The 112,827-nt window shown below is 63.1% G+C and carries 109 protein-coding genes, 1 tRNA gene and 1 pseudogene (2 of these 111 cut by a window edge); 55 read left to right on the top strand and 56 right to left on the bottom strand.

The window, feature by feature from the left end; genetic code table 11:
* On the bottom strand, positions 1-463 hold the 5' portion of the coding sequence (locus tag NOV72_RS02890; protein ID WP_106853038.1) for a LysR family transcriptional regulator ArgP. It extends 431 nt beyond the left edge of the window; 463 of the gene's 894 nt are visible here — the first part of the coding sequence; the start codon lies at positions 461-463; its stop codon lies beyond the left edge, outside the window.
* A 94-nt stretch (positions 464-557) separates the two neighbouring features.
* On the opposite strand from NOV72_RS02890, the gene NOV72_RS02885 reads away from it, so the two are divergent.
* The gene (locus NOV72_RS02885) at positions 558-1,685 is read left to right on the top strand and encodes an aminotransferase class I/II-fold pyridoxal phosphate-dependent enzyme (RefSeq protein WP_106853037.1); all 1,128 of its coding nucleotides are present in this window, start codon (positions 558-560) and stop codon (positions 1,683-1,685) included.
* Here the strand turns inward: NOV72_RS02885 and msrA are convergent.
* From msrA to msrB, 3 genes are read right to left on the bottom strand one after another with little or no spacing between them, the layout of a single operon-like run.
* Entirely contained in the window at positions 1,649-2,362 is a 714-nt protein-coding gene (msrA, locus tag NOV72_RS02880) for a peptide-methionine (S)-S-oxide reductase MsrA (RefSeq protein ID WP_106853036.1), read from the bottom strand. The genes NOV72_RS02885 and msrA overlap by 37 nt on opposite strands.
* Positions 2,363-2,385: 23 nt before the next feature.
* Entirely contained in the window at positions 2,386-4,170 is a 1,785-nt protein-coding gene (locus tag NOV72_RS02875; protein WP_106853035.1) for a cytochrome c biogenesis protein DipZ, read from the bottom strand.
* Between the two features lie 40 nt (positions 4,171-4,210).
* Positions 4,211-4,726, bottom strand: coding sequence for a peptide-methionine (R)-S-oxide reductase MsrB (gene msrB / locus NOV72_RS02870; RefSeq protein WP_106853034.1), 516 nt, complete (start codon positions 4,724-4,726; stop codon positions 4,211-4,213).
* A 174-nt stretch (positions 4,727-4,900) separates the two neighbouring features.
* Between msrB and NOV72_RS02865 the strand changes: the two genes are divergently transcribed.
* Positions 4,901-5,632: a response regulator transcription factor gene (locus NOV72_RS02865; RefSeq protein WP_106853033.1), complete on the top strand. Its 732-nt coding sequence runs from the start codon at positions 4,901-4,903 to the stop codon at positions 5,630-5,632.
* Positions 5,629-7,164, top strand: a complete 1,536-nt coding sequence (locus NOV72_RS02860) for a sensor histidine kinase (protein ID WP_106853032.1) — start codon at positions 5,629-5,631, stop codon at positions 7,162-7,164. The genes NOV72_RS02865 and NOV72_RS02860 overlap by 4 nt, the downstream gene beginning before the upstream one ends.
* 189 nt (positions 7,165-7,353) lie before the next feature.
* On the opposite strand, the gene NOV72_RS31810 is transcribed toward NOV72_RS02860, so the two are convergent.
* Positions 7,354-7,869, bottom strand: a complete 516-nt coding sequence (locus NOV72_RS31810) for a hypothetical protein (RefSeq protein ID WP_146149936.1) — start codon at positions 7,867-7,869, stop codon at positions 7,354-7,356.
* 272 nt (positions 7,870-8,141) lie between these two features.
* Between NOV72_RS31810 and NOV72_RS02855 the strand changes: the two genes are divergently transcribed.
* Positions 8,142-8,537: a hypothetical protein gene (locus tag NOV72_RS02855; protein ID WP_106853031.1), complete on the top strand. Its 396-nt coding sequence runs from the start codon at positions 8,142-8,144 to the stop codon at positions 8,535-8,537.
* 7 nt (positions 8,538-8,544) lie between these two features.
* On the opposite strand, the gene NOV72_RS02850 is transcribed toward NOV72_RS02855, so the two are convergent.
* The gene (locus tag NOV72_RS02850) at positions 8,545-9,456 is read right to left on the bottom strand and encodes a LysR substrate-binding domain-containing protein (protein WP_106853030.1); all 912 of its coding nucleotides are present in this window, start codon (positions 9,454-9,456) and stop codon (positions 8,545-8,547) included.
* A gap of 120 nt (positions 9,457-9,576) precedes the next feature.
* On the opposite strand from NOV72_RS02850, the gene NOV72_RS02845 reads away from it, so the two are divergent.
* Complete coding sequence (locus tag NOV72_RS02845) at positions 9,577-10,890, top strand: MFS transporter (RefSeq protein WP_106853029.1); 1,314 nt, start codon at positions 9,577-9,579, stop codon at positions 10,888-10,890.
* 53 nt (positions 10,891-10,943) lie between these two features.
* Here NOV72_RS02845 and NOV72_RS02840 read toward each other — a convergent pair whose 3' ends face one another.
* Positions 10,944-11,636, bottom strand: coding sequence for a GntR family transcriptional regulator (locus tag NOV72_RS02840; protein WP_106853028.1), 693 nt, complete (start codon positions 11,634-11,636; stop codon positions 10,944-10,946).
* A 221-nt stretch (positions 11,637-11,857) separates the two neighbouring features.
* Here NOV72_RS02840 and NOV72_RS02835 point away from each other — a divergent pair, with 221 nt between their 5' ends.
* From NOV72_RS02835 to NOV72_RS02820, 4 genes are all read left to right on the top strand, one after another.
* Entirely contained in the window at positions 11,858-13,399 is a 1,542-nt protein-coding gene (locus tag NOV72_RS02835) for a Rieske 2Fe-2S domain-containing protein (RefSeq protein ID WP_106853027.1), read from the top strand.
* Between the two features lie 67 nt (positions 13,400-13,466).
* Positions 13,467-14,465, top strand: coding sequence for a PDR/VanB family oxidoreductase (locus tag NOV72_RS02830; protein ID WP_106853259.1), 999 nt, complete (start codon positions 13,467-13,469; stop codon positions 14,463-14,465).
* A 252-nt stretch (positions 14,466-14,717) separates the two neighbouring features.
* A complete protein-coding gene (locus tag NOV72_RS02825; protein ID WP_106853026.1) occupies positions 14,718-16,460 on the top strand; it encodes an alpha/beta fold hydrolase in 1,743 nt (580 codons plus the stop codon).
* 164 nt (positions 16,461-16,624) lie between these two features.
* Positions 16,625-17,050: an organic hydroperoxide resistance protein gene (locus tag NOV72_RS02820; RefSeq protein ID WP_106853025.1), complete on the top strand. Its 426-nt coding sequence runs from the start codon at positions 16,625-16,627 to the stop codon at positions 17,048-17,050.
* 48 nt (positions 17,051-17,098) lie between these two features.
* On the opposite strand, the gene NOV72_RS02815 is transcribed toward NOV72_RS02820, so the two are convergent.
* Positions 17,099-18,535, bottom strand: coding sequence for an aldehyde dehydrogenase family protein (locus NOV72_RS02815; protein WP_106853024.1), 1,437 nt, complete (start codon positions 18,533-18,535; stop codon positions 17,099-17,101).
* Positions 18,536-18,693: 158 nt separating this feature from the next.
* On the opposite strand from NOV72_RS02815, the gene NOV72_RS02810 reads away from it, so the two are divergent.
* Positions 18,694-19,095 (top strand): VOC family protein, encoded by a 402-nt coding sequence (locus tag NOV72_RS02810; RefSeq protein ID WP_106853023.1) that lies wholly within the window; start codon positions 18,694-18,696, stop codon positions 19,093-19,095.
* Positions 19,096-19,159: 64 nt separating this feature from the next.
* Here the strand turns inward: NOV72_RS02810 and NOV72_RS02805 are convergent, their stop codons facing one another.
* The 4 genes from NOV72_RS02805 to NOV72_RS02790 all read right to left on the bottom strand — a co-directional run bounded on the left by NOV72_RS02805 (position 19,160) and on the right by NOV72_RS02790 (position 22,152).
* Positions 19,160-19,663 carry an H-NS family nucleoid-associated regulatory protein gene (locus NOV72_RS02805; RefSeq protein WP_106853022.1) on the bottom strand — a complete coding sequence of 168 codons (504 nt, stop codon included), beginning with the start codon at positions 19,661-19,663 and terminating at the stop codon, positions 19,160-19,162.
* A 251-nt stretch (positions 19,664-19,914) separates the two neighbouring features.
* Positions 19,915-20,253, bottom strand: coding sequence for a hydroxyisourate hydrolase (gene uraH, locus NOV72_RS02800; protein ID WP_106853021.1), 339 nt, complete (start codon positions 20,251-20,253; stop codon positions 19,915-19,917).
* A 38-nt stretch (positions 20,254-20,291) separates the two neighbouring features.
* A complete protein-coding gene (locus NOV72_RS02795; RefSeq protein ID WP_106853020.1) occupies positions 20,292-20,810 on the bottom strand; it encodes a hydroxyisourate hydrolase in 519 nt (172 codons plus the stop codon).
* Position 20,811: 1 nt separating this feature from the next.
* On the bottom strand, positions 20,812-22,152 hold the full coding sequence (locus NOV72_RS02790) for an MFS transporter (protein WP_106853019.1): 1,341 nt from the start codon (positions 22,150-22,152) through the stop codon (positions 20,812-20,814).
* Between the two features lie 288 nt (positions 22,153-22,440).
* Here NOV72_RS02790 and NOV72_RS02785 point away from each other — a divergent pair, with 288 nt between their 5' ends.
* Together NOV72_RS02785 and uraD are read left to right on the top strand one after the other, a co-directional pair.
* The gene (locus NOV72_RS02785; protein ID WP_106853018.1) at positions 22,441-23,388 is read left to right on the top strand and encodes a LysR family transcriptional regulator; all 948 of its coding nucleotides are present in this window, start codon (positions 22,441-22,443) and stop codon (positions 23,386-23,388) included.
* 109 nt (positions 23,389-23,497) lie between these two features.
* Positions 23,498-24,025, top strand: coding sequence for a 2-oxo-4-hydroxy-4-carboxy-5-ureidoimidazoline decarboxylase (gene uraD / locus NOV72_RS02780; RefSeq protein ID WP_106853017.1), 528 nt, complete (start codon positions 23,498-23,500; stop codon positions 24,023-24,025).
* A 4-nt stretch (positions 24,026-24,029) separates the two neighbouring features.
* Here uraD and hpaC read toward each other — a convergent pair whose 3' ends face one another.
* Positions 24,030-24,566, bottom strand: coding sequence for a 4-hydroxyphenylacetate 3-monooxygenase, reductase component (gene hpaC / locus NOV72_RS02775; protein WP_106853016.1), 537 nt, complete (start codon positions 24,564-24,566; stop codon positions 24,030-24,032).
* Between the two features lie 291 nt (positions 24,567-24,857).
* Between hpaC and NOV72_RS02770 the strand changes: the two genes are divergently transcribed.
* A complete protein-coding gene (locus NOV72_RS02770; RefSeq protein ID WP_106853015.1) occupies positions 24,858-25,490 on the top strand; it encodes a response regulator transcription factor in 633 nt (210 codons plus the stop codon).
* A gap of 8 nt (positions 25,491-25,498) precedes the next feature.
* Here the strand turns inward: NOV72_RS02770 and NOV72_RS02765 are convergent, their stop codons facing one another.
* The 5 genes and pseudogenes from NOV72_RS02765 to NOV72_RS02745 all read right to left on the bottom strand — a co-directional run bounded on the left by NOV72_RS02765 (position 25,499) and on the right by NOV72_RS02745 (position 29,500).
* On the bottom strand, positions 25,499-26,242 hold the full coding sequence (locus NOV72_RS02765; RefSeq protein ID WP_106853258.1) for an SDR family NAD(P)-dependent oxidoreductase: 744 nt from the start codon (positions 26,240-26,242) through the stop codon (positions 25,499-25,501).
* Between the two features lie 18 nt (positions 26,243-26,260).
* A pseudogene (locus tag NOV72_RS02760) lies at positions 26,261-27,391 on the bottom strand (amidase); the annotation flags it as partial.
* Entirely contained in the window at positions 27,388-27,906 is a 519-nt protein-coding gene (locus tag NOV72_RS02755; protein ID WP_106853014.1) for a nuclear transport factor 2 family protein, read from the bottom strand. The pseudogene NOV72_RS02760 and the gene NOV72_RS02755, both read right to left, overlap by 4 nt.
* Positions 27,907-27,910: 4 nt before the next feature.
* Positions 27,911-28,288, bottom strand: a complete 378-nt coding sequence (locus NOV72_RS02750) for a hypothetical protein (protein ID WP_106853013.1) — start codon at positions 28,286-28,288, stop codon at positions 27,911-27,913.
* Positions 28,289-28,324: 36 nt separating this feature from the next.
* Positions 28,325-29,500 carry an acyl-CoA dehydrogenase family protein gene (locus NOV72_RS02745; protein WP_106853012.1) on the bottom strand — a complete coding sequence of 392 codons (1,176 nt, stop codon included), beginning with the start codon at positions 29,498-29,500 and terminating at the stop codon, positions 28,325-28,327.
* 187 nt (positions 29,501-29,687) lie between these two features.
* On the opposite strand from NOV72_RS02745, the gene NOV72_RS02740 reads away from it, so the two are divergent.
* Positions 29,688-31,154, top strand: coding sequence for a sensor histidine kinase (locus NOV72_RS02740; protein WP_106853011.1), 1,467 nt, complete (start codon positions 29,688-29,690; stop codon positions 31,152-31,154).
* 22 nt (positions 31,155-31,176) lie between these two features.
* On the opposite strand, the gene NOV72_RS02735 is transcribed toward NOV72_RS02740, so the two are convergent.
* Positions 31,177-31,677, bottom strand: a complete 501-nt coding sequence (locus NOV72_RS02735; RefSeq protein WP_106853010.1) for an aromatic-ring-hydroxylating dioxygenase subunit beta — start codon at positions 31,675-31,677, stop codon at positions 31,177-31,179.
* Positions 31,674-32,957, bottom strand: coding sequence for an aromatic ring-hydroxylating oxygenase subunit alpha (locus tag NOV72_RS02730; RefSeq protein ID WP_106853009.1), 1,284 nt, complete (start codon positions 32,955-32,957; stop codon positions 31,674-31,676). The genes NOV72_RS02735 and NOV72_RS02730 overlap by 4 nt, the downstream gene beginning before the upstream one ends.
* A 159-nt stretch (positions 32,958-33,116) precedes the next feature.
* Between NOV72_RS02730 and NOV72_RS02725 the strand changes: the two genes are divergently transcribed.
* Positions 33,117-34,037 carry a LysR family transcriptional regulator gene (locus tag NOV72_RS02725; protein ID WP_106853008.1) on the top strand — a complete coding sequence of 307 codons (921 nt, stop codon included), beginning with the start codon at positions 33,117-33,119 and terminating at the stop codon, positions 34,035-34,037.
* A 2-nt stretch (positions 34,038-34,039) separates the two neighbouring features.
* On the opposite strand, the gene NOV72_RS02720 is transcribed toward NOV72_RS02725, so the two are convergent.
* Complete coding sequence (locus NOV72_RS02720; RefSeq protein WP_106853007.1) at positions 34,040-35,008, bottom strand: PDR/VanB family oxidoreductase; 969 nt, start codon at positions 35,006-35,008, stop codon at positions 34,040-34,042.
* Between the two features lie 111 nt (positions 35,009-35,119).
* Entirely contained in the window at positions 35,120-36,511 is a 1,392-nt protein-coding gene (locus tag NOV72_RS02715; protein WP_245932862.1) for a spinster family MFS transporter, read from the bottom strand.
* 352 nt (positions 36,512-36,863) lie between these two features.
* On the opposite strand from NOV72_RS02715, the gene NOV72_RS02710 reads away from it, so the two are divergent.
* The 10 genes from NOV72_RS02710 (at position 36,864) to NOV72_RS02665 (ending at position 45,469) form a co-directional block, all read left to right on the top strand.
* Positions 36,864-37,805: a helix-turn-helix domain-containing protein gene (locus NOV72_RS02710; RefSeq protein WP_106853005.1), complete on the top strand. Its 942-nt coding sequence runs from the start codon at positions 36,864-36,866 to the stop codon at positions 37,803-37,805.
* Positions 37,806-38,055: 250 nt separating this feature from the next.
* Positions 38,056-39,186 (top strand): amine dehydrogenase large subunit, encoded by a 1,131-nt coding sequence (locus NOV72_RS02705; protein WP_245932881.1) that lies wholly within the window; start codon positions 38,056-38,058, stop codon positions 39,184-39,186.
* Positions 39,187-39,195: 9 nt separating this feature from the next.
* Positions 39,196-39,753 (top strand): MauE/DoxX family redox-associated membrane protein, encoded by a 558-nt coding sequence (locus NOV72_RS02700; protein ID WP_106853003.1) that lies wholly within the window; start codon positions 39,196-39,198, stop codon positions 39,751-39,753.
* Positions 39,750-40,394 (top strand): methylamine dehydrogenase accessory protein MauD, encoded by a 645-nt coding sequence (mauD, locus tag NOV72_RS02695; RefSeq protein WP_106853002.1) that lies wholly within the window; start codon positions 39,750-39,752, stop codon positions 40,392-40,394. The genes NOV72_RS02700 and mauD overlap by 4 nt, the downstream gene beginning before the upstream one ends.
* A gap of 39 nt (positions 40,395-40,433) precedes the next feature.
* Positions 40,434-40,955, top strand: a complete 522-nt coding sequence (locus NOV72_RS02690; RefSeq protein WP_106853001.1) for a methylamine dehydrogenase light chain — start codon at positions 40,434-40,436, stop codon at positions 40,953-40,955.
* Positions 40,952-41,437 (top strand): c-type cytochrome, encoded by a 486-nt coding sequence (locus NOV72_RS02685; protein WP_106853000.1) that lies wholly within the window; start codon positions 40,952-40,954, stop codon positions 41,435-41,437. The genes NOV72_RS02690 and NOV72_RS02685 overlap by 4 nt, the downstream gene beginning before the upstream one ends.
* Positions 41,434-41,877 (top strand): c-type cytochrome, encoded by a 444-nt coding sequence (locus NOV72_RS02680; protein WP_106852999.1) that lies wholly within the window; start codon positions 41,434-41,436, stop codon positions 41,875-41,877. The genes NOV72_RS02685 and NOV72_RS02680 overlap by 4 nt, the downstream gene beginning before the upstream one ends.
* A gap of 11 nt (positions 41,878-41,888) precedes the next feature.
* The gene (locus NOV72_RS02675) at positions 41,889-43,394 is read left to right on the top strand and encodes an aldehyde dehydrogenase family protein (RefSeq protein WP_106852998.1); all 1,506 of its coding nucleotides are present in this window, start codon (positions 41,889-41,891) and stop codon (positions 43,392-43,394) included.
* Between the two features lie 10 nt (positions 43,395-43,404).
* Positions 43,405-44,619 carry a porin gene (locus NOV72_RS02670; protein ID WP_181290805.1) on the top strand — a complete coding sequence of 405 codons (1,215 nt, stop codon included), beginning with the start codon at positions 43,405-43,407 and terminating at the stop codon, positions 44,617-44,619.
* Between the two features lie 109 nt (positions 44,620-44,728).
* Positions 44,729-45,469, top strand: a complete 741-nt coding sequence (locus NOV72_RS02665; RefSeq protein WP_106852997.1) for a DUF429 domain-containing protein — start codon at positions 44,729-44,731, stop codon at positions 45,467-45,469.
* Here NOV72_RS02665 and NOV72_RS02660 read toward each other — a convergent pair.
* Positions 45,460-45,951 carry a nucleoside deaminase gene (locus tag NOV72_RS02660; protein WP_106852996.1) on the bottom strand — a complete coding sequence of 164 codons (492 nt, stop codon included), beginning with the start codon at positions 45,949-45,951 and terminating at the stop codon, positions 45,460-45,462. The genes NOV72_RS02665 and NOV72_RS02660 overlap by 10 nt on opposite strands.
* A 144-nt stretch (positions 45,952-46,095) precedes the next feature.
* On the opposite strand from NOV72_RS02660, the gene NOV72_RS02655 reads away from it, so the two are divergent.
* Entirely contained in the window at positions 46,096-46,314 is a 219-nt protein-coding gene (locus tag NOV72_RS02655; RefSeq protein WP_106852995.1) for a hypothetical protein, read from the top strand.
* Positions 46,315-46,408: 94 nt separating this feature from the next.
* Here NOV72_RS02655 and NOV72_RS02650 read toward each other — a convergent pair.
* Positions 46,409-46,485: transfer RNA gene (locus NOV72_RS02650), tRNA-Val, on the bottom strand.
* 353 nt (positions 46,486-46,838) lie between these two features.
* Here NOV72_RS02650 and NOV72_RS02645 point away from each other — a divergent pair.
* A complete protein-coding gene (locus NOV72_RS02645; protein ID WP_106852994.1) occupies positions 46,839-47,978 on the top strand; it encodes a porin in 1,140 nt (379 codons plus the stop codon).
* 58 nt (positions 47,979-48,036) lie between these two features.
* On the opposite strand, the gene NOV72_RS02640 is transcribed toward NOV72_RS02645, so the two are convergent.
* Positions 48,037-49,251, bottom strand: coding sequence for an ABC transporter substrate-binding protein (locus NOV72_RS02640; RefSeq protein WP_245932861.1), 1,215 nt, complete (start codon positions 49,249-49,251; stop codon positions 48,037-48,039).
* Between NOV72_RS02640 and NOV72_RS02635 the strand changes: the two genes are divergently transcribed.
* The 14 genes from NOV72_RS02635 (at position 49,184) to NOV72_RS02570 (ending at position 64,458) form a co-directional block, all read left to right on the top strand.
* Entirely contained in the window at positions 49,184-50,140 is a 957-nt protein-coding gene (locus NOV72_RS02635) for a LysR substrate-binding domain-containing protein (RefSeq protein WP_106853256.1), read from the top strand. The genes NOV72_RS02640 and NOV72_RS02635 overlap by 68 nt on opposite strands.
* 208 nt (positions 50,141-50,348) lie before the next feature.
* Positions 50,349-51,389, top strand: a complete 1,041-nt coding sequence (locus NOV72_RS02630; protein WP_106852992.1) for a Bug family tripartite tricarboxylate transporter substrate binding protein — start codon at positions 50,349-50,351, stop codon at positions 51,387-51,389.
* A 94-nt stretch (positions 51,390-51,483) separates the two neighbouring features.
* Positions 51,484-52,338, top strand: coding sequence for an amidohydrolase family protein (locus NOV72_RS02625; RefSeq protein ID WP_106852991.1), 855 nt, complete (start codon positions 51,484-51,486; stop codon positions 52,336-52,338).
* A gap of 80 nt (positions 52,339-52,418) precedes the next feature.
* The gene (locus NOV72_RS02620) at positions 52,419-54,458 is read left to right on the top strand and encodes a tripartite tricarboxylate transporter permease (RefSeq protein WP_106852990.1); all 2,040 of its coding nucleotides are present in this window, start codon (positions 52,419-52,421) and stop codon (positions 54,456-54,458) included.
* A gap of 33 nt (positions 54,459-54,491) precedes the next feature.
* On the top strand, positions 54,492-55,019 hold the full coding sequence (locus tag NOV72_RS02615) for a carboxymuconolactone decarboxylase family protein (RefSeq protein WP_106853255.1): 528 nt from the start codon (positions 54,492-54,494) through the stop codon (positions 55,017-55,019).
* Between the two features lie 43 nt (positions 55,020-55,062).
* Positions 55,063-56,040, top strand: coding sequence for a LysR substrate-binding domain-containing protein (locus NOV72_RS02610; protein ID WP_106852989.1), 978 nt, complete (start codon positions 55,063-55,065; stop codon positions 56,038-56,040).
* Between the two features lie 168 nt (positions 56,041-56,208).
* Complete coding sequence (locus tag NOV72_RS02605) at positions 56,209-57,180, top strand: ABC transporter substrate-binding protein (protein WP_106852988.1); 972 nt, start codon at positions 56,209-56,211, stop codon at positions 57,178-57,180.
* Positions 57,181-57,203: 23 nt separating this feature from the next.
* Complete coding sequence (locus NOV72_RS02600) at positions 57,204-58,229, top strand: amidohydrolase family protein (RefSeq protein ID WP_106852987.1); 1,026 nt, start codon at positions 57,204-57,206, stop codon at positions 58,227-58,229.
* 24 nt (positions 58,230-58,253) lie between these two features.
* The gene (locus tag NOV72_RS02595) at positions 58,254-59,099 is read left to right on the top strand and encodes an amidohydrolase family protein (RefSeq protein WP_106852986.1); all 846 of its coding nucleotides are present in this window, start codon (positions 58,254-58,256) and stop codon (positions 59,097-59,099) included.
* Between the two features lie 97 nt (positions 59,100-59,196).
* Complete coding sequence (locus tag NOV72_RS02590; RefSeq protein ID WP_106852985.1) at positions 59,197-60,054, top strand: HpcH/HpaI aldolase family protein; 858 nt, start codon at positions 59,197-59,199, stop codon at positions 60,052-60,054.
* Entirely contained in the window at positions 60,054-61,604 is a 1,551-nt protein-coding gene (locus NOV72_RS02585; RefSeq protein ID WP_106852984.1) for an acetolactate synthase large subunit, read from the top strand. Before NOV72_RS02590 ends, NOV72_RS02585 begins: the two co-directional genes overlap by 1 nt.
* Before the next feature lie 45 nt (positions 61,605-61,649).
* Positions 61,650-62,543 (top strand): type 2 periplasmic-binding domain-containing protein, encoded by an 894-nt coding sequence (locus NOV72_RS02580; protein WP_106852983.1) that lies wholly within the window; start codon positions 61,650-61,652, stop codon positions 62,541-62,543.
* 51 nt (positions 62,544-62,594) lie between these two features.
* The gene (locus NOV72_RS02575; RefSeq protein ID WP_106852982.1) at positions 62,595-63,917 is read left to right on the top strand and encodes an MFS transporter; all 1,323 of its coding nucleotides are present in this window, start codon (positions 62,595-62,597) and stop codon (positions 63,915-63,917) included.
* A 241-nt stretch (positions 63,918-64,158) separates the two neighbouring features.
* Entirely contained in the window at positions 64,159-64,458 is a 300-nt protein-coding gene (locus NOV72_RS02570) for a DUF4148 domain-containing protein (protein ID WP_342753355.1), read from the top strand.
* A 118-nt stretch (positions 64,459-64,576) separates the two neighbouring features.
* Here the strand turns inward: NOV72_RS02570 and dhaK are convergent, their stop codons facing one another.
* The 4 genes from dhaK to NOV72_RS02550 all read right to left on the bottom strand — a co-directional run bounded on the left by dhaK (position 64,577) and on the right by NOV72_RS02550 (position 68,456).
* Positions 64,577-65,566, bottom strand: a complete 990-nt coding sequence (gene dhaK / locus NOV72_RS02565) for a dihydroxyacetone kinase subunit DhaK (RefSeq protein ID WP_106852981.1) — start codon at positions 65,564-65,566, stop codon at positions 64,577-64,579.
* Positions 65,567-65,586: 20 nt separating this feature from the next.
* Complete coding sequence (gene dhaL / locus NOV72_RS02560) at positions 65,587-66,216, bottom strand: dihydroxyacetone kinase subunit DhaL (RefSeq protein WP_106852980.1); 630 nt, start codon at positions 66,214-66,216, stop codon at positions 65,587-65,589.
* A 70-nt stretch (positions 66,217-66,286) separates the two neighbouring features.
* Complete coding sequence (locus tag NOV72_RS02555; protein ID WP_106852979.1) at positions 66,287-68,125, bottom strand: glycoside hydrolase family 15 protein; 1,839 nt, start codon at positions 68,123-68,125, stop codon at positions 66,287-66,289.
* 109 nt (positions 68,126-68,234) lie between these two features.
* Positions 68,235-68,456, bottom strand: a complete 222-nt coding sequence (locus tag NOV72_RS02550; RefSeq protein WP_106852978.1) for a hypothetical protein — start codon at positions 68,454-68,456, stop codon at positions 68,235-68,237.
* Between the two features lie 135 nt (positions 68,457-68,591).
* Here NOV72_RS02550 and NOV72_RS02545 point away from each other — a divergent pair, with 135 nt between their 5' ends.
* On the top strand, positions 68,592-70,202 hold the full coding sequence (locus NOV72_RS02545) for a Na+/H+ antiporter (RefSeq protein WP_106852977.1): 1,611 nt from the start codon (positions 68,592-68,594) through the stop codon (positions 70,200-70,202).
* A 6-nt stretch (positions 70,203-70,208) separates the two neighbouring features.
* Here NOV72_RS02545 and NOV72_RS02540 read toward each other — a convergent pair whose 3' ends face one another.
* On the bottom strand, positions 70,209-71,738 hold the full coding sequence (locus NOV72_RS02540) for a hypothetical protein (RefSeq protein WP_106852976.1): 1,530 nt from the start codon (positions 71,736-71,738) through the stop codon (positions 70,209-70,211).
* A gap of 336 nt (positions 71,739-72,074) precedes the next feature.
* On the bottom strand, positions 72,075-72,851 hold the full coding sequence (locus NOV72_RS02535) for a TerC family protein (protein ID WP_106852975.1): 777 nt from the start codon (positions 72,849-72,851) through the stop codon (positions 72,075-72,077).
* Positions 72,852-72,975: 124 nt separating this feature from the next.
* On the opposite strand from NOV72_RS02535, the gene NOV72_RS02530 reads away from it, so the two are divergent.
* Both NOV72_RS02530 and NOV72_RS02525 read left to right on the top strand, forming a co-directional pair.
* On the top strand, positions 72,976-73,857 hold the full coding sequence (locus tag NOV72_RS02530) for a LysR family transcriptional regulator (protein WP_106852974.1): 882 nt from the start codon (positions 72,976-72,978) through the stop codon (positions 73,855-73,857).
* A gap of 94 nt (positions 73,858-73,951) precedes the next feature.
* Positions 73,952-74,362, top strand: coding sequence for an HPF/RaiA family ribosome-associated protein (locus tag NOV72_RS02525; RefSeq protein WP_106853253.1), 411 nt, complete (start codon positions 73,952-73,954; stop codon positions 74,360-74,362).
* A gap of 20 nt (positions 74,363-74,382) precedes the next feature.
* On the opposite strand, the gene NOV72_RS02520 is transcribed toward NOV72_RS02525, so the two are convergent.
* Together NOV72_RS02520 and NOV72_RS02515 are read right to left on the bottom strand one after the other, a co-directional pair.
* On the bottom strand, positions 74,383-74,787 hold the full coding sequence (locus NOV72_RS02520; protein ID WP_106852973.1) for a DUF3574 domain-containing protein: 405 nt from the start codon (positions 74,785-74,787) through the stop codon (positions 74,383-74,385).
* On the bottom strand, positions 74,784-74,966 hold the full coding sequence (locus tag NOV72_RS02515) for a hypothetical protein (RefSeq protein WP_245932860.1): 183 nt from the start codon (positions 74,964-74,966) through the stop codon (positions 74,784-74,786). Before NOV72_RS02515 ends, NOV72_RS02520 begins: the two co-directional genes overlap by 4 nt.
* A gap of 323 nt (positions 74,967-75,289) precedes the next feature.
* Between NOV72_RS02515 and NOV72_RS02510 the strand changes: the two genes are divergently transcribed.
* Positions 75,290-76,294: a hypothetical protein gene (locus NOV72_RS02510; protein ID WP_106852971.1), complete on the top strand. Its 1,005-nt coding sequence runs from the start codon at positions 75,290-75,292 to the stop codon at positions 76,292-76,294.
* Here NOV72_RS02510 and NOV72_RS02505 read toward each other — a convergent pair.
* The 8 genes from NOV72_RS02505 to NOV72_RS02470 all read right to left on the bottom strand — a co-directional run bounded on the left by NOV72_RS02505 (position 76,291) and on the right by NOV72_RS02470 (position 86,851).
* A complete protein-coding gene (locus NOV72_RS02505) occupies positions 76,291-78,678 on the bottom strand; it encodes a DNA polymerase II (protein WP_181290803.1) in 2,388 nt (795 codons plus the stop codon). The genes NOV72_RS02510 and NOV72_RS02505 overlap by 4 nt on opposite strands.
* Positions 78,679-78,836: 158 nt before the next feature.
* Positions 78,837-79,499, bottom strand: coding sequence for a flagellar transcriptional regulator FlhC (gene flhC / locus NOV72_RS02500; protein WP_106852970.1), 663 nt, complete (start codon positions 79,497-79,499; stop codon positions 78,837-78,839).
* An 18-nt stretch (positions 79,500-79,517) separates the two neighbouring features.
* Positions 79,518-79,835: a flagellar transcriptional regulator FlhD gene (gene flhD, locus NOV72_RS02495; protein ID WP_014250878.1), complete on the bottom strand. Its 318-nt coding sequence runs from the start codon at positions 79,833-79,835 to the stop codon at positions 79,518-79,520.
* Between the two features lie 526 nt (positions 79,836-80,361).
* A complete protein-coding gene (locus NOV72_RS02490) occupies positions 80,362-81,387 on the bottom strand; it encodes a purine-nucleoside phosphorylase (protein WP_106852969.1) in 1,026 nt (341 codons plus the stop codon).
* A gap of 148 nt (positions 81,388-81,535) precedes the next feature.
* The gene (locus NOV72_RS02485) at positions 81,536-84,097 is read right to left on the bottom strand and encodes a mechanosensitive ion channel family protein (protein ID WP_106852968.1); all 2,562 of its coding nucleotides are present in this window, start codon (positions 84,095-84,097) and stop codon (positions 81,536-81,538) included.
* Positions 84,098-84,251: 154 nt separating this feature from the next.
* Complete coding sequence (locus tag NOV72_RS02480) at positions 84,252-85,178, bottom strand: cation diffusion facilitator family transporter (RefSeq protein WP_106852967.1); 927 nt, start codon at positions 85,176-85,178, stop codon at positions 84,252-84,254.
* Between the two features lie 18 nt (positions 85,179-85,196).
* Positions 85,197-86,243: a selenide, water dikinase SelD gene (gene selD / locus NOV72_RS02475; RefSeq protein WP_106852966.1), complete on the bottom strand. Its 1,047-nt coding sequence runs from the start codon at positions 86,241-86,243 to the stop codon at positions 85,197-85,199.
* A 47-nt stretch (positions 86,244-86,290) separates the two neighbouring features.
* The gene (locus NOV72_RS02470) at positions 86,291-86,851 is read right to left on the bottom strand and encodes a putative glycolipid-binding domain-containing protein (RefSeq protein WP_106853251.1); all 561 of its coding nucleotides are present in this window, start codon (positions 86,849-86,851) and stop codon (positions 86,291-86,293) included.
* Between the two features lie 195 nt (positions 86,852-87,046).
* Here NOV72_RS02470 and NOV72_RS02465 point away from each other — a divergent pair, with 195 nt between their 5' ends.
* Entirely contained in the window at positions 87,047-87,469 is a 423-nt protein-coding gene (locus NOV72_RS02465) for a BspC domain-containing protein (RefSeq protein ID WP_106852965.1), read from the top strand.
* Positions 87,470-87,475: 6 nt separating this feature from the next.
* On the opposite strand, the gene NOV72_RS02460 is transcribed toward NOV72_RS02465, so the two are convergent.
* Positions 87,476-88,000 carry an RrF2 family transcriptional regulator gene (locus NOV72_RS02460; RefSeq protein WP_106852964.1) on the bottom strand — a complete coding sequence of 175 codons (525 nt, stop codon included), beginning with the start codon at positions 87,998-88,000 and terminating at the stop codon, positions 87,476-87,478.
* Positions 88,001-88,410: 410 nt separating this feature from the next.
* Between NOV72_RS02460 and NOV72_RS02450 the strand changes: the two genes are divergently transcribed.
* On the top strand, positions 88,411-88,629 hold the full coding sequence (locus NOV72_RS02450; RefSeq protein WP_425428705.1) for a hypothetical protein: 219 nt from the start codon (positions 88,411-88,413) through the stop codon (positions 88,627-88,629).
* Positions 88,630-88,696: 67 nt separating this feature from the next.
* On the opposite strand, the gene NOV72_RS02445 is transcribed toward NOV72_RS02450, so the two are convergent.
* From NOV72_RS02445 to NOV72_RS02430, 5 genes are all read right to left on the bottom strand, one after another.
* On the bottom strand, positions 88,697-89,488 hold the full coding sequence (locus NOV72_RS02445; RefSeq protein ID WP_106852961.1) for an anti-sigma factor family protein: 792 nt from the start codon (positions 89,486-89,488) through the stop codon (positions 88,697-88,699).
* Positions 89,485-90,009 (bottom strand): RNA polymerase sigma factor, encoded by a 525-nt coding sequence (locus NOV72_RS02440; RefSeq protein WP_106852960.1) that lies wholly within the window; start codon positions 90,007-90,009, stop codon positions 89,485-89,487. The genes NOV72_RS02445 and NOV72_RS02440 overlap by 4 nt, the downstream gene beginning before the upstream one ends.
* Positions 90,010-90,055: 46 nt before the next feature.
* Entirely contained in the window at positions 90,056-90,196 is a 141-nt protein-coding gene (locus NOV72_RS32150; protein WP_181290801.1) for a hypothetical protein, read from the bottom strand.
* Positions 90,197-90,295: 99 nt separating this feature from the next.
* Positions 90,296-90,676: a COG4315 family predicted lipoprotein gene (locus NOV72_RS02435; RefSeq protein WP_106852959.1), complete on the bottom strand. Its 381-nt coding sequence runs from the start codon at positions 90,674-90,676 to the stop codon at positions 90,296-90,298.
* A gap of 186 nt (positions 90,677-90,862) precedes the next feature.
* Positions 90,863-91,861, bottom strand: coding sequence for an AraC family transcriptional regulator (locus NOV72_RS02430; RefSeq protein WP_181290798.1), 999 nt, complete (start codon positions 91,859-91,861; stop codon positions 90,863-90,865).
* A gap of 218 nt (positions 91,862-92,079) precedes the next feature.
* Here NOV72_RS02430 and NOV72_RS02425 point away from each other — a divergent pair, with 218 nt between their 5' ends.
* Both NOV72_RS02425 and NOV72_RS02420 read left to right on the top strand, forming a co-directional pair.
* Entirely contained in the window at positions 92,080-93,132 is a 1,053-nt protein-coding gene (locus NOV72_RS02425; protein ID WP_106852958.1) for an aldo/keto reductase, read from the top strand.
* Between the two features lie 195 nt (positions 93,133-93,327).
* A complete protein-coding gene (locus NOV72_RS02420) occupies positions 93,328-94,509 on the top strand; it encodes a 4-hydroxybenzoate 3-monooxygenase (protein WP_106852957.1) in 1,182 nt (393 codons plus the stop codon).
* Between the two features lie 48 nt (positions 94,510-94,557).
* Here NOV72_RS02420 and NOV72_RS02415 read toward each other — a convergent pair whose 3' ends face one another.
* Entirely contained in the window at positions 94,558-96,810 is a 2,253-nt protein-coding gene (locus NOV72_RS02415) for an amylo-alpha-1,6-glucosidase (protein WP_106852956.1), read from the bottom strand.
* Positions 96,811-96,987: 177 nt separating this feature from the next.
* Here NOV72_RS02415 and NOV72_RS02410 point away from each other — a divergent pair, with 177 nt between their 5' ends.
* The gene (locus tag NOV72_RS02410; RefSeq protein WP_106852955.1) at positions 96,988-97,782 is read left to right on the top strand and encodes a sulfite exporter TauE/SafE family protein; all 795 of its coding nucleotides are present in this window, start codon (positions 96,988-96,990) and stop codon (positions 97,780-97,782) included.
* Positions 97,783-98,037: 255 nt separating this feature from the next.
* Positions 98,038-99,735, top strand: coding sequence for an acid phosphatase (locus NOV72_RS02405; RefSeq protein WP_106852954.1), 1,698 nt, complete (start codon positions 98,038-98,040; stop codon positions 99,733-99,735).
* 3 nt (positions 99,736-99,738) lie between these two features.
* On the opposite strand, the gene NOV72_RS02400 is transcribed toward NOV72_RS02405, so the two are convergent.
* Positions 99,739-100,131 (bottom strand): RidA family protein, encoded by a 393-nt coding sequence (locus tag NOV72_RS02400; protein WP_106852953.1) that lies wholly within the window; start codon positions 100,129-100,131, stop codon positions 99,739-99,741.
* A 129-nt stretch (positions 100,132-100,260) separates the two neighbouring features.
* On the opposite strand from NOV72_RS02400, the gene NOV72_RS02395 reads away from it, so the two are divergent.
* Positions 100,261-101,157, top strand: a complete 897-nt coding sequence (locus NOV72_RS02395) for an NAD-dependent epimerase/dehydratase family protein (protein WP_106852952.1) — start codon at positions 100,261-100,263, stop codon at positions 101,155-101,157.
* Positions 101,158-101,214: 57 nt separating this feature from the next.
* On the opposite strand, the gene NOV72_RS02390 is transcribed toward NOV72_RS02395, so the two are convergent.
* The 3 genes from NOV72_RS02390 to NOV72_RS02380 all read right to left on the bottom strand — a co-directional run bounded on the left by NOV72_RS02390 (position 101,215) and on the right by NOV72_RS02380 (position 106,508).
* The gene (locus NOV72_RS02390) at positions 101,215-102,324 is read right to left on the bottom strand and encodes a malate/lactate/ureidoglycolate dehydrogenase (protein ID WP_106852951.1); all 1,110 of its coding nucleotides are present in this window, start codon (positions 102,322-102,324) and stop codon (positions 101,215-101,217) included.
* Positions 102,325-102,503: 179 nt separating this feature from the next.
* Positions 102,504-103,973 (bottom strand): M20 family metallopeptidase, encoded by a 1,470-nt coding sequence (locus tag NOV72_RS02385; RefSeq protein ID WP_106852950.1) that lies wholly within the window; start codon positions 103,971-103,973, stop codon positions 102,504-102,506.
* A 96-nt stretch (positions 103,974-104,069) separates the two neighbouring features.
* Complete coding sequence (locus tag NOV72_RS02380; protein WP_106852949.1) at positions 104,070-106,508, bottom strand: penicillin acylase family protein; 2,439 nt, start codon at positions 106,506-106,508, stop codon at positions 104,070-104,072.
* Positions 106,509-106,608: 100 nt separating this feature from the next.
* On the opposite strand from NOV72_RS02380, the gene NOV72_RS02375 reads away from it, so the two are divergent.
* Both NOV72_RS02375 and NOV72_RS02370 read left to right on the top strand, forming a co-directional pair.
* Entirely contained in the window at positions 106,609-106,800 is a 192-nt protein-coding gene (locus NOV72_RS02375) for an oxidoreductase-like domain-containing protein (RefSeq protein ID WP_106853249.1), read from the top strand.
* Between the two features lie 93 nt (positions 106,801-106,893).
* Entirely contained in the window at positions 106,894-107,403 is a 510-nt protein-coding gene (locus tag NOV72_RS02370; protein ID WP_106853248.1) for a DUF1993 domain-containing protein, read from the top strand.
* A gap of 72 nt (positions 107,404-107,475) precedes the next feature.
* On the opposite strand, the gene NOV72_RS02365 is transcribed toward NOV72_RS02370, so the two are convergent.
* Together NOV72_RS02365 and mprF are read right to left on the bottom strand one after the other, a co-directional pair.
* Positions 107,476-108,768, bottom strand: coding sequence for a virulence factor family protein (locus NOV72_RS02365; RefSeq protein WP_106852948.1), 1,293 nt, complete (start codon positions 108,766-108,768; stop codon positions 107,476-107,478).
* Entirely contained in the window at positions 108,765-111,359 is a 2,595-nt protein-coding gene (mprF, locus tag NOV72_RS02360; protein ID WP_106852947.1) for a bifunctional lysylphosphatidylglycerol flippase/synthetase MprF, read from the bottom strand. The genes NOV72_RS02365 and mprF overlap by 4 nt, the downstream gene beginning before the upstream one ends.
* Positions 111,360-111,762: 403 nt before the next feature.
* Between mprF and NOV72_RS02355 the strand changes: the two genes are divergently transcribed.
* Positions 111,763-112,119, top strand: coding sequence for a hypothetical protein (locus tag NOV72_RS02355; protein WP_106852946.1), 357 nt, complete (start codon positions 111,763-111,765; stop codon positions 112,117-112,119).
* 15 nt (positions 112,120-112,134) lie between these two features.
* Here NOV72_RS02355 and NOV72_RS02350 read toward each other — a convergent pair whose 3' ends face one another.
* Together NOV72_RS02350 and NOV72_RS02345 are read right to left on the bottom strand one after the other, a co-directional pair.
* Positions 112,135-112,656 (bottom strand): hypothetical protein, encoded by a 522-nt coding sequence (locus NOV72_RS02350; RefSeq protein WP_106852945.1) that lies wholly within the window; start codon positions 112,654-112,656, stop codon positions 112,135-112,137.
* A 162-nt stretch (positions 112,657-112,818) separates the two neighbouring features.
* Positions 112,819-112,827, bottom strand: partial view of a response regulator gene (locus tag NOV72_RS02345; protein ID WP_106852944.1) — the end only. It continues 687 nt past the right edge of the window; only the last 9 of its 696 coding nucleotides appear in the window; the start codon falls outside the window, past its right edge — the gene reads right to left on this strand; the stop codon is at positions 112,819-112,821.

Genomic DNA, 112,827 nt, shown 5'->3' with positions numbered 1-112,827 from the left:
GCACGGCTTCGGCCTGCGTGGTGATCGCGCCTTGCACGTCGCCTTCGCGAATGCGTTGCGCGGTGTGATCCTGATCGTCGACGACGAGATCGAGCATCAGTTCGCGCTCGATGCAGAAGTCCGCCGCCGCGTCGATGAACCAGGTGCTCATGCTGTCGTCGTTCACGGCGATGCGCAGCTTCGCGCGCCGCTCGCTCGGCGCGCCCGGCAAAGTCGGCATGCGTCCGCCGAGTTCCGCTTCGAGCAACTGCACGCGCTCGGTGTGCCGGCACAGCAGCGCACCCGATGCCGTTGCTTCACAGGGCTGGCCCCGTTTGACGAGCAGGCTGCCGACGCGCTCTTCCAGCAGCTTCACGCGTTGCGAAACCGCCGACGGCGTGACGTTGAGATCGCGCGCGGCGCGCTCGAAGGAACCCGTGCGCACGACGGCAAGCAGCGCATCGAGCAGAGCATAGTCGAGCATTAGCGTTCCTTAATCGAAATTAGAAAGTTTAGCTGTTTGAATGCGCTGTCAAAGCGCAGACTACGGCTTTCTTCGATTCCGATCAAGCGACGCCATGAAACCGAATCCATTCAAGCTCGAACGCTATTTCGCGCGGCACGAATTCACTGCGCGCCATCTACTGTGCAGTTCCGATCCCGAGTCGATGTCGATTGGCGAACTGCTCACGTACGAACCCGATGCGATCGACGGCTTGCGCGATACCTGGCTCGGCTATACCGAGTATCCCGGCGCGCCCGCGCTACGACGCGAAATCGCGACGCTGTACGAGCACATCGACGAAGACGAAATCATCGTGCACACGGGCGCGCAGGAGGCCATCTATTCGTTCATGCACACGATGCTCGCGCCGGGCGATCACGCGATCGTGCATATGCCCGGTTATCAGTCGCACTATTCGGTGGCCGAGGCGATGGGCGTGAGTGTGTCGCCATGGAAAGCACGCGAGGAAGCGGGCTGGGCGCTCGATCCGGACCAGCTCGATACGCTCGTCACGCCCGCCACGCGCGCGCTCGTGATCTGCGCGCCGCACAATCCGACCGGCTATCTGCCGTCGCGCGACGTGTTCGATGCGATCGTCGCGTTTGCGCGCAAGCATGGGCTGTGGCTCTTCAGCGACGAGGTGTATCGCGGGCTGGAGCACGATCCTGCGGATCGGCTGCCGGCCGCGTGCGATGTCTACGAGCGCGCGGTCTCGCTCGGCGCGCTATCGAAGACGCACGGGCTCGCGGGTTTGCGGCTCGGATGGATCGCGACGAAAAGCGCGCAGGTGCTCGAACGCATGAGCGCGTTCAAGGACTATCTCACCATCAGCAATAGCGCGCCGAGCGAGTACCTTTCGACGATCGCGGTGCGCCATACCGATGCGCTCATCGAACGCAATGTGTCGATCGTGCGCGCCAATCTGCGCGTGCTCGACGATTTCTTCGCGTGTCACGCGGATCGCTTTGCGTGGCATCGTCCGCGCGCAGGCACCATCGGCTTCGTGCGCCTTGAACGCGGGCACGCCGGGCAGTTCTGCGCGGAACTGCTCGAACGCACGGGCGTGCTGCTGCTGCCTTCCACGCTGATCGATCATGGCGACGGGCATGTGCGGCTCGGCTTCGGCCGGCGCAACATGCCCGAGGTGCTCGGGATGCTCGACGCCTATCTCGACGCGACCGTCACGAGCACCGCATCCTGACGATACGCGGCCGGAAACATCTGCTTCAGATTCGCGACTTTAGGCAGATCGTTGATCGCGATATACGGGCTTTCCGGATGTTCCGTCAGATAGTTCTGGTGATAACCTTCGGCCGGATAAAAGCCCTTGTAGTCCTCGACCTTCGTGACGATCTTGCCGCTATACACGTGCGCCGTGTCGAGTTGCGCGATATACGCCGTGACGATATCGCGTTGCGCCGCATTCGTCGGGAACACGGCCGAGCGATATTGAGTGCCGTGATCCGGGCCTTGATAGTTCAGTTCGGTCGGATTGTGCGCGACGGAGAAGAAGATCTGCAAGAGCTTGCCGTAGGAAACCTGTGCAGGATCGTAAGTGATCCGAACCGATTCGGCGTGACCCGTATCGCCTTCGCTGACGCGATCGTATTGCGCGGTGTTGGCCGCGCCGCCCGCATAACCCGACATCACTTCCTTGACGCCGCGCACGTGCTGAAACACGCCTTGCACGCCCCAGAAGCAGCCGCCTGCGAACACGGCGGTTTCCGTGTGCACGGCGCCTGCCTTTTCATCCTGCGCGGGCGGCGGGATCTTCACGGCTTCCTCGCTCGAGTGCGCGGCGCGCTGCAAGGCGAACGCGCCCGCGAACAGCACGGCCACGCTCGCGGCCTTGAAGGTCTTGCTGGTGGTCTTGAACATCTTTGCTCCTCGATGAGTCTCGTTCAACCGAACGTGAACGCGTAGGCTTCGACACCAGGGTCGAGAAATTCGATCGTGAATGTGCGATCCGCGACGGGGCCCGTCTGCCGCACGAGTTGATAGAGGCGCTGCTCGGTCACGGTGCCGCTTCCGTCGGACTGCACGTCGCTGCCGCGCGAAGCGCCCGGCGCCGCGCCATCGATGCTCACGCGAAAGCGCACAGGCTTGCCGTCCTTCGACGGTCCGAGCACGAGATGCAGATCGCGCGCATGAAAGCGATAGACGATGCGCCCCGTCGCGCCTGCGAGCGTTGCGTGTTCCGCGCCGACTTTCCACGCGCCCGCGAGAGCCCAGTCGTTGACGTCGAGCGCTTTGGGCGCGGCATAGTCGTGAAGCCGGTCGGGCGTTTCGCCGCCCGGCGACATGAACTGCTCGGCGCGCTCGTAGCCGATGTACGTCTCCGGCGAACGCATGTCCGCGTTGTCGGCCTGCATCATCGCGCCTTCGCCGATGGCATCGTCGCCGCTCTTGGCGGTCATCGCCAGAGGCGCGGCTCCGTGGCCCGCTTCGGCGAGCAGTTGCTGGATCACTTGCTCGGAGTGCGCGTAATCGCCTTCGCCGAAGTGGTGATAGCGGATGTTGCCTTCCGCATCGATGAAATAATGCGCCGGCCAGTACTGATTGTTCAGCGCGCGCCAGATCGCGAAGTTGTTGTCGATGGCGACAGGGTAATCGATACCGAGATCGTGAATCGCCTGCTTCACGTTGTCGACGTTGCGCTCGAACGCAAACTCCGGCGCATGCACGCCGATCACGACGAGCCCTTGATCGCGGTACTTCTGCGCCCAGGTCTTCACATACGGCAGCGTGCGCAGGCAGTTGATGCACGAGTACGTCCACACATCGACGAGCACGACCTTGCCGCGCAGCGCTTCCTTCGTGAGCGGCGGCGAGTTGAGCCATTGCACCGCGCCGTCGAGCGGCGGAAGCGTGCCTTCCACGGGCAGCGACGAGGTGCTCGCGCGCATCATCGCGGGCTTATTGTTGCCCGCGTTCGCGGACATCATCATCGCGCCGTTGTTCTTATTCGAGAGCTTGTCGACAAGCTGCTGTTCGATGCCGGAGGTCGCCACCGTCGATACGCGAGCGAGCACGCCGGTGTCGAGCCCGAGCGCGATCGCGACGACGCCGAGCAGCATCGCCGCGCCGATGCCGCGCCGCACCCATTCGCCCGCGCCGAGCGAGCGCTTCATCGCGGTGAACACGCGTCCGCCGATCAGCAGCGCAATCGCGAGCGATGTCGCCGCGCCGGCCGCATAGGCGAGCAGCAGCAGCGTGGTGCCGACGCTCGCGCCGTTGAGCGCCGCACCCGTCAGCACGAGGCCGAGGATCGGGCCCGCGCACGGCGCCCAGAGAAGCCCCGTCGCGATGCCGAGCACGAACGATCCGCCGAAGCTCGGCTTGCCGTCGCCGCGCTGCGCGAACGCGGTGAGACGATTGCCCGCGCTGACGAGCGGATGCATCACGCGCTCTGCAACGCTCGGCAGAAGCAACGTGAGGCCGAAGACCGCGAGCAGCACGATAGCGGCCCAGCGGCCGTATTGATTGGCCTGCGTGACCCATCCTCCGCCCACGGCCGCGAGCGTCGCGACGACGGCGAACGTCAGGCCCATGCCCGCGAGCAGAGGCAGGCCGCTCTTCACGAACGGCTGATCCGCGCGCGAGAACACGAAAGGAAGCACCGGCAGGATGCACGGACTGAGAATCGTCAGCGCGCCGCCGAGATAGGCAAGGACGATAAGCAACATGATGGTGTCGGGTCGAGGTTGATCGTGGTGTGAACGCGGTTCAGGCTGCGCCAGGCGTAAAGGTCATCGCGACGCCGTTCATGCAGTAGCGCAGTCCCGTTGGTTTCGGTCCGTCGTCGAACACATGGCCCAGATGCCCGCCGCAGCGACGGCAATGCACTTCGGTGCGCTCGATGCCGAACGAGCCGTCGATACGCGTCGCGACCGCATGATCGAGCGGCGCCCAGAAACTCGGCCAGCCCGTGTGACTGTCGAACTTGGTGCGCGACGAGAACGCCGCCAGCTTGCAGCCCGCGCAACTGAACGTGCCCGTGCGATGCTCGTCGTTGAGCGGGCTCGTAAATGGGCGCTCGGTGCCTTCGCGCCGCAGCACGTCGAATTGCACGGGATTCAGCAGGCGGCGCCATTCGTCATCGGTATGGACGATTTCGAAGCGTTCTGGCGACATCGCTTGCGGTTCGGCGCCGGCCGCGAACGCGCGCAGACGTCCGCCCAAAGCGAACGCGGCGGCTGCGGCAGCGGTGCCCGTCAGGAGAAAGCGGCGGCGGGTTGGCATGATGCGTTCCTCGTTTTCGAGTGGGATGGACGCATCGTAGTCGCGCGCGTATCCCCGAGTCCTCACCGAAAGTTAAATTAAATGTGATACTTCGGCGCGCGCTTTTCTGCACAATGGCACAGACGCGCGTCGATTTCCTCTGCGGAAAGGGCGCGCATCATTCGATATTCGCTCATGGATCATCCGAAACGCATTCTGATCGTCGAAGACGACATGCATATCGCCGATGTGCTGAGTCTCAATCTGCGCGACGAGCGCTACGAAGTCGTGCATAGCGCCGATGGCGCCGAAGGGCTGCGCTTGCTGGAGCAGGGTGGCTGGGACGCGCTGATTCTCGATCTCATGCTGCCCGGCGTCGATGGCCTCGAAATCTGCCGCCGCGCGCGGGCCATGACGCGCTATACGCCGATCATCATCACGAGCGCGCGTTCCAGCGAGGTGCATCGCATACTCGGCCTCGAACTCGGCGCGGACGACTATCTCGCGAAGCCGTTCTCGGTGCTCGAACTCGTCGCACGCGTGAAGGCCTTGCTGCGCCGCGTCGATGCGGTCGCGAAGGACTCGCGGCTCGACACGGGGCGCATCGAGGTTGCCGGCATCGCGATCGATCCGCTCGCGCGCGAGGCATGGGTCGATGGCGCGCGCATCGAGCTCACGCCACGCGAATTCGATCTGCTTTATCACTTCGCGCGTCATCCGGGCAAGGTGTTCTCGCGCATGGATCTGCTCAACGCGGTGTGGGGCTATCGGCATGAAGGCTATGAGCACACCGTCAACACGCATATCAACCGGCTGCGCGCGAAAGTGGAGAAGGACGCCGCCGATCCAAAACGCATTCTCACGGTATGGGGCCACGGCTATAAGCTCGCGGCGCAAGCGCCCGACGGCAAGGACATCGCGCCGTGAAACTCACGCTCTCGCAACGGCTTTTCGCGGTGTTTTGCGTGCTGCTGCTCGCGTGCTGCGGCGCGTCGGCGTGGCTGCAGATCCGCGCAAGCGATCTGCGCGAGAAGGAGGTCATTCAAAGCCTGTCGCGCGGGCTCGCGGCGCATATCGCACATGACGGCGCGCTCGCCGATGTCAACGATTTCGACGCGCCCGCCGTGCGCCGTCTCTTCAGCCAGTTGATGGTGGTGAATCCGAGCGTCGAGGTGTATCTGCTCGACGATACAGGCCGCGTGCGCGCCGACGATGCCCCGCCCGGACATGTGAAGCGCAATCGCGTCGATCTCGCGCCGGTGCGCCAGTTCCTCGATGGCGTTCCCTTGCCGATCCTCGGCGACGATCCGCGCAGCGACGACAAGCGCAAGGTGTTCAGCGCCGCGCCGCTCGCCGCGCCCGGCAAGCCGCCCTTCGGCTATGTCTATGTGGTGCTGCTCGGCGAGGAGCACGACGCACTGGCGGCGAAGGCATCGGCGAGCGCGGTGTTGCGCACCACGCTCGCGTCGATGGGCCTCGTCACCTTGCTCGGGCTCGTCGCGGGTGTGGTCGCGTTCGGCCTTGTCACGCGACCGCTGCGCCGGCTCACCGAAGCGATGCGCAAGTTCGACGCGCGCGGCGTGCCCGCCGAGCCGCCTTTGCCTTCGATGCAGAAAGCGAGCGCATCCGATGTACGCGAGAACGAACGCGACGAGATCGTGGTGCTCGAAAGCGCGTTCGCGCAGATGGCCGAGCGCATCGGCGAGCAGTGGCGCGCGCTCGGCCGGCAGGATCGCGAGCGCCGCGAGATGGTCGCGAATATCTCGCACGATCTGCGCACGCCGCTGTCGTCGCTGCATGGTTATCTGGAAACGCTGTCGCTCAAGTCCGATACGCTGCCCGATACCGACCGGCGCCGTTATCTGTCGATCGCGCTTGCGCAGAGCGCTAAGGTGGGCCATCTCGCGCAATCGCTGTTCGAACTCGCGAAGCTCGAACATGGCATGGTCGCGCCGGAAGCCGAACCGTTCTCGCTGACCGATCTCGTGCAGGACGTATTCGAGAAGTTCGAGCTGCCCGCGCAGTCCAGAGGCGTGCGCCTGAATGCGCAGATCGCGCCGCGCTTGCCGAGCGTCATGGCGGATCTCGGCATGATCGAGCGCGTGCTCACGAATCTGCTCGACAACGCGATCCGTCATACGCCCGCACAAGGCACGGTGGAGGTGACGCTTGCGCATGCGCCAGAACATGCCGGGCGCGTCGAGGTCACGGTCAGCGACACAGGGACGGGCATTCCGCCCGCGATGCGGGAAGCGCTGTTTCAGCGTCCGTTCGCATCGGGCGGCGCGCATCGCGGGGGGCTTGGCTTGCTCATCGTGCAGCGCATGCTGCAATTGCACGGCAGCCAGATTCGCATGATCGACAAGGAAGGCGCGGGCACGACGTTTCGCTTCGACTTGCCGGCCGCCGTCGCGCAGACCGGCGACGGTGCATCGCACGCACGCGGATGGCACGAATAAAAAAAAGCCCGACATTCCTGCCGGGCTGAATGGGATGGTCATCGCCTGCGCCAGCTTACGCCGTTGGAAGGCGTGTGCGGCGTTGCCCGGTCTGACCATCCGCGTGGACGTTCGAGTGAAAGCCGATTCGCAGTGGACTGCAAGGAAGCGGTATCGAACCGCGATCCTGCCTGCGTCATGTGACATGTTTTAGTCGTTCAGGCTTAAACCAATCTTAAGGACTAAGCCGGTTGCGGTGGCGTGCGTCGCGATCGAAGCAGGACGGTCGAATCTCGGTGCATTCGCTTTAGCGCGTTGGCTAAAGCCGGTTAATCGTTTCTTTAGCGTAGGCTTCTTGCAGCATCGTGAATATGCGACGCTGAAAAATATGCCGAATGACACCCGCGTGAATAAACGCGGTGTTCCTTGATGCGGAAACTCTTCTTGGTTTCCCGCGATATGTTTGCTAGCATGTAATCGGATCGCAGCTACCGCCTGATCTTTCGCCCAGAAGGTGCGGCGCTGTGGCGTGAACTTCAATAGAGCCCATCGAGGCTGATAATAAGCGAAGCGCTCACGGCAGGCGCTTTGCGTTGTGTTGTCCGTGTCGGATGTGTTTCGCAAGCTCACCGCCGCACATGCGGCCGCGTGGCTCGTGCGCGGCGTCGCAGTGCATAACGCAAGACCTGATAAGCATCGACGTTTATTGCATTTCGCGTTCTTCATTGCTTTCGCTTGGTCTTTCGGCGCGAGAAATAAAGATCACGCCGCTTTCATAAAACGTATTTAACAGAATTTTCGAAGACAGTGTGCTCCAACGTAGCTGTTTTGCGCAGCGCGTTTCCAGCGATGTACACGAAGCGACGTGGCCCGGTGGCGGGCGTCGCGCCTATCTCTTGGCATGGCAGGTGATTTCCAGGCAACCGGTTACCGTCATCGATTTTCCATGACGGTGGAATGTCGCACGCATACGATCCGCGCATCATGCGGGAGGAAACGTGGAAACGGAACTCAGTCAACGGCTTGCGAAAGTGTTATGGCGTTGTGCGTCGCATGGGCAGGTGCTGACCTATCAGCGATTTCATGCGCAATGCGACAAGGGCGTGCCGCTGCCGCAGCGCTATGCCGCTTTGGAATCTGCGATCAAGACCCTCGCCGATGTCAGCGTGATCGACTACGGCGTGCTCATGGCGCTCGACAATGGCTTGCCGGGCGCGGAATTCTTCCAGCGCTATCTGCGTTATCGTCATGGCGAATATGTATTGCAGATGGGCGATCCGAAATATCATCGGCAGACGCTCGCGCGCAAGCGCACGCTTGTCGCGCGCGAACGCGATCGCGTGTATGCGCATGCACGCGTGATTGAAGAGGAAAGGGCGAGACAGGCGGCGTGAGCCGGATTCAGGCTTCGGCCTCGTCTGTTGCTTCGAGGCCGGCCTTCGCCAGCACCCAGTCGCAAAAGCATTTCACTTTTTCGACATTGCGTTCATTGACGCGATAAGAAAGAAAGTGCGTCTCCCTTGCGAGCGGCGCGAACGCTCCCGCGCCCAGCTCGATCAGATCGCCGCGCGCAAGCTCGCGCTCGGCGAGGCGCGTCGTTTCCAGCGCGACGCCCATGCCATCCACCGCCGCCGATATGGCGAGCGCCGCACGGTCGAACGAAGGGCGCGGCCCGCGCGGCATCTCGAGGCCGTTGAGCGCGAACCAGCCGGGCCATGTCACGCGGCTCAGTTGCGAGTCGATCAAGGTCATCTTGGCGATCTGCTCCGCAGCCGGCACACCGTCCTTCCATAACGCAGGCGAGCACATCGGGATGATGCGCTCCGTGCCCAACGCGCGCGAGACGACGCCCGGCCGATCATGCGCGAAGCCGTATGAAATCGCGACATCGACTTCACGCGCGCGCGCAAGATCGGCGGGCTCCGCGTCCGATGACAAACGGATCGTCACGTTCGGATGCGTCTGCATGAATTCGGGCAGACGCGGCCCGAGCCATTTCACCGCGAAACTCGGCGCGCAATGAACGGCGAGCACTTGCGCGAGCGGATCGAGCGTCACCTCGGCGCATGCGGCTTCGATGACATCGAACACGCGTCCGAGGCTCTCATGCAGGCGGCGTCCTTCTGATGTCGTCTCCACACGCCGGTTGCGCCGATGAAAAAGCGGCCTGCCGAAATACTGTTCGAGTTCCTTCACCTGATGGCTGATCGCCGATTGCGTGAGATGAAGCTCGCTCGCGGCAAGCGTGAAGCTCTCCAGCCGCGCGGCGGCTTCGAACGCGCGCAGAAGGACGAAGTTCGGGATGCGCCTCATGGAATCACCCTATGCATGAGCGTCTGTCATGTTTCTATGAACAGGCATCGTTTGCCTTTCGCGCTTGGTGTGACGAACATGTGAGCGAACAAGACGCATCACATATCCAGGAGACAGAAGATGAGTTCCCACAGTCCGGTTGCGTATCTGACGAGCGATGAATCGTCCACCTATGCGAAGGTGACATGGCGTCTGCTGCCATTTCTCTTCGTGTGTTACCTCTGCGCGTATCTCGATCGCATCAACGTGAGCTTCGCCAAGCTGCAGATGCTCAATGACCTGCATTTCAGCGAAGCCGTCTATGGCGCGGGCGCGGGCGTGTTCTTCGTCGGTTATCTGTTGTTCGAAGTGCCAAGTAATCTGATTCTGTTGCGTGTGGGCGCGCGGCGCTGGATCGCGCGCATCATGGTGACGTGGGGCATCATCTCCGCAGCGATGATGTTCGTCACCACGCCAACGAGTTTCTACATCATGCGTTTTCTTCTCGGCGTGGCCGAGGCCGGTTTCATTCCCGCGATCCTGCTTTATCTCACGTACTGGTTTCCCGCGTCGCGACGGAGCAAGGTCACGGCGCTCTTCATGACAGGCATTCCGATGTCGGGCGTGGTCGGCGGTCCGCTTTCGGGCTGGATCATGACGCACATGAGCGGCGCGCACGGCGTAGCGGGGTGGCAATGGCTCTTCCTGCTCGAAGGCATTCCGACGGCGATCTTCGGCGTGGTCGCATACTTCTATCTCGACGATAAAGTCGCCGATGCGAAGTGGCTCAGCGATTCGCAAAAGGCCATGCTCGAAGCGAATCTGCGCGATGAAAAGCCCACGCATGCGCTGCATTCCGTGAGAGACGGCCTGCTGCATCCCAAAGTTCTCTTGCTCTCCGTGACGTACTTCTTCTTCACGATGGGCCTCTACGGCGTGAGCTTCTGGCTGCCGACGCTCGTGAAGGCGAGCGGCGTCACCGATCCGCTGCATATCGGCCTGCTCGCGGCGATTCCTTATGGAGCGGGCGCGATTGCGATGCTCGCGGTCGGCCATAGCTCCGACAAACATGGCGAGCGCCGCTGGCATCTGGCGGGCGCGGGCTTCGTCGGCGCGATCGGGCTTTATCTGAGCGTGGTCTATGCGCACTCGACGTTCTTCGGCATGATCGGCCTCACGCTCGCGACGATGGGCGTCGTCACCACCATCTCGCAGTTCTGGGTTCTGCCGCCCGCGATACTCAGCGGCGGCGCGGCGGCTGCGGGCCTTGCGCTCGCGAATTCGGTCGGCAGCATCTCGGGTGTCGTGAGTCCGTGGATCATCGGCGTGATCCAGACGCATTCGGGCTCGACCGGCAGCGGCGTGCTGGGTCTCGCGGCGAGTTGCGTGATCGGCAGCCTGCTCGTGTTCACGGTGCCCGCCGCGCTCGTGAACAGCCGACGCCGCAACGATTGACGAACCCGAGTGAAGAGAGACGGCTCCGTGAAGGCGGGGCCGTTGATGCGTTATCACGTGGCGCCCGCTTCGCGGTCGCGCTGTTCGCTCAACACGAGGCCGAGCCGCTCGACGAGATTCTTGCGCGCATTCGCGGTGTGCAGATCGGTGAGCTCGGCGGCGCGCTGTCCGTCGCCCTCGGAGATGGCTGCCGCGATTGCCGCATGCTCGTCCCAGATCGATTTGCGTTGCCCCGATGCCTGCAGCACGGCGCCCATCACGCGGCGCAAATGGACCCAGTGCGTCTGCGCAGTCTCGGCGATCAGGGGATTGCCCGATGCCGTATAGATTGCCTGATGGAAGGCCATGTCGGCGTCGATCATCGCTTTCACGTCGTCGCTCTTCGAGGCACGCCGTCCGTTGACGATGACCGCTTTGTCGATCTTCGCGCCGCGCTCGGCGGCAAGGCGCGCGGCGAGCGAATCGAGCGCGCCGCGAATCTCATAGAGATGGCTGATCCACGCGGGATCGAGCGGCGTCACGAGCAGGCCGCGTCCGGGCGCATCGACCACGAGGCCGTCTTTCTTCAGAAGACGCAGTGCCTGAAGAACGGGCGAACGCGAAACGGCGAGCTGCTCGGCGATCTCTTCCTGCGTGATGCGCGTGCCGGGCGCGAGCGAGCCGGAACTGATGGCGTCGAGCAGCACCTTGTAGACCTCGTCCACGTAATCGGTGCGGGCCTGAAGCTTGAGAAGTTTGGCGGGCATGATATCGACGGTAGTTTCTGGATACAGAATACGGCAAGGTTACAGCGCGCCGGTGCGACGCGTCAACGCGCGTCGGCGACATGCCAGGTTGCATCCATGTTTACCCATAGAGACAAAGCGGTTTCGCGTCGATAATCTTTGTATACAGAGTTCGGAGTTCGGTAACCGGAATTCAGGTCTCGGCATCAATCCATTCACCCCCACTCGAAACAGGATTTCTCATGACCATCAAATCGGACAAGCTGGAAGGACAAAAGAGCAGCGGCGGCGCGGCCGCGACAGTCAAGAAGCTCGTGCCGTATGGCGGTTACTACGTGAACAAGGTGCCGGGCCACGATCCTGAACTGACGGAAACCGGACCGGGCACGCCCATGGGCGAATACATGCGCGCGTTCTGGCATCCGGTCTGCATGTCGATCGAGCTGACCGATACGCCGCGCTTTCTCAAGATCCTCAACGAGGAACTGGTGGCGTTCCGCGACGGCAGCGGGCGCGTCGGCTTGTTGCATGCACATTGCGCGCATCGCGGCGCGTCGCTCGAATACGGCGCGATTCAGGAGCGCGGCATCATGTGCTGCTATCACGGCATGGTGTTCGACGTGGACGGCGCGTGCCTGCACGTGCCTTTTCCGAAGGGCGAAGAAAAGGAAGCGGAAAAGTACGGCTGTTCGATTCGTCAGGGCGCGTATAAGGCGGTCGAGCGCCATGGTCTCGTCTTCGCCTATATGGGGCCGCCTGAGAACGAGCCGCCGTTCCCCGAGTGGGAAGGCGATTACACGGTGATGCCCGGCGACGAGCTCGTGCCCTATAGCAACTTCCAGCATTGCAACTGGCTGCAGGTGCAGGACAACGCCGCCGATAACTTTCATCCGACCGCGTTGCACGCCGCAAAGAACGTGGTGAAGGGGCAATTCCAGGGCACGACGTTCGATGAAGTCGGCGCGGCGTCGATGGAAGTCGCGCCCGACATGCACTTCCAGCCGGTTCAGCAAGGCCGCAGCCTCGCGTGCGCGGGTGCGCGCCGCGTCAACAAGGATCGTCTGTTCATTCGCGTTCAACATCAGGTGCTGCCGAATCTGAGCCTGCATGCTTATACATCGGAAGATGGCTCGAAGAAAAAGCTCTTCAGCCGCTTCCATATCATTCGCTGGACGGTTCCCGTCGACGATCAAAACAGCAAGATGATCGGCTGGCGTGTGATGGGCCCGGGCATCGATACGCGCGGCATCGGAAAGAAAGAACTGGTGGGATACGAATCGATCGACTTTCTCGACGGTCAGGTTGCAATGCGTCGACCCGAGCGCTTCGGCGATTACACGATCGACGACATCGTGCCGATTCCGCCGAATCATCGCGAACGCGCGAACTACAAGCAGGCGCAATACGCACCCGGCGACTATGAAGCGATCATCAGTCAGCGGCCTATCGCGGTGCATTCGCTTGAAAATCCGACGAAGTTCGACGCCGGTCTGTTTCTGTTTCGCAAGATGCTGCGCGATGCATTGCGTGGTTCGAACCCGGCTGCCTCCGCGCATAACTTTGCGGAATGGTTCCGCGAGAACGCGGGCGCGCCGAACAGCTTTTGCTCCGGCAACGTGTTCGAGATTCCGGAAGGCGAAACCGTCGAGGACGAAGTGGTGCGCCGCCGCAAGGTGACGAAGCAGATCGTCGCGATTCTCGCGGAAAGCGAGCAGTACAAGGGCGAGGCGCGCGCCGCATTCGTGCGCGAGCGCTTCGAAGAACTCGAGCAATCGATGAAGTAATAACGCAGGCAACGCGCGGGCGCGCTTTGCGCTCGCGATGCCGGATCATCGATTCGAGGAGCACGACATGTCGACACAACCCATCTCAACCGAAGCACACGAGCAGACGCTGAAACTGCTCGTGCGTCAGGTCCGGTTCGAAGGCCGGGGCATCAATTCATATGAACTCGTCGATCCCGATGGCGCGCAATTGCCGCCATTCACGGCAGGCGCGCATATCGACATTCATCTCGCGGACGGCGTCGTGCGCCAGTATTCGATCAGCAATGCGCCGCGCGAACGACACCGCTATGTGATCGCGGTATTGCGCGACGAACGCGGACGCGGCGGGTCGAAAGCGCTTCACGAGCAATTGCGCGTGCAGGATATCGTGCGCGTGAGCCGGCCGCGCAATAACTTCCATCTCGTCGAGGGCGCGCGTCGCGTGCTATTGATAGCGGGCGGCATCGGCGTTACGCCATTGAAGGCGATGGCGCATGAACTCGACGACGCGGGCATCGACTACGAAATGCATTACTGCGCGAAAGATGCGCGCAGCGCCGCGTTTGCCGAGGAATTCGAGCCGATGCGCGCGAGTGGGCGTCTGCATTTTCATTTCGATGGCGGCGATCCATCGGCGGGCCTGGATATCCGCGATTTATTGAACACGCCGCGCGAAGGCGAGCACGTTTATTACTGCGGCCCAGGCGGTTTCATGAAAGCATGCGCGGACGCGGCGCAGCATTGGCCGACGGGCACCGTGCATTTCGAGCACTTCAAGGCGCCCGAACGCAGCCCCGGCGAACAGGCCGCCAACGATGCAAGTGACAGCTTCATCGTGCGAATCGCGAGCACGGGACAGGAGATCGAAGTCACGAAGGATGAAAGTATCGCTGAAGCACTCGCCGGGGCGGGCGTGGCGCTGGAGACGTCGTGTTGCGCAGGCCTGTGCGGAACATGCAAGGTGCGCTATCTGCAAGGCGAGGTCGAGCATAACGACTGCATCATGAGCGACGAAGAGAAGACGGAATATCTCACCGCATGTGTATCGCGTGCGACGAGCAGCGTACTCGTTCTTGACCTTTGACCAACGGAAGCCGGCGAACCTGACGTCATGCCGACGAATCTTCCAAAAGGAAATGAGCGGCAGCCAACACAAGCCTTGCCTCATGCGCCAATAGATAGCTTGTTTGCACCTGTTCGCTTATGGGAGCCGCGTTACGGAGGGCCTGCTTAATATAATCATCTCAATACCTCGACACGAGGATGAGATCGCACGAGACCGGTCGTATTCGGGAATCGCTTCGGATGGCTGCACGCGGGAAACGGCACGCGCGGCGTGGTGCTGTGCAACACGTATGGCCACGAATATGTGTGGACCTATAGCGGCATGCGCCATCTCGCGGATGCGTTATCCGCGCGCGGCATCTGGGTGCTGCGCTTCGACTATCGCGGCACGGGCGACTCGACAGGCGCCGATCTCGCACCTGATCAATTCGAATCGTCGGTCGAAGATATCAACGCGGCCGTCGAATATTTCAAAGCATCCGCTGGCATCGAACATGTCACGTTGTGCGGTTTTCGCGTCGGAGCGGCGTTCGCGCTTGCTGCGGCACTGCGTCATCCGGTGGACGAACTCGTGCTGCTCGCGCCCGTCGCGAGCGGCCGCGTGTACATGCGCGAATTGAGTATCGTGCGCAAAACATGGCTCGAACTGCTTGCGCCGCCTTTGCGCGAAATGCAGCAGGACGATGTTAGGCTCAACGTGCTCGGCCAGGTTTATAGCGACGAATTCAGGGACTCGCTGCAGGCAATCGACCTTGTCGCGAGCGTGAACGGCGCAACATTGGCGCCCGCACGACGCGCGTTGATCATGAACGTCAAGGCAGGCGGAACGGACCCGTTACGCGACGCTCTTGCTGACAAAGGCGTCGAAGCGGAGTCGCGTCCATTCGAAGATCTGACGGGCTTCATTCAGGAAACCGCCTTCAATGTATTGCCGCGCGCCGCATTCGCCGAGGTCGTCGCGTGGATTGCGGGCGATGCTTCGCCGGTGACACGCGTCACGTCTATGGTCGATGCCGATCATTGGCCCGCGCTGCAAATCGAAACGCCCGAGGCGATCGAGCGTCCGGTGCGCATCGGCGATGAAGGGCTCTTCGGCATCTTGTGCGAGCCGCGCACGGGATCGAGGCGCGGGCCGGTGTATCTGATCGCGAATACTTCGGCGAGCTCGCGTGTTGGCGATAGCAGGTTATCGGTGCGCGTTGCGCGTGAGCTCGCGCGACGTGGCGTGGCATCGCTGCGTTTCGATGCGCGCGGTCGCGGCGACAGTCCGGCGGCGCCCGGCAAGGTGCAATCGGACACGGCATTCGGCCGCATCTACAATCAGATCGCCACGGAAGATACCGCAGCCGCCGCACGCTGGCTCGCGCGGCAAGGTTATAAGTCGATATTCGCGTTCGGCGTTTGCTCCGGCGCTTATCATGCGCTGAAGGCGGCGGTCGTCGAAAAAGCGATTAATGGCGTCGTCACGGTGAATTTGCCGACGTTCAAGCGGCCGGCGGACGTCGCGCCCGATGGCTTGCGTCAATCGACGCGCAATTCCATGGCGGGCTACGCATTCTCGATGCTCGATCCGCAGAAATGGAAGGCTATCCTGCGGGGCGAAAAGCATTTGATGCGCGTATTGCGCTTCGTGCTCGGCTATGCGATGACGCGCGCACGTTCACGTATTGTCAATATGCTGAAGCTCGATCGACTGAACCCGACGCCGCCTGAACTCGCGACCGAACCCGCTCCGATCATTCGCGCACTCGATGCAAAAGGCGTGAAAACAGTGCTGATTTATGGCGCGTATGATGCGGGCATGGACCTGATCGCCGCGCATTTCGGCAAGCACGGCGCGCGACTGTCGCGCTTTGCATCCGTGCGCCTGATGATCTATCCGGATCTCGATCATGCGCTCTTCATGCCGGCCGGTGCGGCGCACGTCGTCGCGCTGTGCGAGCGTATCGCCAAGGAAGTGCATGCGCCCATCGCGGATTCGGCGTTTCCGCATGAGGAACCTGTCGTGTTGTGAAACGCAATACGGTGTGTCAGCGAGCTCGCCGTGTCTTGGGTATCCTTCGACATGGGAACACGTCCCTTCGCGGGCAGTGTCCCATCGGGAATCCATGACAGCGGCGTTCGAACGGCGCGCTCGCGTCGCGAAGGCCGCTCAACACAATGCACAGGAGTCTGGCGATGTCGATTGAAAAGGTTCTATACCGTGCGCATGCTCATGTCACCGGCGGGCGCGATGGCCGTGCGACCGTGCCCGAAAGCAATCTCGATCTTAAGCTGACGACGCCGAAAGAACTCGGCGGCGGTGGCGGCGATGGCACGAATCCCGAGCAACTCTTCGCGGCAGGTTATAGCGCATGCTTCATCGGCGCGATCAAGTTCGTGGCCGCGCGCGACAAGATCACGCTGCCGAAAGATGTCGCGGTCGATGGCAACGTAGGGATTGGACAAATCCCGAACGGCTTCGGCATCGAAGTCGAACTGAAGATATCGCTGCCGGGCATGGATCGCGGCGAGGCGCAGGCATTGGTCGACAAGGCGCACATCGTGTGCCCTTATTCCAATGCGACGCGCAATAATATCGACGTCAAATTGACGCTGGCATAGGAATGTCGAACGTTCGAGCGTTCGTTTGAACGGACGCTCGAACGTCGATCACCATGTTTGGCGCATCACCATCAGGCGCGCTTCGGTCATGTCCTCGATCGCATAGCGAATGCCTTCCCGGCCGAGTCCCGAATCCTTCACGCCGCCATAAGGCATGTTATCGACGCGGAACGAGGGCACGTCGTTGATCACGACGCCGCCGACTTCGAGCGAGTCCCACGCCTCGTGCGCATGCGCGAGCGAATCCGTGAAAATGCCCGCCTGCAAGCCAAAATCGCTGTCATTCACGGTGTTCAGTGCTTCCTTGAAATCATCGAACTTTTCGAGGATCGCGACAGGCCCGAACGCTTCCTTCCGATAAAGATCCGAATCTCGTCCGACGTTTTCCAGCAGCGTCGCTTCGAACATCGCGCCATCCACCTTGCCGCCCGCGATGATCTTCGCGCCTTCCTTCACGGCGTTTTCCATCCAGTCTGCGAGACGTTTAGATTCCGACTCGGAGATCATGGGGCCGACGAAGGTCTTCTCGTCCTTCGGATCGCCCATTTTGAGCGACTTCGTTTTCTCGATGAGCTTTTCACGCAAGGCATCGTAAAGCGACGCGTGCACGAGAATTCGCTGCACGCCGATGCAGCTTTGCCCGGACTGATAGAACGCGCCGAACGCGAGCCTGTCGACGACATAATCGAGCTTTTCGCGCTGATCGCTATCGACGATTGCAGCGGCGTTTCCGCCCAGTTCCAGAATCACCTTCTTCTTGCCCGCTTTAGCCTTCAAATCCCAGCCGACAGCGGGCGAACCGGTGAAGGAGAGGAGCTTGAACCGCTCGTCGGTCGTGAACAGATCGGCGCCGTCGCGGTGCGCTGGCAGTATCGAAAACGCACCTTTGGGCAGATCCGTTTCCGCAAGCACTTCACCGATGATCAACGCGCCGATCGGCGTGCGGCTCGCGGGTTTCATGACGAACGGCACGCCGGCGGCGATCGCCGGCGCGACCTTGTGCGCAGCAAGGTTCAAAGGAAAATTGAAAGGCGAAATGAAGGAACAGGGACCAATCGGCACGCGTTTCACATAGCCGTGATAACCCTTGGCGCGCGGCGAGATTTCCAGATTCAGTATTTCGCCGTCGATGCGAACCGACTCTTCGGCCGCGACCTTGAATGTGTCGATAAGACGCGTGACTTCGCCGCGCGAATCGTTGATCGGCTTGCCGGCTTCGATGCACAAGGCCATCGCCATTTCATCTGCGCGTTCGCGAAAGCGCTTCACGCAATGTTCGAGTACGGCCTGGCGTTTGAACGGAGGAAATGCGCGCATTTCAGGCATCGCGGCAACCGCGAGGCCGATCGCCTTGTCGATGGCTTGGGCATCGGCGAGCGCGACGCGTGTCGCGACTTCGCCGCTGAACTTGTCAGTCACTTCCAGATCGGTATTGGCGGAAATCGGCTCGTTGGCGAGGTAATACGGGTAAGTTGGCTTCAGCATGAACGCTCTCCTGTCGGGACGCGTTGTCGATGTCAGCCAGATTACCGCTTAAATGCAGCACGTGCAGGAGAGCACGAACCGCGGAATGAGATAGCATTCGAACGGAAACGAACGAAGCGTGCGGTCACGCTTCACATGCCCGACATTCGGAGGAAACGATGCTGACATCTGGAATCGATCACGTGGGACTCACAGTACGCAATCTTGACGCGACGCGAGAGTTTTTCGTCCAATGTCTTGGTTGGCAGATCGCCGGCGAGCGGCCCGAATATCCGGCCGTGTTCGTATCGGATGGAAAGCTGCTGGTTACGCTATGGCAGGTGAAAGACGAATCAGCGCCAATTGCATTCGACCGGCGAAAGAATATCGGGCTGCATCATCTCGCGTTGCGTGCGACGGATGAAGCCGCGCTCGCGACGATTCTCGAACGCGTGTCGGCATGGCCCGGCGTGACGGTCGAATTCGCGCCGGAAACGCTAGGTGCGGGGCCGAAGCGCCATATGATGATTTATGAACCGGGCGGCATTCGGATCGAATTCGATTTCGATCCTCGCGTTTAGACCAAACGCGGCCGAAAAGAAACGGCGAAGTTGTCAATGAACTCCGCCGTTTAAGAATCTGGTGTCAGGCGATCAGGAATGGCGTGCGATCTTCGACGGATGCGAGCCACGCCGGTGCACGACCGCGACCGCTCCACGTTGCGCCCGATTGCGGATCTCGATAGAGCGCGGGTTGCGGACCGCGCGGTTGGCCTTTTCGCTTTCCATTGCCCTTGACTGCGGCACCGGCCTTTCCTTTAGCCTTGGTTGCCGGCGCACTTGCGCCGACCGCGAACTTGCTGCGGTCTTTCGCATTGGCGATCCAGCCGGGTGCGCGACCGCGCCCGCTCCAGGTAGCGCCGGTTTTCGGATCCTGATAAGCGACCGTGCCTTGCTTCTTTGCAGCGGTCGATTTGCCTGCTTTCTTGCGCGTACCCGAATATTGTTCGATGTCCGAGATGGTCAATCCATGGCTCGACATCAATTCATGAATCTTCTGCAGCACGCTTTCAGATTTCCTGGCGATGAGCGCATCGGCTTTCGCTTGAAGTGCTTCGATACGTGCCTGAATACTTTCTAGCGTCGACATGACTTACCTCTATTAGATTGTCGCTTGCACTATGCCACGTACATGCGCAAGACGCTAGAGGAAATTCGTGTCAATACATCGCAAAAGAGATTCAGAAAAAAGCGCTTTTAAGGAGATAAGCGGTGTGACACACATTGCGGACTTTATTGCTGTCTCGTCAAGAAAACTCAAAGTTGCTTTCAAATTTTCTTTAAAACGCTCGCCTGTCCGAGTTCCGTCCGCGTGTGTAGCGCAATCCCGCTCACGACGATTCAGCTTCCGCGATAAGTCCCGAAACTCCAGGGCGAGCAAAGCAGCGGCACATGATAGTGCTGCGTCGCGTCGGCGAGCGTGAAGCGCACCGGGACGACATCAGCAAATACATCCGGTGTCTTGAAGTAATCCGCAACCCAGAAACGCAATTCGAAATCGCCTGCGCGCGCTTGTGCGGCCGGCAGGATGGGTGAATCCGTGCGTCCATCGCGATTGGTGCGCGTGCGCGCAAGCAGCGTCGGCGGTTGGGTGCCGACGTCGAACAATTCGATCTGCATGCCGGCAGCGGGTTTGCCGAGCGCGACGTCGAGTACATGCGTGGTGATGCCTGCGGCCATGATATGTCTCCTGATCTCGCGTTTTGTTTGCGTATCGCTCAACTGCCGCGATAGTAGTTATAGCTCCACGGCCCGAATAACACCGGCAAGTGAATGCGCTGATTGACGTCGATGATGCGAAAGCGCAGCGGGATCTTCGAAAGAAACAACGGCTGCGGCAGATTCGCTTTCCGCGCGGCGAAGTATTCGTCCGCATGCAGCAAAAGCTCATACGTGCCCGCGCGATAGGTATCGCCGATCAGCAGCGGCGGCTCGCTGCGGCCACTCGCTGCGAGGGTGGTCGTTTGCAGGAGCTTCGAGCGTCCGTCTTCGATCGCGAACAAATCCACGCGCATGCCCGCAGCGGGCGTGCCGTGCCATGTGTCGAGGCCGTGCATCGTGAGGCGCGGGCTCAGGCCGTCTTGTTGCACCGGACCGGTTGTCTGGTTCGGCGACGTCGGTGCATCGGCGGCCAAGGCCGTCTTCGCGATCAGCATGCTTGTGCCCAACGCGACCGATTGCAGGGCGAATCGGCGGCGGTTCACATCGAAAGCCGGGGAGGTATCTTTGTCGCGCATGTCAGGCCTCTTGTTGGTTGCCGAGCTTGCGAATGCCGATGATGACGAGCACCGCAGCCACGATCTCGATGACGGCGACGAGATAGAGACCGGCCGTCAACTTGCCCGTCGCGTTCTTGACGAGTCCCATCACATACGGCGCGCCGAAACCCGCGAGATTGGAGACTGAGTTGATCAGCGCCACGCCGATCGCCGCGGCGCTGCCCGCGAGATAGCGGTTGGGCAATTGCCAGAACACGGGGATCGCGCTCATCGTGCCGATCAGCGATGCCGTCATGGCCAGCAGCGCAATGACCGGCGAAATCTTGTCTAAGCCCATCAGCACGGCGAGCGCCGCCATGGAAACACCGCCGACGATCGCCGCGCCGCTGAAGTGCCAGCGCACTTCGTTGCTGCGGTCCGAGTGCGCACCGTTGATGATCATGCCGGCCGCGCCGCACAGATACGCGATTGCCGCGATCCAGCCGACGGCCATCGGCGTGCTCACGCCTACATCCCTGATGACGGTCGGAATCCAGAAGGTCAGTGTCGAGTTCGCGCACAGCAGGCAGAAGAAGATCGCAATCAACAGCCACACTTTGCGATTCGTGAAGAGCGAGCGCCAGTCGTGGCCACGTTCGCCCATCGCGGCGTTATCGCGTTGCAGGGCATCGAGCACAACGCGCTTTTCATCGTCGTTGAGCCAGCGTGCCTGCTCGGGCTTGTCGGTCATGTAGAAATAAGCGAACACACCGGCGAGCACTGACGGAATACCTTCGATGATGAAGAGCCATTGCCAGCCGTGCATGCCATGCACGCCGCCCATCGACGTCATGATCCAGCCGGCGAGCGGGCCGCCGAGCACGCCCGCGATCGCCGATGCCGACATGAACGTGCCGAAGGCCCGAGCGCGCCGCTGCGACGGATACCAGTAGGTGAGATAGAGAATGACGCCCGGATAAAAGCCCGCTTCGAAAGCGCCGAGCAGGAAACGCAGGATATAGAACTGCGTGGGCGTGGAGACATGCGTTTGCAGCATGCAGATGATGCCCCAGCAGATCGTGATGCGCATGATCGTCTTTTTGGCGCCGATCTTTTGCAGCAGCATGTTCGACGGCACTTCGAACAGGAAATAGCCAAGGAAGAAGATTCCGGCGCCGAGTCCATAGACCGCTTCGCTGAAATGCAGCGAGTCCAGCATCTGCAACTTGGCGAAGCCGATATTCACGCGATCCAGCCACGCAAGCACCCAAAGCACGCCGAGAAACGGCAGCAAGCGCCACGAGACCTTGCGATAGACGCTCGCTTCGGCGCTTTCGGCCTCGCTCGCGAAAACCGGCATCTCCTGTTTGATGAGCGACATGGTTTCTCCTTTCCAGTCGGTTTGCGTCGCACGACTGCGCTCGTGCGTTCGGTTGGAAGCAAGTATAGAAACGGCCAAAAAATCGGGAACGGGGGACGGGCCAATAAGCCCCATAGCAACGCGTATATGGGTTGCAAATCCTTATCCGGCGCGGCTCACCGCCTTTTCGACCGGCGCTTTCCCGAACCTATGGATTACCCTAGCGCGCCTTGTATCAAGCGGTTCCGGCGATGCCGGCTGGCAAAATAGCGGCGCGGCCACGCGAACCATAGAATCACGGAATGCACCATGAATCGCACCGACGATCCATTCGATACCTATTTGCTGCGCGTGCTATGCACGCTGATCGGCGAGCGCAGCGTGTCGCGCACGGCCATTCGTATGAACCAGTCGCAACCGGCTATCAGTTCTGCGCTCAAGCGGCTGCGCGCGATCTTCAACGATCCGTTGCTCACGCGCGAAAAGAATGCGATGGTCCCGACCGAGCGCGCCATTCAATTGGCGCAGAGCGCGCAGGCCGCATTGAGCGCGCTCGATAACCTGCTCGTATCGGACGATCATTTTGATCCCGCGACCACCGAGCAAAGCTTTACCGTGGGCATGCCCGACTATCTGGCGCCGCCCTTTTTCGCGCATGTCGTGCGCGAATTCAGGCGCGCTGCACCGCATGCGCGCATCGTCGCCGTGCCGCTCTCGGCTGCATTCAACTATGAACAAGGGCTCTCGGAAGGATCGCCGGATATCGTGATCGGCAACTGGCCCAATCCGCCCGAGCATCTGCATTTGTCGGTGTTGCTCGAGGACGATGTCGTATGCGTCGTCGCTCGCGACAGCGTATACGCGCAATCAGGCAAGTTCGATGCCCAGGACTATCTGAGCGCGTCGCATATCGTGCCGACGCCGTATTCGCGCGATCAGCGCGGCGTCGTCGATACGGGGCTCAGCACCATGCGTGTACATCGCGACAATCGCGTGAGTTGCCCGTACTTCAATCTCGCGCCGAGCCTGATTCCCGGCACCGATCTCATTCTCACGACAGGACGGCATTTCGCCAATTATCACGCGCAACATCTGCCGCTTGCGGTGCTCGATCCGCCAATCGAATTTCCTTTCATGCGGTTTTATCAATTGTGGCATCCGTCGCGGCATCGTTCGGCTTCGCACGTCTGGTTGCGCGGCATGTTGACGGCCGCCGCGCAGGAGTTGCGCGCGCTGCGCGACATGCATCGAAATTAGCGCTTTCGCAATTTGTTATGTGGCCAATAGGATCGGGTGTCTCGCCGCCCGATCGCGCGCTTTCTATACTCGGCACGAATCGTTATCGATGCCTTATAGGAGAGCCGTCATGTCACAGTCGATCAATCTCGAACAAGTCAATGCCTTCGATCACACAACCTTCGTCGGCGCCTTCGCGAGCGTGTTCGAACATTTCCCGCAGGCTGCGGAGGGTGCGTGGACTGTGCGTCCATTCGCGTCCGCCACGGCATTGCACGACGCGATGATGGATATCATCCGCAGTCTTGACGACGAGAATCAGCGTGCGTTCCTGAACCTGCATCCGCTGTTGTCAGGCGCGAACATTCGTTCGGGAACGATGACCGCGGATTCGGATGCGGAGCAAAAAAGCGCTGGCCTCGATGCGATGTCGGCCGAGCAGGAAGCATCGCTCGACCGACTGAATGCCGCGTATCTCGAACGGCACGGCTTTCCGTTCATCATCTGCGTGCGGCACTACACACGCGAGGGCATCTTCAGCGCGCTGGAGCGGCGTATCGGGCGCAGCACGCCGCAGGAGCTGGATGAGGCATTGGCGCAGATCGCGTCGATCACGCGGGCGCGGCTGAATGCGCGTCTCGGCGCGCTTTCTCTATAACTTCTCACTGCGTGGCGCACACTCGCGGCACGCGATGAAAGTTGCGATCGAAATAAATCAGGCTGTCGCCATCGTCGCGCACGCGGATCGCAGTCGTTTCGACGAACATCACCGAATGCGATCCCACTTCCTTCGCCTCGACGATGGTGCCTTGCAGGCTCGCCAGCGCATCGCGCAAGACCGGCACACCGTTCACGCCCTCGTCCCACACGGGCAACGAGAAGCGCTCTTCCATCGAGAGTTGCGTGAGGCCGGCGAAGTGGCGCGCGATCTGTTCGAGATGACCGGGCAACACGTTCACGCACACATTGCGATTATTCACGAACGCGGCATGCATCGCGCTCGACCGGTTGATGCAGACGAGCAGCGTCGGCGGCGCATCCGTGACCGAGCACACGGCGCTCGCAGTGATGCCGCAGCGGCCATGCGTGCCCGTCGTCGTGATGACGTTCACCGCGGCGCCGAGATGGGCCATGGCCTGACGGAACTGCTTGCGCACCTGATCGATATCGGCAAAGTCGGGGCGTGGCAGCGCGGACATAGGAGCGTCTCCAGTTCGTTTCATGTTTAAGGTTGTATATAGCAAACCGTGAATCAAGCGTACGCGCTGAACCGCACAAAGAACATCGGCACGATCGGCCGACATGCCCGGCGTGGTTACCGAACGCACTAAAGCTTTTACCTATCTCGCACAATCGAGGTAAAGAAGGGACTTTCGCGGCGAATTTCGGCTGGTTATCATTGACGCTCCGAAAAACGAGACCTTGCGACGAGACCGCCGAATTCCCCGGCGCGCACGGTCCCCGAAGCCCGCATCGAAAGAACGATCGCAATGAAATCTCCCGCTCCCGTGGTGTATATCGTCGACGACGACAACGGCATGCGCACCTCGCTCGCGTGGCTGCTCGATTCCGTCGGCGTGAAGTCGGAAGGATTCGCCAATGCCGCGGAGTTTCTGCGTGCTTTCGACGTGAACCGTCCCGCGTGCCTCGTGCTCGATGTGCGCATGCCCGAGACGAGCGGCTTCGACGTGCAGGCCGAGCTCAACCGTCGCGGCGCCACCTTGCCGATCATCTTCGTGAGCGGTCATGGCGATATCCCGATGTCGGTGCGCGCGCTTCAACATGGCGCGATCGATTTCGTCGAGAAGCCCTATAACTCGCAACAGATGCTCGATCGCGTGCAGCGCGCCATGAAGCTCGCGACGCAGCGCCACGCAAAGGACCAGCGGCAGCGCGAATTGCGCGAGCGCGTCGAATCGCTGACCGCGCGCGAGAAAGAGGTCTTGCGCGGCGTGATCGAAGGCAAGGCGAGCAAACGCATTGCCGCCGATTTGTCGATCAGCGTAAAGACCGTCGACGTGCATCGTGCAAGCATCAAGGACAAGTTGGGCGCGGCATCCATCGCCACGCTCGTGCGTGACGTGCTCGAAGTATGGAGTCCGCCCGACGACGAGCGCGCATGACGCGCACGCTAACGCATGTACAAGCCGCCGTTCACGTCCCAGCATGCGCCGTTGGCGAAATACGCATCGGGTGATGCAAGCAGCACGGCAACATCGGCAATGTAATCGGCCGAGCCCAGACGTCCCACCGGAATGCCCGCGATAACCTTGTCGAGCTTGTCGGCGGCCACGCTCTCATGCACGATGGCCAGATCGAGCGGGCCGGGCGATATCGCATTGACGGTCACGCCATACGCGGCGAGGTCGCGCGCGAAAACCTTGGTCAGTGTGATCGCGCCGCCTTTCGCGGAAGCATAGTGCGCGCCGGTCGCCGAGCCGCCGTTTTGACCCGCGAGCGATGCGATATTGACGATGCGTCCCGCGCCGCGATCCGCGAAATAGCGGCCCAGCACCTGACAGCCGAAGAGCACGCTGCGCAGATTCACGTCGATGACCTGGTTGAACTGCTCGGCGGTGATCTGCATGACCGGCACGACCTTCGATGCGCCCGCGTTGTTCACGAGTACATCGATACGGCCCCAGCGTTCGTGCACGGCGTCGCGCGCATGCTCGAAGTCTGCTTTCGATGTGACATCGAGCTTGAGTGCGAAAGCGCTGTCCAGATCTTCGCTTAACTCTCGCGCGAGCGATTGAGTTGCCTCGATAGCGATATCGGCCAATGCGACCTTGTAGCCTGCAGCATGAAAACGGCGCGCGACCGCAGCACCGAGTCCGCGCGCTGCGCCCGTGATGAGCGCGATTCTGTTCGACATGTTCGAGTTCCTTTGTTGAGCGAGCGCGGCTTCGACATGCGCGGCGACCGCGCATAGCTTTTCGTCCGCGCCTTTGCGGCCGACGATCTGCAAGCCCGCCTTGATCGATGAACCTTCGATTGGAAGAGGAAGACTCAACGCCGGATGTCCGCTCAGATTGAACGGCCTGATCAACGACGACATCGCAATCACCGACGTTCCTGTACGCGCGGCTTCGAGCGTGATCGGAAACGCGGGCAGAGTGGGAAGCAGGAGTACGTCGATATCTTCGAGCGCGCGATCCACTGCCGCTGTGAAGACGCGCCGCACGTTCTCCGCTGCTTCGAGATCGGCGGCCGTGGTATTCGACGCAATACGCAGGCGCGCGTCGAGATCCGCGCCGAGCTTGCCCGTTTCGACGAAATGACCGAATGCATGCCACGTCTCCGCGTTGATGATCGCGAGACCGGCGCAGAAGGCATCGGCCATCGACGTCAGTTCGATCTTGCGTGATGCGAATCCCGCGTGGTGCGCGGCATGATCGACCGCTATGCGGATACTCGCATCCGCATCGACGGCGACGATGCCCACACGCGTCTTCGATGCCTCCCGTCGCGCGATGCCTGCATCGAACGAAGGATCGATGGCGGCCATCGCATCGATCAGCATGCGCATGTCGCGCGCGAAAGGGCCTACGCAATCGAGCGTAGTGTCAGTCGGCGCCACGCCGCGACGCGACACGCGACCGAAAGTCGGCTTCAATCCGATCACGCCGCAGCATGCCGCGGGACCACGCACCGAGCCGCCCGTGTCAGTGCCGAGCGCGGCATCGACGAGGCCGAGTCCGACAGCCGAGGCCGAACCGCTCGACGACCCGCCGGGAATGCGCGTCGCGTCCTGGGGATTCTGCGGCGTGCCCGTGAAGTCGTTGATCCCGGTCATGCCGAAAGCCAGCTCGTGCATGTTGGCCTTGCCCTTGATGCGCCAGCCCGCGTCGAGCAGACGCTGCACGACCTCGGCATGTTCGACGGCGGCGGGCGCATCGGCGAGCGCGCGGCTTGCCGCCGTGGTCGGATAACCTGCGATATCGATGCTGTCCTTGATCGCGATGGTCGGGCCTTCAATAGCATCTTGTGCGTGCAGATCGAATTCGCGGATGAATGCGCTCATGCGTGCGCCTCCTTGCGAGGATTCACATGCCAGGGCGCGTCGAAGAGACGCTCTGTGCGGAAATGTCGAATCAGCCACGCATTGTTTTCATCGTGTGGAGAGGGTGCGAAATCTATTTCCAGCCGCGCAGCGATGAGCTCGGCCTTTGTATCGACATAACCTGACGCTTGCAGCATGATCCACCGGCCTTTGGCGACATCGCCCATAACCTCGATATGCTCGGACGTCAGAAAATGCACGTTGCTGGCGAAATGCGGCGTGGGCGGAAGATAACGTTGCAGCATCTCGACGATCGCCGCTCGTCCTTGCAGACGCCCGAACTTCCGCGCATAGTGCGGGCCGATGCCTTCCCACACGGCGTCATCGGTGAACAGTGCGGCGAGCGATTCGCCATCGAGCGGCGCACAAGGCACATCGCATAGCGCCATATAACGCGCGATGGTCTTGCGCACTTCGTTCTGCGCTTCCAGCGCGGCAACGCGAGTGAGCAATGCGTCGATGTTGGTTTGCGTCATGGCGTCATGCGTTATTGGCCGCGGCGGGCGGGACCGTCAATGCACGTCCGACGCGCGCCTCGATCTTTCCATAACGCCACAGGTTGTATTCGCCGACAGGCGTCGTGCGATAAAGATTGCACACGGCGACGGCTGCATCGAAGTCGGCGACATCGGCCATGATGTAGAACGTCCACGGCGCGCCGTCGGATTGTCCGACGACGAGGCGGTCGTCATCCATCACGCCGAGCACGCGCACGTTCTCCATCGCTTCGATGGCGGCGAGCATCTTGCCGTAGGCTTGCCATACTTCGCCGATCTTCTCGCGCGGCAAGTCGAAGAAGTTTTGGGTGACGCCACAGCAGAACAGCACGCGCAAAGGCAGATTTCGGTTATCGGTCATGAAGCGTTACTCCTGTTGTTATGCGATAGAAATGGATCAGAGATAGCCAGGAATCGGCGGTACGCCGACGAATACCGCGCCCGCGCCGTCGTAATTGCCTTCGCCAAGAAACGCGTGTTGCGTGACGACCATCGCATCGCGCATCAGGCGTTGCAACGGGTGCGTGCGATAAATCGCCATCGTGCCGCCGAGGCGATAAGCACGATTCACGACGTCCGCGCCTTCGCGCGCAATCTGGGTTGCGGCGAGGCGCAACAGGCTGACTTGCTCCGGCGCGACTTCATTGCCGGCGAGAATCGCCTGCCATACGCTGTCCGTCGATTCGTAAAAGAACGCGCGCGCGGAGCGCAATTGCGCTTCGGCTTTCGCAAGCTCGATACGGTAATAAGCGCGATCGGCGAGTTGCGGTGCGCCGGTCGTCGTCTTGCGTCCACCGGCCATCTGATTCGCGACATCGAGCGCGGCGCGCGCAAGACCCAGATTCACGACGGCGAGCACTTGCGCCGCATACGCGATGGTCGGATAGCGATAGAGCGGTTCATCGATCGTCGATGCACCACCGCGCACGAAGGTCCAGTCTTCCGCGACGAACTGGTCGGTCACGCGCAAGTCGTGACTGCCCGTACCCTGCATGCCGACGACGTTCCAGTTCTCGACGATCTCTACTTGCGCGGGACGAAACACGGCGGTGCGCGGCTTGCCCGGCGCTTCGCCCGGCTTGCCGGTGCCGATGCCGACACCAAGCCAGTCCGCGCCCTTGCAGCCGCTCGCGAACTTCCACGTGCCGTTCACGCGATAGCCGCCCGGCGCAGGTTGTGCGTTCTGCACCGGAAAAAGCCCGCCTGCGAACACCTGATCGGGCCCATCCGCATAGATCGCCGCTTGCGTCGCGACTGGCAGCGCCGCGAGATAGAGATTCGCGGAACCGAAGCTCGCGACCCACGCAGCCGAGCCGTCGGCGACGGCAATGCGCTCGATCATCGCCAGGAATTCGCCGGGCGCGCGTGCATCGCCGCCGAAGCGCTTCGGGGTCGCCGCACGATAGATGCCCACGCGCTTGAGCTGTTCGATGACATCGCGCGGTACGTGTGACAGCCGGTCGAATTCATCGCGGCGCCGGGCGATTTCGGCAATCACATCGTCGAGTGTGACGGCATCGGTTTGATTGGACGGCTCGTCCTGGATAGCGAGGGCAGTCGCGGAAGCTGACATGGGTACGTCTCCTTTTCGTTCGTATGTCGTTGATGCCAGTCTAGAAACGCAAAAAGACCGAGACAATTGGGAAGGCGAGTGCGCGATTCAGTGAAGCATCCCGGTCTTCTAAAGAAATCTTTAGCGACGCGCTGCACGCGCCGATGCTATGGTTAGCGTTGCAACTATTTCTGCCTCGCATCTGGACATGAACTTTCCCGCCGAAGACGATTTCCACCGGCTGCTCGATGCATTGACGCACTGTGTGCTCCTTCACGACGCGCAAACGAAGGCCATTGTCTGGGCGAATCGCGCGGCTTGCGTCGCGCTCGGCTTTTCGGTCGAGGAATTGCTGCCGCTCAAGGCGCACGACATGACGCGCGACGACGTCAAATACCGCCGCGAAATCGCTGTGGATGCGATGGACCGCTCCATTCTGGAAGGCCCGCAAAGCTATGAATGGTGTTATCGCTCGCGCGCGGGTGTCGACATGCTGTCCGAGGCAATCGCGACTTATGTGCCGCTTTCCGGGCACGCAGTGGTGATGGTGCAGTTCCGCGATATCAGCGCGGAACAGGCGATGCGCGAGAAGCTGCGTCGCTATGAAACGCGTCTGCGCGAGTACATGCAGGATTTGGGCGAGGGCGTCGCGGTGCTCACGCCGCGCGGCAAAGTGAGCTTCATCAGCGAATCGGGACGGCGCGTGTTGGGCATCGCGAGCGATGCGACGCTGGGTGTCGCGCTCGACTACTGCACGAAAGAAGATCGCGACCGGCTGATCGCGCAGGTGCGCAGCGCGACGCGGCAGCAATCGACGCCCGCGCAACGCTATGCGATCACGCGTCGCGATGGCGCGAAACGATGGCTGCGCATTACGTGCAGGCGAATCGATGTTGAAGATGGCACGCTGGTTCATTTCCGCGATATCAGCGATGAAGTCGCGATCGAAGAAGCGCGCCGCAACGAAGCGCGTATGCTCGAACATGCAGGGCGCAACAACGCAATGGGCGAGATGGCGACAGCGATCGCGCATGAACTGAGCCAGCCGCTCGCCGCCGTGCGCAATTTCATCGAAGGCGCGATTCAACGGCTTGCTCAGCCGAATTCCATCGATAGCGCGATCTGGGGTCTGCGCGCAGCGGATCGCCAGGCCGAGCACGCGGCGCAGATCATCAAGAGCGTGCGCGAGTTCATCGTGAAGCGCGAGCCTGTCGAAGCGGAGGCGGACCTTCGTGAGGTGCTCGCGGATGTCGCTTACTTCATCCAATGGCGCGCGCAAGAAGAGGGCGTGACGCTCAAGATCGAGCAATGGAGCGCGCCGTTGCCTGTCCGCTGCGAACGCGTGCTCATCGGTCAGGTGATCCTCAATCTGGCTTTCAATGCCATTGAAGCATTGAGCGGCGCGCAATCGTCGATGCCAACCGTCACGCTCGCCACGACGATGAACGGTGACGTCGCCGAACTTCATGTGATCGACAACGGACCAGGCGTGCCCGACGATGCGCTCGAACGCCTGTTCGACGGCTTCTCGTCGTCGAAAGCAGGCGGCAACGGCATCGGCTTGTCGTTGTGCAAGAGCATCGTGTCGCGACACGAAGGACGCATCCGGGCGCAACGCGCAGCGAGCGGCGGTCTCGAATGCCGCGTCGCGTTGCCCCTGTCTCATCGGGATTGAGAGATCGATGCGTGCGCCACGCTCAAAGCAGGAAGCCGATTGCGCTCAGCGCTTCGGTCGAATCGATCAGACGAATAACTTTCTCGAGCAGCTTCGGCTCGCCGCTCGCCATGCTGATCTTGTGCGTGAGATCGGCGGCGAAGATCGTCGATACACCGCGCTTATACGCGACGATGACTTGCGACGATTTCACTTCGACGATATCGGCGCTATCGCTCGACAGCGTGAAGCGCGAAACGGTGCGGACCGTTCGAGCCGCATCGGACGCGGACGCCGAATAGCCTGACGTCATGCGTTGCACGCGCAATTCGCGCATGTGCTGATCGTCGTAAGCGTAGTTGAGGGTGGCGGCAAAGTCGGTCGCGTTCGGATCGATCGGCACCACATAGAAGCCTTGCGGATCCCACAGATCGAGCCACGCGCGATAGTCGCGCCGATCCAGCATGTCGGCTTCACGCCAGATAAATTCGATCGCGCGCGCGAATGTCTGTTGAGAGAAGAGTGCGTTGCGATCGTCCATCATGCCTGCTCCATCATTGCGCGCCATTGTTTGTAGGCTTCGCGCATGCCGGTTTCGTCCGTTGCGTGCGCGGTTTTTTCTCCATTCGGTGCGGTCGTTTCGCGATTCAGGCCGCGATTGACGAGAATCGGCACGTCGGGGCCCGCGTGCGAGCCGCGCTGCACGCGTTCCCACGCTTCGGCGTCGTCGGGGCTGCCGAAACCGAACGGGCCCTGGAAGTGTTCGTGAATCCGCAGGCGCACGCGATTCGCTTCTTCCGGGCCGCCGTCCATTGCGAGCGCGACGTGGCGAATTTCCGTTTCCTCGGCGGAAATGGGCCGCAGCACGCGAAAGAACGCCATCGACAGCGCGAGGTTCGGAAACAGATTCAGATTGAAGCCGACGCCCATCAGCGAGCGCACGATACGGCGCACTTCCTCGGGCGCATGTTTCTCGGCCAGCTTGGCCGCCAGATCGTTGAAGCGTTCGGGCAAGGGCGCACCGTCATCCTTGTCGAGATCGACGATTTCAGGCACCAGCACGGCAAGGCTATGACCATTGCCGAGCGAGCGGCAGAACGCGTCCTCGCTCGTCATGAAACTCGTGATGGCCGCGGCCGTTTCTTCGTCGATCGATTTCATCCACGATTTATGCACGACGGGAAAGTGATAAAGATCGGTCGTGTTTTCGAGCTGGATTTTCCAGTTCCCTTTGAACTTGAACTTATGCTCGCCGTTGGCCTTGATCGGATAACCCGCGCCTTGCTTCATGAAGAGATCGATCCACGGCTTCGCGCCGCCGAGAAAGTCTTCGAGCGGTTCGATCGCTTCATTGAAGCTCGCGAAGATCAAGCCCTGATAAATCCCGACGCGCAATTTCTTCAGCGGCAGATCGCCTTTTTCGCAGACGCCTTCATAACCGTCGCCATAAGGCAGGGCACGCAGCGTGCCGTCGAGCGCATAAGACCAACTGTGATATGGGCACGTGAAGCCCTTCGCGTTGCCCTTATGTTCTTCGCAGACGGTCGCGCCACGATGACGGCAGCGGTTTTGCAACACATGCACCGCGCCGGTCTTATCGCGCACGACGATGACCGGCTGGCGGCCGATGGTCGTCGTGACGAAATCGCCGGGTTTCGGCAATTCGCTTTCATGCGCGACCCAGATCCACGTCTTATAGAAAATGCGTTCGAGTTCCGCCTCGAAAAGATCGGGATCGTAGTAGAGCGAAGGCGCGATGCGGTCGGCTTGCGCGCGGCGGCCGAGCGCGCTCGTGTCGATGATTTGGGTAGTCGGCGTACTCATCGGTTCGATGTGGGGTGAAGTTGATCGGCTAACACGAGGACGGCGATGAAGATCGGCACATCCTCTCGTTGACATCAGTCTCGCTTTGCGAAGATCATGCGTCAAATCGATTAAAAAACGGGTGCTGGATAAATCCGGCCGATATCTCGAGAGCCTCCAATGAATTCCCTCGACCACGTCGATCTCAATCTGTTGCGTGTCTTTCAGGCGATCGTGGAGGAGCGCAGCCTCACCAAAGCCGGCGAACGGCTCGCGCTCTCTCAGCCCGCGGTGAGCTATTCGCTGGGCCGTCTGCGCACGCTATTCGATGACACGCTCTTCATCCGCACGCGCGCGGGCATGCAGCCGACGCCGGTCGCGCTGGAACTCGCCGAGATCGTCGGACGCGCGCTCGACACCGTGCGCGAAGCGTTGCGCTTCGCCGAGCGTTTCGATGCATCGACGAGCAATCGCACGTTTCGTCTGTCTCTTTCGGATGCGGGAGAAATGGCGTATTTGCCCGCGATCTGCCAGGCATTGCATGAAGCGGCGCCGCGCGTGAAGTTGCTGGTCGAACCCTTGCCGGTCGAAGAAATAGAGGAAGCGTTGCGTTCGAGCCGGCTCGATTTCGCGATCGGCAATCTGCCTTCGCTGTTATCACGCACGCGGCACGCACTGCTTTTCGAGGAAGACTATGTATGCATGACGAGGAAGCGCATTGACTTGCCCGCAGGGGAAACGCTGAATCTCGAGGAGTTTCTTTCGGCTTCGCATGTACAGGTGCGATCGCTCGAACATAGTCATCACGCGCTCGACGACGCATTGCGGGCGCAAGGTGTCGGGCGCAACATCGCGCTTGCGCTGCCGCATTTCGTGGCCGTTCCCGGCGTGCTCGCGGTGACCGATCTGTTCGCGACATTGCCCGAACGGCTCGCGCATATCCTCAATCGCAACGATGCGTTCAGGATTTATGCGTTGCCGGTTCAATTGCCCAAGGCCGCCGTGACGATGCACTGGCACGAGCACTTTCACGAGGACGAAGGCATCGCGTGGATGCGCGGGTTGATGACCGACATCCTCGCGGGTTTCGACAAGCTATGAGTTCAGAGGTCGAGCACGAGCACGGGCGAACGCGAACGCGACACGCAGCAGCAGATGACGCTGTTGCTCGCGCGTTCGGCCTTGCTCAGACAATGATCGCGATGTTCGGGCTCGCCGCTCACGACATCGACCATGCAGGTGCCGCAGACGCCTTCTCCGCATGACGTATCGACTTCGATGCCGATCGATGCAAGCGCATCGACGATGGACGTAGAGGCATCGACACGCACGGTCTGTCCGGTGCTCGCGAGCTGAACGTCGAAGCTATCGAGTGATGAATCGGTCAGGGCTTGCGGCTCGGCCTTGAAACGTTCGAGATGAACGGCATCGGCGGGCAGGCGCTTTCGTGCGGTATCGATCACGACGTCCATGAACGGAGCGGGGCCGCAGGTGTAGACGTGCGCGTGCCTGTCCGCATCGCGAAGACAGGCATCGAGTTCATTCGCCAGCGCGTCGCGTTCCACGCCGAAATGCAGCCTGACGTGACGGTCGAACGGCGCGCGCGCAAGGAGTGGCAAAAACGCCGCATGCGTGTCGCTGCGCGCGAAATAATGCAGCGTGAAGGACGCATCGATCGCGACGAGACGATAAGCCATCGAAAGCAAAGGCGTAATGCCAATGCCAGCGCCGATCAGGATATGCTCGCTCGCGCTTTCTTCGAGGCGAAACAGATTGCGCGGCGCGCCAATCGACAACTCGCTGCCCACGCCGACTTCGTCATGCAGCGAACGCGAGCCGCCGCGCGATTGCTCTTCTTTTTTCACCGCGAAGACATGCGAGTCGCGGCAAGCCGGATCGCCGCACAGCGAGTACTGGCGCGTGATGCCGGACGGACTCGTCACGTCGATATGCGCGCCGGGCTCGTAGGCGTCGAAGGGCAGGCCGTCGAGACGCGAGACGCTGAACGAGCGCACGCCGTGAGCTTCTTCGCGCAATGCGTGGACGCGAACTTTGAAGGTTTGAGCTTGCATGATGCTGCCTTTCCAATGTGTTCAAGGGGACGGTGCATCGAGCGTAGCGCCCCTTGTCGGATAAGCAAAATAGATTAAAAAGCGCGAGTCACATCAATTTGACGGATATCTTCAAGCCGTTGTCGTGGCGCCGGATGGCATGGCCCCGGTTGCGATCGGCGTGTCGAGCGTGACGCGGGCTTCACGAGCTTCACGCTCGAGACTCGCCCGATACTTGCTGCATCCGATGTAGAGCAGCACGGCTGCCAGCACGATCGCGACAGCGTTGATGATCGCCATCGAATGGCCGACCGCGAGTGGCGAGCCGAACACCTTGTCGGTGACGAGCGCGACGAGCGTCGTGCCGAGACCCAGTCCGATCAGATTCGACACGAGCAGGAACATCGCTGAAATCTGCGCGCGCATCTGATTGGGCGCGAGCGCCTGCATGGCGGCGGCGGACGTCGGCAGCGGAAAAGATGCGAAGAACATGGCTGCGACGAGCCAGGCGAGCGATGCGCCGAGGCTCACGGTCTGCGTGAACGCGATAGCCGGAACGAACATGCATGCCGCGCCGATCCATGCGGCGCGCATGGGCGCATCGCTGCGGCCGCGACGCAGCAGCCAGTCGTTGAGCCAGCCGCCGCAGAATACGCCGGTCGTGTTGGCGACGAGCATCACGATGCCGAGCATATAACCCGTTTCGACAGGCGTGAGGCCGAAGCGGCGCATATAGAACGCGGGCGTCCAGCCCATCAGGCAATAGAGACCCATCGCATAGAACGAGAAGCCGATGTAGTGGCAAAAGAACGTCTTGCGATGGCTTGCGATAAAACGCAGCGCATCGCTCATTGCGACGCGTTTCACGTTTCCCGCTCCGTCTTGCGCGAGTCCTTTGCGCGCAGGATCACGCACTGTCAGCACGAACACGAGCGCGACGAGAAGACCCGGCAATCCGACGATGAAGAACGTCAACTGCCACGCACGCAATTCGCCGATGAGCGGCAACGTGAACACGCTCGCGTGCTTGAGCAGCGCAATCACATAACCGCCGACGAGAAACGCAATGCCGCCGCCAATGAACGAGCCGAGCGAATAAATGCCGATCGCGCGGCCTATCTTTTCCTTGGGAAAGTAATCCGCGATCATCGAATAAGTGCCCGGTGAAAGCGCGGCTTCGCCCACGCCCACACTCATGCGCGAAGCGAACATATGCGTGAAGCTCTGACTGAGGCCGCATGCCGCCGTCGCGACGCTCCACAGCGCAATGCCCGCCGCGATGATGCGCGGACGCGCGAAACGGTCGGCGAGATACGCGATCGGCATGCCCATCACCGCGTAGAAGAGCGAGAACGCGAATCCATGCAAGAGGCTGAATTGCGTGTCGGTGAGATGCAGATCGCGCTTGATCGGCTCGATCATGAGCGCGAGCACCTGGCGGTCGATGAACGAGAAAACATACGCCAGTATGCAGATCACGACGACATACCATTCGTAGGTATGGCGTTTGTTTCCTGGCTTCATGGTATTTGGGGAATGCATCGTGTGTCTCCGATGACTTTTGAAAGGCTTCGCGTGGCAGGCAGTGTCGGTGCGGCAGATATGCGCGTCAAATTCGCCGAAAAGGGAGTCCGCTATCAGTGCGGCAAATATGAAAACATCACAGCCCCGTCCGAATTGGCGCGCGGCACAGCTTCTAAAGTAATGTCTGAAGTTCAAGCGCGATCGCCTACGCATGCGCGCGCCGGTTTTTCAATCGTGCATTCCTAGAATTGCGCAACAAGCGAAACACGAGAAGAATTGAAAAGCTTGACGCCAAAAAATCGAAAACCTATAAGCAGTCGCATCGATGTCGACGCAAGTAGCCGGAGGAGGGATGTACGCCAACTATGAAATCTTCGAGGACGCCGATCAGCACGCGCATGCGCTGACAGGCTGGGAACAGTGCTACGACCAGGTGGGCGAGGGCGCGTTTCGAAGCACGGTGAAGCAGGTTTCGGTGGCCGGCGTGCAGGTCTTTCAGGAATCAGCGAACGTTCGTATCGTTCAGCGCGGGCATCTGCCGGCGGGATTCGTCACGTTCGGACTCGTGCTCGGCGGCGGCGCACCGTTCTCGTTTCAGGGCGTGCGGGTCGATGAAAACGCGCTCGTCGTCGCGCCGGGCAATAAGGAATTCCTGCTGCATTCGCCACCCGACATGTCGATGCTCGGCGTCGCCGTCGATACGAAACTGCTCGAATCGGCGGCGGATGTTGCGGGCGTCGATGTCCAGGACGAGATTCTCAACCGGCACGTGTTGAGCATTCCCGGCGCGGCCGGCGCGCGCGCGGGAAAGCGCATCATCGCGGCGGTCGAGGCGGTGCTCGCGGACTCGAATCCGTTTTCTTCGGGCGACGCCGCGCATCGTTTCACACATACGGTGACAGAAAGCATTCTGGATCTGCTGACCTTTCATGTACCGACGCGCGAGGACCGGCTCACTTATGCATGCCGTGCCGATGTCGTGCGACGCGCTCACGATCTGGTGCTCGCACGTCCCGAGCAGCCGATTTCAGTGCTGGACCTGTGCGAGAAACTGCGCGTGAGCCGGCGCACGATTCAAAACAGCTTTCAATCAGTCACGCAAATGAATCCGGTGAGTTATCTGCGAGCCGTGCGTCTTGCGCAAGTCAGACGGCTCCTGACAACGACATTGCCCGGCGAAATACCGGTACGCGAAGCCGCGATGCGCTGGGGATTCTCCAATCTCGGCCACTTCGCGAGCGACTACAAAAGCCTGTTCGGCGAACTTCCTTCTCAAACGCTGCGCGCCCGTTGATCGAGGCGTAGCAATTCCCTCACGCCGATTGAAAACTGCATTGCCGCAGTTTTCAATCGGCGTTTGCTTTTCTTCGACGCTGACTTCGCAAGCGGTGTGAGCGCGTCTCTGTCGGCTCCCTTTCGAATGCTCCATTTCGGCACGCACGCGCTGCCGGTTCCGAAGTGCTCTTTTTTATTGTCGTCTTTAGAGTCAATTCGACGATAAACAAGGAGGAGCGCAGATGAAGCTGAGACGGCTGGCCACCGCCATGGGGGCCTTGTTCTATGGACTGCTTGCGTGTCAGTTGCATGCGAGTGCGGCGGAGAAGCCGGAAGAACTGACGGTGGCGAAGGTGCCCCCGTATAGCCCGCATCGCGTGTTCGTAACGGATGTCTCGTTCGCGAGCATGACCGATGCGCGTGTTCATGTATTCGATGGCGACACGAAACGCTTCGTCGGCGAGATCGATGCCGGCTTTGCGCCGGGCTTCACGATCTCGCCCGATCACAAGACGAGCTATGTCGCGACGACATACTTCGCGCGCGGCAGCCACGGCGCGCGCACGGACGTGGTCGAGATCATCGATAACACGACACTCGACGTGACCGGCGAAATCGTGATCCCGTCCAAACACGGCCAGACCGTGCCGACGCCCTACAGCACGATTCTTTCGGAAGACGGCAGTCGCTTGTACGTGTCGAACATCACGCCGTCGACGTCGGTGACCGTGATCGATACGGCCGCAAAGAAGGTGCTCGGCGAGATCGATACCGATGGCTGCGTGCTCGCGTATCCGAGCGGCAACGACCGCTTCTCGTCGCTGTGCGAAAGCGGCAAGGCGCTCACCGTCAAGCTCGATGCCACCGGCAAGGAAGCGAGCCGCAAGCTCTCCGATGCGTTCATCGACGTCGATCACGATCCCGCGTTCGTCAACGCCGTGCGCGACGGCAACAAGTACGTGTTCACGACTTTCCACGGCAATGTGCGCACGGCCGACTTCTCGGGCGACGCGCCCGTGTTCGGCGCATCGTGGTCCTTGCTGAGCGATCAGGAGCGCAAGGCGGGCTGGCGTCCGGGCGGTTTGCAGCAGACCGCGCTGAGCACCGCGAGTCATCGCCTTTACGTCGCCATGCACAAGGGCGCGGACGGTTCGCACAAGGACCCCGGCACGGAAATCTGGGTCTACGACACCGGGAGCAAGAAGCGCGTGGCGCGCTGGGACCTCGCGAAGCAGAAGATCGATCCGCTGCTTGCGATCCAGGTCAGCACCGATGACAAGCCGCTCTTCTACGGCCTCACGCCGACGTCCGATCTCGTGGTGATGGATGCGACGACCGGCAAGCGCCAGCATGTCGAAAAGCAACTCGGCACGACGTCGACGCTGCTGCTCAATCCGTGAGGTGACGCGATGATCGATCCCGTCATTCTCATGGTGTGCATCGCGTCCGCGACGATCATCACACTCGCGAGCGCCGCGCCGAAGTGGCGCGAGCCGGCGCGCTTTCGCGCGTCGCTCGAAGCGTTCGCTTTGCTGCCGTCGTTCGCACTGACGCCTTTGTCGTTCGCGTTTCCCGCGATGGAAGCGGCCGGCGCAATCGGCTTGTTGTTCGCCGATACGCGCACGGTCAGCGCCATCGTGTTGATCGCCTTGTTCACGCTCTTCGGCGCGGCGCTCGCGATCAACGTATTGCGCGGCCATACCGATATCGATTGCGGCTGCTCGGGCTTCATCGCCGCGCGCACAACGGAACGCGCGCCGAAGTCGATCGGCTGGTGGCACGTTGCGCGCGCCCTGATGCTGGCCGCGCTCGCCGCCGCTGCGCTCGTCCCCGCCACCGCCCGCGCGCTCATGGCGTTCGACTATCTGAGCGCCGGCGCATGCACGCTTTTTGCCGTCGCCGCGTGGTTCACGCTCGACGTGCTGCTGATCAATCTCCCGAAGCTCGATTCTCTGAGGAATTCATGATGCAAACCGCCCTGATGATTTCGGCCGCACTGTCGTGGGCCGCTTTGCTCGCGCTCGGCGCGATCTGTCTCGCACTCGTTCGCCAAGTCGGCATTCTCTATGAACGCATGATGCCGGCGGGCGCGCTCATGATCGACAAGGGCCCGGCAGTCGGCGCCATTGCACCCGTATTCGAACTCGGCGATATCGCGGGCCGCGCGGTGAAGGTCGGCGGCTTGTCGAACTCGAAGCGCAACACGCTGGTGTTCTTCCTCTCGCCTACGTGCCCCGTGTGCAAGAAGCTCTTGCCCTTGCTGCCGTCGATTCAGGCGCGCGAAGGCGCGGTCGACATCGTGCTCGCAAGCGATGGCGAATTCGATGAGCACTCCGCTTTTTATCGCAAGACTGGTCTTTCGCAATATCCGTATGTGCTGTCGCAGGAACTCGGTCTCTCTTATCAGATCGGCAAGCTGCCTTATGCCGTCTTGCTCGACGAAGAAGGCAAGGTTCGTGCGAAAGGTCTCGTGAATACGCGTGAGCATCTGGAAAGCCTGTTCGAAGCGAAGGAACGCGGTGTCGCTTCGCTGCAGGAATTCGTGCACGGCAAGCACGACGACCACGCGCATCACGAACACCAGGGCCAAGTCGGGCAGCACGCCTGAAGACGCCAATAAATCATTCATTCCTACAGGTGAGCGTCCATGAAATGGCTGGATTCATTCTTCGAACATAAGGCGCGCGGCGTCGCCCAACGCAGTTCGCGACGCAGTGCGATGGCGAAACTCGGCAAGGTGCTGGTCGGCTCGGCGATGGTGCCGTTGTTGCCGGTGGATCGCACGGCGTATGCACAGGAGCCGAAGAAGCCGGGCGCATCCGCGAGCGACGATCCGACGAGCTGCGACTACTGGAAGTATTGCGCGATCGACGGCTGGCTTTGCAGTTGCTGCGGCGGCACGTCGAGCAGTTGCCCCCCGGGCACGACGCCTTCGCCGATCACGTGGATCGGCACATGCCGCAATCCGCACGATGGTTCGGACTACATCGTGTCGTACAACGATTGCTGCGGCAAGACGAGTTGCGGACGTTGCTTCTGCAATCGCAATGAACGCGAGAAGCCGCTCTACAAGCTGTCGCTGAACAACGACATCAACTGGTGCATGGCGAACGGCAATTCGAATTACCACTGCTCGGTATCGGTTCTGTTGGGAGCGGCAACGCAATGAAGACGGCACGTGTTTTGATGGCGGCGCTCGCCGCTTGCGCGATGAGTCTTGCGCCTCAGGCGTACGCACAGACGGTGCATTATCCCGGCGGCAAGTCGACGTTCGACGGCAAGTGCGCCGTCTGCCATCAGGCCGGCGGCAAGGGCATGGATGGACTCGCGCCGCCGCTCGTCGAGTATCCGGGCAAATATGCGGGCTCGCCCGATGGCCGCGCGCAATTAGGGCATACCGTGCTCTATGGCATGTTCGGTCCGATCAAGGTCAAGGAGAAGAATTACAACTTCAAGATGCCGAGCTTCGCATCGCTTTCCGATGAAGAGATTGCCGACGTGCTGAACTATGTCGTGTTCGATCTGAATGCGCAGCATGGTTCCGCGAAGCCTTTCGACGTCGCCGAGGTCAAGGCATGGCGCGCGGGGCCGCTCGATCAGACCGCCGTGCATCAGCATCGTGAAGCGGTATTGAAGGGTCTCGGGCTATGAAGCCGCGCGCTGTGCTTGCCGCATTCGCTCTGGTGGCCGCGTCGCAGGCACAGGCATACGACGAGGCGCGCGCGCGTCAGGACTGGGTGCTCAATTGCATGGGATGCCATACCGCCGATGGTTCGGGCATTCCCGGCAAAGTCCCGGCCTTGCGCGAATCGCTCGGCCATTTCGTTTCGCTTCCGGATGGGCGCCGCTTCGTGATGAGCGTGCCCGGCGCGTCGAACTCGGCACTCAGCGATGCCGAACTCGCGAACGTCCTGAACTGGCTGCTCGCAACGATGAACGAGCATTCGCGGCCCACATCGTTCAAGCCGTACACGGCGGAAGAGATCGCGGCGCATCGCCGTCCCGCGCTCACCGATGTTGCGCGCACACGCATGAAGCTCGTGAAGGAATTGCAGGAGAACGGCGTGAACGCCGTCCCCGAACATTACTAGGAGACACCTTGATGAATAATAACCAGCATCCCGCGATGCTCGATTCGACGCGCGCATTCATCGCGTCGGCGAAGAGAATGTTGATCGACGGCGCATGGGTCGAAAGTGCGAGCGGCGCGACACTCGACGTGATCAATCCCGCCGATGGCGAACTGCTCGCCCGCGTACCGAGCGCCGACGAAGCCGATGTGGATCGCGCGGTGCTTGCCGCGCGCCGCGCATTCGACGACTCCGCGTGGTCGCGCATGAAGCCGACCGATCGCGAACGCCTGTTGTTGCGCGTTGCCGATCTGATCGAAGCCAACGCACGCGAGCTCGCAGAAATCGAAGCGCTCGACAACGGCAAACCGGTGACGGTCGCGCAAGGTCTCGATGTGTCGATGGCCGCGCAATGCTTCCGCTATATGGCCGGCTGGGCGACGAAGATCGAAGGCAGCACGGTCGAAGCATCGATTCCGTATAGCCCGTCGAATGACTTCTTCGGCTATACGCGCAAGGAAGCCGTGGGTGTCGTCGGCGCGATCATTCCGTGGAATTTTCCGTTGCTGATGGCCTCGTGGAAACTGGCGCCCGCGCTCGCAACGGGTTGCACCGTCGTGCTGAAGCCTGCGGAAGATACGCCGCTTTCCGCTTTGCGCCTGGCGATGCTGATCGAAGAGGCGGGCATCGAGAAAGGCGTCGTGAATGTCGTCACGGGTCTTGGCCGCACGGCGGGCGCGGCGCTCGCGCGTCATCCCGGTATCGACAAGATCGCATTCACGGGTTCGACGCCGACCGGCAAGGCTATCGGCCATGCGGCGCTCGATAACATGACGCGCATGTCGCTCGAACTCGGCGGCAAGTCGCCGGTGATCGTGCTGCCTGATGTCGATATCGACAAGGCAGCGGAAGGCGTCGCCAATGCAATCTTCTTCAACTCGGGACAAGTATGCACCGCGGGTTCACGCGTCTATGTACACGATAAGGTATTCGATCGCGTGATGGAGCGCGTCGCGGCGATCGCTCAATCCTTGCCGATGGGACCGGGCCTCGACGCATCGACGCAGATCGGTCCGCTCGTGTCGGCGCGGCAGATGGATCGCGTGCTGGGTTATATCGAAGCGGGACGCGATGAAGGCGCGCGTGCGATCGCGGGCGGTGTGCGCAAGGAAGGTGCGGGCTTCTTCGTGAAGCCGACCGTCCTCGTCGATACGGATCACTCGATGAAGGTGGTGCGCGAAGAGATCTTCGGACCGGTGCTCGTCGCGATGCCGTTCAACGATATCGACAGCGTGGTCGCAAAAGCCAACGATACGCCGTACGGACTCGGCGCGAGCATCTGGTCGAATAACCTCTCGGCGATTCACAAGCTCGTGCCGCGCATCAAGGCGGGCACCGTGTGGGTCAATTGCCATTCGCTGCTCGACAACGCGATGCCCTTCGGCGGCTTCAAGCAATCGGGTTTCGGCCGCGAACTCGGACGCGCGGTGATCGACATGTACACCGAAACCAAGTCGGTGCTGATCAATTACGCGTGAGGACGCTCGCATGACAACTAAAACAATCGCGCGGCAACTCGTTTCGACGGCGGCGCTCGCCGTGTGCGCGAGCGCATCGGCGCAAAGCACGGTGACGCTGTACGGCACCGTCGATGCCGGGCTGACCTACACGACCAATCAGCAAGTCACCAACGCCGACGGCAGCGTCGGCTCGGGGCATAACTTCGCTTTTTCGGGCGGCAATCTCGTGCCTTCGCGCTTCGGCTTGCTCGGCGTGGAAGATCTGGGCGGCGGCCTGCAAGCGAAGTTCAATCTGGAGAACAGCTTCTATACGGGAACGGGAGGCTTTGTTCAGGGTGGGGCGCAATTCAATCGTCAGGCCTGGGTTGGGCTGGCGCATGAGCAATTCGGCACGTTGTCGCTCGGGCGTCAATACGATTCGTATTCCGACTTCCTCGGCCTATATGTATCGAGCAATTCATGGGCGACGCTTTATGGCTCGCACATCGGCGACGTGGATAACCTGAACGAAGCGTTCAACTTCAATAACTCGATCAAGTACACGAGCCCCGACTGGAATGGCTTCTCGGTAGGCGGCACATATAGCCTCGGCGGCGTGGCCGGTGATTTCGGGCAACGTCGCGGCTATTCGATCGCGGCAGCTTATACGCGCTTGCCGGTGTCGATCAGCGCGGGTTATCTGAACCTGCACAATCCGCTCGATGCGGCATTGGGCGGCGCTAACGGTTATATCGGCGATTTCGCCTGCTCGAATCCGTCGGCGCTCTATTGCCAGTTGCAGAATGCGGAAGCGTTGAAGGCGTATGGCGCGGGCGCATCGTATGCAATCGGACCGGCGACGATCGCGCTGACTTATACGCATAGCCGCCTGGAGCATAGCCAGTATTTCGCCGATAGCGCCAATCCGCAGGGCCGCAACATCGCGTTCGATATTGGCGAAGTGAATCTGACTTATGCGGCCACGCCGTTTTTGCAACTGGGTCTCGCCTACATCTATAACAACGCGAAACCCGATGGCAGTTCATCGACGCGCTTTCATCAGGTGAACCTCGGCGCGAACTACGCGCTTTCGAAGCGCACCGCGTTGTATGGCGTCGCGATCATGCAGAAGGCGGTGGGCGCGGGACTCGGAATCGATCCCGCGACGGGCGGCCCGGCGAACTATGCGCAGATTCCCAATCTGCCCAATTCGAACAGCGATCGTCAACTGTCCGTGACGCTCGGCATACGGCATAACTTCTAAGCATTTCCGAGGGCGTGCATTCACCCGGCCGGGATGATTCCCGCCGGGTCTTTTCTGCTTGCGTGTTCAGTCTTCACAGCGCATCCGCGATCGTTGCTACGATTGCAGCATGAACAACAAGCGCGCTGTAAATACCGATCTGTTCGGCATCGATGGTTGCAAAGCGGGCTGGTTCGTCGTGAGGCAATGCGGACGTAGCGGAAAGATCACGACAAGCGTGATCAGCCGTTTCGAAAACCTGCTCGATTGGGAGCGGGCACATGCCATCGTGGCCGTCGATATTCCGATCGGCTTGGCTGCGGATGGCACGCGCACGTGCGACACGCTCGCCCGCAAGCTGTTAGGGCGTCCGCGCGCAAGCTCGGTATTTTCGCCGCCGACGCGTGCGGCACTGGCCACATCGAGCTATGAAGAGGCGTGCGCGCTCAATCACGCGGTGTCGGGAAAAAGAATTTCCGTTCAGGCCTTCCACATTCGCAACAAGATCGCCGAAGTCGATGAAGTGGTGCGCACGCGCGCGGGTGCGGCGACGCGCGTGTTCGAAGTGCATCCCGAGTTGAGCTTCATGCAGCTTCGAATGGAACAGGGCGGACCAGCGCACGGCTTGCGTGAAAGCAAGGCACATGCGCCGGGATTCGCGTTGCGTCATGCGTTGCTCGTGCAATGCTTCGGCAGCGCAATCGACGCGGCGCTCGCTGCGCGCAAACCCGCGCAAGCTTCGCGAGACGACGTGCTCGACGCCTTCGCCGTGCTGTGGAGCGCGCGCCGCATCGCATCGGGAAAAGCATTTTGCTTACCCGAACCGGTCGAAACCGATGCGGCGGGCGTTCCCATGACGATCTACTGCTGAGCGCCGGCCTTGCGATAGTGCGCCACGTGAAGCGCCTTGATGCGTTCGGCGAACTCGTCGACGGGGCCTTCGATCAAAGTGTCGTCGATGACTTCCTGTATCGCCAACGCGCGGACACGCCCGGGTTTCGCGCCGAGTTCGGCACGCCAACGCGTGAACTGCTCCGCCGACGCCGCATAAACGATGCGCCCCAGCCCGACCCACGCATGCGCCGCCGCACACATCGGACAATGCTCGCCCGACGTGTACACGACCGCGTCCCGGCGTTCGGCTTCGGGCACATTCTGCGCCGCCCATTTCGCAATAGCGAATTCCGGATGCCGCGTGTGATCGCCGCCGCTCACGCGATTGCGATCTTCGAAAAGCACGCGCCCGTCCTTCGCGACGAGCAGCGAGCCGAATGGCTCGTCGCCGTCGTCGAGCGCTTCCTGCGCCAGTGCGATGCAGCGGAGCAGTTGCTTCTTGTCGATATCGTCGATCATGCCGTGTCCTCCGTGTATTACCGCGCAATCGCGATATTAACGGACGAACTGAAGCGATCCAAAGCCGGGAAACGATGCACCGCGTCGGGCAGGGCGGTATAAAATCCAGTTGTACTTCTCTCGCGCTCGAATGCGCCCGCCGCCATGGAAACTCCTTCGGGCAAACAAACTTCCCGCAAGCGGATGTCGCCCCGCACGCTCAACGTGCTGACGGCGCTCATCGGCATCGCCACGCTGGCGCTCGGCGTGGCGTGGCTCATCTATACGTGGATCGTCCATCTGGAAATCCCGTATTTCGCGATTCCGCTCGTGCTCACCGTGCCCGTGATCGTCGCGGTGGCGTTCCGGAATTGCTGGGACTGACGCGCCGCCGGATCGCGGACGGCTTGCTGAAAGCCGTGCGGAAATGAAAACGCACCGCGGCGATAAAAATCGCGGCGGTGCGTTCGAATGTCGTTGGTAGGCTCGATTGGACTCGAACCAACGACCCCCACCATGTCAAGGTGGTGCTCTAACCAGCTGAGCTACGAGCCTACGGAAGCCGCGAATTATAGGGGAAACTTTCGCGTTGTGGGAGTTTTCGGGCGAAATTTTTTGGCCGATGTTCCGTGGCGTCGATTCGGCCACTTTTCCTTAACTCGCGACCGCACCGATCCCCCGCTTTTTTCCATACCGAAGCCTGCCGCGCCTCTCCAGTCTCCACGCCCCGCCGCTTAACCATTCGCTCAACGCGAAGGCCGCTTTTTTCAATTTACTTGCGGTGCCGCGCTGTCAGAATTTGCCTGCGTTACAAATAAACATAGCTGGGTGTTCACGATAAAAGCGACGGCGGGTTTCGACTTGCCATCGATACGAATCGTGGGTCACGCCAAGGAGACAGAGACGTCATGAAATACAAGGCCGTCATGTGTGCTTGCGTCGCGTTGATGTACGTGGCGTCGGCATGGGCGCAGGATGAAGAAGAGGGCACGCCGCCCGAGAAGCCCGCTGGCGCAAGCGCCGTCACGCTATATGGTTTGATCGATCAGGGCGTCGAGTTCGTCAACAACGTGGCCACCGGCAAGAACACCACCGCGAACGGCTGGCGCACCGGCGACGGCACCGCGACTTCGTACTTCGGCATTCGTGGCAGCGAAGATCTCGGCGGCGGCATCAAGGCCATCTTCGACCTGCAAGGCGGCTTCAGCCCGACCACCGGCGCATCGCGGCAGGGCGGACGCCTGTTCGGACGGCAATCCTATGTCGGCATCGATGGAAAGTACGGACGACTAACGTTCGGTCGGCAATACACCATGCGCTTCTTCGGCATCTCGTTCATCAACCCGTTCGGCACAGGCGCGCACGGTCTCACGACACTGGACAACGGCATCGCCAACGCGCGTGCCGATAACGCGGTCAGCTATCGCTATTTCCTCGGCGATTTCGAAGCAGGCGTGAACTACAGCTTCGGTCGCGATGCCGTCGCCGGCAACAGTTCCGTCGCGACGAATTGCCCCGGACAGACCTCGCCGTCCAATCAGTGCCGGGAGTATTCGGCGTTGCTCAAATACGATGGACACACTTGGGGCGTGGCCACGTCCTACGAGCGCAATTACGGCGGCACATCCGCGACGTGGGGCGGTCTCACATCGCCGGACCTCACGGACAGCCGCTTCACGCTGGGCGGCTATTTCATGATCTATAAAGCGAAGTTCGGCGTGGGATGGATCAGGCGCGTGAACGAAGGCATCGCCACGCCGCGAAGCAATTTGTTCTGGCTGACGGGCACGGTGCCTGTCACGCCTTTCTTCCACGTCGATGGCATGCTCGCGCAAATCAAGTACGAGCACTCGCCCAACAAGGCGCTGATCGAAGTATTGCGCGGCGAATATCTGCTGTCCAAGCGCACGCTGCTGTATCTGACCGGCGAGCACATTCAGAACTCCGGCAATCTCGCTTTCGCGGCGACGACGCTTTCGCCCGTGCCGACGCCGCCAGCGGGCGGGGCTCAGATCTCCATCATCGCGGGCATCAGGCATACGTTCTGAATCGCTCGCGATGGGTCAACGCCCCGAACGGCTTCGGGGCTTTTCTGCGCGTGGATGCTCAGGCGATCAGCTTCGCCGCGATGTTCGCCGCTGACATATCGGCGACTTCGGCGAACGGCTGCTTCCGTTTCAGGCTGCCCAGGCCGATGAACATGTCCTGCTGATACCCGATGTCCGCACGCGTTAAAGACAGGTCTCTCGAATAGGGCCGCTGTGTCTGATTGAAGTCCCAGATTGCCCGGGCCGACGCCGTGTCGAATTTTTTCTGTGCGCGCTTGCGTGCTTCGAAGAATGCATCATGCGATGCCGGCGACATCAGATACGCGTAGAGCGCGCCATAAGCGGCCATCACCGCCACCATGCCTTCGTGCTTCTCGCTGATCGCGGAATCGGACGCGTAGGCCGTCTGAAAAACGCAGTGCGGCAGCGACCGCCACATGTCGCCTTCGCTGACGACCACGAGGCCGTGCTCGTCGTTCAGATGCGAGATGCTCGAACAGCACGCGTCGGCTTCGCCCTTGACGACCGATTCATAACACTGGTCATTGCTTCCCTTGTCGATGAAATTGATCCGCGTAGCGTCGATACTTTTTTCTTTCATCAATTGCAGCATCAGCGTATGCAGAAGACCCTGGCGCGGCCCGACCGCGACCGTCTTGCCCTTGAGATCATCGAGTGTGGCGATTCCGTTTGACCGTGCAAATACGGCCAGCGCGCATTTCTTCATTCCCGCACCGACGATCTTCACTCTCGCCCCTTGCGCGATGCGCGCCAGCACCATGTTGTAGCCGGAGACCATGCAGACATCCGCTTCACGCGACGCAATCGCATCGAACGGGCCTGTCGTGCCCGGCATTTCGACGATCCGCGCATCGACGTCGAATGTTTTGAAGTAGCCGAGTTCGTCCATCAGCGCGTTCAGTGTCGCGTTTTCCAGTCCCGGGTTGCTGACGATCCGGATCTGGCTTGCGGCCGCACGTGCGCGATACGGCACGGCGAATCCGCCCGCAGCGACGCTCAAACCGAGCGCGCCTGCGCCACGCAGAAAGCGTCGGCGGTTGAAGCTGTGTGTCATCGACTGTCTCCATGGGTTCTTTGAACGCTTCGCGCATGCGGATTCTGCCCACGCAACGCGCGACGGTCGATTGAGTAAAATAGCCGCAAGCTTAACGAGTTGGTAAAACCCCTTCGGAGAGGTGCACGACGTGTCGGAACTCGATTGGTACCTGCAGATCAACCTGAAGGCCCGACACCTGCGACTGCTCGTCACCATCGACACGTATCGCAATCTGAGTCAGGTCGCCGAAGTCACGCACGTGACCGTGCCGGCCGTGTCGAAGTCATTGGCCGAACTCGAACGAGGGCTCGGGCTCACGCTCTTTTCGCGCACCACGCAGGGACTCGTGCCCACGCCCTATGGCGAATGCCTCGTGCGTCATGCGAAATCGATGCTGACGATCCTCCATCAGGCCCGCGACGAACTGAAGGCGCTGAGTTCGGGGACGGAGGGCAAGGTTCATATCGGCATGTTGCCCGCGTCGGCGTCGGTGCTGCTGACGCGAGCGCTGAGCCTGCTCAAACAGCGCTCGCCGGGCACGAACGTGACGGTCATCGAAGGCACGACGGGATCGCTGCTGCCCGAGCTCTGGCAAGGGCATCTCGATCTGGTCGTCGGTCGTCTGCCTCCGCCCGACACGCTCGGAAGCTTCGAAGAAAAGGAACTTCTCGAAGAGCCCGTGACGCTCGTGACGGGCCGGCATCATCCGCTGGCGCGAAGGAAAACCCTGACATGGGCGGACCTGCATCCCTTTCCGTGGATACTGCCGCCCGTAGGCTCCATTCTTCGCGATCCGCTGGAACGGGCGCTCGAAGCGCACGAAGTTCCGCTCACCAACAACTACATCGAAACGCTTTCGGTCCACGTGGTGCGCGCGCATCTGCAGGTCTCGGACTGCATCGCCGTGATGGCCGATACGGCCGCCAACGACACCACCCAGCCGCAACCGCTGCATACGCTTCCACTGAGCCTGCCGCGCCTGTTGCGGCCAGCGGGCGTACTCTGGAATCGCGTGCGCGGCCTGACGCCGAGCGCCCGCCTGATGATCGCCTGTCTCGAAGAAACCGCCCAGCGTCTCGCGCAAGAAGGACAGGGCACGCGCTGACACCCGCGCGCCGAGCGCGTTCCGCTCCGCTTAACCGTTTGCTCAACTCGCTGGCGTTTTTTCTCAATTGATTCGTTTTGCGGCGCTGGCAGAATTTGACTGCGTTCACTCGAATACGAACGTCAGCGCGATCCACCATCGGGGACAGATGCGTCTCCGGCGGGCCTCGAGCACGGATGGCGAATCAAAACACGGAGACAGGACGACCATGAACTACCGGACCGCAATCTGCGCTTGCGCGGCGCTGTTCAGTTTTGCCGCGACGGCGCTTGCCGGGACCGCGTCCGATCAATCGGTGGAGCAGTTTTACAAGGGCAAGGCGCTCACGCTCGTCGTCAGCGCCGATGCGGGCACGCCGACCGATATCATCGCGCGTCAGTTCTCGCGCTTCTTCGTCAAATACGTGCCCGGTCATCCGAAAGCCATCGTGATGAACGTGGTCGGCGCGGGCGGCATGGTCGCGGCCGCGTCGCTCCAGTCCAGACAGGCGAGCGATGGCACGGTCATCGGCTTTCTTCAGCGCAACAACCTCTATCTTCCGCTGCTCGATCAGCGTCAGAACCGCTTCGATCCGCGTCAGGTCCGATGGCTCGGCAGTCTCAACAAGGTCGAATATTGCCTGGTTTCGATGACGCGCTCGGGCGTCACCTCCGCCGACGATCTCACCAGAAAGAAGATGTACATCGGCGCGACCGGCTTCGCGAACGAGGACAGAACGCTGCCCGCGCTGCTCGACGAATATCTCGGCGCGAAGATGAGCATCGTGCCCGGCTACACCGGACGCGGCGAAGTTTATCTGGCGATGCAGCGTGGCGAAGTCGATGGCTGGGCTTCCACCATCGACGGCCTGCAGCAGGGCGAACCCGTGCGGATGCTCGCCAACGGCAAGATGAAGGTGTTGCTGCATCTCGGCTGGAAGAGTCCGGCCGCCTACGCCGACGTGCCGAACCTGAGCGCCTACATCACCGATCCCGACGTCAAGGCGCTGTTCAACCTCTTTCTGTTGCCGTTCCAGGCGGGCCGTCCGATCGCGGTGCCCAAGGGCGTGCCGCAAGCCCGCTTGGATGCGTTGCGCGATGCTTTCGCGAAGACCATCGCGGACCCGGACTTCATCGACGCGATGAAGCAATCGGGCTATCCGATCGATCCCATCGACGGCAACGCGGTGGAACAGATCGTGACCAAGCTATACGCGACGCCCGAGCCGCAGCTCGCGGATGCGCGAAAGCTCATCTTCAGTTCTCACTGAACCGGCTGAAACACGACGAACGATCCGCGTGCCGTCGCACCGATGCGCGGCCCGGCGGTTCTCGTCCGAACCCATCACCAAGAGGTCACCTCACATGACGCCTGAAATCATCGACATTCATCCGCACATCATCTCGACGGACACGGTGCGCTATCCGATTGCGCCGCAACACGGACATCGCTCGAAGTGGTCGGCCACGCGTCCCGTCACGTTCGAGCAGATGATCGCGGAGATGGACGAAGCCGGCGTCGCGAAGGCCGCGATCGTGCATTCGTCGACGACTTACGGCGCCGACAACGCCTACGTGGCCGACAGCGTGGCGCAGGACCCGAAGCGCTTCACGGGCGTCTATTCGTTCGACCTTCTGGCGCCGGACGCGCTGAAGACGTTCGACTACTGGCTCGCGCACGGCATGGGCGGCATCCGGCTGTTCACGGGCGGCGCGACGCATCAGAGCGACGGAAGCTGGCTCGTCGATCCGGCGACCTTTCCGGTCTGGGAACGCTGCGCCGAAATCGGCATGACGATGGCCGTGCAGACGACACCCGATGGCCTCCCGATGGTCGCGGAACTCGCCGGACGTTTTCCCACCGTGAAGATCGCGCTCGATCACTGCGGCCGCCCCGACATCGAAGACGGACCGCCGTATGCGCGCTGCGCGGCGTTGTTCGAGTTGTCGAAGTACGACAACGTGTACATGAAGATCACGCCGCGTACGTTCGATCTCGCGCAGGCGGCGCCGGGCGGCGCGGATGCTTTTTTCCCGCAACTGGTGACAGTGTTCGGCGCCGATCATCTGGCGTTCGGTTCGAACTATCCGGCATCCGCGGGGCCGTTGAAGAAGCTGATCGAACAGGGACAGGCGTGCTTCGCGAGCCTGAGCGACGACGAGCGCGCGTGGGTCTGGGGCCGCACGGCGAAGGTGCTGTATCCGATGCTCGCCGGCTGATTCAGGCTTGAAGCGCTCGATTTGTGTTGGACCCACTACAGCGTGAGCCTACCGAGCTTGCCATTTAATCAGGATGACGCATGGAATTCTTCAACGATGCAACGCTGTTGGCAGCAGGCCATGCGCTGTCGACGCTCTTGCAGTTCAACCGCCTGATCTTCCTCGTGTTCGGCGTGGTGGTCGGGCTGGCGATCGGACTGCTGCCGGGCATCGGCGGGCTGACGGGCTTCGCGCTTCTCGTGCCGTTCACCTACACGATGGACCCGTATGCCGCATTCGCGATGCTGCTCGGCATGGCGTCGGTCATCACGACTTCGGACGTGATCCCGGCGGTGCTCTTCGGCGTGCCGGGTCACGCGGCATCGCAGGCGACAGTGCTCGACGGCCTGCCGATGACCAAACGCGGAGAAGCATCGCGCGCGTTGAGCGCTTGCTACATGTCGTCGCTGATGGGCGGGCTGATCGGCGCCGTCATCCTCGCCGTATCGCTGCCGCTCGTGCGGCCTTTCGTGCTGTCCATCGGCACACCGGAAATGCTGGGGCTGACGATCTTCGGCGTCTCGATGGTGTCGGCGCTCTCGGGCAACGCGCCGCTGCGGGGCGTGGTCGCGGCGTGCTTCGGCATCCTCGTCGGGATGGTGGGAACGAATGTCGCGACGGGCCAGATGCGCTGGACCGGCGACATCCTGTATCTCCAGGACGGGATTCCGCTCGTGCCGATCATCCTCGGCATCTTTGCGCTGCCCGAGTTGTGCGAGCTCGCCATCCGCCGCACGGCCATCGCGGAAAACATGCAGTTCACGTCGCGCCAGGGGATGCGGCAGGGCGTCGTCGACAGCCTGCGCAACTGGTTTCTCGTGCTTCGCTGCGGCGGGCTCGGGGCGGTGCTCGGGGCCGTTCCGGGCATCACCGGCGCGGTGACGGACTGGATCGTCTACGGTCACGCGCTGCAGACCGCGAAGGGCGCGAAGCAGACCTTCACGACGGGCGACGTGCGCGGCGTGATCGCGCCCGAAGCGGCGAACAATGCGAGAGAGGGCGGCAGCCTCGTGCCGATGTTGTCCTTCGGCGTGCCGGGCGGCGCCGCGCAGGCCATCCTGCTCGGCGCGATGATGGTTCACGGCTTCATTCCCGGACCCGACATGCTGACCAAGCATCTCGACTTCACCTATTCGATGGTGTGGTCCATCGCGCTGGCCAACATCTTCGGCGCGGGCTTGTGCTTCCTGCTCAGCGGGCAGTTCGCCAAGATTTCGACGCTGCGCTACACGCTCATTTTGCCGGTCATCATGCCGGTCATCTATGTCGGCGCGTTTCAGGGCTCGCGCAGTTGGGGCGACCTTTTCGTGTTGCTGATCGCCGGGGTGATCGGCTGGACGATGAAACGCCTGAAGTGGGCGCGGCCGCCGCTGATCCTCGGTCTCGTGCTCGGCGTGCTGATGGAACGCTACATGTCGATTTCCTTCGTGCGCTACGGGACCGACTGGCTCACGCGCCCCGTCGTGATGGTCCTTCTGATTCTGGCGGCGCTCGTCTTCTTCAAGCCGCTCTTCAATGCGCTGCGCACAGGCGGTTTTGCACGGCTGCGCCCGAGCGGAAAGATCGCGTTCGAGCGCGAGGATCTGGTTTATGTGTTCTTCCTCGTCGTCGGCGTCTATATGCTGTTGACGGCGCAAGGCTGGCTCCTCATGGCGCGAATCGGGCCGACGGTCGTCGCGAGCATTCTGGTCATCGCGGCGAGCGTGAGCCTCGCGTACAAGATCTTCATGATTCCGGCGCAGGCAGGCGCGGCGCACGCGGGCGCCGGCATCCACATGGACGTGGCCGCCGATCACGGCGAAAAGCTGTCGAACAAGGTCACCCTGACGCGCGCGGCAAGGTTCTTCGGGTGGTTTGTTGCGTTTCTCGCGTGCATGTCGGTGATCGGGATGATCCCGACCGTACCGCTGATGATCGTCGCGTACATGCGGATCGAGGGACGCGAGTCGTGGCGTCTGAGCCTGATTCTCGCGGCTTGCGTGACCGTTTTTCTCTATCTGGTCTTCGATCGGATCATCCACATTCCGTGGCCGGACAGCTTCCTCGGGCAATGGTTTCCCGCCCTGGGCGGCGGTGCCTGAGCCGTTCAGTCTCTCTCAATGGAAGGAAACAGCATGGCGGACAATCGACTCGCGCATATCGACGCCGGGCAGGCGAGCGAAGAACAGAAGAAGGTCATCGCGCGACTGGGCGAAGGGCGCGGGCGCATCCCGACGCCGTTCAACATCTGGCTGCACAATCCGCGTCTTGCCGAAGGGATGGAAATCATCGGCACGCATGTCGACGCATCGCCCGTGTTGAGCGAAGCGGAAAGCGAAGTGGCGATTCTCTCGACGGCGGTCTTCTGGAATGCGCCGTACGTCATCGCGAACCATCGCCGTCACGCGCTGAAATCCGGTGTGCCGGAGGCTGTGGTGACGGCCATCATCGACAGGCGGCGTCCCGAAGGAGTTGGACGACTTGGTCTGATCTGCGACGCAGTCTCCGACATCCTCGCGGGCGGCGCGATCGACGATGCGCGTTTTTCCCGCTACGAGACCGGCCTCGGACGCGCCGTGATCGCCGAATTGCTCGTCACGATCGGCTACTTCACGTCGATATCGCTCGGCATGACCTTGCACGCGCTCGAACCCAAGGACTGACGACATCGTGCTGCGGCAAACGTGACCTTGGGAGGAACATGACGTGTCAGGGCTCGACTGGTATCTGCAGATCAACCTCAAGGCGCGCCATCTGCGCCTGCTCGTGACGATCGATACATATCGCAATCTGACGCAAGTGGCCGATGTCACGCACGTGACCTTGCCAGCCGTATCGAAGTCGCTTGCCGAACTCGAACGCGGCATCGGACTGACGCTTTTTTCGCGCACCGCGCAGGGCCTCGTGCCCACACCTTATGGCGACTGCCTGATTCGCCACGCACGCGAGATGCTGACGATTCTGAATCAGGCGCGCGACGAGCTTAAAGCGCTCAGTTCGGGAACGGAAGGCAAGGTTCATATCGGCATGTTGCCGGCGTCGGCGTCGGCGCTGCTGCCTCAGGCGCTGAGCCTGCTCAAGCATCGATCGCCCGGCACCAATGTGATGGTGATCGAAGGCACGAAGGCGTCACTGCTTCCGGAGTTGTGGCAGGGCCGTCTCGATCTCGTCGTGGGCCGGCTGCCCGCGCCGGATACGCTCGGCAGCTTCGAAGAAAAAGAGCTTCTGGAAGAACCTGTCACGCTGATGACCGGCCGTCATCATCCGCTGGCGCGCAGAAAGAGCCTGTCGTGGGCGGACCTGCATCCTTATCCGTGGATACTGCCGCCGCCCGGCTCGATCCTGCGCGATCCGCTGGAGCGGGCGCTCGAAGCGCACGACGTGCCGCTGACCAGCAATTACATCGAGACGCTTTCCGTGCACGTCGCGCGGGCGCATCTGCAGATCTCGGACTTCATTGCGGTGATGGCCGGCACGCCCGCCAGCGATACTTCCCAGCCGCTCCATACGCTTCCCTTGAGCCTGCCGCGATTGTTGCGGCCGGCGGGCGTGCTGTGGAATCGCAACCGGACGCTGTCGCCCAGTGCGCAACTCATGATCGCGTGTCTCGAAGAAGCGGCCCGGCTTTTGGAGCCGGGTTCCGAGAGGTCGAAACGCCTTCAGCAACCGTTGGGCGCCGAGTAGTTAACCAAACGGTAATGCCTTTACCAAATGGTTAAGTGACGCGCGGGTTAATTCAATAGACGTCCGACGGGCACGGGAAGATCATGTTGTCAACGAGATCACCCGAGCCCGGCAACCGCCGCCGAAGCCCGCACGAGCCGCACAAGCGACTTTCCCAAGGAGACTAAGTTGACCAAGAAGGTTCACCTCACGCTCGCCATCGCCGAGCACCCGCACACTGCCGCGATTCGCGATGGCTCGATTCCGATCGAAGGCGTCGATGCCGAGTTCATCACGGTTCAGCCGCAGATCGGCGCGTTTCGCCGCATGGTTCGCGACGTCGAGTTCGACGTGTGCGAGCTTGCGCCGACGACGTACATCATCGCCCGCGCGTATGGCGCGCCGTTCGTCGCGCTGCCCATTTTCGTGGTGCGCCGCTTTCACCACTCGGGTTTGCTGGTGCGTCCGGACGCGGGCATCAAGACGCCCAAGGACCTCGAAGGCAAGAAGGTCGGCGTGCGCGCGTACTCGGTCACGACCGGCGCATGGACGCGCCAGGTGCTGATGGATGAATTCGGCCTCGATCCGTCGAAGGTGACGTGGGTCGTCGATGACGAAGAACACGTCACGCAACTCGAGCTGCCGCCGAACGTGATTCACGCACCCGAAGGCAGCTCGCTCGCCGAGATGATGGAGAAGGGCGAACTGGTGGCGGGGATGCACGGCAACGCGGGCATCGGCCGCACCGGCGCGCCGACGGGCGGCTGGAAAGAAGTCGAAGCGGATTATCCGGATCTGTTCCCGAACGCGGAAGAACTCGAAGCCGAATACTACGCCCGCACCGGCGTATATCCGATGCACGGCACCATCGTCGTGAAGGATTCGGTGCTGGCCGAGCATCCGTGGGTGGCGAAGTCGATCTACGACGCGTTCGATAAAGCCAAGCAAGACTGGCTCAGGAAGCTCGACTCGGGCGAACTGAACGACAAGAAGAACAAGAAGTATCTGGAACTGCGCAAGATCGTCGGTCACGATCCGCTGCCCTATGGCATCGAGGAAAACCGCAAGACCATCGAAGCGCTGGAAGCGACCGCCTTCAAACAGGGGCTGACGCCGCGCCGCATGTCCATGAGCGAGCTGTTCGTCGATCCCCGCGTCTAAATCTCACACGGAAAGCCAGGAACATGATCATCGATTGCCACGGTCACTTCACGACCGTTCCCGCTTCGTTTCGCGACTGGCGCGCGAAACAGATCGACTCGGCCAACGATCCGGCCAACGCGCCGCCGCTCACAGGCGCCCACGTCAGCGACGACGACATCCGCGAAGGCGTGGGCAACGGCCAGTTGCGCCTGCAGCAGGAACGCGGCGGCGACCTGACGCTGTTCTCGCCGATCGCCGGTCTCATGAGTCATCACCTCGGCAACGAGCGCACGAGCCTCGAATGGGCGGAAGTGTCGAACAATCTCGTGCGGCGCGTGTGCGACCTGTATCCGGACAACTTCGTGCCCGTGTGCCAGTTGCCGCAGTCGCCGCTCGCGCCGCCGAAGAACTCGGTGGCCGAACTGCGCCGCTGCGTCGAAGAGATGGGCTTCGTCGGCTGCAATCTGAATCCCGATCCGAGCGGCGGCTACTGGACCGGCAAGCCGATGACCGATCGCGAGTGGTATCCGCTCTACGAGGCGCTGTGCGATCTCGACGTGCCCGCCATGATCCACGTCGCGGCTTCGTGCAATCCGTGTCATCACGGCACCGGCGCGCACTATCTGAATGCCGATACGTCGGTATTCATGCAACTGCTCCAGGGCGATCTGTTCAAGGACTTCCCGACGCTGCGTCTCGTCATTCCGCACGGCGGCGGCGCGGTGCCGTATCACTGGGGCCGTTATCGCGGCATGTCGCTGGAGATGGCGAAACGTCCGCTCGAAGGCCTGCTCAACAACATCTATTTCGATACCTGCGTCTATCACCATCCGGGCGTGGAACTGCTGACCAAGGTCGTGCCGACGAGCAACGTGCTGTTCGGCTCGGAGATGATCGGCGCGGTGCGCGGGCGCGATCCGGACACGGGCGAGTATTTCGACGACACCAAACGCTACATCGATGCATGCGAAGCGCTGAGCGAAGCCGATCGCCATGCCATCTTCGAAGGCAATGCGCGGCGCGTGTATCCGCGGCTGGACCAGCACCTCAAGGCCAAAGGACTGTGATACGGCGAGAGCCGGACGGACACCATGAATATCATCGACATTCATCCTCATATCGTCTCGGATGACGAGACGCGTTATCCGCCCGCGCCGCTCTTCGGCAAGCGCTCGGACTGGTCGCAGGAAAGACCCAACACGGTCGAGTCGCTGATCGCGGCCATGGACGAAGCGGGCGTCGCCAAGGCGGCGGTCGTGCATTCCTCGACCACGTACGGTTTCGACAACCGCTATGTCGTCGATGGCTGCAACCGGTACAAGGACCGCCTCGTCGCCGTCGGTTCCGTGGACATGCTCGCCGACGACGTCCCGGCGGTCATCAAAGGCTGGGCCGATCAAGGCCTTGCCGGCCTGCGCATCTTCACGGGCGGATCGACGAAAGACTTCGATCCCAGCGAACTCGACAATCCCAAGTCGTTCAAGGCGTGGGAGATGCTCGCGGAACTGAAGCTGCCGATGTGCATCCAGACCGGACCGGTCGGCCTGCCGCAAGTGCGCATGCTCGCGGAGAGGTTTCCGGCGGTGAACATCATCCTCGATCACCTCGCGCGTCCCGACGTGCTCGACGGCCCGCCGTATGCGAACGCCGCCAGCCTGTTCGAATTGCGCGACCTGCCGAACATCTACATGAAGCTCACGCCGCGCATCTTCGGCGACGTGAAGAAGGACAAGGCGAGCGCCGGGACGTTTTTCCCGCGCGTGGTCGAGGCATTCGGCGCCGGGCGTCTTGCGTGGGGTTCGAATTTCCCGACATCGCCCGGCACGCTCGGCGAGATCCTCGCGACGGCCGAGCAAGGGCTCGCCTGCCTCGACGAAGACGACCGCGCGTGGATCTTCGGCAAGACCGCGCAGAAGCTCTATCCCGCTTTGCGCTGAGCGCCGAAGCATCGCGAATCCACTCGAATCCACTCGAATCCTGGCAACCGCGCATGCCGCCGACGAGACTGCGGCCGCGCGAGACAGAGAGATCACCATGTCCAACATCCGCCTGAACAGCATCATCCGCGCCTTCGAGTCGGGCAAGGCCGCGCACGCCGCCTTCGCCAAGCTCGACAGGCAGACCGCCATCGAAATGAGCGATTCGCCCTATGACGGCATCGTGTTCGAGATGGAGCACAACCCCTATGACGTGAGCGCGCTCGGCGATGCATTGCAGTACATGTTGAGCCGCAAGCAGATTGCCGAATCGGGATCGGTGGCGCCCAAGGTGACGCCGATCGCGCGGATTCCCGCGAACGGCGTCGAGATGAACCAGAGCTTCGCCAAGCAGGTGCTCGATCGCGGCGCGTACGGCGTGATCTGGCCGCACGTGGCGACCGTCGAGCAGGCCTACAACGCGGTCGCGTCCTGCCGCTATGCGCGCCCGAAGCACGCGCCGCTCTACGAACCGAAGGGCGTGCGCGGCGACGGCCCGGCGAACGCGGCGCGCTATTGGGGCCTCTCGATGCAGGACTACTACGAGAAAGCCGATGTCTGGCCGCTCGCGCCGCAGGGCGAAATCCTCGTCGGGCTGATGTGCGAGAGCACGCAGGCCATCGACAATCTCGACGATATCCTCGCCAATGTGCCGGGCATCGGCTTCATTCTGATCGGCGAGGGCGATCTCAGCCAGGAACTCGGCTTGCCGCGTCAGTACGAGCATCCGGAAGTCGTCGCCGCGATGCGGCAGATCGCCGATACCTGCCGCAAGCACAAGGTCGTCGTCGGTAATCCGCATGTCACGGCCAAGAACCATCGCCGGTTGCAGGAGGAAGGTTATCGCTTCCTGATGTCGGCGCCGGCGCGCACTTACGGCGTGGTCGGACTCGCACGCGAACTGGCAGGCTACTGATGAACGGCGCCGACAGTCTCGTCGCGACCCTGGTCGGGCAGGGCGTGGACATTTGCTTCGCCAATCCGGGCACGTCGGAGATGCATTTTCTCGCCGCGCTCGGCAACAACCCGAAGATGCGCAGCGTCCTGTGCCTGTTCGAGGGCGTGGCCACCGGCGCCGCCGACGGCTGGTATCGCATGAAGGACACGCCCGCTTCGACCCTGCTGCATCTCGGTCCGGGTCTCGCCAATGGCCTCGCGAACATCCACAACGCGAAGCGCGCGTCGTCGGGCATGGTGAATGTCGTCGGCGAGCATTCGGTGTCGCACCTGAAGTACGATCCGCCGCTGACCTCGGACATCGAGGGCCTGGCGCGGCCGCTGTGCCATTGGGTGCGCCGCGCGGAGTCGCCGGACACGATCGCGTGGGACGCGGCTCAGGCCGTCGCGAAGGCGAGCGAGCATCCGGGACAGATCGCCACGCTGATTTTGCCCGGCGACACATCCTGGCAGGCCGTGAGCGCGACGCCCGCAGCGCCGCCGGTTCGCACCGCTGCGCGCAAAGCGCCGGGCGCCGCACGCATCGAGCATGTCGTGCGCGTGCTGCGCTCGGGCGAGCCGGCGCTGATCGTCCTCGCGAACAAGGCGACACGCGGCGGCGCGCTCGAGAAGGCCGGCCGCGTGGCCGCCGCGACCGGCGCGGTGCTGGGCTCGCAATTCTTCACCGCGCGCCTGGAGCGCGGCGCGGGGCGTGTGCCGATCGCGCGCATTCCGTATGCGGTCGCGCAGGCCACGGCGTTCCTCAAGGACTTCAGGCACATCATCACGGTCGAGACGCGCGAGCCGGTGGCGTTCTTCGCGTACCCGGACAAGCCGAGCCTGCTCAAGGCCGAAGGCACGCTCGTGCATACGCTCGTCGAGGCCGACGAAGACAGCGAACTCGCGTTCGACATGCTGTTGCAGGCGCTCGGCGCACCCCACGTTGCGCCGGTTCTGCAGCCGCGCATCGAGACGCCGGTACCCACGGGCGCGCTCAACCCGGCGAGCATCGCGCACGCACTGGCGGCGGCGTTGCCCGAGCATTGCATCGTCGTGGATGAGTCGCTGACGACGGGACGCGAATCCATGAGCCTGACGATGGGCGGGCTTCCGCACGATCTCATCAACAACATGGGCGGTTCGATCGGTTACGCGACACCCGTGGCGACGGGCGCGGCGCTGGCGTGTCCGGACCGGCGCGTGTTCTGCATGGTCGGCGACGGCAGCGCGATGTACACCATTCAGTCGCTCTGGACGCAGGCGCGCGAAGGGCTGAACGTGACGACCATCATCTTCGCGAACAACAGCTACGCGATCCTCAAGGCCGAGTACGCCAACATGGGCGCGGGCGCGCCGGGCGAACGCGCGCTGTCGATGATCGACATCGACAAGCCAAGCATCGACTGGCTGGCGATGGCGAAGAGCATGGGCGTGCCGGCCGTCGCGGTCGATACGGCGGAGCGCTTTTACAAGGCGCTCGTCGATTCGACGCGCGAGCCGGGGCCGTGTCTGATCGAAGTCAGACTTTAAATTGGTAGTCCGAATCGAAAAGAGCAAGCAAAAGGAGTGAAAACCATGACAACGACGCAGACCGAAGCGCCGACCTTGCGCGTCAACCTGGCCGAGTATGCGGTGACGAAGGCCATGCGCGACTCGCGCGTGAGCTCGGACCTCGTGACGCTCGACTTCTGCGGACCGACGCCCGCGCACAACGGCTTCAAGGCGATGGTGCGCGAAAACAAATTCGATGCCGGTGAGCTCGCGATCGTCACGTTTTTGCAGGCGAAGGCGTATGGGAAGCCGTATGTCCTGTTGCCCGCGCCGATCTCGGGGCGCTTCCAGCATCATTGCGCCGGCTACAACATCGACTTCGGCCAGCTCGATCCGAAGGACATCGAAGGCAGGAAGGTCGGCGTGCGCACCTACACGCAGACCACGGCGCTGTGGATTCGCGGCATCCTGCGTCACGAATACGGTGTCGATCTCGACAAGGTCACGTGGATGACGCTCGGCGACGGTCATCTCGCCGAGTACAGCGATCCGCAGAACTGCCAGCGCTTGCCGGCGGGGTCGTCGATACCGCAGATGATGCTCGATGGCGAACTCGCCGCCGCGCTGCTCGGTGAGGACATGCCCAAGGACGAGCGCGTGCGCACGCTCGTCCCCGATGCGCAAAACGCCGCGAAGGACTGGTTCGCGCGCACCGGTGTCGTGCCGATCAACCATATGTTCGTGGTGCACGAGAAGCTGTCGAAGGAGCGGCCCGATATCGTTCGCGAGCTGTATCGCATGGTCGTCGAGAGCCGGTCGCGCGCCGAAAGCGTTCCGGCCGTGTTTCCGCCGATCGGGCTGGAAGCGAACCGCAAGGGGCTGCAACTGGCGGTCGACTGGGCGCTCGATCAGAAGATCATTCCGCGTCGTCTGTCCGTCGACGAGCTGTTCGACGACGTAACCGGTTCGCTCGGATAACCGCCTCGCGAGAAGCGTGATCTCGACAATAAAAAAATCGGAGACGAAGTCATGGAGATCACTCGACGCACTCGGGCGCGGCCCGGGCGCCGCTGGGCCATTCTCGTGTTGCTTGCGCTCGGGCTGATGATTGCTCAAGTGGATCGCACGAGCATGTCCGCCGCGTTCGCGGATCACCGGTTCGTGCACGAATTTGCGCTGACGCATGTCGAACGTGGCTGGCTCGGCTCGGCGATGTTCTGGTCCTACGGGCTGCTTCAAATGCCGATGGGCTGGCTCGTCGATCGCTACGGCGTGAAATGGCCGTACGCGATCTGTTTCCTGTTGTGGTGTCTCGCGGCGGCGGTGACGGGCATCGTGACCACGCTGTCGGCGCTGATCCTCGTGCGCTTGCTGATCGGCGCGGCGGAATCCGTCGTGGTTCCGGCGACTTATCGGTACCTCGCGAATCACTTCGATGAAACGTGCAAGGGCACGGCGCTCGGGCTCTATTCCATTGGCGGGAAGATGGGGCCGGCGCTCGGTGCGCCGATCGCGGCATGGCTGATCGCGATCGGTTCGTGGAAGGGCATGTTCGTCGTGACGGGTCTGGCCGGATTGATCTGGCTGATCCCCTGGCTGCTCATTCTCGATAACGATTTCCCGTCGAAGGCCGAGCTTGCGGTTGCAAGGAGGAGGGCGGCGTCGGTGCCGCTCGGCAATCTGCTGTCGAGCCCGGTCGTGTGGGGCGGCCTGGTCACCAACTTCTGCTATAGCTATTTCGCGTTCTTCTGCATGACGTGGATGCCGGCTTATCTCGTCGAACAACGCGGCCTTTCGTTGCAGGAGTCCGGCCTCTACACCTTCTTCAGCTTCGCGGGAATTGCCATCGTCGCGGCCTTGGCGGGATGGGCAGCCGACCGGCTCATCGCGCGTGGACACGACGCCGTGCTGGTGCGCAAATCGTTCATCGCAGGCGGATTCGTCGGCGGCACGACGGTGTTGCTCGGCGCCTTGAGCCGCTCGCCGCAGATGGCGTTGTTCTGGAATGTCGTCTCGCTTTCTCTGCTCGGCCTCGTCACCGCGAACAATCTGGCGCTGGTCAAGCTCACGTTGATTCCGAAGCAGGCCGTCGGCCTGAATACGGGCTTGCAGCAAGTGGCGACGAGTCTCGCGGGTGGCGTCTCGGCGAGTCTGTCCGGCTGGCTGCTGCATGTGGGGCACAGCTATACGCTGCCGATGCTGGCGATTTTCGCGTTTCTGCTGCTGGGCGCGACGAGCGCCATCGTATTGCTGCGGAGAAAGTGGGCGCCACGCGTCAACGACATCGCATACGCGCACACACTCGATGACAACGCGGCCGATACGGCACAACGAATGACTGTCGAGCGGTGACGTCACACATATGACGCCCTCACGCAATGCATCGCTGACGCGGTTTCTGGCCGCGCGCGCCGGTTCGATCATGGCCCGGGACATGTTGATGCCATGGTGTTCATCTGATCATTTTCGGCCTCGAAGCACCGTTCGACCGATGCTGCATCGCATATCTGGCATGAGTATTAACCCTGAATTTATGGGGCTGCTAGACTTAGCGATGCAGCTACACACAGCCGTGTCGTAGCGCTATCAAGCAATGCTGGGAGGTGTTGCGATGAAAGCGATCGTCGGAGCAGTCGTAGCCTTGTCCCTTGCCGTGCCGGTCGTGTCGTTCGCTCAGGCCAGCGGGCAGTCTCTTACGCGCGCGCAGGTTCGCGCAGATCTGATTCAGGCCGAAAACGCCGGTTATAGCCCGACTGCATGGGCGGATTTTCCCTACGGCGAAGTGCAGGCGGCCAAGTTTCGGCTAGCGGAGCATAAGGCGGCCAAGGCGGAGTCGTCGGGGTATGGGTCCAGTTCGGGCGGCAGGTTTCAGGCTGGGGATATCGCTAGATAGGACTGGATGTACGGTTCTGGTTCAAGAGGACTCGCGTTGAAGAGTTTACATAACATAAATTATCGAAGTTAAATCGTGAACCAAACCCCAGATACCGCAACGCCACACCCAGCCAAACTCACATCTCCCAACGCAAGCCCGCCGTATGCACCGGGCTGTCCCAATGCCTCATCATCTCGTCATCGAGTGCGCAGAGTGTGATCGACGCGCCCGCCATCTCCAGCGATGTCGTCAGCGCACCGACCTGCGACCGCGCCACGCGCAACCCGCGTCCATCGAGCCAGATCCGCGCCGCGTTGTAGAGCAAATAAAGCTCCGACAACGGCGTGCCTCCCAGCCCATTGACCAGCAGAAGCAACGGCGCATCCGCCGCGGGCTTCAGGTCATCGGCGATCGCCGCGAGCAATTCATCGGCAATCGCGTTCGCCGTCTCGAACTTCGCCCGCCTGCGTCCCGGCTCGCCGTGAATGCCCACGCCGATTTCGATTTCATCGTCGCCAAGCGTGAAGGTCGGCTTGCCCGCGGCGGGCACCGTGCAGCTCGAAAACGCCACGCCCATCGACGCGATCCGTGCCGTCACGCGCTCGCCGAACGCCCGGCACGCCTCCAGATCGGCGCCGGTTTCCGCGAAGCTGCCGACGAGCTTCTCGACGATCACCGTGCCCGCGACACCGCGCCGTCCCGTCGTGAAGCTGGAATTCTCGACGGCGACATCGTCGTTGACGATCACCGACGCGTTCGGCATCTCGCACAGCTCGGACGCCATCTCGAAGTTCATCAGGTCGCCTGAATAATTTTTCACGATGAACAATACGCCCGCGCCCGTGTCCGCTGCCTGCGCGGCGGCCAGCATCTGATCGGGCGTCGGCGACGTGAAGACCTGGCCGGGACACGCGGCATCGAGCATGCCGTGTCCGACGAAGCCGCCATGCAACGGCTCGTGCCCCGATCCGCCGCCCGAGATGATCGCGACCTTGCCCGGCTTCAGCGCCTTGCGCACGATATACAGCGGATCGAAACTGACCGTCACGAGATCCGCATGCGCCGCCGCGAAACCCGCGAGGCTTTCGGTCAGATAGTCATCGACGCGATTGACGAACTTCTTCATGTCCCCTGCTCCTTTTGTGTTCACGCATCGCCTTGCGCGAGCCGCGCGCAAACGGCTTCGATCATGAGCTGGCTCGATCGCGCGCCCGGATCGATATGACCGCGCGAACGCTCGCCGAGAAACGAAGCGCGTCCCTTCGTGGCGAGCATGTCGCGCGTCGCGAGCATGTTGTCTTGCGCGATGCGCGGCAGTGCTTCCAGAACCTCCTGCTTCGAAGCGCCCGCATCGGCCATTGCCGTGAAGTGTTCGGCGACGGGAATGAGCACGTCCATCATCGTCTTGCTGCCGGTGCCCGTCTTGCCGCGCTGTCCGACAGCCTCGACGCCCGCCGCGAACGCACGCGCAAATTCGACGACGCCGTCATCGCCGGTCGATGTCTTCGCCATGCCCGTCATCATCGAAAAGAAGAGCGGCCCCGACGAGCCGCCGACCGTCGACAGCACTTTCGTGGCGGCGAGCTTGAGCGCGGGCGCGAAGGCTTCGGCTTCGATCTGCGCGCGCATGGCGGCGAGCGCGTCCATGCCGCGCAACAGATTGATGATGTGATCGCCGTCGCCGATCGCCTGATCGAGTGAGGCGATTTCATCGGCGTGTTCCTCGAGCGCCGCATGTGCCGCGTCGATGCACGCCATGACCGTCTTGCCGTTCATCCGCCCGTCCTCGGTTCGCGCTTGACGTGAACAGAAAGAATACAGCGTCGCGATGGCTCATGCAGATTGATCAGGTCCAGGGCACGTGCACGCGATCGAGATTCCTGTCGAGCTGATACGCCGCGCTGATGAGCGCGAGATGGGTCAGCGCCTGCGGAAAATTGCCGAGCGCCTCGCCGTTCGTCGCCACTTCCTCCGAGAACAGCCCGACATGATTCGCATACGCCAGCATCTTCTCGAAGACGAGCCGCCCTTCGTCCACACGCCCCGCGCGCGCGAGCGCTTCCGCATACCAGAACGAGCACGCGGAGAAACCGCCTTCCGTGCCGGGCAAACCGTCGAGCGTCGAGCCGCGCGTATAGCGGAAGATCAGCGGATCGACGCGCAAGTCGCGGCCGATCGCATCGAGCGTGCCGATCCAGCGCGGATCTTTCGGGCCGATGAAGCGCACGAGCGGCATCATCAGCGCGGAGGCGTCGAGCGTGGCCGAGTCCGGCGTCTGCACGAAGCTCTTGATGTCGTCGTTCCAGAACCGTTCGTGGATGTCGCGATGAATCTCGTCGCGCGTATGGAACCAGCTCGCGAGCGGCGCCGGCAGCGAGCGCTTCTCCGCAAGCCGCAGCGCGCGATCCAGCGTCACCCAGCACATCAGGCGCGAATGCAGCAGCGCACGCGTGCCGTTGCGGAATTCCCAGATGCCGTTGTCGGCTTCGCGCCAGTGTTCGACGACGTAATCGACCGTGCGCGTGACGTGCCGCCAGCCTTCGTAGGAAATGGCGGCGCCGTACTTGTTGTAGAGATAGACCGAATCGAGCAGCGCGCCGTAAACGTCGAGCTGGATTTGTTCGCGCGCCTCGTTGCCGACCACGACGTGTCCCGGCACGTCGCCCGCGAGGCTCGTCAAGGCGCTTTCCGCGAGCGCGTCGGTGCCGTCGACGGAATACATCACGCGCAACTGGCCGTGCGAACTGCAGTCGCGGCTGCGCTCGGCGATCCATTTCATGAAGCGTTCCGCCTCGCCGGTGTAGCCGAGGCGCAGCAGCGCGTACACGGAGAACGCGGCGTCGCGTATCCAGGTGAAGCGATAATCCCAGCGGCGCGAACCGTCCTGCGCTTCGGGCAGGCCGAAGGTCGGCGCGGCGACGATCGCGCCGAATTCCTCCGAACTCAGTATCTTCAGCGTCAGCGCCGAGCGCAACACGACTTCGCGATAGCGCCCGCGATACGTCGAGTGCGACGACCACGCCTTCCAGTAATCGATGGTGTCGGCGAGCACCGCTTCGTGATTCGCTTCGACATCGGCGAGTCCGTCCGCTTCGCCGAGCGCGAAGCAGGCATTGTCGCCCGCCTCGAAATCGAGCGTGGCGCGCGCGCCGTGTGCTTCGATCGTCATCGGCACGCTCGCGATGAGACGCACGGGCGGCGAGCCGTCGGCGCGGATGAATTCGATGCCCTTTTCAACCGTCCGCGCCGTGTGCTTCGCGCGCGCGTAATCGAAGCGCGGATCGCAGCGCACGTCGAGCGTCATGCGCCCGAACACGACCCGCACGATGCGCAACACGCAGTTCGGCAGTGCGTCGGCGCGCGACGCGTTCGATGCGACCGCCATCAGATCGAGCAGTTCGCACACGCCTTCGTCGGTCATGAAACGCGTGAGCAGCACGTTCGTTTCGGGCAGATACATCTGCTTGACGTTGGCGCCGGGGGCGCGCGGCGTGATCGAAAAGGCGCCGCCGCGTTCGCGATCGAGCAGTCCGGCGAACAGCGTGGGCGAATCGATGCGGGGAAAGCACATGAAGTCGATCTCGCCGCACAGCGACACGAGCGCCGCCGTCTTCATGTTGCCGATCATGCCGCGCCCGTCGACGGGCAGCGCGGCGGGCGGAACCTGCTGGGGATGGTGTCCCATGGCGATTTGCTCCCGACGAGCCTGCATTGGCATCGTAAGGCGGGGAGCAAGGCCTATTCCTGTCGCGCGTGACAGATTCGTTACGGCGACAAAGGCTGGACGCTGCGGATCAACGCGCGGCGGTCCGCTCGCCCTGCGCCGCTTCGGGATGCTTCGGCGCAGCGCCGAACGCCGCGCTCGCGGCGCCGTCCTGCGCGGCGAGCGCGGAAGGCGTCGGCACGGGCGCATCCGCATGACGGGACCGGCCGAAGCTCGCGATATACAGCACGGCCGCCACCGCGACGCCCACCAGCACCGCCGCCACCGCGAAGCCCGACGACTTTCGTCTCATTTTCTCTTCCTTTCAGATACGATGACCCCGGCTCGCGGCCCGGCCCCGCATCGATCGTAGCAGCGCGATGCGTCGCGCCTACGTGGGCCGCCGCGCATTCCGGCACGAGAACCCACCCTAATCCGAGGACAATTCATGCACGCCGCCACGGCCTTCAATCTGGTGCTCGTCTCGCTGATCGCGATCATCGCGCTCGAAGTGCTCGCCAAGCGCCTCAAGTTGCCGCCCGCGGCCGCGCTCTTGGTCGGCGGCGTCGCGATGGCGTTCGTGCCGGGCCTGCCGCATATCGAACTGGACCCGGAGCTCGTGCTCATCGTGTTCCTGCCGCCGCTCCTCATGTACGGCGCGTACTTTTTCGTGTGGGACGACTTCAAGCGCAATCTGAGCGGCATTCTGCTGCTCGCGATCGGCGCGGTGGCTTTTACGACGCTCGTCGTCGGCATCGCGGTGCATCTCGTCGTGCCCGAACTGCCGTGGGCCGCGTGTTTCGCGCTCGGCGCGGTCGTCTCGCCGCCCGACGCCGTCGCCGCCAAGGCCGTGCTCGAACGCGTCGCGCTGCCGCGCCGGCTGATGGTGTTGCTCGAAGGCGAAAGCCTGCTCAACGATGCGGCGGGCCTCGTGCTGTTCCGCTTCGCACTCGTCGCCGCGATGAGCGGCGTGTTCAGCGCGCCGCGCGCCGTCGCGAGCTTCGCGGGACTGGCGGTCGGCGGCGTGGTGGTCGGGATCGTCGCGGGCTTCATCGCCGTCAGGATCATGCGCGCGCTGGAAGACGACTATCTCGTCATCACCACGTCGATGCTCACGTCCTGGGTCAGCTATATCGCGGGCGAAGAATTGGGCGTGTCGAGCGTCATCGCGACGGTCACGTGCGGGATGGTCGTCGGCTGGCATCAGCACGAAGTGTTCACGGCGGCGCAGCGCATGCGCGGAACGGCGTTCTGGCAGGTCGTCGTGTTCGTGCTGGAGGCGCTGGTCTTCGTGCTGATCGGCTTGTCGCTGCGTGGCATCGCGGTGAAGCTCGGCGGCGTCGGGGATGCGTTCTCGCTGCTCGGACCGGCGACGGCCGCCGTGATCGCCGTCGTGATCTTGTCGCGCTTCGTGTGGGTGTTCGGCGTCGAAACGGTGAAATGGATCGCGTGGAGCGTCACCGGACGCAAGCGCGCGAGCGTCGACGAAACGAGCGTCGCCGTTCCCGACTGGCGCGCGGCCACCGTCGTGAGCTGGGCCGGCATGCGCGGCGTGGTGACGCTCGCCGTCGCGCTCTCGTTGCCCGAGACGATGCCGGGCCGCGATCTCATCCTGTTCGCCGGCTTCGCGGTGATCCTCGTCACCGTGCTGCTGCAAGGCGCGACGATCGGGCCGCTCATCGCGCTGCTTTCGCTGACGCGCGGCCATGAGCGCTCGTCGCGACATCTGAGCGAACCGCAGGCGTGGGCGCGCATGGAATCGGCGCAACTGGCGGCGATTCAGCCGCTCGTGCACGACGCCGACGGCAAGGTGATTCATCCGCGTCTGCTCGAACAATACAGCTATCGGGCGGGACTCACGAAGCGCTTCGAGGACATGGAAGCGTTTCCGACGGACGCGCGCCACGCGCATTACGACGTCGTGCTCGCCGCGATCGCGGCCGGTCGCGCGGAACTGCTGCGCATGCATCGCGCGGGACAGATTCACGACGAACTGCTGCATTCGCTGGAGCACGACCTCGATCTTCAGGAGATCATCGCGCTCCACTCGCGCGGCTGAGCGCGCTTACTTGCCGCCCTCGCGCGAATGCGACGGAACGACGAGCGGCGTCTCGTCGGAGGATTCGTCGCACTGCATCCACGCGTGGGCGGTGATCTTTGCGCGCGCGTTGTTCCTCAGGCGAATGAGCCATTCGCCCGCCGCCGCCCGACGCATGCCGCTGCGGGCCGCGGTCGGCGCGAGCGCGACGAGAATCATGTGCCCTTCGCCGCGCGCGCCCCGGCCGAGATGCACGACGGTGCAGATCGCGTCGCCGCCACGCGTGTACGTGCCGATATCGCCGAGCGTGAGCCACGCGCTCGCGAGCCCTTCGGGCGGCACGATCTGCACGTCGATGGAAAGCGTGCCGCCCTCGCCCGAACACCAGATCTCCGCAAGACTCGGCGATGCAAAATGCGCGCGCACGGGCCAGCGCAACGCCGACTCCGCGCGCGCCGCGATCGTCAGCGCCCCGCGACAATGCGACAGATCGACATTGCCCGACGGAAGCACGACGGAGCACGCGCCGGTGTCCATCAATTCGTCGAGCGCGCTTTCGATGAGCGAGCTGCCGTCCTGCTGCCACGCGACATGGCCGGCGTTCAGGCTGACGAGCGCGTGACACCCGGCCCCGCCGATGTCCTGCGCGCGCTGCACGACATAACGCACGGCGTCGAGCACTTCGGCATCGGGACAAGGTCCGAACGCGTCGCGCATCGTGCGGCAACGTCGTTTGAGCTGCACGCCGATCATCGGCAAGGGCGCTTCGTGGGTGTTATCGCTATCGGCGGGATCGGCGTGGTGCAACGCGCGCGAAGGATAACGGCCCGCAAGCTCGGCTGCCGCCGGGCCGTGATGCGCGAAACCGTAGACGCGCGCGCCGCCGGCCGCCTGCGCCGCTTCGGCATGAAGACGCGCATCGTTGAGCAACGCGTCCATCTGATGTTTGAGCAACTCGCTTCCGTAGCCGAGACCGGCTGCCGGTTCGGCCGCATCGTTCTGATTCCAGAAGCATTGAAAGCGCGTGCGCGTGCCGGCCGCGTCCTCCGAGAAGCGCGCGTGCCCGAACGCGACATCTTCGTCGCAGACTCCGACGATCGCGTTGCCCAGACCTTCGCGCATGGGCGCATGTCCGGCCGGCTCGCGATCCACGCGAGCATCGATGTGCGACGTGATGACCAGCGCTTCCGTGAAGCGTTCGAACCGGCCCGCGAGGTCGGTGTTCAGATGTTCGTAGAACGCGCGCGTGACGTGCGCCGTGCAGAAACGCGTCGCTTCGAGCGCGGCGGGCGGATCGCGATACAGCGCGGACATCCAGATCCAGTCCTGCCAGCCGTTGCGCTCGATGCTCCGCGCGAACGCCTGCGCGGTATCGCCGCCCTGTTTCATCTCGATGGCGATCGGCACGCGGCCGCGCGGCATGCCGCCCAGGTCGCGATAGTGCGTCGCGTTGGCCCACACGATATATGGATCGATCCGCGCGACGGATGCGAGCGCTCGCGGCGCGATGGGCTCGAACCCGCCGCGCGCCGTGCCGATCTCCCAATGCGGGCTCATGCTTGTCTCCTGTCGCCTGCGTTTCGACCTGTCGTGCGACGGTTCTTCGTTTCTATTCTGTCGACGATTTGATCGCGGTGCGCGACGCGCGATTTCATCGGTAGATAGTTCGGGAACCGAAAGGAATCAGGCGTGCGCTATCGCATAACGTAGCCACTTGCCGGGTCGGAAGCAAGCGGAATCGCCGCCTGGAGACAGTTGAACTGCGGGGCCGCGCACGGTGAGCGCGAGGCGCGCGAATGTTCGTTTCATAGCGACGATGCGCGGCTCCACGATTCATCCGAAGACTTTTGCACCGAAACCGTGGATAGGCAAAGCACGCGCACCGTTCGAAGGTCAGCCGGAAACGCCGTCCAGACCCGCGCGATTTCCGGCCTCCCGCTTGCCCTTCCCTCGCCGCGCCAGCAGATTCAATCCTTCGACAAAGCCCGCAAAAGCCATCGCCGCATAGATATAGCCCTTCGGCACGTGCGTTCCGAAACCCTCGGCGATCAGCGTCATCGCGATCACGAGCAGGAACGAGAGCGCGAGCGTCACGACCGTCGGATTGCGTTCGATGAAGCGCGAGAGCGGTTGCGCGGCGAACAGCATCGTCGCGACGGCGAAGATGACGGCGATGAACATGATCGGCAGATGATCGGTCATCCCGACCGCGGTGATGATGCTGTCGACCGAAAACACGAGATCGAGCAGCAGGATCTGGCCGATCGCCGACCACGCCGTCATGCTGCCGATACTCGACGCGACACCGGGCACGTCGTCGTGATCCTTTCTGACGTGATGATGCATTTCCCTCGTCGCCTTCCACACGAGAAAGAGCCCGCCCGCGAGCAGGATGAGATCGCGCCACGAGAACGCGTGATCGAACACGGAGAACACCGGCGCCGTCAGTTGCGCGATCCACGCGACCGTGCCGAGCAACGCGAGCCGCATCACGAGCGCGAGCATGATGCCGATGCGTTGCGTGCGCGCCCGTTGCGCCACGGGCAGCTTGTTGCTGAGAATGGAAATGAAGACGAGATTGTCGATGCCGAGCACGACTTCCATCACGATCAGCGTGACGAGTGCGGCCCACACGGCGGGATCGGCGGCAAGCGAGAGAAGATATTCCATGAGCGGGGAAAGGTTTGATTGACTGGATGGATCGCGCCATGTTCGTCTTATTCCGTAATCGGAAAAATCAGCGATAATCGAACACTCACTTCGGTTTTTTCGAACCCGCGAGGACACACGGCATATGCTCAACTATCGTCATTTGCATTATTTCTGGGTCGTCGTGAAGGAAGGCGGGTTCGCGCGCGCGGCCGAGCGGCTCGATATGGCCGTGCAGACCATCAGCGCGCAAGTGCGCGAGCTGGAGAAATCGCTCGGGCATCAACTGCTGAAACCGGCGGGACGCGGCGTCACCATGACCGAAGCGGGACAGGCCGCGTTCGCGCGCGCCGAGGAAATCTTTCAGCTCGGCCAGTTGATTCAGGACGAAGTGCGCGAGGCGGCAAGCGGCACGCTCGCTCGTCTTGCCGTCGGGTTATCGGACGGCATCTCGAAGCTCGCCGCGCACGCGCTGCTGGCGCCGGTGCTCGGCAATCCATCGCTGCGCCTGCTCTGTCACGAAGGCGAAACGGACGAACTGCTCGGCGAACTGGCGCTGCATCGGCTCGATCTGGTGCTCGCAAGCCATCCCGCGCCGCACAATCAGAATCTGCGGCTGACGAGCGAGCGGCTCATCGCCTCGCCGGTCGATTGGTACGGGCCTGCTTCCATCGTGCGCAAGAACGCGATCGACCATTTTCCGGAGAGCCTCGCCTCGCTGCCCATTCTGCTGCCGACGGGCCATTCGTCACTGCGCGCGCGGCTCGATCGCTGGCTGGAAACGCAAGGCATCACGCCGCGCATCGTCGGCGAATTCGAGGACAGCGCGTTGATGGCCGTGTTCGGGGCGCGCGGCCTCGGCGTGTTTCCGCTCGCGGAATTCGGCGCGGGCGATGCGCCGCTGTTGCGCGGGCTGCGCTGGCTCGGCCGTTCGCCGGACGTGAAGGAGGAAGTACACGCGATCGTCTCGCGGCGCGGGCGGCATCATCCTTTGACGCAGCAAGTGCTCGCACGGGCCGGAGCGTAACTTCGGTTTTTTCGAAGTTCCTGTTCCGTTGCTTCTGCTTTTTCGCAATGCGCCGACGCCTTACGCTGATCCCATGTTCAACGAGGAGGCGTCAATGAAAGTCATGTTCAAGTCCCGCGATCCCGAAGCCATTGCGATGCACGAGCTCGCGAAGGCGCGCAGCGAGTTCGTCTTTCGCCGTCTCGCGTGGCTGATCTCGAAGGCGACGGTCAGCCTGTCCGACATCAACGGGCCGCGCGGCGGGGTCGACAAGCGCTGTCAGGTGGAAGTGCAACTGAACCGGGAACACAAGGTCGTGGCGACGTCCATTGCGCGCGACTGGCGCGGCGCGATCGATCTCGCGCTCGCTCGCGCCGTGCGCACGCTGGTTCGCCGGCGTCAGAACATCAAGCCGGCACGCCGGGTTCGTGCGCGCGGCCTCGCGTGGAATCTCGCTCCGGAGCCGGCGCTACAGGAGGCGGCGGATCCGCGCGAGCTTCTCATGAGGAAGCTTTCCGGCGCTTAAGCCGGTTCCGCGTCGATTCGCTAGAAAGAGGCGCACGCCGTGTGTCGCACGCGCAGTGTCGATTCCTGTTCGAAGCGCTGGCGATAGTGCTCGCGAAGTTCGCCGATGGCCCTGTCGCTCGCTTCGTCGTCGGGATGGGCGAGGCTCAGCACCCAGGTCGGTTCGCGCACCGTCGAGCCGTCCGCCGCGCGCCATTGCCCGCGCGCGCGCCAGGTCGTGAAGCCTTGGGGGAAACGCGGCGTGACTTCGGTGCGCAGGAAGTCGTCGAATTCCGCGGGCGTGACGAAATCCGCCGGCTTCGCGGTGCCGAAATAGATGAGGTCGTTCACGACGCGCTCCTCGCCCTTCGCGCAGGTTTCCGTCGTCAGCGTCGTGCACGCCGACAGCAGCGTCGCGAGCATCGGCAGCAAGCGCGAGACCGTCAACCCGACACCGCAACGCGCGGCTCACGTCCCGGCGAGCGCCCGTCGAGTTCCGCCTTGCCGCATTCGATAGCGAAGTTCGCGGCGGCCTGCGCCGTCGGAAACGCGCGGAGCGGTCCGATCGCGCGCCGCACGCCGCCGGGTCGCTCGATCAGCAGCGTCGCCACGAACTGCCCGGACACGTGCCGGACGATAACCGAGAGCTCACAGCCTCGATATTCAATAGGAGTGGAGTCCACCGCTGACCTCGCTTGCTCGATTCACCGATATGGAATCAATCTACGCAAGCTCGACGAAAGACGTAACCCCGCGTGTGAGTGCCTGCGAACGTAGGCAGAGCGAATGTCCGGAGCGGCGCGCGCGCCGGATTCGCGCAAACGTTTGACGTCGAGATCGGCGGAAATAAGAATTGGTCAGATTTCTGCACGAACTTTCTTAAGTCTGTATGCTGCACGAACAGGCTCCATACGAAAGATGCCGGACCCATACGAATCCGACCTCGCCGATGACAACCTCCAAGAAAGCACGACACGGCAGAACCGCCGCCTGGGTGATCGCCTGCGCAGCGCTCGGCGCCGCAGCCCAGGCGGCTCACGCCCAGGAATTCTCCTTCCTCGCCGGCCCGCTCAAGAGCAGCAGCCAGAACACCTATTCGTGGGAAGCCAATTATCGCGAAGGACTCGGGCGCTACGCCGCCTGGAGTTTTTCGTGGCTGAACGAAGGCCATATTCCCGATCATCACCGTGACGGGCAAGCCTTGCAGATCTGGGGACGCATGCCGCTCTGGAACGACCGGCTGGAGTTGTCGGCGGGCGCGGGGCCGTATCGCTATTTCGATACGAGTCAGGCGCGGTCCGGCGGCGACTATTCGAACACGCACGGCTGGGGCGGCATGTTCACGCTGCGCGCGGCCTATTACTTCGACAACCGCTGGATCGCGGAAATGAAGCTCAACCGCGTACAGGCGTTCGGCGGCCCCGATACAACCGCGCTGCTCTTCGGCATCGGCTATCAGCTCGACGCGCCCGATGGGCGCGGACCGCGCGCGCGTCCCGTGCCGCGCACGACGAACGTCACGAACAACGAAGTCACCGTGTTGCTCGGCACGACGATCCTGAACAGCCCCGACTCGGAAACGAATCTGTCGGAAAGCGTCGAGTACCGGCGCGGACTGTGGCATTACGTCGATTTCACCGCGTCGTATCTGCACGAAGGCGGACACGTGCAGTCGCGCCGCGACGGCATCGCCGCTCAGATCTGGGCAACGCGCGCGTTCTTCGACGACAAGCTCACGCTCGGCGTCGGCGCGGGGCCGTATCTGTCGATCACGCAAAACGACGATCTGCCGCAAAACCGCACCGGCGATGGCCGCTTCTCCGGACTCGTATCGGTGTCGGCGAGTTACCGGCTCACGAATCGCTGGCTCGCTCGCGTGACGTGGAATCGCATGGTCACGCGTTATGACCGCGATGCGGACATCATCGAAGCGGGCTTCGGCTTGCGCTTTTAGAACAGTTCCTTCTGACCGGACATCAGCGCGGTGAAGTCGTCGCGCAGGAACGGCAGGATGCCGTCCGCGACCGGCTGAAGCTGTTTGCTCACGTAGTGCTCGTAGTCGATCGGCGCGTGCCGCGCTTCCACCGGCTCGGGACCGGCCGTCGTCATCACGTAGCTGATCCAGCCGCCGTTCTGATATTGCAGCGGACGGCCGGCGCGCGCGTTGTATTCGTCGGCGATACGCGCGGCGCGCACATGCGGCGGCACGTTGCGCTGATAATCGCCGAGCGTGCGGCGCAGTCGCTTGCGATACACCAGCAATTCGTCCAGCTCGCCGCGCCGCGTACTGGCGACGTAATCGCGCACGTACGCTTCATACGCCTCGCCTTTGAACACGCGCATGTAGAGCTCGCGCTGGAAGCGCTGCGCGAGCGGCGTCCAGTCGGTGCGCACCGTTTCGAGACCTTTGTAGATGATTTCCTCGCTGCCGTCGGCGCGCGCCGTCAGTCCCGCGTAGCGTTTCTTGCTGCCCTCTTCCGTGCCGCGGATCGTCGGCATCAGGAAGCGCTTGAAATGCGTTTCGAACTGCAGTTCGAGCGCGCTGTCGAGTCCGAAGGTCTCGCGCAGATGCTCGCGCCAGTATTCGTTCACATGCGCGACGAGTGCGCGGCCGATGCGCGCCGCGTCTTCCTCGTCGCGTGCGCGCCGCAGCCAGACGAAGGTCGAATCGGTGTCGCCGTAGATTACGCTGTAGCCGCGCGCTTCGATCAGTTCGCGCGTGCGATGCATGATTTCGTGGCCGCGCATCGTGATCGACGACGCGAGACGTGGATCGAAGAAGCGGCAACCGCTCGATCCGAGCACGCCGTAAAACGAGTTCATGATGATCTTGAGCGCCTGCGACAGCGGCTTGTTGTGCTGGCGTTTGGCCGCCTCGCGCCCTTCCCACACCTGCGCGACGATCGCGGGCAGGCAATGCGTGTCGCGTGAAAAGCGCGCGCCGCGAAAACCGGGCACGGTACCGGCGTCGTCCGGCGTGGCCGTGCCTTGCGCGAGCCCGGCCGGATCGATCAGAAACGTGCGGATGATCGACGGATACAGGCTCTTGTAGTCGAGCACCAGCACGGAATCGTAGAGGCCGGGGCGCGAGTCCATCACGAAACCGCCGGGGCTCGCTTCCTCGGGCACGTCGCCGAGATTGGGCGCGACATAGCCAAGCCGATGCATCCGCGGCATATAGAGATGCGTGAACGCCGCGACCGAGCCGCCGCTGCGGTCGGCCTGCAATCCGGTGACGGTCGCGCGTTCGAGCAGGAACGACAGCAGTTCGGTCTTCGCGAAGACTTTCGTGACGAGTTCGCAGTCGCCCAGGTTGTAATGCGCGAGCGCGGGCTTGTCTTCCTGAAAGCGCCGCTCGATCTCGTCCATGCGCGCGTACGGACTGTCGATCGCCTTGCCTTCGCCCAGCAGCGACTGCGCGACGTACTCCAGGCTGAACGACGGAAAATTCCACGTTGCCGAGCGCAACGCCTCGATGCCGTCGATCACGAGCCTTCCCGCGATCGAGATGAAGAAGTGATTGCGCTTCATCCCATGCTCGCGCCATTCGACCGCGCTGCCGTCGCGGCCGAGCGTGAGGGGCACGCCGTAATCGTCGGCGTGCCGCTGGAGGATGCGCATGTCGAACTGCACGACATTCCAGCCGATGATCGCGTCCGGATCGTGTTGCGCGATCCACGAATTGAAGCGTCGCAGCATGTCGGCGCGGGAGTCGCAATAGTCGAGCGCGAAATCGGTCTGCGCGTGCTCGCCGTTCGGCGGGCCGAGCATATAGACCTGGCGCGCGCCGCAGCCTTCGAGCGCGATCGAATAGAGGTCGCCTTTCGCGCTCGTTTCGATATCGAGCGACACGACGTTCAGCGACGGCCGGTAATCCGGCGCGGGCTTCAGTTCGCTGGAGATGTAACCGTCGCGCGCGTCGCCTTCGAACGACACCGGCGCCGTGATGAAGCGCTCCATCAGATAGCGCTCGTGGGGACGGATATCGGCTTCGAAGACGTTGACGCCCGCGCTTCTCAGATTCTTTTCGAGCGCAAGCAACGGCCGATACTGCGGGCAATAGACGCCGAGCACCGGCTTCTGGCGAAAATCCCTAAGCGGCAGCTCGCGCAGATACGCATCCCGCACGCCGGCGACGATCGGCTCGGCCTTCGCGCGATCCTCCGCGCGAATGAACGCGACGCTCGTCTGTAACGCGATGCGGATTTTTCTCGCGCCGTCATCGGTGGCGAGCCAGAAATCGACTTCCGTCCCGGCGGCGGTGTCGCGCCAGTGACGCGTCAGCAGGAAACCCTGTTGTGCGGAAGCCAAGCCGATGTTGTCGAGAGCGCGTGCCATCGAAGCATTTTACTTGGCGCCAAAACAAAAGAGCCCGGCGCATCGAGTTGCGCCGGGCTCCGGAATTCGGGACAAAAAAGTAAAACGCGGTAACGGCAAGCCGGTCATCCACCATCCTCGCGGACAGTCCCCGGAGGATGGCCGGAGGCCGTTACCGCCTAAGCAGCCTGTGCGACCAGGCCCGCCCGTTGCGGCTGTAACGCCGCGACGTTACCGAGTACCGTGTGCTCCGCATGCTCCGGCACTTCGTTCTTCGACATCACTACCTCCAGAGCGGCTTCTTGACTGGCCTGTCGTGCGGCCGCCGCTTTCTTGGTCTTCCCCGCGCGTGACGGCGGCTGGCAGGCCCCGCACACCACGTTGTTCTGCAAATCATGTTTGTGTGCGACGAACTTCCCGGTGCAGCGGCAGCACGGCGTCATCTGCAGCATGCCCGCGTCGAAGAAGCGCACAAGAGTCCAGGCCCGCGTAAGGTCGAGTACCGCCTCGGCGCCGCTATGGTTGCAGTGCTCGAGGTACAGCCGATACCCTTTGGTCAACGCATCGAGATGCGAACAGCCGGCTTCGTTCTTCAGGAACGTATAGGTGTTATAAAAAAGCGATGCGTGGATATTGGCGAGCCACGTCATGTACCAGTCGGCCGAGAAAGGCAGCATGCCCTTCGGCGGCGATACGCCCTTCACTTCGCGATACAGGCGGATCATGCGGTCGCGCGAGAGCGTGAGTTCGCTCTCCAGCACTTGCATGCGCGCGCCGAGCTCGATCAGCGCGATGGCGCGGAACACTTCCTGGGCGTCTTCGGTGAGGCTCTTTTTCAGCATGGCTCGCTCCGTCATCACTTAAGCGAACTGTTCAGCCGGCTGGCCGGCCAGCAGGATTGCCGCGTGCGTCGGCGCGATGTCCGCGTTCTTCGCAGGTTGCGTCAGGGCCGACAGCATCGTGTGATCGTTGAAGCGGAAAGCGCAGAGCAGGTTATCCGACGACGCGAGCTTGACGACCTGTGCGAGCGTGAGGCCCGACAGCAGATCGGCGAGCTCCGCCGACAGACCGAGCCGGAACATGCCGATGGCCCGGTCTTCGCGCAACAGACGCTGCGCGAGCATGATGTACGACAAGTTGATTTCCCGGATCGATTCCAGCGTTTCGCGACCGTTCATGGTTGCAACTTCCAGTAAATCCCCGAATTTCCCGCCGGCTTTGTGCCGATATCTTTTTGTGCCTCACCGGACTCGTTCCGCCCGGCTACGTACTGCGTAATCTTTGTTTCAGCGCGTTACATCTTGTAACAACCACTGTGAAACGGATTCTAAGTACGGTCTGAATCTAAAGCAAGGGCATCTCAATAATATTTTGTTGCAAACAACACTTTCGATCGGTAATTTTTTCGGTCTGGTAATTTCAGCCGGATTTACGACCGCCGCCCTATTCTTCTTATGTTTACGGCGTTTTACCGGGGCGGTTTCTTTTTGTTCGTAATAATCGCCTACCGCCAGCAATAACGGGGGATTGCGGGATTCGGTTGACGATCTTCGAAGCTATTTTTGAGACGATTCATCTGATGAAATACGTCAAAAATAGCCGCTTAAACCGCCTTTACCGATCCGCCGAGATTGAGGTAATAATTACATCATACGTGTTACGCAGATGTTACGGCCCGTGTTACCGGTTTTGTAACGTCGCTTGTTACCTTTGCGGGACGCCTTTACTCCATGCGTCCCAATGTGTAACAACCTCCTGTACAAAAGGATTGCCGCTCCGGTACAGATTTTCGAGCGCCGGTGCAAAGCCGCCCTGCGCCGCGTAGTTGAGCAGATTGTCGACGGCTGTTTGTCCCTTGTAGGGGCGATCGAAATCCGAACCGGCGCGCAGCACGGCCACGCGCGACAAATCCACCCGCTGCACGCTCGCCGCCCGCTTGAGCGCCTCGTAGGTCGCGTTGTCCTCCTGTTGCGTCGTGCAATAGACGCCGCGACCGTCCGTCATGAGCCGCGTCCACGCGCGCGCCCGCTCGCCGATGTATTTGCCCGACCACCATGTATCGCCCGCAAGCGTGTCGCACTGGATCACGCGCGGCGGACGGTTCGCCGGCGCGTAATTGAATTTCGCGCGCGCGGCTTTGGCCTGATCGCTGTCGGAAAGCGCGACGTTGCGCGAGAGCGCGTAGGCCGTGTCGGCGAGCGCCGCGTTGAGCGCGAACACTTCCGTGCGATAGTCGGGCGCCGGCTTCTCGTTCGGCCCCTTCGTGTTGATGCCGATGAATCCGCTCGGCCAGCGCGCGGGCTTCTCGCGTGCGTCGAGTTCCCATTGCGGGCCGAAATCGACGAGATACTTCGCCCACGCCGCCGAGCCGACCGTGCCCTGCGCCGGGTCGATGCCCGCGATGCCCGCGATCAGAAAGTACGCGCGGCGCAGGTCGAAGCGCTCGGAGAACGCAAGCGCCATCATCGACGCGGCCGCGTTGCTATGACCCATGCCGGTCGTGACGACGCACACGTCGTCGCGATTGCAATGCACGTCCGGGTAATCCGGCGACAGTCCCGCCACCTTGATCGCGTCCCATGGGCCGAGCTTGTCGAGCCACACTTTGCCTTCGGGCGCGAACATCGTGACGATCATCACCTTGACTGCGCGCGGTCCGCCCGCGTGATCGGACGCGCGCGGCGCCGACGCGCATCCCGCGAGGCCCGCCGCACCGGCGGCGATCGTCATGGCGACGACCGCCCTTCCGAACTTGTTCGATGTCTTTTCGATTCCGATGCGGCGGCTCTCATGGCAAGCGTGATCCTCGTAAAAGTTCGACCTTCGAAAAAAAATCGCGCCCGGCAGAGGGCGCGATCGGGGCCGAACGATTATAGGTTCACGTGCCGCTCTGCGAGGACCGCGGCGGCGGCGCATTCGATGCGACATTCGGGGAGCCCGCCGCTTCGCTCGTCGGATGCTGCGCGGCCTTCGACGGCTCGCCGCGCTGATCCGCGCCTGCATCGTCCGCGTCCTGAACGCCTTCCGCGTTGCCTTCGGGATTGCCGCCGTTCACGATCACGAAGTTGCGCTGCGGATTCGCGATCTCGATGCCGCGCGCCGTGAACTCGTTCAGGATGCGACGGTTGAACTCGCGCTGCACCGGCCAGCGCGCGCTGTCGCGGCACTGGATCTGGCCGGCGAGCGTGACGGTCGAACCGTCGACGGCATCGACGCCCCAGAAGCTGAAGTCGGAGAGAATGCCGTCGCGGAAGGCTTCGTCCTCGCGCAGCGCGGTGCCGATTTCCTTCAGCGCGGAGATCGCGAGATCGACATCCTGACCAAGCGCGATCGACACGCGCACGGCCGCATTGCCGATGCCGCGATTCGTGTTGTTCACCGTCGAAACCGAGCTGAACGGCACCGTATAGAGCGAACCGTCGCCGCCGCGCAGACGCACCGTGCGGATCGACAGATACTCGACCGTGCCCGAGACGCCCGCGAGCGTCACCCAGTCGCCGACCTGCATCGCGTTTTCCATCAGCAGGAAGATGCCGGTGATGAGATCCTGCACGAGCTTTTGCGAACCGAAGCCGAGCGCCACGCCGAAAATGCTCGCGCTCGCGAGCAGCGGCGCCGTGTTCACGCCGAGTTCGGAAAGGCCCGTCAACACGACGACCATCGCGATCACGATGAAGAGGCCGGAGCGCATCATCGGCAGCAATGTGCGCAGACGCGCGGCACGTAGACGCTCGCCGCTCGCGGTCCATTGCTCGAGCCGCCGCTCGACGACGATGTTCGCCGCCTCCCACACGAGCACGGCGAACACGGCAGCGATCAGAATCGTGAGCAGCGCCGAAGCGAGCCGGTTGCCGACGCCGCCCGAGGTGAAGAAATGCAGAATGTTCACGTGCCACACTTCGAGCAGCGCGATCACCGTGACGATCGAAATGAGCGCCTGCACGATGCGCCGCAACGCCGGGTAATAGCGATACGCGCGGCGACGCACGATCGAATCGCTCGTGAGATCGTCCTCGTCGCCGTGATGAAAGACGCGGCCGAGCGCACCGAACGCGACGATCGCCAGCACGCGCGCGCCGACGAGCACGAGCAACGAGACGCCGCCCAGATGGAAGAGCGTTCTGTAGCCGTTCTGCACGTCGAGCGCCCACACGAACCACAGCGCGATCACGAAGAAGATCGCGACGCCCGCCCAGACATCGGCGACCCAGTTGCCGAAGAGCTTCACCGAGCGATTCGTCCGCGCGCGCTCGCGGATGCGCTCGGCCACCGACGTGCGGCTCTCGAAGATCACGAACGCGATCATCAGATGCACGATCAGCAGGACGAACTTGAGGATCGCGATGCGCGCGTCGGCGGAAAGACCGAGCGGCTCGGCGGCATTGGCGAGCGCAATGCCCGCACCCGCGATGCACACGATGCGCTGCACCCAGCGATGCAAATAGGCCGCATAGAAATCGCGCATCTGGATCAGGCGCAGGCCGGGCGCACGCGGCGCGACGAAAAATCCGCTCACGATCACGACCGCGCGGCACACCAGATAGACGTCGATGAGCGTGCCCGCGACGCGCGCTTCGGGCGTGTTGTCGTCGATGAAAATCGACATCAGCAAAGTCACGACGCCGATGAAGACGGCGAGCGGAACCAGCGCGAGAAAGCCGTACAGGAGCGCGCTCGGCAGACGCTGCAACAGCGTCCAGTGACGCGCGGCGTGACGCTGGCCGCGCGCGCTGTCGGCCTTGCGTTCGGCGAGATGCATGGCGGTCGCGTCGCCGTTGCGCGCCGCGGCGTCCTCCGCGCGCTCGGCCGCGCGTTGTTCGCGCACGAGGCCGGGGTCCTGCTCCTCGGCATCGGCGACGCCGCGCGCCGCGATCCGCGCACGCGGCCGCTTCAAAAGCCGCAAGCACAGGAATTCGAGCAGCAACGCGGGCACGAGCGACGCCAGCACGGTCCACACGACATGGCCGACCAGCGCACGCGCTTGCGCATTCGACGTCCGGTCGCGCCACCACGAAACGACGGAGCCGAAATCGAGCAGCGCGAGGGTCGAATGCCGCAAGCCCGCGCCGATCTGCACGAGCCAGTGCCCCGCCTGCCGCGACAGTTGCGACGCGAGACCGTTCGCGGTCAGCGAGTGCGCGAGCACGCTCGACGCGCCCGATGCCGGCGCCGCGCTCGCCGCCGACGCGGCCTGTGGCGCGCTCGCGGGCGCGGCCAGCGCGCCGGCCGCCGCGATCGCGCGCAGCGTATCGGCGACCTGCGAGCGGCGCGCGGGATCGTCGAGGACCGAGAGCGCGTCGCGCGCCTGCTGCGGCGTCAGCGCAACATGCGCCTGCGACGCATGCTGCGCGGGATCGGCTGCGGCGAAGGAGGATGGGGAATAGATCGGAAGAACGCTCGACACGACGACGAGCAGCACTGCAAGGAGCAATTTGCGCATGGGTCGGATGAAGATCACGAAATGTCAGGGACTCGATGCGGACGACGCGCGCACCACGTATGTTAACGCGATGCTGTCGATACGGCAGAAGCGGCCCTCGACGACCTTTGTTCCGGTAGCACGCGGCGCTCCTGCCCTTCCCGACCCGTAAAACTTACAGTCCCGGCGCCTGCCCGCGATCCCGCGCGATATCGGGTTCGAAGAAAACCCAGCGCACTTGCGGAAACGCACGTTGCAAATCTTCCTCGACGAGGTTGATCGCATCGATCATCGCGCGGCCGCTCGCGTAGTCGATCATCTCGGCCTGCACCGCGACGACCACATGCTTGCCCCATTGCAGCGTGATGAGGCTGATGATGCGCGTGATCTCGGGACGCGCGCGCAAGTGCGCGTCGATCGCCTTGCGCACTTCCGGGCTAGCGGATTCGCCGACGATCATCGACTTCACTTCGCGCGCGACGAGAAACGCGATGATCATCAGCAGCACGCCCACGCCGATCGAGCCGGCGGCGTCGTAGGCGGGATTGCCGGTGAGCATGGTCATGAGCACGGCGGCGAACGCAATGGCGAGGCCGAGCAGCGCCGCGACATCCTCGCCCGCGACCACCAGCAGTTCCGATTCGCGCGTTTCGCGGAACCATCGCCACAAGGTCTTGTTCGGCGCGCCCTTGCGGATCTCGCGTATCGCGCCAGCGAGCGAGAACGCTTCGAGCACGACCGAGACGCCGAGAATCACCAGCGCGACGACCGGATTCGACAAGGGCTCGTGATGCATCAGCCGATGCGCGCCCTCGTACACCGAAAACGCCCCGCCGACAAAAAACAGCAGGAGCGCGACGATCAGCGCGTAGAAATAAATCTCGCGCCCCGAGCCCAGCGGATGCAGCGCGTTCGCGGGCGCCTGCGCGCGCTTCAGGCCGAACAGAAGCAGCAGCTGATTGCCGCAATCGGCGGTGGAATGGATCGCTTCGGCGAACATCGCGCCGGAGCCGGTGAAGGCGGCCGCGCCGAACTTGCAGACGGCGATGCCGAAGTTCGCGGCGAGCGCGTAGAAAATGGCTTTCGGGGATTCTTCCTTCATGCGGTCATTTGTGTGGGTTCAGATCACGTCGACGCGGCCCGCGCCGTCCACCATTTCGCCGATGACGGCCGCATCGTCGAAGCCGTCCGCGCGGAAGATCGCGAGCACGTCGTTCACCGCTTCCGGCGCGCACGACACGAGCAGGCCGCCCGAGGTCTGCGGGTCGGTGAGCAAGGCGCGGGCCTCTTCGCCCGCGACGTTCAACGTGATGTCGTCGCCGTATGCGTTCCAGTTGCGTCCCGATGCGCCCGTGTAGATACCATCGCGCACGAACTCGCGCACTTGCGGCAGCCACGGCAGGTCGGCGTAGCGGATGCGCGCCGTGAGCCGTGCGCCGCGTGCGAGCTCGAGCGTGTGACCGAGCAGGCCGAAGCCGGTCACGTCGGTGAGCGCGTGCACGCCGTCGAGTTGCGCGAGCTCGGCGCCGGGACGATTGAGTTTGGTCGTCGCGTCGATCATCGCCTGGTAGCCGGCCGCGTCGAGCTTGTCCTTCTTCAGCGCCGCCGAGAGCACGCCGACGCCGAGCGGCTTGCCGAGCACGAGCACGTCGCCCGCGCGCGCGGCCGCGTTGCGCTTCACGCGCGACGGATGCACGATGCCGATCGCGGCGAGTCCGTAAATCGGCTCGACGGAATCGATCGAATGCCCGCCCGCGACCGGGATGCCCGCTTCCGCGCACACCGCTTCGCCGCCCTTCAGCACTTGCGCGATGACTTCGTGCGGCAGCACGTTGATCGGCATGCCGACGAGCGCGAGCGCGAGAATCGGCTTGCCGCCCATCGCGTAGACGTCCGAAAGCGCGTTGGTCGCGGCGATGCGGCCGAAATCGAACGGATCGTCGACGATCGGCATGAAGAAGTCCGTCGTCGCTACGATCGCCTGCTCGTCGTTGAGCTTGTAGACGGCGGCGTCGTCGGCGGTGTCGTTGCCGACGAGGAGATTCGGAAACGCCGGCAGCGGCGCGGCGCGCCTGAGCAGATCGGCCAGCACGCCGGGCGCGATCTTGCAGCCGCAGCCGCCGCCGTGGGAAAGGCTCGTGAGACGGGGGGAAGTCATATCGTTCATCGTTTGAAAATGGGCCAAGGCGATAATGACCGGCATTATCGCCGGTCTTACGCGACGCGCTTGTAGAGTCCGGGATAGTCGAGCACGAAGCCGTTCTCGTCGACGGTGATGTCCGCCGTGAAGCCCGTGTCGAGCCCTTCGTAACGGTAGCGGTGATCCGGCTCGATGCACGTATACGCTTGCTCCACCGCGCTCACGCTCAGTTGCGGCACGCGCACGTAAGCGACGCGGATCACGCGGCGCTCGCCGCGCGCCAGTTGCAGACGGCGAATCGGCAGCGTGTTCGTGAAGGGTGTCGCGGTGATGTCAACGTCGATGCAGCCGCGAAGTTGCTCCAGCAGTTCGCCGTTCGCGCCGGTCCACGCGTGCGCGTCGCCGTTGTCGCCGTCCTTGCGGTGCAGATCGAGCGATGCGCCGCCCGCCAGCTTCAGCGCGAGACGCGTGACCTGCCAGCGCGCATCGCATTCGATGCGGTAGACGAGGCCGAACGCATGCGTCTCGTCCTCACCCACGACCGCGCTCTCGACCACGATGCCATTGTCGGTCGCGTCCAGAACGAGATGTTCGAGCCCGGTGCCGTCCTGTTGCGACCAACGCATCGTTTTCATCGCGCCTTCTCCCGTGAGTTCGTCCTCAAAGGATACAGCGCGCGGCGCGAGGCTTTCGGTCGGCATTCGATATTCGCGACCTGCTCGACGTCACAAAACTTCACACGGTATACTTCGCGCCATCCCGCGCATCGCACTCACAGCGCCTTCCATGATCCGCGCTCTGCACGAACCTCTCCATTCATCGCCCATCGCATGAAGACCATTCTCGCTCCCGCACTGCTCGCGCTCGCGCTGTCGGCGTCGATGTTTCAGCTCGCCCTGGCGCAGGAAACGCCGGACCTGCCCGAGGATTATTCGTATCTGACGCGGCTCCACGTGCCCGACGCCGTCGCGCAATGCGTCGCCGCGTTCGACCGTTGGGTGGAAGACGCGCCGAAATACGACACGCTGATCGTGCCCGATCGACGCGTGCTCTCCGCGAAAATCGACGACGATACTGCGATCTTCAGTGTCGGAAACCCGATTCCGGTGGACAAGGTCATCGTGATGCGCGCGTTCGCGAAGGCGCGCGGCAAGGCGCAATGGATGCGCGTGGACAGTCGCTGCGGCGTGCGCGACGGCCACGTGGTCGGCGTTTCGCTCACGCCGAACATGAAGCCGAAGATCGTTCGCTGAGTGCTCTCAGCTCTTCGCGGCGCGCCGTTGCGTGGTGCGCTCGTCGAGCCACTTGACGACCTGCGGCCCGAACGTGCGCGGCGCCTTGGCGTGCACGCGGCCCGCGAGATCGGCCAGCCGGTCTGCCGCGAGCGCCTCGCGCATACGCTTCTCCGCGTTCTTCATCACCGCGTGAACGGCGCACACGCCGCTCGTCGCCCACGGCGGCGCGTCGTCGCCGAACACGGCGCAGCGCGCCCGGATTTCCCTGCAATCGAAGAGCGGCTTGTCGCCGTCGATCGCATCGACGACGTCGAGCACGCTGATTTCCTTCGACGGCCGCGCGAGCGCAAAGCCGCCCCGCGCACCTTCCGTTGCGACGACCAGCCCCGCCTTGTGCAGCTTCGTAAAGAGCTTCGCGACGTACTCCGCGGGCACGCCCTGCAATTCCGCGAGATCGCGCACGCTCGCCTCGCGCACGCCATGCGGCGGCTCCGCGAGATAGAGCATGCAGTGCAGCGCGTACTCGACGCCCGTGCTGATGTGAGACATGGCCACTCCGACATTCTGAATCGTAGTTCAGGATAACGCGTCATGCGCCCACGTGCAACGGCGAGCCGCGCGCCGTAGCGCCTTTACAGGGCGCCGTCGCGAATATTTCAGGTTACACGTTTGCTTACAAACGAACACGGCTTGTCATTTTGCGAACCGCTAAATTGATCTCCATGGATTCACACGGAGAAACCCATGAAGAAACTAGCGATCCTTGCAGCGTTGGGCGTGTTGCTGAGTAGCGCGCTCTCAGGCTGCATCGTCGTGCCGGATGGCGGCGGGTATCACCACCATCGCGACTACTACCGCTACTGAACCCTCGCGCAAGCCTCACTGAACTAAAAACGAAACTGCTACCGCACGACTCGCGGTTTAGACCGCAAGCAAACGACCAAGGAGCAAACATCATGATCGACAAGACAAAGAAGAGCCTGCTTATCGCCTCCCTTGCCGCCGCGCTCGGCATGGGTCTCGCAAACGTCGCTTCCGCCGAGGTGCATCACTATCCGCCGCATCACGTGACGGTGGGCTGGCACGGTGAGCGCTACTGGGACGGCCATCGCTATTGGCAGCGCCAGGAGTGGGAGCGTCATCATCATGTTGCGCCGCCTCCGCACCGTTACTACTAATCCGGTTCAGGAATGACAAAGGCCGCAGCGAGAACAATCGCTGCGGCCTTTCTTTTCGATCGGCGCTTCACCAGCTTTTCGGATCGCCGCCCAGCTCCTTGCATGTGTCGTAGGCGATCGCCTGCAGTTTCTCCTCGCCGATCTGACCGGAGAGCGCATAGCCGACACGATCCCACGCCCAATAGAACGTCGTGCGCTGCCCGTCCTTGAGCGTTCTGATCTTGCTGTCGTTGCGCCGGATCGTCGCCGTCGTCATGTAAAGCGTGAGCCGTTCGCCGGCCGCGTTCTGGTACATGAACTGGGCGGCCGGCCCTTCCTCGTCGGGCAACAGGCGTCCGCCGACGAGCTGAAAGCCGTATTCGGCCAGCGACGGAATCGTCACCGCGCGATTCAGCCGCTTCGACAGCCACGTGACGAGATGATCCTGTTGCGACGCGGCCACCTCCACCGCATGCCGCTGCTCGGGCGCGTACACGGCATAGGCGATATCCGCGCGCTCCGCGAAACGCGGACTCTCGCCGAGCGACGGCAAGAGCATGTGCATCAGGAACCCGCACGCGGCACCGACGACCAGAAAGCACGCCGCGATCAGATAACGCTCGCGGGCGCGCGGCCGCAAGCGCACGACCTGCGGCTCGTTCTGATCGGCGAAGAGCGCACGCAGCGCATTGTCCTGCGCACGATAAGCGGCGGCGGTCGCCTCGCTCGCGGGATCGTTCGCGATGCGCTGTGCGACGGCGTCGCGTTCGTCGCCGTGCAATTCGTCGTCGATGAAGGCGGACAGCGCCTGCAGATCGCGATCGGGTTTCGGCGGCCCCATACGATCGCCGCCTTCGGATGGACGGTCTTGGTTGGTCATGATCGGCTCACCACTTTCAGCGACGACGGCGACGTCTTGCGGCCGGGTTCCTCGCCGAGCAGAACGCGCATGTGCTCCCGCGCTCTCGACAAGCGCGACATCACGGTTCCGGTCGGCACGTTCAACACCACGGATGCCTCCTGATAACTCATTTCCTCGACGCACACGAGCAACATCACTTCGCGCTGCTCGACCGGCAGACAATAGAGCGCGCGCTGCACGTCGCGCAGCACGAGACCGTCGACTTCGCCGCGCGGCGCGGCCATCTGCCGCCAGGGCGCGGTTTCGTCGTCGACGGCGATGTCGCGCCGGCCGCGCAACTGGTCGATATACAGGTTGCGCATGATCGTGAACAGCCACGCGCGCAGATTCGTGCCGGCATGAAACGATTTGGCGCGATTGAGCGCGCGCTCGGTCGCGTCCTGCACGAGATCGTCGGCCCAGGCGCGATCGCCCGTCAGCGCGCGCGCATAACGGCGCAACTGCGGCAAATGCGCGAGCAGATCGCCCTCGAAGCTCACGACCGTGCGCCTGCGTGCGTGACAGGCGCGTGAGAGGCGTTCGCCATCAGTAGCTGCCCCCTCCGGCCGGCCCGCTCGGCGCACCCGACGAATTCGGCGCACTTTGCGGGCCGCTTGCGCAACCCGCCGCGCCGAGCGCGAGACCGAGCGCGATCAGGAGCGCCGTCACGCCGATCGATCGTTTCATGATCGTTACCCATTGATGTCATAGACCGGCGGGCCCGCCGATTTATTCCGCGAACCCGCCTGTTTCGATGTGTCGCTCAGACCGCGCGTCTTACGAAGCTTAGGGCTTCACGACGTGCCAGACGTCGCGGAAGTTGTCCCCGTTCTTGTCGCCGGGCTTCGTGTCCTTCGCGAAGCGATAGACGCGCTTGCCGTCGTAGGCCCACTGTTTGCCGCCGTCGGCGGCTTCCATGGTCCATTTGCCGCTCGGCTTGTCGGCGTCGGTCGCCATCGCCGCCGGCCACGCCTGCGCGCAGCCGCCGGAGCAGGCGCTCGCGCCGCCCTTCGTGTCCTTGTCGAAGGTGTAGAGCGTCATGCCGTTTTCATCGACGTACATGCCGTTCGCTTCTTTCGGCGCCGCAGCGTAGGCGGATGAAGCTAGTGAAGCGAAAGCGGTGGCGACTGTTGCGGCAGCGGCGAACATCTGGATGCGCTTCTTCATTTCATCTTTCCCTTTTTGTAGAAGTATCCGTAGAACGTTCGGAAGCGCTGCACTATTCCGCGGACGATGAAATAAATCGATGCGGCAGCGCCGTCGCATCGGCAGTCGGCAATCCATTCAAGACCATTCGCGCGCGCTCGGCCAGTGATTCATCGAAATTTCCCTACCGGGACCGCGAAATCGCGCTCAGGCGCCAACTGCGGCGGCGGTCGCATCGCGCCAGCGGCGGGTATCGCGCAGCGGCGGCGCGCCGAAGAGCCGGCTGTACTCGCGGCTGAACTGCGACGCGCTTTCATAGCCCACGCGATGCGCGGCCGTGGCGGCATCGACGATATCGAGCATCATCAGGCGGCGCGCCTCCTGAAGCCGCAACTGCTTTTGATACTGCAGCGGGCTCATCGCCGTGACGGCCTTGAAATGGTGATGCAGCGACGACACGCTCATGTGCACGTCGCGCGCGATATCCTCGACGCGCAGCGGCTGATCGAAATGCTGGCGCAGCAACTGGATGGCCTTCGCGATGCGCTGCGTCTGGCTGTCCTGCAGCGCGATCTGGCGCAGCCGCGCGCCCGAGCCGTTCATCAGCAGCCGATAGAGAATCTCGCGCTTCACGAGCGGCGCGAGGATCGGCACGTCCTCGGGCGTGTCGACGAGACGCAGAAGGCGCAGCACGGCGTCGAGCATCGAGTTGCCGAGGCGGTTCACGTAGAGCCCGCGCGAGGCGTCGGCCGACATCGCGGGCGGCAGGCTTTCGTCCTGAATCAGCGACGTGATTTCGTCGACGTCGAGTTCGAGCCGCATGCCGAGATACGGCTCCGACTCGCTCGCCACCGACACCTGTCCGCACACGGGCAAGTCCACCGACGACACCAGGTAGTGCATCGGATCGTAGATATAGACTTCGTCGCCGACCATGAGCCGCTTGCTGCCCTGCGCGATCAGCGCGAGCGCGGGCGTCTGGATGCCGTGCTTCGGGCCGCCCGGATTCATGATGCGATGCAGGGCGAGCCCCGGCACCGGCGTTTCGACCGAGCCTTCGCAGCCGGCGGTGAAGCGGTCGAGCAGCGCAACCAGATCGAGCCGCGCCTGATCCAGCCCGTGATCGGGCGCGCCGTCGTGGCGCATCTCCTTCGACTGGTCGTGACTGTCTTTTCCGGCGAGGCCGGGCGTGTCGTTCAGAGCCATGATTAAAGGACGATTTTCGATGGAGAAGTGAGTTCGACTAGCTTACTCGCGCGGGCGCGGGATTGCTCGACGCCCACCCCAGCGTTTGCAGGAAAAGGCAAGGATTGAACAGGATCAGGCTATGAACCGGCCGCGCGCCGGGACGATACTGCATTGCCGGCCGGATCGCTCGTGAAGTTCGGGCGATGCCGCGCCTTTCCAGTCAATCGGGAGCAACCATGCGCTACAGGAAATTCGGCAATACCGGTCTTTTCGTCTCTGAACTCTGCCTGGGCACGATGACCTTCGGCGGCGGAACGGGCGGAATCTGGGACAACATCGGCCAGTTGCAACAGGCGGACGCGGACAAGCTGATCGGCCGTTCGCTCGATGCGGGCATCAATTTCATCGACACCGCCGACGTCTACGCCGACGGCCAGTCGGAGATCATCACCGGTCAGGCGCTGAAGAATCTGAAGGTGCCGCGCGAGAACGTGGTCGTCGCGACGAAGATCCTCGGCGAAACCGGAACCAAGGGCACGAATTCGCGCGGCGCGTCGCGCTATCACATCATCGATGGCGTGAAAGCCAGCCTGAAGCGGCTGCAACTGGATCACGTCGATCTGTACCAGATTCACGGTTTCGATCCGGCAACGCCGATCGAGGAAACGCTGCGCGCACTCGACAACCTCGTGCAGCACGGGCATGTGCGCTATATCGGCGTGTCGAACTGGGCGGCGTGGCAGATCATGAAGGCGCTCGGCATGTCCGAGCGGCTCGGGCTCGCGCGCTTCGAGTCGCTGCAGGCGTATTACACGATCGCGGGCCGCGATCTCGAGCGCGAGATCGTGCCGCTGCTGCAAAGCGAGAGCGTCGGACTCATGGTCTGGAGTCCGCTCGCGGGCGGCCTGCTTTCGGGCAAGTTCACGCGCGAAGGCGGGAAGGAAGAAGGCAGCCGGCGCAGCAAGTTCGATTTCCCGCCGGTCAATGTCGAGCGGGCGTATGACTGCGTCGACGTGATGCGTCACATGGCCGAAGCCAAGGGCGTGTCGGTCGCGCAGATCGCGCTTGCGTGGCTGCTGCATCAGAAAGTGGTGTCGAGCGTGATCATCGGCGCAAAACGCATCGAGCAGCTCGACGACAACATCGCAGCGACGAAAGTCCGGCTGAACCAGGACGAACTCGCGGCACTCGACGAAGTGAGCCAGTTGCCCGCCGAATATCCGGGCTGGATGCTCACGCGGCAGGGCGAATATCGGCTCAAGCAATTGAAGGAAGAGTCGGCGGAATAACGCCACGGGGACGTGCGAGCGGTTTCCTGACGCTCGCACGCCGTAGGGATTTTCCCGTAGTTCGAGTCCTTTTCGGCCCATTTGAGGCCCTTTATCTCGAAATTAGATAGACCGTATCCTCCGTATCGCGTTGCGGCATAACGCCGCTCTGCCGACACTGTACGCACAACATCACCACTGCCTCACGGAGACATCATGCGTACTCAAGTCGGTATCGTCGGCGCGGGCCCCGCCGGACTTCTTCTTTCTCATCTGCTGCATTTGCGCGGTATCGAATCCGTCGTGCTCGAAGCGCGCAGCCAGAACGACATCGAATCGACGATTCGCGCAGGCGTGCTCGAACAAGGCACGATGGACACGCTCAATCATGCCGGTCTCGGCGCGCGCATGCAGGCCGAAGGCGCGCTGCATCACGGTTTCGAACTCGCGTTCGAAGGTCAGCGCCGCCGCATCGCGCTGACGGAGCTGACCGGGCATTCGATCACGGTCTACGCGCAGCACGAGGTCATCAAGGACCTCGTCGCGGCGCGCCTCGCGGCGAACGGCGCGTTGAAGTTCAACGTCTCGAACGTGTCGCTGCACGATTTCCAGGAAGGCAGCGATCGCAAGCCGCGCATCAAGTATCAGCACGAAGGCCGCGACGAAGAACTCGAATGCGACTTCATCATCGGCTGCGACGGCTCGCAGGGTGTCGCGCGCCAGTCGATTCCCGAGGCGGTTCGGCAGGACTATCAGCGCATCTATCCGTTCGGCTGGTTCGGCATTCTGGTCGAAGCGCCGCCCTCTTCCGACGAGCTCATCTACGCGCGGCACGACCGCGGCTTCGCGCTCATCAGCACGCGCTCGCCGGGCGTGCAGCGCATGTACTTCCAGTGCGATCCGAAGGACACGGTCGACGCCTGGTCCGACGACCGCATCTGGGCCGAACTGCATGCACGCGTGGATAGCGCCGACGGCTGGCAGATCACCGAAGGCAAGATCTTCCAGAAGAATATCGTCGGCATGCGCAGCTTCGTGTCCACGCCGATGCAGTCGGGCAAGCTCTTCCTCGCGGGCGACGCGGCTCACATCGTGCCGCCGACCGGTGCGAAGGGCCTGAATCTCGCGGTCTCGGACGTGCGCGTGCTGAACGCCGCTCTCGCCGACTTCTACCAGGAAGGCGGCACGGAAAAGCTTGCGCGCTACACGGAGACGGCGCTCAAGCGCGTCTGGCGCGCCGAGCATTTCTCGTGGTGGATGACGCGCATGCTGCACAAGCTCGACGACACCTCGCCCTTCGAGCAGCGGCTCCAAGTGGCGGAACTGGAACACGTGACGACGTCCCGCGCGGCCGCCACCGCGCTCGCCGAGAACTACGTCGGCAGCGTGGCGGTTTAAACGCGCATCGCACGCACAGCGCCGCCATGGCGCTGTGCGCTCCCCGCATCAAAGCACCGCGACCACTCGCACATCCCCTTCCACCGACGGAATCACCTGCCCGCCGACGCGGCGGAACGTGATCGTCGCGGTCTTGTCGCCGAGACGCAGATCGCCGATTTCCAGCCAGTCGATACCTTCGGGCAATGCAGGCCGGTCGATGCGCACTTCATCGTTGACGGCATCGACGGTCACGCCCAGACACGCTTCCAGAACCATGAAAGGCGCGCCCGCCGCCCACGCCTGAGGCAAACAGGCGACGGGATAAGCGATCGGCCGTTCGCCGCGCTGACGCGTGAATCCGCAGAACAGCTCCGGCAGACGCATGTCGAACGTGACGGCCGCTTCGAACAACGATTGCAACAAGCCCACCGTCGCGCTGCGGTCGCCGTAACGCGCGAGACCGCGTGCGCACAACGCCGTGTCGTGCGGCCATACGGACCCGTTGTGATACGACATCGGATTGAAGCGCGGCTGCCCCGCCGCCAGCGTGCGCACGCCCCAGCCCGTGTGAAAGAGTGTCGATTCGAGCTGACGCGCGACGGCCTCGCCGCGCTTGCGATCGACGAGTTCGAACGCGAGCAGATGCCCCGCATTCGACGACAGCACGCGGCACAGTTCGCCTTTGCCGTCGAGCGCGATGCCGTAGAAGTCCATCTCCGGCATCCAGTACATTTCCTCGACGCGTTCGCGAATGTGATTCGCGCGGCGTTCGTAGTCGGATGCACTCTCGTCTTCGCCGCGCTCGCGGGCGAGCCGCGCCATCGTGGAGAAAGCCGTCGACGCATAGCCTTGCACTTCCACGAGCGAGATCGGGCCGACCGGAAATTTCCCGTCCGCGTGGAACACGGAATCCTGGCTGTCCTTCCAGCCTTGATTGGCAAGGCCGTGCTCCGACGCCCGCTGATAGTCGAGCAGGCCGTGCGGATTCTTTTCGCAATGGCGCGCGACCCATTGCGCCGCGAGTTGCAGCGCCGGCCAGATTTCGTCGATGAGCGCGGTGTCGCCGGTGCGCTCGGCATAAGCGCCCGCGAGCACGATGAAGAGCGGCGTGCTGTCCACGCCACCGTAGTACAGCGCGAACGGCACCTCGCCGGTCGCGGCCATCTCGCTCTTGCGCGTCTCGTGCATGATCTTGCCGATTTCGGCGTCGCGGAACGCCGAGTCTTCGCGCGCCTGATGCGCGGCGAGGAAACGCAGCACGCCGCGCGCAAGTGTCGGGTGCAGCCACAGCATTTGCAGCGACGTGATGATCGCGTCGCGGCCGAATGCCGTCGAAAACCACGGAATGCCGGCGTAGGGATACGGGCCGGTTTCGAGATCGGTGGTGAGCAGGCCGAGATCGGCGAGCGAACGGTCGATCCATTCGCTGAAAAGCGGATTGCTCGAACGCACGCGCGCGCTCGCGCGGCGCCGGTCGCGCATGCGGCGATGCGCTTCGACGAGCGCCTCGCGAATCGCGGGGCGGCCCGACTCGGGCGCGCATTCGGCGGCTTCGGCGGCGTTGCGCTTGCTTTCCTCGCTCGCGTCCGAGAGCGCATGCGTCACCGCCGTCACCGACAAATACACGGAAATCGCCGTCTCCGACTGAATGTGCAACGCGTAGTCCGCGCGCGTGGGCGACAGCACGTCCGGCGCGGGCGTGAACTGGATGCGCGCCGTGCGCTCGACTTCGTCCAGGCCGATATAGCGCAGCACGACTTCGCCGTTCTCGATTGCCGGCGGCCGCAAGGCGCCGCGCTTGCCGCGTTTCGCGCCGCGCACCTCGAACATGTCGAGAAAGTCCGCCTTGAAGGAAATCGAAAGCGGCACGGTGGACGGCTCCGTGCCGTAGTTCGTCAGCACGATGCTTTCGTGCAGCACGTGTCCCGACAGCACCCGCTTGCGCTCGACGTGGATCACGCCTTCCGGCGTACGCGCCCCGCCGATAGGCGGCAGCGGGCGGTTGGTCAGATGCGCCGTAAAAACGGCGTTGTCGCTCGATACGCTGCCGGAAAGCAGCGACGGCGCCCGCCCGCCGAACGTCAGCACGAGTTCCGAGAGCACGCGCGTGTCGTTGACGAACAGACCGTCGTCGCCGCCCCGGATGTCGCCGTTCGCATCGTAGACGGCGAATGTATTCCCCGACTTCAGCACGAACTGGCGTTCGCTCGCCATGTTGGCGTGCTCGGTCGGAATGAACGCTTCGTCCGCGAGCCTGGGCCGCGACTCCTGCGCTTGTTGCTGCTGTTGCTGCTCTTGCGACTGTTCCTGTGTTTTCATTGCACCTTCCTGAAAGTAATCTGAAGGGTTTTCTGAACCGTTTCCGGAACGCGCCCGACGCTCCCGGCATGTCGCAGTCGCCCGGTCGAGCGTTGGCTCATGCAGCAAGTGAGCCGCTTACCCGCTATCATCGACGGTTTTTCGACCCAACCACGGCTGACGGGTTCTCCGCGCGCAATGTCATTTCCGCATATCGACTTACTTTATTCTGCCTCAGGGCTCGCGGTGGGCTTCCTCGTCGGCCTGACGGGCGTGGGCGGCGGCTCTCTGATGACGCCGCTGCTCGTGCTGCTGTTCGGCATACACCCGGCGACCGCCGTCGGCACCGACCTGCTGTACGCGGCCGCGACCAAAACCGCCGGCACGCTCGTGCACGGCCTCAAAGGTTCGGTCGACTGGCGCATCACCGGCCGTCTCGCCGCAGGCAGCGTGCCGGCGGCGGCCATCACACTGTACTTCCTGCACTCGCACGGGATTGAATCGCCCGGCACCGCGCGGCTCATCCAGTTGATACTCGGCACGGCGCTCCTCATCACCGCCATTTCGCTCATCTTCCGGCCGCAACTCGCGCGCCTCGCATACAAGAAGGGACAGGGTCGAACCGAGCAACCGGTGCGCACCGCCGCCTGGACCGTTCTGACCGGCGCGATTCTCGGCGTGCTGGTTTCGATCACGTCCGTGGGCGCGGGCGCGATCGGCGTGACGGTGTTGCTTCTGCTGTATCCGCGTCTCGCGACGGTGCGCATCGTCGGCTCCGACGTGGCCCACGCGGTGCCGCTCACGCTGATTGCCGGCGCCGGCCACTGGATGCTCGGCTCCGTCGACTGGGGCTTGCTCGTCTCGCTCCTCGTGGGCTCGATTCCGGGCATTGCCATCGGCAGCACGCTGTCCTCCCGGGCGCCGGAAGCGCTGCTGCGCCACGTGCTCGCCGCGACGCTCGTTCTCGTCGGAGTAAAGCTCTTGTTCAGTTGATGTTAGTCACGCTCGTTCACGCTTTCCAGTCGGCCGAAAGACATAGGCCGATTCGCGCGACATTCCATTGTTTCTCCTATGTCGTTTGGCCGGGTTTCGCACAGCATTGCAATGCGGCATTATTCCCGCTCAGTCGAGCCGCGAGTCGCATAGCGGCCAGACCGGGCGCCGGGTAATGGGCGCGTCATCTTTCGGCGTCGATAATGCAGGCGCGCGTCATCGGACGTGTGTCGCATCTACACGAGGAGTCAGGCGATGAGTGAGAAGGACCATCCGCAGCACGAGCTTCCCTCCAGCATCGACACGCCAGCCGGCGACGCGCCGGCGGACCCCGCGCGGCGGCGGCTGCTTGCGGCTGGGGTAGGTCTCGCAGGGCTGTCGCTCGGCGGGTGCAATCTGTTCGAAAACAAGCCGTCTCCTCCGAAAACCGCAGCCGACATCGCACTCGACCGCACGCTCGCGGCGAAGGTTCAGCACATCGTCGTGATCTACGCGGAGAATCGCAGTTTCACGAATCTCTACGGCAACTATCCGGGCGTGCAATATCCGCTCTCGGCCGTGCCCGCATCGCATTACACACAGCTCGATCGCGACGGTCTTACGCCCATGCCCACCCTGCCGAAAATCTGGGGCGGGCTCGTGCCGCAGGCGCAGGAAGTCGGCGGCAAGCGCTTTGCCATCTCGGAGAAGCAAATCAGCGATCTGCGCAACGCGCCCTTCCAGATCGTGGACGCGAGCGGCGCGCCGCTTCCCAATTCCGTCATCACGCGGGATCTCGTGCACCGGTTCTATCAAAACCAGATGCAGATCAACGCTGGCCGGAATAATCAGTTCGCGGCGTGGGGCGATTCGGGCGGACTCGTGATGGGCCATTACCAGAACTCGCCCGAGACGCTCAAGTTGTGGGGGCTCGCGCAGCAATACACGCTCTGCGACAACTTTTTCATGTCGGCGTTCGGCGGCTCGTGGCTGAACCATATTTTCCTGATCTCCGCGCAGGCGCCCTTTTATCCGGACGTGAAAGGCAGCCCGGCAGCGAAGCTGCTTGCGGTCGTCGAAGGCGACGATCCCACGGGCTCGCGGCTCAAACTCGCGCCCGATTCACCGAAGTCCGCACTCGAAGGCCCGCCGAAGTTCGTGCGCGACGGCGCCCTCACCGCCGATGGCTACGCGGTCAACACCATGTTTCCGCCTTATCAGCCGAGCAACGTGCCGCCTCCGCAAGGTGGCGATCCGCAATACGCGGACCGGTCGAACACGCTGGTGTTGCCGCCGCAGACGTACGCGACCATCGGTGACCGCTTGTCGGACAAGAATATCGACTGGGCGTGGTACAGCGGCGCCTGGCAATACGCGCTGGAGCATCGCGACACCGGCGCGGTGCCGGATTTCCAGTACCACCATCAACCGTTCAATTACTTCGCGAACTTCGCACCGGGCACAGCAGCGCGCGCCCAGCATTTGCGCGATGCAGGTCTGGGCGACGACCCAACGACGAACAAGCTGCTCGCCGACATCGACGCGGGCCGCCTGCCCGCCGTCGCGTTCTACAAGCCGCAAGGCAATCTGAACATGCACGCGGGTTATGCGGATGTCGCTTCGGGCGACAGGCATATCTCGAACGTGATCGAGCACATCCGGCGCGGGCCGCAGTGGGAAAACACGGTGGTGATCGTCACCGTCGACGAAAACGGCGGCTGGTGGGACCACGTCTCGCCGCCGAAGGGCGATCGCTGGGGGCCGGGCTCGCGCATTCCGGCCCTCGTGATCTCGCCGTTCGCGAAGCAGGGTTACGTCGATCACACCGTCTACGACACCAACTCGATCCTGCGCTTCATCTCGCGCGTGCACGACCTGACGCCGCTCGACGGCGTGGCCGCGCGTGATCGCGCGTTCGCCGCGAACGGCCAGGCGCCGCTCGGCGATCTGACGAAATCGCTGGACCTCGCGTAACGGCTAGCCGCGCTCGATCCACGCCCGCGCGGAGATTTCCAGCAAATAGCCGTAATGCAGCGCGCCGACAGGCACGACGGCGCGCGCCGGCTTCCACGCGCCGAAGTGGCGCGCGTAGATCTCGTTGAACGCCTTCCAGTGTTCGACGCCGACGAGATACACGGTCACTTCGATGCAATCGGCGAGACTCGCGCCCGCCGCTTCGAGCACGGTGCGCAGATTGGACAGCGTCTGTTCGGCCTGCGCCTCGAACGGCAGGTCGCCGGTATGCGTGCCGTCCGTACGAACCGGCAACTGGCCGGACACGCAGACGAGATTGCCGGCGCGCGTCGCGTGGCTGTAGTGTCCCGCCGGAATCGGCAGGCCGGGAGCGTTGATGGTTTCGATCGGTGGCATCGTCGGTTCGGGTCGAGTGAAGCGCAGTTGGTGGAGTCGAGTTTCATTCGAGACTATCACCGTTCTTGCGAAACTCGGCGCGGCTCATTCTGTGCTCGTCGTAGCTTGAACATTCAACGGAGCACGAACATGAACATCTTCATCACGGGCGCGGGCGGTTTCATCGGCGGGTCGATCGCGGCGGGACTCGCGCGTGACGGCCATCGCGTGCGCGGGCTCATCCGACGCGCGGAACAGGCCGACGATCTGAAGCGCCTGAACATCGAACCGGTGATCGGCAGTCTGGAGGACACGGACCTGCTGGCCGCCGAAGCACGTGCCGCCGACGCGGTCATCAACGCCGCGAGCAGCGATCACCGCGAGGCGGTCGAGGCGCTGATCGGCGCGCTCGAAGACACGAACAAGCCGTTCCTGCACACGAGCGGATCGAGCATCGTCGGCGATGCGTCAGGCGGCGAGGCATCGGACGACATTTTTACCGAGGACGACCTGCCCGAGCCGACGCCCGACAAGGCGCCGCGCGTCGCGATCGACAGACTCGTGCTCGATGCCGCCAATCGTGGCGTGCGCTCGGCCGTGCTTTGCAACACGCTGATCTACGGTCACGGCGCCGTGCCGAACGCAGCGAGCGTACAGTTGCCGCGTCTGGAGCGTCAGGCGAAGAAGAGCGGCATCGTGCGTCACGTGGGACGCGGGTTGAACATCTGGTCGAACGTGCATATCGACGATGTCGTCGAGATCTATCGGCTCGCGCTCGAAAAATCGCCGGCGGGCACGTTTTACTTCGTCGAAAGCGGCGAAGCGCAGTTTCGCGACATGACCACCGCGATGGCGCGCGCGCTCGAATTGCGCGGCCCGGAAGACTGGCCGCTCGAAGACGCGATCAAGGAATGGGGCTATGAAATGGCGTCGTACGGACTCGGCTCGAACAGCCGGGTGCGGAGCAAGCGCACGCGCGAGATGCTCGGCTGGCAGCCGAAACGCACATCCGTCATCGAATGGATCGAGAAGGAAATGGCCGTGTGATCGCGGACAGCGCGGCGAACTGGCTTGACCAATTTGCCGCGCAGACGGCCTCGGGCTTTACTTCAGCGCAGCCGCAAACTTCTCGATTTCCGCTTCCGGCATGCCCGAAGTCGCCGCCGAATCGCGAATCTGCTTCCACGTCGTCGGATCGATTGCGATGCCGTTCGCCGTGCGGTCCGCGCGACGCGCTTCTTCCGGCTCACCCGGCGCATGGATCGCGCCGACGCCTTCCGCGCGCGGCGAAGCCTTCATCCATTCGAGGAACGCTTCGGCCTCGGCTTGCGCGGCGGGCGCATCGAAGGCGTTCGGATCGACGATCACCGAGGTCATGCAGTTGATGATCGCGCTCGATTTCTCCAGCGTGTCCTCGTGCGTCGTATAGCCGCCCGAGAGCGCCCCGCCGAAAATCTCGCACAGCGCGGCGAGCCCCGAACCCTTGTGCAGCCCGAACGCCGTGAGCGAGCCGAACGGCTCCTCGTGCATGACCTTCGGCTCGATGGTCGGCCGGCCTTCGTGATCGAGCAGCATGCCCGGCGCAACCTTCACGCCCTTGTTGTACGCGACCCGCGTCTTGCCGTACGCGATGCCGGCCGTCGCGAAGTCGAGCACGAGCGGGCTCTTGCCGTCGCGCGGATAGGCCGCGCAGAACGGATTCGTGCCGAAACGCCGGTCGATGCCGCCGAACGGCGCGACGAGCGGATCGCCCGCGACGTTCACGAAATGGAACGACACGAGTCCCGCCTTCGCGCACTGCTCCGCCCAGTGGCCGATGCGCCCGATGTGATGCGCATTGCGCAGGCCCACTGCGCAAACGCCGAGCTTTTTCGCGCGTTCGATGCCGTGCTCCATCGCTTCATACGCGACGACTTGCCCGAAACCCTTGCGGCCGTCGATGGTCAGCACCGCGCCCGCATCGCGCACGATTTCGGCGTGCGTGTTGAGCTTCAACTGCCCCTCGCCGAGCGACGCGACGTAGCGCGGGATCATCCCGACGCCGTGCGAATCGTGACCCGACAGATTCGCCATCACGAGATGATCCGCAACCAGTTCCGCCTCGCGCGGCGCGCTGCCGGCTGATTCCCAGATCGCGCGGACATAGGCGTGCAGCGTGTCGGCGGCGATGCGCTGTTCGGTGGCGGAAGGGCTGGACGTGGGGGATGCATTCATTGCGACACTCGTCTCCGTAGTTGATGGCTCGCGCGTCCGATTTTTCCGGCACGCGCGGGCTTATCACTTTACAGACGATCAACTGGCCTTACCAGTTCGTTTTACAAAATCGCTGAAAACGGACGCAAAAAAGCCCGGACGAACCGGGCCTTTCGCAAGACCGAAACGCCGAGCGTCGATCAAGGCGCCGCCGCAATCACCTCCGCGACCGACGCCGTCAGCTTCTTCGCATACGGAACGTGCAGGAACTCGTTCGGGCCGTGCGCGTTCGATTTCGGGCCGAGCACGCCGCACACCATGAACTGCGAGCGCGGGAATCCTTCCTTGAGCGTGTTCATCAGCGGAATCGTGCCGCCCTGCCCGATGTACGCGACATCCGCGCCGAAATGGCGTTTCGACGCTTCGTTCAGCGACGAACGCAGCCACGGCGCGAGGTCCGGCGCATTCCAGCCCGTCGCGGCGCCCGCTTCCGGCTTGAACGTCACCTTGGCGTTGTAAGGCGGATCCCTTTCGAGCAGGCGCTGCAACTGCACGACCGCAGAAGCGGCGTCGACGAGCGGCGGCAAACGAAGCGACAGCTTGAACGCGGTGCGCGGCGCGAGCACATTGCCCGCGTCGGCAAGCGGCGGCAATCCCGACGCGCCCGTCACCGTGAGCGACGGACGCCACGTGGAATTGAGGAGCGCTTCGCGTGGATCGGTCGTCGTCGGCAGGACGCTGCCGCCGTCCGCGCCGCAACTCCACGGCAGCTTCTTCCAGACATCGTCACCGAGGATACGCGCGGTCATTTCGGCTTCGCGGCGGCGCAGCATCGGAATCGGGCAATGAAAGCCCTCTGGCAGCAGATTGCCGTTGCTGGCGTCTTCGAGACGCTCGAACAGTTGTCGCATGATGCGAAACGTCGATGGCGCGATGCCGCCGTAGCCGCCCGAGTGGATGCCCTCGTCCAGCACCTGCACTTCGAGATCGCCGGCGACGAGACCGCGCAGCGACGTCGTGAGCCAGAGCTGATCGTAATTGCCCGCGCCGGAATCGAGACAGATCACGAGACCGACGTCGCCAAGCCGGACGCGCAACGCGTCGATGTAAGGCAGAAGGTCGTAGCTGCCCGATTCCTCGCACGTCTCGATGATGCCCACGCAGCGCGGCCGCTCGACGCCCTGCGCATCCAGCGCCGCGAGCGCGGTAATGCTGGCGTAGGTGGCGTAGCCGTCGTCGGCGCCGCCGCGTCCGTAGAGCTTGTCGTCTTCGAGCTTCGGCGTCCACGGGCCGAGGTCGCTGCGCCAGCCTTCGAACTCCGGCTGCTTGTCCAGATGGCCGTACAGCACGACCGTTTCGGTGCTGCCGCCGCGCGTGGCGGGCGTTTCGAAGAAAATGACCGGCGTGCGTCCGGGCAGGCGCACGATTTCGACCGTGAGACCCTTGACCGGCTGTGTTTTGATCCAGTCGACCGCATCCGTGACCACGCGCTCGATGAAGCCGTGGCGCGCCCAGTCGCTGTCGAACATCGGGCTCTTGGCGGGCACGGCGATGTAGTCGGTCAGCGCGGGCACGATCTCGTCGTTCCATTTGCGATCCACGAACTCGCGCAGCGCGGCGGAATCGAGCCGTACTGCTTCGTCGTGTTGCGTGCTGTCGCCGATAGTCATGACCCTGTTCCCATTCGAGGCAAACTTCCATCATAGACGGGATTTGCGCCCGGCTTAAGCGACTGCGGGCCGTCCATGCGCCTTTTGCGTGATTTTTTAGCGCGCTGGCGCGTTCGCTGCGCCATCGCGCGTGCTCGACACGACGACGCGCGTCACCGCCGGATCGGAATCGATCGACTGTTCGGTAAACGGAAAGCGCGACCAGCGTTTCGCGGCGAACGCGCGCGTCGCGTCGCCCGAATGCGGCGAGGCCGGATCGTCGGATTCGGAATGCGAAAGCATGGTGTCGGCCTCCACGCCGTTCTCGCCGAAGGTGACGACCTGCACGTAGCTGTCGCCCTGGCCGCTTATGTCCATCGGATAACCCTTCGTGTCGAGCGGACGCCGCGCGCAGACGACCGCGAAGTAGCCCGCTTCGTCGCAGCCGCCGTAGAGCGGCACGCGCGTGCCGTTGCGGGTCGTGTAGAGAATTTCGCCGCGCCGCGAATCGAGCGCGAAACCGTTCAGATTCAGCGCGAGCGCCGCGCCGCCGAGCGCCTGGCGCAAGTCCTGAACCACCGCGGGATTGCCGGTGTTGAAGCCTGCCGGCGTCGCGAGCGGCTTGTCAGGATCGAAGCCCGACTCGAACAGACGCTCCGGCGCGAGACGCGTCGCGCGCTGCCAGAACTCGTCCCACAGATTCGCGCCGCGCGCATCGATATCCGCCGTGCCGTTCCAGTTGCGCAGGACTTCGCAGGCCTCGTGCAGCGGGCCGGCCGCTTCGTCGACGGTGCAAACCGCGTCGAGCAGCGGCTTGCGGTAGAGCCGCTCGGACATCGAGTGCGTCTCCAGCACCGCCGATTCGAGCGCCTCGCGCGTGACGCCGCCGCGCTCGCGCTGCAGGCGCGCGGCGAGCAGATGGCCGTATCGCGTGCGCAACGATTGTTCGACGCGCGTCGCGCCCGCGATGCGCGGATAGCCCGACATCGGCGCATTCGCGTTCGTGAGCCAGAAGCTGTCGTTGAAATTTCCGACGTAGTCGCCGCGCAAGGTGTTCGGCAGTTGCTCCAGCGGCAGCGCGCCCGGCTGCACGCTCGCCGCATCGACGCGCCACGCGCACGCGCTCTTCGAGCCGTCGAGGAACGGCACGCCCGGCACGCGGCCCGCGAACGCGCGACCGGCCGGCGTCGTGCATGCCTCCGCGAGCGCGTCGGGCACGTTCGGGATCGGGCCGATGTCGGCGAACCAGACGCGCGCATCGCCGCGCCCGATCGCGAAGGTGTTCGTCCACGGCATGGCGGCGTAGCGTTTCTGGATCGCCATGAAATCGGCGAGCGAGCGCGCCTGATCCCACGCGAAAAAATTCTGGAACGCGCGGGCGTTGTCGATGTTCACGTCGGCGAGCGCATACGCGCGCTGCGCGCTCCAGCCGAGTCCCTGCGCCATCGGCGACAGATCGACGACCGGACCGAAGCGCGTCCTGTATAGCGTGCGCGACACGGTTTCGTCGGTGCCATCGGTGCGCCGCGCGCGCACCGTGAGCGGCACGGGCGTCATCGCTTCGCTCTGGCCATCGACGAGATAGCGCGTCGGATCGGCGGGATCGAGCGTCAACTGGAAGATGCCGAAGCGCCGCGCGCTCGACACCGTATGCGTCCACGCGATGTTCTCGTTGAAGCCGAGCACGATCAGCGGCACGCCGAGAAACGACACGCCCGCGACGTTCACCTGACCGGGAATCGTCAGTTGCGCCTGATAGAAACGGTCGGGGCCACGCCAGAACCAGTGCGGATTGCCGAACAGAATGCTGCGTTTGTCGCGTGTGATCGGCGCGCCGAACGCGAGCGCGTTGCTGCCGATGCCCGCACTCTCGCCGATGGGAAAGCGCAACGATTCGAGCGTGGTTTCCGATGCCGCCGCAGCCGTCTTCGGCGGATGCGCAATCGCGATGGGCGTCAGGAAGCGCACCGAGCCGCCCGCGAGATTGGCCGCGATCAGGCGCCGGTAGATGTCGTCGGCGCTGATCTTGCCGACCCACGGCTTGCCGCGGCACGCCGCGTGCGCGTTCGGAAAGTTGCCGGCGTTGAGATCGGCGAGATAGCGGTCGTAGCCGTTCGCGAAGCCGTCGATCAGACTGCGCAGTTCGGCCGGCTGCGCCTGACGGTAACGCTCGACGGCCGCCTGATCGCCGACGAGACGAAAGAAGAAATCCGCGTCGATATTGCGCGGCTGGCCGAAGGTCGCGGTGGAAGTCGGACGGGCGTCCGGGCCGAACCACGCCGAGCGCTCGCCGCGATACGTGACGAAGCCGTCCGCGAGCGTGCACAGGTTGTCCTGCGCCTGCGCATAGCCGAAACCGAAGCCGAGGCTGCCCCAGTCGGTTGCCCGAATATGCGGAATGCCGTCCTGCGTGCGGCGGATTTCGGCGCTCCAGGCGGTCTGCGCGCCCGGATTCGTGTCGCCGGGGCCGCCCGACGTTTCCTGCGGCGCGACGCAGCCGGTCAGGAAGGCGCTCAGAAGCGCGCCGGAGATCGCAAGGCTGACGATCTGTTTCATCGCGTGAGTTCCTCGGTCCGATCGACGCGCGCAGTATCGCATTGTGCGTCACGCGATTCGTCGCCAAAGTCTAGCCGGTCGCGTGCGCCCGGCGAAGCCGATGCACAATGACGCGATGAACGAGCCGCCCACTCACACCGATGATCCGCGCCCGACGCCGCCCGAGCGTCCGTTGCCGGAAGACTGCTGCCAAAGCGGCTGCCATCCGTGCGTCTTCGATTTGTATCAGCAGGAGTTGGAGCGCCATGAGGCGGCGCTGCGCGCGTGGGAAGCGCGGCATGCGGCGCGGTGAATGGTCCCGGCCGATTCGAGCAGGCAAATGGGCGCGGCGCTATGCTTGTGTCCCCTGCCGCTGTCGAAACCATCACTCAAGGAGCGCAATCCCATGTCTCTCACGATGTATCGCGCATCGATTCCCGTCTTCATTCGCGGGCTCGAAGTGTGCGCGGATCTGCTGAACAAAGGCGCCGCCTTCGCCGACGAAAAAGGCCTCGCCCACGCCGACGTGATCAACGCGCGCCTCGCGCCCGACATGCTGCCGCTCGCCGCTCAGATCCAGCGCGCGAGCGATACGGCGAAGCTCTCGGCGGCGCGTCTTGCCGGCGTCGAAGCGCCGCGCTTCGAAGACGACGAAGACAGTTTTCCGACGCTGCAGGCGCGCATCGAGAAGACGATCGCGTTTTTGAAGAGCATCGACAAGGCATCGTTCGCCGGCTGCGAAACGCGCACCGTGACACTGAAGTTTCCGGATTTCTCGCCGTCGTTTTCGGGCGACGATTATCTGTTCGGCTTCGGCCTGCCGAACTTCTATTTCCACGTCGTCACGACGCACGACATCCTGCGCCATCTCGGCGCGCCGATCGGCAAGCGGGATTTTCTCGGCCCGCTGAAGTGATGTTCAGCAATTGCGGCTTTCGATGAAGCCGCGCGAGCCGCTCGATCGAGCGGCTCGACAAACGCTTGGCGCTTACGAACGCGCCGCGATCTGTTTGCGCCAGCCGGCGAGAATCCGTCGCGCGAGCGCATCGTAGTCGCCGCCGAAGTGATGATCGCCCGGCAGCTTAACTACTTCGATGCCGGTCTTCGTCAGTTGCGGACACAGCGTGTCCTCTTCTTTCTCGCCGTAAATGCATTGCACCATCGACGGCGGCAGCTTGTTGAATTCCGGCCGCACCTTGAGCGCCTGTTCGCTCGCGCGCATGCCGAGCCAGCCGGTCACGCGAATCTGAAAATCCGCATCGGGCGCGAATCCCATCAGCGAGATATACGACACCTGCTCGCGCACCGCGTCCGGCAGACGGTTGTACGCGAACGGCATCACGTCCGCGCCGAACGAATAGCCGAGGAGCGCGACATGGCTCGTATGCCAGCGCGCGTTGTAGGTGCGGATCACGCGTGCGAGGTCGTTGGCCGTTTGCTGCGGCGTCTTCTCGCTCCAGAAGTACCGCAGCGAGTCGATGCCGATCACCGACACGCCATCGCGTTGCAGCGCGAGCGCCATCGTCTTGTCGAGATCGCGCCAGCCGCCGTCGCCGGAAATGACGATCGCGAGCAGATCGGTCGGTTGCGCGGCGCGCAGTTCGATCAGCGGGAGATCCGAGACGTCGTTGTCGGACGCGGGTTCGGCTTTCTTCAGATGTGGCGCCGTCATCGCGACGAGCGCGGCGGCCTTCGAGCGGCCCGCTTCGAGCAGCGCCGTGTACTCGAAGAAGCCCGGCAAACCCTTCGCGTGGATGATGGTCGAATCCGGCGCGCACGGATTGAAACGCGCGTCGAGCATCGGGTCGGCCGCAAGCGAGACCGCGCCCGCGACGGTATTGTCGGGCGCCTGCTTCAGCGCGCTTTCCGCGACCGTCGCGCCCTGGCCCGTGCCGATGAGAATCGGCGAAAAATAATGATTCGACTGTACGGTGCGTTCGAGCTGATGGCTCATGTTCTCCGCATCGCCGACGAGGTTATGGCAGGACGTCTCGCTCTTGTCGGCCGCGAGCCGCGCGGCGTAACGGGGCGTATCGACGCCGATCACCATCGCGCCCTTGGCGGCGAGCGCATCGGCCGCTTCCTGATCGGACGATGTCCAGCCGCTCTTCGCGGAGAACAGCACGACGAAGCCGGTCATGTCGCCGGTGGGTTTCGTGAGCGTCACCTGGCCGTACCGTCCGCCGGGAATCGATTCGGCGGCATGCGCCGCATTGAACGAGGACATGCCACAGACGGCGGCCGCCACGAGCGCCGCCGCTTTCTTGCAAAGGAATTTCATGAACGCCAGCCGCCCGCGAGGAGCGAAAGATCCGCCAAAGTGAAAAATACGCCGACCGAGCCGGACGCCGCCAGATAACGCGGCTCCCAGCGCGGCTGGAACTTGCTTTTGAATCCGCGCAATCCGCGGAAGTTGTAGAAACGGCCGCCGAAACGCCAGACGAGCCCCGCGAGCCGATGCCAGTGCGATGCCAGCGGCGTCGGCTCCATGCCCGACAGCGGCGCGATGCCCAGCGACAGCGACTTGAACCCCGCCTCCTTCAGATGCAGCGCGAGCTTGGTGAAGAGGTATTCCATCGCGTAAGACGACGCGGCCGACACATGGCGCATCACGCCGACGGTCGCTTCGGTGTTCATGTCGGTCGTCATGAAGGTGACGAACGCGACCGGCTCGCCCTGCTGACGCACGAGCAGCACCGACTGCGCCGCGAGATATTCCTCGTTGAACGCCGCGACCGAGAAGCTCTTTTCACGCGCGGAACGGCTTTCGAGCCAGTCGTCGGAGATCGCGCGCAGCATCGGCATGCTTTCGGCGATCTGATCCGGCCCGATGACTTGCGTATCGAAGCCGTCGCGCTCGCCGCGTTTCAGCGCATAGCGCAAATGCGATCGGTGCGAGCCCTTCAGGTCGAAGTCGGAGAGCGCGACGTGCGCTTCCTCGCCGAGCTTCATCAGCGTGAGACCGGCGTCGAGATAGAGCGGCAGCGCGTCGGCGCGCACCTGATAAAACGCCGCCCGGCCGTTGTGCGCGTGCGCCAGCTCGACGAACTTGCGAATCAGTTCCGCCCATTCGCGGCGCGGACCGACCGGATCGTGCAGCGCGGCCCACGTGCGGCCGTGTTTCGCGTACATCAGGAAAGCTTCGCGCGACTCGGAGAAGAGGAAGCTCTTGTCGCCCATCATCGCGAGGCCCGCGTCGCTGCGTTCCTGCGCGCGGAAGATGCGCGCGGCGTCGGCGAGATCTTGAGGCGCGGGCTTCACGAAACGGCCCGCCGCCGGACGCAGCAGTTGCCACACGCCGAACGCGAATGCGAACACCGCCGCCGCGAGCGTCGCGCGCAGCGCACGCGGGGCGCGCTCGTCGAAGGCGAACTGCCACCAGAGATCGCCGCTGTAGGGCACGTCGCGGAAGGCGAAGAACATGATCCATACGGCGAGCGCCATCACGACGCCGACCGAAATCAGCCATGTCGCGGTGAAACGCTCCGCGAAAAGCGACGAACGGCGGTTGAAGCGCTCGCGCGTCAGGACGAGCAGCACGACGAGGAATGCGAGCACGCCGGCTTCGACGAACGCGAGACCTTTCGCGAGCGACAGCGCCAGGTTCGTCACCGCCAGCGCCAGCGCGAGCCACCAGGCGGCGTCGAGGCGGCGCATCAGGCCGCGGGCGACGAACAGCAGCAGCACGCCGAGCACCGAGCCGAGCAGTTGCGAGCTTTCCAGCACCCACAGCGGAACGATGGTTTGCAGCAGCGCGATGCGCATCTTGAAAGCGGGCGTCGCGCCGGAGATGACGAGCATCGAGCCCGCCGCGAACGTGACGATCGACAGGAACAACGGCGCGAGCTGCGACACGTGACGCGGGCTCAGGCGACCGAAGCGACCCTTGAGCGCGCGGCCTTCGAACGCGGCCATCACGCCGGCGGAAAGGATCAGCGGAAGGCCGAAATAGATCGCGCGATACGCGAGCAGCGCGGCGAGCACGTCCGGCGTCTGGGCGCTGTTGCCGAGCGCGAACACCATCGCGGCCTCGAACACGCCGACGCCGCCCGGCGTATGACCGATCATGCCGAGCAGCATCGCCGCCGAGAAAACGGTCATGAATTCGCCGAAGCCGACTTGCGGGTTCGGCAGCAGCGCCCACAGCGCAAGCCCGGCGCCGAATACATCGACGACGGCAAGCGCGGTTTGCGCGACGAAATCACGGCGCGCCGGCACGGTGAACGAAAGCCACGTCCAGCGCGAACGCAGGGTGCGCGGCGCGTCGCCGCACACGACGACCATCGCCGCGAACACGGCGAGCAGCGCCGCGCCGATCACGCGCAGCACGGCCGGCGGCACATGCATCATGGCGGAGAGCGTGCCCGCGCCGAGCAGCATGCCGGCGGCGGCCATGAATGCGAGCGACAACGCGAGCGTGACGCTCGTGAAAATCGTCAGGCGCCCGACCTGCGCCGGCGTGACCTCGGCCGCGCCGTACACGCGGCAGCGCACGGCGCCGCCCGTCAGCGCACCGAAGCCCGTCACATTGCCGAGCGCCGAGCCGACGGTCGCGCCGACCCACAATAAGGAACGCGGCATCGCGACGCCGATGTGACGCAGCCCGACCGCGTCACGCCCGACGAGCGCGGCGAAGCTGAGCGCGGTCGCGAATAGCGCGGCCGTCCAGGCTTGCGGCGTCATCATGCGCAGCGAGTGTATGACCGACTTGTAATCGACCGAGCGCGAAAGATGCTGGAAGACCACCAGCAGCAGCACGCAGATGACGACCGTGAGCACGGGCGCAGCGAACCGCTGGAGATTGACGCCGCCGGACGAACGTCCGATCGGGGAAATGGCGCGAAGCCGGGCAAGCAACTTTGTGCGAGACATGCGTTCTATCAAACTGGCTCCCGCTGCGCACCAACCGCAAGCGATCGATGGCAACGGTACAACACGGTTATCGGGACCCGCGCACCACACGCGGTCGGAGAGCGCCACTTCGGCTCTCCCGCCGCCCGCGCTCGCGCCATACAAAAGGCTTCAGGGCATGAAACGCCTATATAACGGCGGTGGTTGACCCGACTTGACTAATATTGGGAAAACTACGGATCGAAAGCTTCGCAAACAGATCTGGCGCGGTTTTCCGGATGGCTCGACCGGCACGAATGACCGATCGCGCGCGCTTTACGGTTTGTCAGGAGAGCGGTTAGGATCGACGGCCACGCAGCCTGCCGGCGTCGAACGGGCGCGGAACGGTAGCTTAAGCGGATACTACAAAAAAGGCATCGGAATCATGAGAAAAAACATCGCAATCTTGTTTGCCGCCGTGAGCGCATCCGCGTTGAGCGCGTGCGTTTCCACCGACGACGCCCTGCTCAAGACCGTGCCCTTCGGCTCCGGCACGTCGCAGTCCAAGCCGTACGACTTCATCCGGTGCGTGAAGGAAAAATGGACGCCGATCGCGCCGCGCGTACGCGAATACTCGCCGAGTTCCGACACGCTGGCCGTTTCGGTGCCGGGCGGCGGCATGACGAGTCAGTCGGTGGTGCTGGTGATCGCGCAGGCGTCGGCGAACGGCACTGGCTACACCATTTATGGCGATGTCGCCGCCGCCGGCCGCTACGTCACGGCGACGCACACCTGCGATTGAGCCCCGCTTTCGGGATCAGGACGGCTTGCCGTTGCGCATATCGACGCCGGCGAGATGCGTCCCGACGACGCGCCCGATCAGATAACCGTCCGATGCGCACGCGTTGACGCGTTCCTTGCCGTCCCACTGAATCTTGTACTGATCGTCGAGGGAATGAACCGTCGATGCGTCGAACTTGCGCCGGGCTTTGCCGCCATTGCGCACGTCTTCGCCGACGAGGCGGTTCCAGGTCAGCGCGTAGCCGTAGCGCACGCCGTCGGCGAACGCGCTGTCGTCGCAGACTTGCGACGGAGGCGTCGTTTTGAGCATCAGATGGTAGCCGTTCGCGGAGCCGACCATGATGCGCTGCTCGCCCGGCGGCGCCGGCGGTGCGGGCGGCCGGGCCGCCGCCTGAGCCGCTTGCGCGGCCGAGGCCGCCGAAGCCGCCGCGGCTGCGTCGGTGTCGTTCTGCTGCGGAAGCGGCGCGCATGCGCCGAGAAGGAGCGCCGCCGTCGCCGCGATCGCCGTGCCGGCACCTTGCATTTTTATGAACGTCATCCTGCGAATCACCTGCGCTGACCCCATCTCAAATTTAGTCCGGGCTCTACCTTACCATCCTCGTGTGTATTCCTCGGATCGATGAGAAAAAGGCGGCGCAGATGCGACAACGCGGGCGCCTGTTGGGGCCGCCCGCGTCGAAAAGAAGGATGACTGCAGCGCTCAGGACGC

This window comes from Caballeronia novacaledonica (assembly GCF_900258035.1).
GTDB lineage: Bacteria > Pseudomonadota > Gammaproteobacteria > Burkholderiales > Burkholderiaceae > Caballeronia > Caballeronia novacaledonica.
Note: the sequence above shows the minus strand (reverse complement) of the source record. Positions and strands in the feature narration are given on the sequence as shown.

Coding starts and splice junctions, on each gene's coding strand:
- NOV72_RS02885 (WP_106853037.1), top strand. CDS start 558: ATGAAACCGAATCCATTCAAGCTCGAACGCTATTTCGCGCGGCACGAA.
- msrA (WP_106853036.1), bottom strand. CDS start 2,362: ATGTTCAAGACCACCAGCAAGACCTTCAAGGCCGCGAGCGTGGCCGTG.
- NOV72_RS02875 (WP_106853035.1), bottom strand. CDS start 4,170: ATGTTGCTTATCGTCCTTGCCTATCTCGGCGGCGCGCTGACGATTCTC.
- msrB (WP_106853034.1), bottom strand. CDS start 4,726: ATGCCAACCCGCCGCCGCTTTCTCCTGACGGGCACCGCTGCCGCAGCC.
- NOV72_RS02865 (WP_106853033.1), top strand. CDS start 4,901: ATGGATCATCCGAAACGCATTCTGATCGTCGAAGACGACATGCATATC.
- NOV72_RS31810 (WP_146149936.1), bottom strand. CDS start 7,869: ATGAAGAACGCGAAATGCAATAAACGTCGATGCTTATCAGGTCTTGCG.
- NOV72_RS02850 (WP_106853030.1), bottom strand. CDS start 9,456: ATGAGGCGCATCCCGAACTTCGTCCTTCTGCGCGCGTTCGAAGCCGCC.
- NOV72_RS02845 (WP_106853029.1), top strand. CDS start 9,577: ATGAGTTCCCACAGTCCGGTTGCGTATCTGACGAGCGATGAATCGTCC.
- NOV72_RS02840 (WP_106853028.1), bottom strand. CDS start 11,636: ATGCCCGCCAAACTTCTCAAGCTTCAGGCCCGCACCGATTACGTGGAC.
- NOV72_RS02835 (WP_106853027.1), top strand. CDS start 11,858: ATGACCATCAAATCGGACAAGCTGGAAGGACAAAAGAGCAGCGGCGGC.
- NOV72_RS02830 (WP_106853259.1), top strand. CDS start 13,467: ATGTCGACACAACCCATCTCAACCGAAGCACACGAGCAGACGCTGAAA.
- NOV72_RS02820 (WP_106853025.1), top strand. CDS start 16,625: ATGTCGATTGAAAAGGTTCTATACCGTGCGCATGCTCATGTCACCGGC.
- NOV72_RS02815 (WP_106853024.1), bottom strand. CDS start 18,535: ATGCTGAAGCCAACTTACCCGTATTACCTCGCCAACGAGCCGATTTCC.
- NOV72_RS02810 (WP_106853023.1), top strand. CDS start 18,694: ATGCTGACATCTGGAATCGATCACGTGGGACTCACAGTACGCAATCTT.
- NOV72_RS02805 (WP_106853022.1), bottom strand. CDS start 19,663: ATGTCGACGCTAGAAAGTATTCAGGCACGTATCGAAGCACTTCAAGCG.
- uraH (WP_106853021.1), bottom strand. CDS start 20,253: ATGGCCGCAGGCATCACCACGCATGTACTCGACGTCGCGCTCGGCAAA.
- NOV72_RS02795 (WP_106853020.1), bottom strand. CDS start 20,810: ATGCGCGACAAAGATACCTCCCCGGCTTTCGATGTGAACCGCCGCCGA.
- NOV72_RS02790 (WP_106853019.1), bottom strand. CDS start 22,152: ATGTCGCTCATCAAACAGGAGATGCCGGTTTTCGCGAGCGAGGCCGAA.
- NOV72_RS02785 (WP_106853018.1), top strand. CDS start 22,441: ATGAATCGCACCGACGATCCATTCGATACCTATTTGCTGCGCGTGCTA.
- uraD (WP_106853017.1), top strand. CDS start 23,498: ATGTCACAGTCGATCAATCTCGAACAAGTCAATGCCTTCGATCACACA.
- hpaC (WP_106853016.1), bottom strand. CDS start 24,566: ATGTCCGCGCTGCCACGCCCCGACTTTGCCGATATCGATCAGGTGCGC.
- NOV72_RS02770 (WP_106853015.1), top strand. CDS start 24,858: ATGAAATCTCCCGCTCCCGTGGTGTATATCGTCGACGACGACAACGGC.
- NOV72_RS02765 (WP_106853258.1), bottom strand. CDS start 26,242: ATGTCGAACAGAATCGCGCTCATCACGGGCGCAGCGCGCGGACTCGGT.
- NOV72_RS02755 (WP_106853014.1), bottom strand. CDS start 27,906: ATGACGCAAACCAACATCGACGCATTGCTCACTCGCGTTGCCGCGCTG.
- NOV72_RS02750 (WP_106853013.1), bottom strand. CDS start 28,288: ATGACCGATAACCGAAATCTGCCTTTGCGCGTGCTGTTCTGCTGTGGC.
- NOV72_RS02745 (WP_106853012.1), bottom strand. CDS start 29,500: ATGTCAGCTTCCGCGACTGCCCTCGCTATCCAGGACGAGCCGTCCAAT.
- NOV72_RS02740 (WP_106853011.1), top strand. CDS start 29,688: ATGAACTTTCCCGCCGAAGACGATTTCCACCGGCTGCTCGATGCATTG.
- NOV72_RS02735 (WP_106853010.1), bottom strand. CDS start 31,677: ATGATGGACGATCGCAACGCACTCTTCTCTCAACAGACATTCGCGCGC.
- NOV72_RS02730 (WP_106853009.1), bottom strand. CDS start 32,957: ATGAGTACGCCGACTACCCAAATCATCGACACGAGCGCGCTCGGCCGC.
- NOV72_RS02725 (WP_106853008.1), top strand. CDS start 33,117: ATGAATTCCCTCGACCACGTCGATCTCAATCTGTTGCGTGTCTTTCAG.
- NOV72_RS02720 (WP_106853007.1), bottom strand. CDS start 35,008: ATGCAAGCTCAAACCTTCAAAGTTCGCGTCCACGCATTGCGCGAAGAA.
- NOV72_RS02715 (WP_245932862.1), bottom strand. CDS start 36,511: ATGAAGCCAGGAAACAAACGCCATACCTACGAATGGTATGTCGTCGTG.
- NOV72_RS02710 (WP_106853005.1), top strand. CDS start 36,864: ATGTACGCCAACTATGAAATCTTCGAGGACGCCGATCAGCACGCGCAT.
- NOV72_RS02705 (WP_245932881.1), top strand. CDS start 38,056: ATGGGGGCCTTGTTCTATGGACTGCTTGCGTGTCAGTTGCATGCGAGT.
- NOV72_RS02700 (WP_106853003.1), top strand. CDS start 39,196: ATGATCGATCCCGTCATTCTCATGGTGTGCATCGCGTCCGCGACGATC.
- mauD (WP_106853002.1), top strand. CDS start 39,750: ATGATGCAAACCGCCCTGATGATTTCGGCCGCACTGTCGTGGGCCGCT.
- NOV72_RS02690 (WP_106853001.1), top strand. CDS start 40,434: ATGAAATGGCTGGATTCATTCTTCGAACATAAGGCGCGCGGCGTCGCC.
- NOV72_RS02685 (WP_106853000.1), top strand. CDS start 40,952: ATGAAGACGGCACGTGTTTTGATGGCGGCGCTCGCCGCTTGCGCGATG.
- NOV72_RS02680 (WP_106852999.1), top strand. CDS start 41,434: ATGAAGCCGCGCGCTGTGCTTGCCGCATTCGCTCTGGTGGCCGCGTCG.
- NOV72_RS02675 (WP_106852998.1), top strand. CDS start 41,889: ATGAATAATAACCAGCATCCCGCGATGCTCGATTCGACGCGCGCATTC.
- NOV72_RS02670 (WP_181290805.1), top strand. CDS start 43,405: ATGACAACTAAAACAATCGCGCGGCAACTCGTTTCGACGGCGGCGCTC.
- NOV72_RS02665 (WP_106852997.1), top strand. CDS start 44,729: ATGAACAACAAGCGCGCTGTAAATACCGATCTGTTCGGCATCGATGGT.
- NOV72_RS02660 (WP_106852996.1), bottom strand. CDS start 45,951: ATGATCGACGATATCGACAAGAAGCAACTGCTCCGCTGCATCGCACTG.
- NOV72_RS02655 (WP_106852995.1), top strand. CDS start 46,096: ATGGAAACTCCTTCGGGCAAACAAACTTCCCGCAAGCGGATGTCGCCC.
- NOV72_RS02645 (WP_106852994.1), top strand. CDS start 46,839: ATGAAATACAAGGCCGTCATGTGTGCTTGCGTCGCGTTGATGTACGTG.
- NOV72_RS02640 (WP_245932861.1), bottom strand. CDS start 49,251: ATGGTGACGAGCAGTCGCAGGTGTCGGGCCTTCAGGTTGATCTGCAGG.
- NOV72_RS02630 (WP_106852992.1), top strand. CDS start 50,349: ATGAACTACCGGACCGCAATCTGCGCTTGCGCGGCGCTGTTCAGTTTT.
- NOV72_RS02625 (WP_106852991.1), top strand. CDS start 51,484: ATGACGCCTGAAATCATCGACATTCATCCGCACATCATCTCGACGGAC.
- NOV72_RS02620 (WP_106852990.1), top strand. CDS start 52,419: ATGGAATTCTTCAACGATGCAACGCTGTTGGCAGCAGGCCATGCGCTG.
- NOV72_RS02615 (WP_106853255.1), top strand. CDS start 54,492: ATGGCGGACAATCGACTCGCGCATATCGACGCCGGGCAGGCGAGCGAA.
- NOV72_RS02600 (WP_106852987.1), top strand. CDS start 57,204: ATGATCATCGATTGCCACGGTCACTTCACGACCGTTCCCGCTTCGTTT.
- NOV72_RS02595 (WP_106852986.1), top strand. CDS start 58,254: ATGAATATCATCGACATTCATCCTCATATCGTCTCGGATGACGAGACG.
- NOV72_RS02590 (WP_106852985.1), top strand. CDS start 59,197: ATGTCCAACATCCGCCTGAACAGCATCATCCGCGCCTTCGAGTCGGGC.
- NOV72_RS02585 (WP_106852984.1), top strand. CDS start 60,054: ATGAACGGCGCCGACAGTCTCGTCGCGACCCTGGTCGGGCAGGGCGTG.
- NOV72_RS02580 (WP_106852983.1), top strand. CDS start 61,650: ATGACAACGACGCAGACCGAAGCGCCGACCTTGCGCGTCAACCTGGCC.
- NOV72_RS02575 (WP_106852982.1), top strand. CDS start 62,595: ATGGAGATCACTCGACGCACTCGGGCGCGGCCCGGGCGCCGCTGGGCC.
- NOV72_RS02570 (WP_342753355.1), top strand. CDS start 64,159: ATGCTGGGAGGTGTTGCGATGAAAGCGATCGTCGGAGCAGTCGTAGCC.
- dhaK (WP_106852981.1), bottom strand. CDS start 65,566: ATGAAGAAGTTCGTCAATCGCGTCGATGACTATCTGACCGAAAGCCTC.
- dhaL (WP_106852980.1), bottom strand. CDS start 66,216: ATGAACGGCAAGACGGTCATGGCGTGCATCGACGCGGCACATGCGGCG.
- NOV72_RS02555 (WP_106852979.1), bottom strand. CDS start 68,125: ATGGGACACCATCCCCAGCAGGTTCCGCCCGCCGCGCTGCCCGTCGAC.
- NOV72_RS02550 (WP_106852978.1), bottom strand. CDS start 68,456: ATGAGACGAAAGTCGTCGGGCTTCGCGGTGGCGGCGGTGCTGGTGGGC.
- NOV72_RS02545 (WP_106852977.1), top strand. CDS start 68,592: ATGCACGCCGCCACGGCCTTCAATCTGGTGCTCGTCTCGCTGATCGCG.
- NOV72_RS02540 (WP_106852976.1), bottom strand. CDS start 71,738: ATGAGCCCGCATTGGGAGATCGGCACGGCGCGCGGCGGGTTCGAGCCC.
- NOV72_RS02535 (WP_106852975.1), bottom strand. CDS start 72,851: ATGGAATATCTTCTCTCGCTTGCCGCCGATCCCGCCGTGTGGGCCGCA.
- NOV72_RS02530 (WP_106852974.1), top strand. CDS start 72,976: ATGCTCAACTATCGTCATTTGCATTATTTCTGGGTCGTCGTGAAGGAA.
- NOV72_RS02525 (WP_106853253.1), top strand. CDS start 73,952: ATGAAAGTCATGTTCAAGTCCCGCGATCCCGAAGCCATTGCGATGCAC.
- NOV72_RS02510 (WP_106852971.1), top strand. CDS start 75,290: ATGACAACCTCCAAGAAAGCACGACACGGCAGAACCGCCGCCTGGGTG.
- NOV72_RS02505 (WP_181290803.1), bottom strand. CDS start 78,678: ATGGCACGCGCTCTCGACAACATCGGCTTGGCTTCCGCACAACAGGGT.
- flhC (WP_106852970.1), bottom strand. CDS start 79,499: ATGCTGAAAAAGAGCCTCACCGAAGACGCCCAGGAAGTGTTCCGCGCC.
- flhD (WP_014250878.1), bottom strand. CDS start 79,835: ATGAACGGTCGCGAAACGCTGGAATCGATCCGGGAAATCAACTTGTCG.
- NOV72_RS02490 (WP_106852969.1), bottom strand. CDS start 81,387: ATGACGATCGCCGCCGGTGCGGCGGGCCTCGCGGGATGCGCGTCGGCG.
- NOV72_RS02485 (WP_106852968.1), bottom strand. CDS start 84,097: ATGCGCAAATTGCTCCTTGCAGTGCTGCTCGTCGTCGTGTCGAGCGTT.
- NOV72_RS02480 (WP_106852967.1), bottom strand. CDS start 85,178: ATGAAGGAAGAATCCCCGAAAGCCATTTTCTACGCGCTCGCCGCGAAC.
- selD (WP_106852966.1), bottom strand. CDS start 86,243: ATGAACGATATGACTTCCCCCCGTCTCACGAGCCTTTCCCACGGCGGC.
- NOV72_RS02470 (WP_106853251.1), bottom strand. CDS start 86,851: ATGAAAACGATGCGTTGGTCGCAACAGGACGGCACCGGGCTCGAACAT.
- NOV72_RS02465 (WP_106852965.1), top strand. CDS start 87,047: ATGAAGACCATTCTCGCTCCCGCACTGCTCGCGCTCGCGCTGTCGGCG.
- NOV72_RS02460 (WP_106852964.1), bottom strand. CDS start 88,000: ATGTCTCACATCAGCACGGGCGTCGAGTACGCGCTGCACTGCATGCTC.
- NOV72_RS02445 (WP_106852961.1), bottom strand. CDS start 89,488: ATGACCAACCAAGACCGTCCATCCGAAGGCGGCGATCGTATGGGGCCG.
- NOV72_RS32150 (WP_181290801.1), bottom strand. CDS start 90,196: ATGAAACGATCGATCGGCGTGACGGCGCTCCTGATCGCGCTCGGTCTC.
- NOV72_RS02435 (WP_106852959.1), bottom strand. CDS start 90,676: ATGAAGAAGCGCATCCAGATGTTCGCCGCTGCCGCAACAGTCGCCACC.
- NOV72_RS02430 (WP_181290798.1), bottom strand. CDS start 91,861: ATGGCTCTGAACGACACGCCCGGCCTCGCCGGAAAAGACAGTCACGAC.
- NOV72_RS02425 (WP_106852958.1), top strand. CDS start 92,080: ATGCGCTACAGGAAATTCGGCAATACCGGTCTTTTCGTCTCTGAACTC.
- NOV72_RS02420 (WP_106852957.1), top strand. CDS start 93,328: ATGCGTACTCAAGTCGGTATCGTCGGCGCGGGCCCCGCCGGACTTCTT.
- NOV72_RS02415 (WP_106852956.1), bottom strand. CDS start 96,810: ATGAAAACACAGGAACAGTCGCAAGAGCAGCAACAGCAGCAACAAGCG.
- NOV72_RS02410 (WP_106852955.1), top strand. CDS start 96,988: ATGTCATTTCCGCATATCGACTTACTTTATTCTGCCTCAGGGCTCGCG.
- NOV72_RS02405 (WP_106852954.1), top strand. CDS start 98,038: ATGAGTGAGAAGGACCATCCGCAGCACGAGCTTCCCTCCAGCATCGAC.
- NOV72_RS02400 (WP_106852953.1), bottom strand. CDS start 100,131: ATGCCACCGATCGAAACCATCAACGCTCCCGGCCTGCCGATTCCGGCG.
- NOV72_RS02395 (WP_106852952.1), top strand. CDS start 100,261: ATGAACATCTTCATCACGGGCGCGGGCGGTTTCATCGGCGGGTCGATC.
- NOV72_RS02390 (WP_106852951.1), bottom strand. CDS start 102,324: ATGAATGCATCCCCCACGTCCAGCCCTTCCGCCACCGAACAGCGCATC.
- NOV72_RS02385 (WP_106852950.1), bottom strand. CDS start 103,973: ATGACTATCGGCGACAGCACGCAACACGACGAAGCAGTACGGCTCGAT.
- NOV72_RS02380 (WP_106852949.1), bottom strand. CDS start 106,508: ATGAAACAGATCGTCAGCCTTGCGATCTCCGGCGCGCTTCTGAGCGCC.
- NOV72_RS02375 (WP_106853249.1), top strand. CDS start 106,609: ATGCACAATGACGCGATGAACGAGCCGCCCACTCACACCGATGATCCG.
- NOV72_RS02370 (WP_106853248.1), top strand. CDS start 106,894: ATGTCTCTCACGATGTATCGCGCATCGATTCCCGTCTTCATTCGCGGG.
- NOV72_RS02365 (WP_106852948.1), bottom strand. CDS start 108,768: ATGAAATTCCTTTGCAAGAAAGCGGCGGCGCTCGTGGCGGCCGCCGTC.
- mprF (WP_106852947.1), bottom strand. CDS start 111,359: ATGTCTCGCACAAAGTTGCTTGCCCGGCTTCGCGCCATTTCCCCGATC.
- NOV72_RS02355 (WP_106852946.1), top strand. CDS start 111,763: ATGAGAAAAAACATCGCAATCTTGTTTGCCGCCGTGAGCGCATCCGCG.
- NOV72_RS02350 (WP_106852945.1), bottom strand. CDS start 112,656: ATGACGTTCATAAAAATGCAAGGTGCCGGCACGGCGATCGCGGCGACG.